This is a genomic window from Nonomuraea sp. 3-1Str (assembly GCF_031570565.1).
Lineage (GTDB): Bacteria > Actinomycetota > Actinomycetes > Streptosporangiales > Streptosporangiaceae > Nonomuraea.
The window spans coordinates 112,336-225,038 of the sequence record NZ_JALHBK010000009.1 but is presented as its reverse complement, the minus strand read 5'-3'; the positions used below and the strand labels follow the sequence as shown (position 1 = coordinate 225,038).

104 protein-coding genes and 1 pseudogene (2 of these 105 only partly in view) are annotated in these 112,703 nt (G+C 72.5%); 58 read left to right on the top strand and 47 right to left on the bottom strand.

Annotated features, from left to right (window positions below):
* The 4 genes in view from MTP10_RS17345 to MTP10_RS17330 are tightly spaced (at most 2 nt apart) and all read right to left on the bottom strand, a layout consistent with a single transcriptional unit that may run on beyond the window.
* Positions 1–1,518, bottom strand: partial view of a DUF6807 family protein gene (locus tag MTP10_RS17345; RefSeq protein ID WP_310710488.1) — the 5' portion only. Its footprint begins 384 nt before the window's first position; the window shows 1,518 of its 1,902 coding nt (coding positions 1–1,518); it begins with the start codon at positions 1,516–1,518; its stop codon lies beyond the left edge, outside the window.
* Positions 1,519–1,520: 2 nt separating this feature from the next.
* Positions 1,521–2,570 (bottom strand): mandelate racemase/muconate lactonizing enzyme family protein, encoded by a 1,050-nt coding sequence (locus tag MTP10_RS17340; protein WP_310710487.1) that lies wholly within the window; start codon positions 2,568–2,570, stop codon positions 1,521–1,523.
* On the bottom strand, positions 2,560–3,444 hold the full coding sequence (locus tag MTP10_RS17335) for a 5-dehydro-4-deoxyglucarate dehydratase (RefSeq protein WP_310710486.1): 885 nt from the start codon (positions 3,442–3,444) through the stop codon (positions 2,560–2,562). The genes MTP10_RS17340 and MTP10_RS17335 overlap by 11 nt, the downstream gene beginning before the upstream one ends.
* A complete protein-coding gene (locus MTP10_RS17330; protein ID WP_310710485.1) occupies positions 3,441–4,328 on the bottom strand; it encodes an NAD(P)-dependent oxidoreductase in 888 nt (295 codons plus the stop codon). The genes MTP10_RS17335 and MTP10_RS17330 overlap by 4 nt, the downstream gene beginning before the upstream one ends.
* 226 nt (positions 4,329–4,554) lie before the next feature.
* Between MTP10_RS17330 and MTP10_RS17325 the strand changes: the two genes are divergently transcribed.
* The 8 genes from MTP10_RS17325 to MTP10_RS17290 all read left to right on the top strand — a co-directional run bounded on the left by MTP10_RS17325 (position 4,555) and on the right by MTP10_RS17290 (position 13,126).
* Entirely contained in the window at positions 4,555–5,526 is a 972-nt protein-coding gene (locus MTP10_RS17325; protein WP_310710484.1) for a LacI family DNA-binding transcriptional regulator, read from the top strand.
* The gene (locus MTP10_RS17320; protein ID WP_310710483.1) at positions 5,523–6,476 is read left to right on the top strand and encodes an aldose epimerase family protein; all 954 of its coding nucleotides are present in this window, start codon (positions 5,523–5,525) and stop codon (positions 6,474–6,476) included. The genes MTP10_RS17325 and MTP10_RS17320 overlap by 4 nt, the downstream gene beginning before the upstream one ends.
* A 257-nt stretch (positions 6,477–6,733) precedes the next feature.
* Entirely contained in the window at positions 6,734–9,082 is a 2,349-nt protein-coding gene (locus MTP10_RS17315) for a DNA translocase FtsK 4TM domain-containing protein (protein ID WP_397203614.1), read from the top strand.
* Between the two features lie 147 nt (positions 9,083–9,229).
* A complete protein-coding gene (locus tag MTP10_RS17310) occupies positions 9,230–9,964 on the top strand; it encodes a helix-turn-helix domain-containing protein (RefSeq protein WP_310710481.1) in 735 nt (244 codons plus the stop codon).
* 46 nt (positions 9,965–10,010) lie between these two features.
* A complete protein-coding gene (rimO, locus tag MTP10_RS17305; protein WP_310710480.1) occupies positions 10,011–11,420 on the top strand; it encodes a 30S ribosomal protein S12 methylthiotransferase RimO in 1,410 nt (469 codons plus the stop codon).
* Positions 11,417–11,989: a CDP-diacylglycerol--glycerol-3-phosphate 3-phosphatidyltransferase gene (gene pgsA / locus MTP10_RS17300; RefSeq protein WP_310710479.1), complete on the top strand. Its 573-nt coding sequence runs from the start codon at positions 11,417–11,419 to the stop codon at positions 11,987–11,989. Before rimO ends, pgsA begins: the two co-directional genes overlap by 4 nt.
* A gap of 2 nt (positions 11,990–11,991) precedes the next feature.
* Positions 11,992–12,483, top strand: a complete 492-nt coding sequence (locus MTP10_RS17295) for a nicotinamide-nucleotide amidohydrolase family protein (RefSeq protein ID WP_310710478.1) — start codon at positions 11,992–11,994, stop codon at positions 12,481–12,483.
* A 286-nt stretch (positions 12,484–12,769) separates the two neighbouring features.
* On the top strand, positions 12,770–13,126 hold the full coding sequence (locus tag MTP10_RS17290) for a helix-turn-helix transcriptional regulator (RefSeq protein ID WP_310710544.1): 357 nt from the start codon (positions 12,770–12,772) through the stop codon (positions 13,124–13,126).
* Here MTP10_RS17290 and MTP10_RS17285 read toward each other — a convergent pair.
* Entirely contained in the window at positions 13,123–13,938 is an 816-nt protein-coding gene (locus tag MTP10_RS17285; RefSeq protein WP_310710477.1) for a DNA-formamidopyrimidine glycosylase family protein, read from the bottom strand. The genes MTP10_RS17290 and MTP10_RS17285 overlap by 4 nt on opposite strands.
* 53 nt (positions 13,939–13,991) lie before the next feature.
* The gene (locus MTP10_RS17280; RefSeq protein ID WP_310710476.1) at positions 13,992–14,441 is read right to left on the bottom strand and encodes an Rrf2 family transcriptional regulator; all 450 of its coding nucleotides are present in this window, start codon (positions 14,439–14,441) and stop codon (positions 13,992–13,994) included.
* 281 nt (positions 14,442–14,722) lie between these two features.
* On the opposite strand from MTP10_RS17280, the gene MTP10_RS17275 reads away from it, so the two are divergent.
* Positions 14,723–15,901, top strand: a complete 1,179-nt coding sequence (locus tag MTP10_RS17275) for an ROK family transcriptional regulator (RefSeq protein ID WP_310710475.1) — start codon at positions 14,723–14,725, stop codon at positions 15,899–15,901.
* 18 nt (positions 15,902–15,919) lie between these two features.
* Here the strand turns inward: MTP10_RS17275 and MTP10_RS17270 are convergent, their stop codons facing one another.
* The 4 genes from MTP10_RS17270 to MTP10_RS17255 form a co-directional block, all read right to left on the bottom strand.
* On the bottom strand, positions 15,920–17,398 hold the full coding sequence (locus MTP10_RS17270) for a glycoside hydrolase family 3 N-terminal domain-containing protein (RefSeq protein ID WP_310710474.1): 1,479 nt from the start codon (positions 17,396–17,398) through the stop codon (positions 15,920–15,922).
* 87 nt (positions 17,399–17,485) lie between these two features.
* Positions 17,486–18,337 (bottom strand): carbohydrate ABC transporter permease, encoded by an 852-nt coding sequence (locus tag MTP10_RS17265; RefSeq protein ID WP_310710473.1) that lies wholly within the window; start codon positions 18,335–18,337, stop codon positions 17,486–17,488.
* Positions 18,334–19,344 (bottom strand): sugar ABC transporter permease, encoded by a 1,011-nt coding sequence (locus tag MTP10_RS17260; RefSeq protein ID WP_310710472.1) that lies wholly within the window; start codon positions 19,342–19,344, stop codon positions 18,334–18,336. The genes MTP10_RS17265 and MTP10_RS17260 overlap by 4 nt, the downstream gene beginning before the upstream one ends.
* Before the next feature lie 2 nt (positions 19,345–19,346).
* Positions 19,347–20,672, bottom strand: coding sequence for an extracellular solute-binding protein (locus tag MTP10_RS17255; protein ID WP_310710471.1), 1,326 nt, complete (start codon positions 20,670–20,672; stop codon positions 19,347–19,349).
* A 168-nt stretch (positions 20,673–20,840) separates the two neighbouring features.
* On the opposite strand from MTP10_RS17255, the gene MTP10_RS17250 reads away from it, so the two are divergent.
* The 4 genes from MTP10_RS17250 (at position 20,841) to MTP10_RS17235 (ending at position 24,620) form a co-directional block, all read left to right on the top strand.
* The gene (locus MTP10_RS17250; protein WP_310710470.1) at positions 20,841–22,157 is read left to right on the top strand and encodes an ROK family transcriptional regulator; all 1,317 of its coding nucleotides are present in this window, start codon (positions 20,841–20,843) and stop codon (positions 22,155–22,157) included.
* A 12-nt stretch (positions 22,158–22,169) separates the two neighbouring features.
* Positions 22,170–22,826, top strand: a complete 657-nt coding sequence (locus tag MTP10_RS17245) for a M15 family metallopeptidase (protein ID WP_310710469.1) — start codon at positions 22,170–22,172, stop codon at positions 22,824–22,826.
* A gap of 451 nt (positions 22,827–23,277) precedes the next feature.
* Positions 23,278–23,862: a TetR/AcrR family transcriptional regulator gene (locus tag MTP10_RS17240; RefSeq protein ID WP_310710468.1), complete on the top strand. Its 585-nt coding sequence runs from the start codon at positions 23,278–23,280 to the stop codon at positions 23,860–23,862.
* On the top strand, positions 23,859–24,620 hold the full coding sequence (locus MTP10_RS17235) for an alpha/beta hydrolase (protein WP_310710467.1): 762 nt from the start codon (positions 23,859–23,861) through the stop codon (positions 24,618–24,620). The genes MTP10_RS17240 and MTP10_RS17235 overlap by 4 nt, the downstream gene beginning before the upstream one ends.
* Positions 24,621–24,878: 258 nt before the next feature.
* Here MTP10_RS17235 and recX read toward each other — a convergent pair whose 3' ends face one another.
* Together recX and recA are read right to left on the bottom strand one after the other, a co-directional pair.
* On the bottom strand, positions 24,879–25,799 hold the full coding sequence (gene recX, locus MTP10_RS17230) for a recombination regulator RecX (RefSeq protein WP_310710466.1): 921 nt from the start codon (positions 25,797–25,799) through the stop codon (positions 24,879–24,881).
* Positions 25,800–26,909: 1,110 nt separating this feature from the next.
* On the bottom strand, positions 26,910–28,019 hold the full coding sequence (gene recA / locus MTP10_RS17225; RefSeq protein WP_397203626.1) for a recombinase RecA: 1,110 nt from the start codon (positions 28,017–28,019) through the stop codon (positions 26,910–26,912).
* Positions 28,020–28,321: 302 nt separating this feature from the next.
* Here recA and MTP10_RS17220 point away from each other — a divergent pair, with 302 nt between their 5' ends.
* The gene (locus tag MTP10_RS17220; RefSeq protein WP_310710465.1) at positions 28,322–28,495 is read left to right on the top strand and encodes a hypothetical protein; all 174 of its coding nucleotides are present in this window, start codon (positions 28,322–28,324) and stop codon (positions 28,493–28,495) included.
* 182 nt (positions 28,496–28,677) lie between these two features.
* Positions 28,678–28,950: a hypothetical protein gene (locus MTP10_RS17215; protein ID WP_310710464.1), complete on the top strand. Its 273-nt coding sequence runs from the start codon at positions 28,678–28,680 to the stop codon at positions 28,948–28,950.
* A gap of 10 nt (positions 28,951–28,960) precedes the next feature.
* Here the strand turns inward: MTP10_RS17215 and MTP10_RS17210 are convergent, their stop codons facing one another.
* Positions 28,961–29,155: a DUF3046 domain-containing protein gene (locus tag MTP10_RS17210; protein WP_310710463.1), complete on the bottom strand. Its 195-nt coding sequence runs from the start codon at positions 29,153–29,155 to the stop codon at positions 28,961–28,963.
* 422 nt (positions 29,156–29,577) lie between these two features.
* Positions 29,578–30,066, bottom strand: a complete 489-nt coding sequence (locus MTP10_RS17205) for a VOC family protein (protein WP_310710462.1) — start codon at positions 30,064–30,066, stop codon at positions 29,578–29,580.
* A gap of 89 nt (positions 30,067–30,155) precedes the next feature.
* On the opposite strand from MTP10_RS17205, the gene MTP10_RS17200 reads away from it, so the two are divergent.
* The 3 genes and pseudogenes from MTP10_RS17200 to MTP10_RS17190 all read left to right on the top strand — a co-directional run bounded on the left by MTP10_RS17200 (position 30,156) and on the right by MTP10_RS17190 (position 38,116).
* On the top strand, positions 30,156–35,054 hold the full coding sequence (locus MTP10_RS17200; protein WP_310710461.1) for a DEAD/DEAH box helicase: 4,899 nt from the start codon (positions 30,156–30,158) through the stop codon (positions 35,052–35,054).
* 565 nt (positions 35,055–35,619) lie between these two features.
* A complete protein-coding gene (gene rny / locus MTP10_RS17195; protein WP_310710460.1) occupies positions 35,620–37,236 on the top strand; it encodes a ribonuclease Y in 1,617 nt (538 codons plus the stop codon).
* A gap of 18 nt (positions 37,237–37,254) precedes the next feature.
* Positions 37,255–38,116, top strand: a pseudogene (locus MTP10_RS17190) (SDR family oxidoreductase).
* Between the two features lie 12 nt (positions 38,117–38,128).
* On the opposite strand, the gene MTP10_RS17185 reads toward MTP10_RS17190, so the two are convergent.
* The 5 genes from MTP10_RS17185 to MTP10_RS17165 all read right to left on the bottom strand — a co-directional run bounded on the left by MTP10_RS17185 (position 38,129) and on the right by MTP10_RS17165 (position 43,300).
* Positions 38,129–39,955: a prolyl oligopeptidase family serine peptidase gene (locus MTP10_RS17185; protein ID WP_310710459.1), complete on the bottom strand. Its 1,827-nt coding sequence runs from the start codon at positions 39,953–39,955 to the stop codon at positions 38,129–38,131.
* A 91-nt stretch (positions 39,956–40,046) separates the two neighbouring features.
* Positions 40,047–40,940, bottom strand: coding sequence for an amino acid ABC transporter permease (locus MTP10_RS17180; RefSeq protein WP_310710458.1), 894 nt, complete (start codon positions 40,938–40,940; stop codon positions 40,047–40,049).
* On the bottom strand, positions 40,937–41,605 hold the full coding sequence (locus MTP10_RS17175) for an amino acid ABC transporter permease (RefSeq protein WP_310710457.1): 669 nt from the start codon (positions 41,603–41,605) through the stop codon (positions 40,937–40,939). The genes MTP10_RS17180 and MTP10_RS17175 overlap by 4 nt, the downstream gene beginning before the upstream one ends.
* A gap of 60 nt (positions 41,606–41,665) precedes the next feature.
* A complete protein-coding gene (locus MTP10_RS17170) occupies positions 41,666–42,526 on the bottom strand; it encodes a glutamate ABC transporter substrate-binding protein (protein ID WP_310710456.1) in 861 nt (286 codons plus the stop codon).
* A gap of 18 nt (positions 42,527–42,544) precedes the next feature.
* The gene (locus MTP10_RS17165) at positions 42,545–43,300 is read right to left on the bottom strand and encodes an amino acid ABC transporter ATP-binding protein (protein WP_310710455.1); all 756 of its coding nucleotides are present in this window, start codon (positions 43,298–43,300) and stop codon (positions 42,545–42,547) included.
* Between the two features lie 136 nt (positions 43,301–43,436).
* On the opposite strand from MTP10_RS17165, the gene miaB reads away from it, so the two are divergent.
* Positions 43,437–44,933, top strand: a complete 1,497-nt coding sequence (miaB, locus tag MTP10_RS17160; protein ID WP_310710454.1) for a tRNA (N6-isopentenyl adenosine(37)-C2)-methylthiotransferase MiaB — start codon at positions 43,437–43,439, stop codon at positions 44,931–44,933.
* A 7-nt stretch (positions 44,934–44,940) separates the two neighbouring features.
* Here the strand turns inward: miaB and MTP10_RS17155 are convergent, their stop codons facing one another.
* Complete coding sequence (locus MTP10_RS17155) at positions 44,941–45,339, bottom strand: hypothetical protein (protein WP_310710453.1); 399 nt, start codon at positions 45,337–45,339, stop codon at positions 44,941–44,943.
* 540 nt (positions 45,340–45,879) lie between these two features.
* Here MTP10_RS17155 and MTP10_RS17150 point away from each other — a divergent pair.
* The 4 genes from MTP10_RS17150 (at position 45,880) to MTP10_RS17135 (ending at position 48,476) form a co-directional block, all read left to right on the top strand.
* Positions 45,880–46,443, top strand: coding sequence for a hypothetical protein (locus tag MTP10_RS17150; protein ID WP_310710452.1), 564 nt, complete (start codon positions 45,880–45,882; stop codon positions 46,441–46,443).
* A gap of 84 nt (positions 46,444–46,527) precedes the next feature.
* The gene (locus MTP10_RS17145; RefSeq protein ID WP_310710451.1) at positions 46,528–47,313 is read left to right on the top strand and encodes an isocitrate lyase/phosphoenolpyruvate mutase family protein; all 786 of its coding nucleotides are present in this window, start codon (positions 46,528–46,530) and stop codon (positions 47,311–47,313) included.
* A gap of 60 nt (positions 47,314–47,373) precedes the next feature.
* A complete protein-coding gene (locus tag MTP10_RS17140; protein WP_310710450.1) occupies positions 47,374–48,057 on the top strand; it encodes a hypothetical protein in 684 nt (227 codons plus the stop codon).
* A 68-nt stretch (positions 48,058–48,125) separates the two neighbouring features.
* On the top strand, positions 48,126–48,476 hold the full coding sequence (locus MTP10_RS17135; RefSeq protein WP_310710448.1) for a hypothetical protein: 351 nt from the start codon (positions 48,126–48,128) through the stop codon (positions 48,474–48,476).
* A gap of 25 nt (positions 48,477–48,501) precedes the next feature.
* Here the strand turns inward: MTP10_RS17135 and MTP10_RS17130 are convergent, their stop codons facing one another.
* The 3 genes from MTP10_RS17130 to MTP10_RS17120 all read right to left on the bottom strand — a co-directional run bounded on the left by MTP10_RS17130 (position 48,502) and on the right by MTP10_RS17120 (position 50,358).
* The gene (locus MTP10_RS17130; RefSeq protein WP_310710446.1) at positions 48,502–49,416 is read right to left on the bottom strand and encodes a ribonuclease Z; all 915 of its coding nucleotides are present in this window, start codon (positions 49,414–49,416) and stop codon (positions 48,502–48,504) included.
* Positions 49,417–49,477: 61 nt separating this feature from the next.
* Positions 49,478–50,080, bottom strand: a complete 603-nt coding sequence (locus MTP10_RS17125) for a nucleotidyl transferase AbiEii/AbiGii toxin family protein (protein ID WP_310710444.1) — start codon at positions 50,078–50,080, stop codon at positions 49,478–49,480.
* A gap of 44 nt (positions 50,081–50,124) precedes the next feature.
* Positions 50,125–50,358, bottom strand: a complete 234-nt coding sequence (locus MTP10_RS17120) for a hypothetical protein (RefSeq protein WP_310710442.1) — start codon at positions 50,356–50,358, stop codon at positions 50,125–50,127.
* Between the two features lie 237 nt (positions 50,359–50,595).
* Here MTP10_RS17120 and MTP10_RS17115 point away from each other — a divergent pair, with 237 nt between their 5' ends.
* Positions 50,596–51,114: a methylated-DNA--[protein]-cysteine S-methyltransferase gene (locus MTP10_RS17115; protein ID WP_310710440.1), complete on the top strand. Its 519-nt coding sequence runs from the start codon at positions 50,596–50,598 to the stop codon at positions 51,112–51,114.
* Positions 51,115–51,150: 36 nt separating this feature from the next.
* On the opposite strand, the gene MTP10_RS17110 is transcribed toward MTP10_RS17115, so the two are convergent.
* Entirely contained in the window at positions 51,151–51,381 is a 231-nt protein-coding gene (locus MTP10_RS17110; RefSeq protein WP_310710439.1) for a hypothetical protein, read from the bottom strand.
* Between the two features lie 83 nt (positions 51,382–51,464).
* Here MTP10_RS17110 and miaA point away from each other — a divergent pair, with 83 nt between their 5' ends.
* The 10 genes from miaA to MTP10_RS17060 all read left to right on the top strand — a co-directional run bounded on the left by miaA (position 51,465) and on the right by MTP10_RS17060 (position 60,125).
* Entirely contained in the window at positions 51,465–52,370 is a 906-nt protein-coding gene (miaA, locus tag MTP10_RS17105) for a tRNA (adenosine(37)-N6)-dimethylallyltransferase MiaA (RefSeq protein ID WP_310710437.1), read from the top strand.
* A 97-nt stretch (positions 52,371–52,467) separates the two neighbouring features.
* Positions 52,468–52,968 carry a SigE family RNA polymerase sigma factor gene (locus tag MTP10_RS17100; protein WP_310710436.1) on the top strand — a complete coding sequence of 167 codons (501 nt, stop codon included), beginning with the start codon at positions 52,468–52,470 and terminating at the stop codon, positions 52,966–52,968.
* Positions 52,965–53,756, top strand: a complete 792-nt coding sequence (locus MTP10_RS17095) for a hypothetical protein (RefSeq protein ID WP_310710435.1) — start codon at positions 52,965–52,967, stop codon at positions 53,754–53,756. Before MTP10_RS17100 ends, MTP10_RS17095 begins: the two co-directional genes overlap by 4 nt.
* A 106-nt stretch (positions 53,757–53,862) precedes the next feature.
* A complete protein-coding gene (gene dapF, locus MTP10_RS17090) occupies positions 53,863–54,675 on the top strand; it encodes a diaminopimelate epimerase (RefSeq protein WP_310710434.1) in 813 nt (270 codons plus the stop codon).
* Positions 54,676–54,726: 51 nt separating this feature from the next.
* On the top strand, positions 54,727–55,482 hold the full coding sequence (locus tag MTP10_RS17085) for an SCO6745 family protein (protein WP_310710433.1): 756 nt from the start codon (positions 54,727–54,729) through the stop codon (positions 55,480–55,482).
* Between the two features lie 19 nt (positions 55,483–55,501).
* Positions 55,502–57,778 (top strand): tetratricopeptide repeat protein, encoded by a 2,277-nt coding sequence (locus MTP10_RS17080; protein WP_310710432.1) that lies wholly within the window; start codon positions 55,502–55,504, stop codon positions 57,776–57,778.
* 217 nt (positions 57,779–57,995) lie between these two features.
* Positions 57,996–58,358 carry a phosphomannose isomerase type II C-terminal cupin domain gene (locus MTP10_RS17075; RefSeq protein WP_310710431.1) on the top strand — a complete coding sequence of 121 codons (363 nt, stop codon included), beginning with the start codon at positions 57,996–57,998 and terminating at the stop codon, positions 58,356–58,358.
* 108 nt (positions 58,359–58,466) lie between these two features.
* Positions 58,467–58,754: an FAD-dependent oxidoreductase gene (locus tag MTP10_RS17070; RefSeq protein WP_310710430.1), complete on the top strand. Its 288-nt coding sequence runs from the start codon at positions 58,467–58,469 to the stop codon at positions 58,752–58,754.
* An 87-nt stretch (positions 58,755–58,841) separates the two neighbouring features.
* On the top strand, positions 58,842–59,411 hold the full coding sequence (locus MTP10_RS17065; RefSeq protein WP_310710428.1) for a hypothetical protein: 570 nt from the start codon (positions 58,842–58,844) through the stop codon (positions 59,409–59,411).
* Between the two features lie 60 nt (positions 59,412–59,471).
* The gene (locus MTP10_RS17060; RefSeq protein WP_310710427.1) at positions 59,472–60,125 is read left to right on the top strand and encodes an HNH endonuclease family protein; all 654 of its coding nucleotides are present in this window, start codon (positions 59,472–59,474) and stop codon (positions 60,123–60,125) included.
* Between the two features lie 16 nt (positions 60,126–60,141).
* On the opposite strand, the gene MTP10_RS17055 is transcribed toward MTP10_RS17060, so the two are convergent.
* The 9 genes from MTP10_RS17055 to aceB form a co-directional block, all read right to left on the bottom strand.
* Positions 60,142–60,342 carry a hypothetical protein gene (locus tag MTP10_RS17055; protein ID WP_310710426.1) on the bottom strand — a complete coding sequence of 67 codons (201 nt, stop codon included), beginning with the start codon at positions 60,340–60,342 and terminating at the stop codon, positions 60,142–60,144.
* A gap of 157 nt (positions 60,343–60,499) precedes the next feature.
* Positions 60,500–61,525 (bottom strand): M23 family metallopeptidase, encoded by a 1,026-nt coding sequence (locus MTP10_RS17050; protein WP_310710425.1) that lies wholly within the window; start codon positions 61,523–61,525, stop codon positions 60,500–60,502.
* A gap of 149 nt (positions 61,526–61,674) precedes the next feature.
* On the bottom strand, positions 61,675–63,600 hold the full coding sequence (locus MTP10_RS17045; protein WP_310710424.1) for a hypothetical protein: 1,926 nt from the start codon (positions 63,598–63,600) through the stop codon (positions 61,675–61,677).
* Between the two features lie 93 nt (positions 63,601–63,693).
* A complete protein-coding gene (locus MTP10_RS17040; protein WP_310710423.1) occupies positions 63,694–63,906 on the bottom strand; it encodes a DUF2277 domain-containing protein in 213 nt (70 codons plus the stop codon).
* An 81-nt stretch (positions 63,907–63,987) separates the two neighbouring features.
* A complete protein-coding gene (locus MTP10_RS17035; RefSeq protein WP_310710543.1) occupies positions 63,988–64,734 on the bottom strand; it encodes an IclR family transcriptional regulator in 747 nt (248 codons plus the stop codon).
* A gap of 40 nt (positions 64,735–64,774) precedes the next feature.
* On the bottom strand, positions 64,775–65,977 hold the full coding sequence (locus tag MTP10_RS17030) for a heterodisulfide reductase-related iron-sulfur binding cluster (protein WP_310710422.1): 1,203 nt from the start codon (positions 65,975–65,977) through the stop codon (positions 64,775–64,777).
* A gap of 1 nt (position 65,978) precedes the next feature.
* Complete coding sequence (locus MTP10_RS17025; protein WP_310710421.1) at positions 65,979–67,157, bottom strand: FAD-binding oxidoreductase; 1,179 nt, start codon at positions 67,155–67,157, stop codon at positions 65,979–65,981.
* On the bottom strand, positions 67,157–68,617 hold the full coding sequence (locus MTP10_RS17020; RefSeq protein WP_310710420.1) for an FAD-linked oxidase C-terminal domain-containing protein: 1,461 nt from the start codon (positions 68,615–68,617) through the stop codon (positions 67,157–67,159). The genes MTP10_RS17025 and MTP10_RS17020 overlap by 1 nt, the downstream gene beginning before the upstream one ends.
* A gap of 10 nt (positions 68,618–68,627) precedes the next feature.
* A complete protein-coding gene (gene aceB / locus MTP10_RS17015; RefSeq protein ID WP_310710419.1) occupies positions 68,628–70,205 on the bottom strand; it encodes a malate synthase A in 1,578 nt (525 codons plus the stop codon).
* A gap of 153 nt (positions 70,206–70,358) precedes the next feature.
* Here aceB and MTP10_RS17010 point away from each other — a divergent pair, with 153 nt between their 5' ends.
* The 7 genes from MTP10_RS17010 (at position 70,359) to holA (ending at position 80,709) form a co-directional block, all read left to right on the top strand.
* A complete protein-coding gene (locus MTP10_RS17010) occupies positions 70,359–71,057 on the top strand; it encodes a DUF4097 family beta strand repeat-containing protein (protein WP_310710418.1) in 699 nt (232 codons plus the stop codon).
* A 110-nt stretch (positions 71,058–71,167) separates the two neighbouring features.
* Positions 71,168–72,580, top strand: coding sequence for a GTPase HflX (gene hflX / locus MTP10_RS17005; RefSeq protein ID WP_310710417.1), 1,413 nt, complete (start codon positions 71,168–71,170; stop codon positions 72,578–72,580).
* 414 nt (positions 72,581–72,994) lie between these two features.
* A complete protein-coding gene (hutI, locus tag MTP10_RS17000; protein ID WP_310710416.1) occupies positions 72,995–74,203 on the top strand; it encodes an imidazolonepropionase in 1,209 nt (402 codons plus the stop codon).
* A 49-nt stretch (positions 74,204–74,252) separates the two neighbouring features.
* Positions 74,253–75,065, top strand: a complete 813-nt coding sequence (locus MTP10_RS16995; RefSeq protein ID WP_310710414.1) for a DegV family protein — start codon at positions 74,253–74,255, stop codon at positions 75,063–75,065.
* Positions 75,066–76,240: 1,175 nt separating this feature from the next.
* Positions 76,241–76,795 carry a ComEA family DNA-binding protein gene (locus MTP10_RS16990; protein ID WP_310710413.1) on the top strand — a complete coding sequence of 185 codons (555 nt, stop codon included), beginning with the start codon at positions 76,241–76,243 and terminating at the stop codon, positions 76,793–76,795.
* 189 nt (positions 76,796–76,984) lie between these two features.
* The gene (locus MTP10_RS16985) at positions 76,985–79,519 is read left to right on the top strand and encodes a ComEC/Rec2 family competence protein (RefSeq protein ID WP_397334472.1); all 2,535 of its coding nucleotides are present in this window, start codon (positions 76,985–76,987) and stop codon (positions 79,517–79,519) included.
* Between the two features lie 206 nt (positions 79,520–79,725).
* Entirely contained in the window at positions 79,726–80,709 is a 984-nt protein-coding gene (gene holA, locus MTP10_RS16980) for a DNA polymerase III subunit delta (protein ID WP_310710411.1), read from the top strand.
* 223 nt (positions 80,710–80,932) lie between these two features.
* Here the strand turns inward: holA and MTP10_RS16975 are convergent, their stop codons facing one another.
* Entirely contained in the window at positions 80,933–81,418 is a 486-nt protein-coding gene (locus tag MTP10_RS16975) for a MarR family transcriptional regulator (RefSeq protein ID WP_310710410.1), read from the bottom strand.
* Positions 81,419–81,487: 69 nt separating this feature from the next.
* Between MTP10_RS16975 and MTP10_RS16970 the strand changes: the two genes are divergently transcribed.
* Positions 81,488–82,711: an MFS transporter gene (locus tag MTP10_RS16970; protein ID WP_310710409.1), complete on the top strand. Its 1,224-nt coding sequence runs from the start codon at positions 81,488–81,490 to the stop codon at positions 82,709–82,711.
* Here MTP10_RS16970 and MTP10_RS16965 read toward each other — a convergent pair.
* The 6 genes from MTP10_RS16965 to MTP10_RS16940 all read right to left on the bottom strand — a co-directional run bounded on the left by MTP10_RS16965 (position 82,641) and on the right by MTP10_RS16940 (position 91,642).
* Entirely contained in the window at positions 82,641–83,339 is a 699-nt protein-coding gene (locus MTP10_RS16965; protein ID WP_310710408.1) for an ABC transporter ATP-binding protein, read from the bottom strand. The two genes, MTP10_RS16970 and MTP10_RS16965, sit on opposite strands and share 71 nt — an antisense overlap.
* Positions 83,329–84,252 (bottom strand): ABC transporter ATP-binding protein, encoded by a 924-nt coding sequence (locus tag MTP10_RS16960; protein WP_310710407.1) that lies wholly within the window; start codon positions 84,250–84,252, stop codon positions 83,329–83,331. Before MTP10_RS16960 ends, MTP10_RS16965 begins: the two co-directional genes overlap by 11 nt.
* An 82-nt stretch (positions 84,253–84,334) precedes the next feature.
* Positions 84,335–86,947, bottom strand: a complete 2,613-nt coding sequence (locus tag MTP10_RS16955) for an FtsX-like permease family protein (protein WP_310710406.1) — start codon at positions 86,945–86,947, stop codon at positions 84,335–84,337.
* Positions 86,944–90,036 carry an ABC transporter permease gene (locus tag MTP10_RS16950; RefSeq protein ID WP_310710405.1) on the bottom strand — a complete coding sequence of 1,031 codons (3,093 nt, stop codon included), beginning with the start codon at positions 90,034–90,036 and terminating at the stop codon, positions 86,944–86,946. Before MTP10_RS16950 ends, MTP10_RS16955 begins: the two co-directional genes overlap by 4 nt.
* A gap of 216 nt (positions 90,037–90,252) precedes the next feature.
* Positions 90,253–90,522 carry a 30S ribosomal protein S20 gene (gene rpsT / locus MTP10_RS16945; protein ID WP_310710404.1) on the bottom strand — a complete coding sequence of 90 codons (270 nt, stop codon included), beginning with the start codon at positions 90,520–90,522 and terminating at the stop codon, positions 90,253–90,255.
* A 130-nt stretch (positions 90,523–90,652) separates the two neighbouring features.
* Entirely contained in the window at positions 90,653–91,642 is a 990-nt protein-coding gene (locus MTP10_RS16940; protein WP_310710403.1) for a hypothetical protein, read from the bottom strand.
* Between the two features lie 55 nt (positions 91,643–91,697).
* Here MTP10_RS16940 and lepA point away from each other — a divergent pair, with 55 nt between their 5' ends.
* Positions 91,698–93,527: a translation elongation factor 4 gene (lepA, locus tag MTP10_RS16935; RefSeq protein WP_310710401.1), complete on the top strand. Its 1,830-nt coding sequence runs from the start codon at positions 91,698–91,700 to the stop codon at positions 93,525–93,527.
* A 72-nt stretch (positions 93,528–93,599) separates the two neighbouring features.
* Here the strand turns inward: lepA and MTP10_RS16930 are convergent, their stop codons facing one another.
* Complete coding sequence (locus MTP10_RS16930) at positions 93,600–95,240, bottom strand: DUF6297 family protein (protein ID WP_310710400.1); 1,641 nt, start codon at positions 95,238–95,240, stop codon at positions 93,600–93,602.
* The gene (locus MTP10_RS16925) at positions 95,237–95,863 is read right to left on the bottom strand and encodes an ABC transporter ATP-binding protein (RefSeq protein ID WP_310710399.1); all 627 of its coding nucleotides are present in this window, start codon (positions 95,861–95,863) and stop codon (positions 95,237–95,239) included. The genes MTP10_RS16930 and MTP10_RS16925 overlap by 4 nt, the downstream gene beginning before the upstream one ends.
* Before the next feature lie 124 nt (positions 95,864–95,987).
* On the opposite strand from MTP10_RS16925, the gene MTP10_RS16920 reads away from it, so the two are divergent.
* The gene (locus MTP10_RS16920; RefSeq protein WP_310710398.1) at positions 95,988–96,362 is read left to right on the top strand and encodes a hypothetical protein; all 375 of its coding nucleotides are present in this window, start codon (positions 95,988–95,990) and stop codon (positions 96,360–96,362) included.
* 40 nt (positions 96,363–96,402) lie between these two features.
* Here MTP10_RS16920 and MTP10_RS16915 read toward each other — a convergent pair whose 3' ends face one another.
* Entirely contained in the window at positions 96,403–97,062 is a 660-nt protein-coding gene (locus tag MTP10_RS16915) for a helix-turn-helix domain-containing protein (protein WP_310710397.1), read from the bottom strand.
* Positions 97,063–97,084: 22 nt separating this feature from the next.
* Here MTP10_RS16915 and MTP10_RS16910 point away from each other — a divergent pair, with 22 nt between their 5' ends.
* The 3 genes from MTP10_RS16910 to hemW all read left to right on the top strand — a co-directional run bounded on the left by MTP10_RS16910 (position 97,085) and on the right by hemW (position 100,611).
* Positions 97,085–98,494, top strand: a complete 1,410-nt coding sequence (locus tag MTP10_RS16910) for an MFS transporter (RefSeq protein ID WP_310710396.1) — start codon at positions 97,085–97,087, stop codon at positions 98,492–98,494.
* 106 nt (positions 98,495–98,600) lie between these two features.
* Positions 98,601–99,233, top strand: a complete 633-nt coding sequence (locus MTP10_RS16905) for an MOSC domain-containing protein (protein WP_310710395.1) — start codon at positions 98,601–98,603, stop codon at positions 99,231–99,233.
* Positions 99,234–99,390: 157 nt separating this feature from the next.
* The gene (gene hemW / locus MTP10_RS16900; protein ID WP_310710394.1) at positions 99,391–100,611 is read left to right on the top strand and encodes a radical SAM family heme chaperone HemW; all 1,221 of its coding nucleotides are present in this window, start codon (positions 99,391–99,393) and stop codon (positions 100,609–100,611) included.
* Between the two features lie 39 nt (positions 100,612–100,650).
* Here hemW and MTP10_RS16895 read toward each other — a convergent pair whose 3' ends face one another.
* Complete coding sequence (locus MTP10_RS16895) at positions 100,651–101,457, bottom strand: DUF3097 domain-containing protein (RefSeq protein ID WP_310710393.1); 807 nt, start codon at positions 101,455–101,457, stop codon at positions 100,651–100,653.
* A gap of 18 nt (positions 101,458–101,475) precedes the next feature.
* Positions 101,476–102,432 carry a hypothetical protein gene (locus tag MTP10_RS16890; protein ID WP_310710392.1) on the bottom strand — a complete coding sequence of 319 codons (957 nt, stop codon included), beginning with the start codon at positions 102,430–102,432 and terminating at the stop codon, positions 101,476–101,478.
* Between the two features lie 151 nt (positions 102,433–102,583).
* On the opposite strand from MTP10_RS16890, the gene hrcA reads away from it, so the two are divergent.
* From hrcA to MTP10_RS16875, 3 genes are read left to right on the top strand one after another with little or no spacing between them, the layout of a single operon-like run.
* Positions 102,584–103,597, top strand: a complete 1,014-nt coding sequence (gene hrcA / locus MTP10_RS16885) for a heat-inducible transcriptional repressor HrcA (protein WP_310710390.1) — start codon at positions 102,584–102,586, stop codon at positions 103,595–103,597.
* 11 nt (positions 103,598–103,608) lie between these two features.
* Positions 103,609–104,748 (top strand): molecular chaperone DnaJ, encoded by a 1,140-nt coding sequence (gene dnaJ, locus MTP10_RS16880; RefSeq protein ID WP_310710389.1) that lies wholly within the window; start codon positions 103,609–103,611, stop codon positions 104,746–104,748.
* Between the two features lie 28 nt (positions 104,749–104,776).
* Positions 104,777–105,502 carry a 16S rRNA (uracil(1498)-N(3))-methyltransferase gene (locus MTP10_RS16875; RefSeq protein ID WP_310710388.1) on the top strand — a complete coding sequence of 242 codons (726 nt, stop codon included), beginning with the start codon at positions 104,777–104,779 and terminating at the stop codon, positions 105,500–105,502.
* A gap of 38 nt (positions 105,503–105,540) precedes the next feature.
* Here MTP10_RS16875 and MTP10_RS16870 read toward each other — a convergent pair whose 3' ends face one another.
* Both MTP10_RS16870 and MTP10_RS16865 read right to left on the bottom strand, forming a co-directional pair.
* Complete coding sequence (locus MTP10_RS16870; RefSeq protein WP_310710387.1) at positions 105,541–106,302, bottom strand: hypothetical protein; 762 nt, start codon at positions 106,300–106,302, stop codon at positions 105,541–105,543.
* Positions 106,299–106,778, bottom strand: coding sequence for a SigE family RNA polymerase sigma factor (locus tag MTP10_RS16865; RefSeq protein WP_175595049.1), 480 nt, complete (start codon positions 106,776–106,778; stop codon positions 106,299–106,301). Before MTP10_RS16865 ends, MTP10_RS16870 begins: the two co-directional genes overlap by 4 nt.
* 350 nt (positions 106,779–107,128) lie before the next feature.
* Between MTP10_RS16865 and MTP10_RS16860 the strand changes: the two genes are divergently transcribed.
* The 8 genes from MTP10_RS16860 to era form a co-directional block, all read left to right on the top strand.
* Positions 107,129–107,473, top strand: a complete 345-nt coding sequence (locus MTP10_RS16860; RefSeq protein ID WP_310710386.1) for a histidine triad nucleotide-binding protein — start codon at positions 107,129–107,131, stop codon at positions 107,471–107,473.
* Between the two features lie 91 nt (positions 107,474–107,564).
* Positions 107,565–108,605, top strand: coding sequence for a PhoH family protein (locus MTP10_RS16855; RefSeq protein ID WP_310710384.1), 1,041 nt, complete (start codon positions 107,565–107,567; stop codon positions 108,603–108,605).
* Positions 108,602–109,078 (top strand): rRNA maturation RNase YbeY, encoded by a 477-nt coding sequence (ybeY, locus tag MTP10_RS16850; protein ID WP_310710383.1) that lies wholly within the window; start codon positions 108,602–108,604, stop codon positions 109,076–109,078. The genes MTP10_RS16855 and ybeY overlap by 4 nt, the downstream gene beginning before the upstream one ends.
* A complete protein-coding gene (locus MTP10_RS16845; RefSeq protein WP_310710382.1) occupies positions 109,075–110,379 on the top strand; it encodes a hemolysin family protein in 1,305 nt (434 codons plus the stop codon). The genes ybeY and MTP10_RS16845 overlap by 4 nt, the downstream gene beginning before the upstream one ends.
* Before the next feature lie 338 nt (positions 110,380–110,717).
* Positions 110,718–111,398 (top strand): hypothetical protein, encoded by a 681-nt coding sequence (locus MTP10_RS16840; RefSeq protein WP_310710381.1) that lies wholly within the window; start codon positions 110,718–110,720, stop codon positions 111,396–111,398.
* A gap of 10 nt (positions 111,399–111,408) precedes the next feature.
* The gene (locus MTP10_RS16835; protein ID WP_310710380.1) at positions 111,409–111,729 is read left to right on the top strand and encodes a cytidine deaminase; all 321 of its coding nucleotides are present in this window, start codon (positions 111,409–111,411) and stop codon (positions 111,727–111,729) included.
* Position 111,730: 1 nt separating this feature from the next.
* Positions 111,731–112,207 (top strand): NUDIX domain-containing protein, encoded by a 477-nt coding sequence (locus MTP10_RS16830; protein WP_310710379.1) that lies wholly within the window; start codon positions 111,731–111,733, stop codon positions 112,205–112,207.
* A gap of 18 nt (positions 112,208–112,225) precedes the next feature.
* A protein-coding gene (gene era, locus MTP10_RS16825; RefSeq protein WP_310710378.1) for a GTPase Era crosses the window boundary here: on the top strand, positions 112,226–112,703 show its 5' portion. Its footprint extends 431 nt past the window's final position; only the first 478 of its 909 coding nucleotides appear in the window; its start codon is at positions 112,226–112,228; its stop codon lies off the right edge, out of view.

Sequence of the window (112,703 nt, the reverse complement as noted above, 5' to 3'; positions counted from 1 at the left end):
GTTGCGCAGCGTGAAGGAGAAGCGCAGCGCCCAGCCCCGCGACAGCGGGACCGCCCGCGCCGTCCGCTCCTCGCGCACGACCGGGTCCTCGCCCGGCCGCTCCCACAGCAGCGTCTCGGCGAACCCTGCCCGGTCGCGGCCGGTGAACTCCACGTGCCGCTGGACGCCGTGGTTGTCGAGCCAGGTCGGCCCCTGGTCGCGGACGAAGGTGCGCCCGCCCCAGAAGTTGCGCCCGCCCACGTCCGTCACGGCCACGCCGGCGCCCAGGTGGTGCGGGTGGTCCTGCGGCCGCACCTCGGTCACGACGACGCCCCCGAGCGTGCGCACCGGATGCAGGTACGGCCGGGGCGACTCGGTGAGCGGCAGGCCGGGACGCGTCACGTACTCGGCGACGACCCCGCCCCCGGCGACCAGCGGCACGGCCCAGGGCGCGCCCACCTCGGAGAACAGCGCGAGCCGGTCCGCGCAGGCGTCCACCAGCCCGGCGACGCCCGGCAGCACCCGGCCCTCGCCGGAGCGGTCCTGGTGCTCGTCGGCGATCGGCAGCGGGTCGGGGGCGAGCCGGATGGCCTCCAGCACCTCCATGAACGCCCCGGTCCTGCCGATGGGCACGAGCAGCGGCTCCCCGGAGCGGACGTGGTCCACCAGGTTGCGCAGCAGGTCCGTCCGGCCGAACCGCCGCACGGGCCCGTCGTCCACCTGGACCTCGTCCAGCGTGTACCTGAGCGTGATCCGTCCCCGCTCGCCGTGGACGACCACGTACGGCTCGTCCCGCTCGGCGGCGCACAGCGTCACGGCGGCCACGATCGGCGGCCCGCCGGCCGTGGTGACCCGGACCGCGGAGGTGTCGTCCGACTCGATGGCGTTGGCGTGGAACAGCTCCGTCTCGACCGAGGCGACGGCGCCGCGCCCCTCGGTCCCGGCCACCGCCAGGGCGGTCGCCAGCGCGTGGGCGAACGGGTTGGTCAGCGCGCCGTCCACGACGTCCACGCCGTCGAGCCGCCGCCGGCCCGCCCACGCGCTGCGCGTGAAGTAGGACGCGGGCCGCGGCCACGAGCCGGCCACGCCGATCCCGGTGCCGCGGCCGATGACGCCCTCGGCGATCATGCCGCGCACCGCCGGGACCGCCGCCGAGCCGAGGCTCTGGAACCCCACCTGGCAGGCGAGCCCCGACTCGGCGGCGGCGCGCTCCATCCGGTCGAAGTCGGCCAGCGTGGCCGCCGTCGGCTTCTCCACCAGCACGTGCGCCCCCGCCGCCAGCGCGGCCAGCGTCAGCTCGGCGTGCGTCGGGATGGGCGTCGCCAGGATCGCGATCTCCGCGCCGGTCCGCTTGATCAGCTCCGGCAGGTCCGTGGAGAACTCGGGCGCGGCGTCGCCGGGGCCGAGCCCGTCGAGCGCTCCCGGCTCCGGCGGCACGGTGTCGCAGACGCCGGCCAGCTCGACCACGTCCCTCATGTGCCGCAGCCGCTCCAGGTAATGGGCCCCGAATCCCCGGGTGCCCGCCAGGACGACGCGCATGCTCACCTCCAGCGGAGCCCGAGGCCCCGGTGCTCTCCGACGCTCAGCTTCCCACCCGAGACCCGGACGGGGTACGGCTCCTCCAGCAACCCGAGGGCCGCGAACGAGGCGTCCTCGACCTCCTCGGCCATGCACGGCAGCGGCAGCGTGAGCGCGAGCTGCGCCGACAGGTCGGGCAGCAGGTGCGGATAGACGGGCACGTCGAACGCCCGGGCCAGCTCGGTGATCCGCAGGAACGGCGTGATGCCGCCCACCCGGACCACGTTGGGCTGGACCACGTCGCAGGCGCCCGCGGTCAGCAGGTCACGGAAGCCGTAGACGGTGTAGACGTTCTCGCCGACCGCGATCGGCACGTCCACCGACCGGCGCAGCTCCACGTGCGCGGCCACGTCGTCGGCCGGCAGCGGCTCCTCCAGCCAGTGCAGCCCGTACGGGGCCAGCGCGTCGACCGCGCGGCGGGCCCGGTGCAGGTCCCAGCGCTGGTTGGCGTCGATCATCAGCAGCGTGCCCGGCCCGACGACCTCGCGGACCGCGGCCACCCGCTCGACGTCCTCGCTCAGGTCGGGCCGGCCGACCTTCATCTTGACGGCCGGGTAGCCGGCCGCCTTCCACCGCTCGGCCTGCGCGACCAGCTCCTCCAGCGTGTAGTGCAGGTTGACGCCGCTGCCGTAGACCGGCACGGTGTCCCTGCGCCGGCCCAGCACGTCCACGATCCCGCGCCCGCCGCAGCGCAGGTCCCACAGCGCGAGGTCCACGCCCGCGAGGGCGACCGTGGTGACGCCGCCCGGTCCGGCCTCGCGCAGGTGCCGCCAGAGGCGGTCCCACACCACCTCCGGGTGCGGGTCGAGGCCGATCACCGCCTCCCGGATGTCGTGCTCCAGCAACGCCTGGACGGCCCGCGCCCCGATCTGCGGCGTCCAGGAGAAGCCCGTGCCGGTCCGCCCGTCGTCCAGGACCACCTCGACCACCAGCACGTGGTTGGCGGGCACGTCCGGCCCCCACGGCCGCGGCAGGGCGGCCGTGCGGGCGCTCACACGCAGGTCACGAATCATGGGCCGCCGCCACCTCCTTGCCCCGCCGGATGAGCTCCTCCAGCTCGGCCACGTGCTCCGGCGCGGCGTCCACCAGCGGGGGCCGCACCGGGCCGGCGTCCAGGCCGGTCAGCCGCACCCCGGCCTTGACCAGCGACACGGCGTACCCCGGGACCTTGGAGCGCAGCCGGACGAGCGGCTCGTAGAACTCGGTGAGCAGGTCGCCGGCGCCGGCGAGGAAAGCGGTGGCGATCTCCGGCGCGAACGCGAAGACCGCCGAGGAGTAGAGCTCCACGCCGATGCCCCGGTAGGCCCCCATGGTCAGCTCGGCCGTCGGCAGCCCGTTGAAGAACGCGAAGTCCGGGCCGATCTCGCGGCGTACGGCCAGCACGATCCGCTGGATGAGGTCGATGTCGCCCAGGCCGTCCTTCAGGCCCACCACGCCGGGGATCCGGGCCAGCTCCACCACCTGCTCGGGGGTGAGCACCACCGACCCGCGCATGTAGATGATCACCGGCAGCACCTCGGCGACCGCGCGCACGTAGGCGGTGTAGCCCTCGCGCGGCCCCACGGCCAGGTACGGCGGCATGAGCAGCAGGCCGTCGGCGCCCGCGTCACGGGCCGCGCGGGCCTGGCGCAGCGCCGAGCCGAGCGGCCCGCCCGCGCCGGCGACCACCGGCGCCTCGCCCCGCGCCGTCTTGACGGCCACCTGCACGGCGGCCTCGTGCTCGGCCTCCGACAGGGCGGGGAACTCGCCGGTGCCGCACGCCACGAACACCCCGCCCGGCCGGTGCGCGAGCCCGCGCCTGATGTGCTCGGCCAGCACCTCCTCGGCCAGGCGCCCGGCCGCGTCGAACGGCGTTACCGGGAAGAAGAGGATCCCGCTGAGGTTCATCCGATCTCCAGTTCGGTTCGCCAGTCGCGCTTGGGGGTCCAGCCCAGCAGCCGCTCGGCCTTGGCCGAGGTGAAGGCGGGGGCGGTGCCGGTCAGCGCGGCGGCGGTGGCCGCGGTGGCGGGGTTGACGGCGGGCAGCAGCTCCGCCAGGGGCTCACGGGCGAGGGCGTCGGCGGCTCCGGCGAAGAACACCTCGCCGTTCGGGATGTCCCACATCCGGTCGATCAGGACGGACAGCATGTCCGAGGCGTCGCGCGCGTCGATGTAGTTGAACAGCGACACCCCGGCGATCTCCGGCCGGTCCAGCCGTTCCGCGATGGTGTGGCCGGACTGGGTCGGCGCGCCCGCCCACTCCTCCGGTGCCACCACGAAGCACGGCCGCACGGCCGCGAACCTCGTCTCGGAGTCGCGCGCGAAGGCGGCCATGGTCTGCTCGGCCACCAGCTTCGACAGGCTGTAGGCGTTCCACGGCTCGGCCGGGTGCTCCTCGTCGATCGGCAGGTAGCGCGGCGCCCAGCCGCGGGGCGCGCCGTAGCCGATGACGGTCGGGCTGCTGGCGATGACCACGCGGCCGACCCCGGTGTTGCTCGCCGCCTCGCAGACGTTGAAGGCGAGCTGGGTGTTGGTCCGGTAGATGACGCCCTCGGGCCGGCTGAACGGGGTGGCGATGGCGGCCAGGTGGACCACCACGTCCGGGCGGAAGCGGGCGAGCACGTCGTAGGCCTGGCCGAGGTCGGTGAGGTCGGCGGGCAGGGTGGACGCCGCCTCCGGCGGGGTGCCCGGCACGACGTCGACGCCGATCACCTCGTGACCGGCCTGCGCCAATGTGGCGACCACGCTGCGCCCTAGCCGGCCGGCGCTCCCGGTCACCAGTGTTCGTGTCATCGGATCTTTCACCACTCCTGGGGTTCGCGTTCGGCAACCGGTTGCAAAAAGTATTGAGGTTTCGTTCCGGCAACGTCAAGCGGCGGAGGCGCGCCCTCCCCTCCCACTTGGGGGAACATAGGGGATAGGGTGGTGCGCCGGCGGTCCCTCCCGGGCGGCGACGACGCATTGACAGCGATACAAACGCTTGCACTAAAGTACAAGCTGTGGTCGGAGGAGGCCAGGCGTGGCGGTGACGATTCGCGACGTGGCACGCGCTTCCGGCGTCCACGTCTCCACGGTGTCACGTTCCTTCTCCGCGCCCCACCTGGTCAACCCGGAGACCCGCACCCGCGTGCTGGCCGTCGCCGAGGACCTGGGCTACCGGCCCAACCGCGCCGCCCGCGCGCTGACCACCGGCCGCACCCACAACCTCGGCCTCATCGTGGCCGACATCGCCAACCCCTTCTTCCCGCCGCTCATCAAGGCCGCCCAGGCCCAGGCACGGCTGCGCGACTACCACGTGTTCGTGGCCGACACCGACGAGGATCCCAAGGCGGAGGAGGATCTGATCCAGACCCTCACCAAGCAGGTGGACGGCGTCCTGCTGTGCAGCCCGCGCCTGACCAACAGGACGATAGAGCGCCTGCGCGAGGAGATCCCCTTCGTCCTGGTCAACCGGCGCGTCCGGGGCATGCCCACGGTGCTCATGGACGTGGGGCGCGGGGCCCGGCTCGCCGTCGAGCACCTGACGGAGCTGGGGCACCGCCGCCTGGCCGTCGTCACCGGCCCCAGCGGCTCCTGGACCAGCAAGGAGATGCAGGAGGCGGCCGCCGCGATGAGCGAGGTGGACGTCGTCTTCCTCGGCCCCAACCCGCCGACCGAGCTGGGTGGCCTGGCCGCCGCCGCCGACGTGCTGGCCTCGGGCGCCACCGGCGTCCTCGCCTACAACGACCTGGTCGCCATCGGCCTGATCGAGGGGCTGTCCGAGCGCGGGGCCGAGGTGCCGCGCGACATCAGCGTGATCGGCGTGGACGACATCGTGGCCGGCCGGCTCGGCCGTCCCAAGCTCACCACCATCGCCATGCCCACCGCCGCCGCCGGGCGCATCGCCGTCGACATGCTGCTGCAGTCGGTCGACTCCGAGGGGGCCACGGGTGTCACGATGCTGGAGACCACCCTGATCGTCCGAGAGTCCACGGGAGAGGCACACACATGATGTTCGGAACACTGCCGTCGGGCGAGCGCGTCGAGCGCTTCGAGCTGACCTCGGGGCGGCTGCGCGCGGCCGTGCTCAGCTACGGCGCCGTGCTCCAGTCCTTGGAGGTGTCCGGCGTCAACGTGGTGCTCGGACTCGACACGCTCGAGGACTACCTGACCCGCAGCCGCTACTTCGGCGCGGTCGTCGGCAGGTACGGCAACCGCATCGCCGGCGCCGCGTTCACCCTCGACGGGGTCGCCTACACCCTGCCCCGCAACAACGGGCCCAGCAGCCTGCACGGCGGCGTCGAGGGCTTCGACCGCAAGGTGTGGACGGTCGCCGAGGCCACCGGCTCCTCCGTGACGCTCACCCTGACCAGCCCCGACGGCGACCAGGGCTACCCGGGCACGCTCACCGCCTCCGTCACCTACACCGCCGACGGCGACGCGCTGCGCATCGACTACACCGCCGAGACCGACGCGCCCACGGTGCTCAACCTCACCAACCACTCCTACTTCAACCTGGCCGGCGCCGGCCGTGGCGACGTCCTCGGCCACGAGATCGAGATCGGCGCCGAGCACTACCTGCCGGTCGACGACGACAAGATCCCGACCGGTGACCTCGCCCCCGTCAAGGGCACGCCGTTCGACTTCACCACGCCCCACGCCATCGGCGCCCGCCTCGACGGCGCCTACGACCACTGCTTCGTGCTGGACGGATCCGGCGGCATGCGCGTCGTCGAGCCGGCCGTCGGCCTGACCATGGAGGTCACCACCACGGAGCCGGGCGTGCAGTTCTACGCCGGCGGCATGCTCGACGGCGTCGCCACCCCCTTCGGGCCGCACGCGGGCTTCTGCCTGGAGACCCAGCACTTCCCCGACTCGCCCAACCAGTCGCAGTTCCCCTCCACGGTGCTGCGGCCGGGGGAGCGCTTCACCTCCAGCACGACCTACCGCTTCCCGGCCTGACGCCCGGCTTACACCCGTTCGCGAACGGCATCGGCGAGCCTGAGTGCGTTCGCCACCGTCTCGGAAGTACCTTTGGCATCATGGCCACCCGTACGCCGAAAAGCGCATCGAAGGGGCCGGCGAAGCGGTCGACCACGCCGCGCCCGGCCCCCGCGAAGCGGGGATCCACGCCGTCGGGGCGCCCGAGGGCCAGGGGATCATCGTCGGCCCGCAAGGCGTCCCTGACCCATCAGGACCCGATCACCTGGGTCTTCACGATGATCGGCAAGCTCGTCGTCGGGCTGTGGATGCTCGTGGCCAACGGCATCGGCGGCGCGGCGCGGGCGCTCGGCAAGAACGCCCGCGAGCTCGACCCGGCGCACCGGCGCGACGGCGTGGGCCTCGCGGTCCTGGCCGGCGCCATCGTGCTGGCCGCGATGACCTGGCGCGCCTCCGAGGGCACGGTCGCCACCGTGGTCAACGTGGTCGTGCGCGCGATGTTCGGCTCGCTGGCGTGGGCGCTGCCGCTGCTGTTCGGCCTGCTGGCCTGGCGGTACCTGCGCCACCCCGACCAGAACGCCGACACCGGCCGCATGGTGATCGGCTGGAGCGCGCTGCTGATCGGCGTGCTCGGCGTCATCCACGTGGCCAACGACGTGCCCTACCCCAACCCCGCGGGCACCGCCAACGACGGCATGGACCGGGTCTCCCAGGCGGGCGGCCTCATCGGGTTCATCGTCTCGGCCCCGCCCATGAGCATCCTGCCCTCGTGGATCACGATCCCGCTGCTGCTCATGCTGTCCGGCTTCGGGGTGCTCGTGATCACGGCCACGCCGGTCCACCGCATCCCCGAGCGGCTGTCGGAGCTGCGGCACCTGCTGTTCGAGCAGCGGGGCACCGCCCCGGCCGGCGCCCCCAGGCCCGAGGTCCGGCGACAGCGGCGGGTCCGCAAGCCCGCCGAGCCCGGCGCCGAGCGCGAGGGCGAGCCGCCGTACGACACGCCCGTCCTGTCCGACCAGGACAAGCGGGCCGACCACGCGCCGGAGATCGTGCCGGGCCTGGTGGACGAGGAGCCGCCCGCGCCCGAGCCGGCCAGACGGCCCGAGCCGCCGGAGCCGACGCCCGCGCCGCGCAAGGTCGAGCAGCTCGTGCTCTCGCCGCAGGCCGGCCCGTACAGCCTGCCGGACCTGCAGTTCCTCAAGCCCGGCAGCCTGCCCAAGCCGCAGACCAAGGCCAACACCACCGTGGTCAACGCGCTGACCAGCGTGCTGGAGCAGTTCGCCATCGACGCGCAGGTGATCGGCTTCACCCGCGGCCCGACCGTCACCCGCTACGAGATCGAGCTCGGGCCCGCCGTGAAGGTGGAGAAGGTCACCGCGCTCACCAAGAACATCGCGTACGCGGTGAAGTCCGCCGACGTCCGCATCCTGTCGCCCATCCCCGGCAAGTCGGCCATCGGGGTGGAGATCCCGAACGCCGACAAGGACCTGGTGGCGCTCGGCGACGTGCTGCGCTCGCAGGTGGCCCAGGCCGACCACCACCCGATGATCGTGGGGCTGGGCAAGGACGTCGAGGGCCGCACGATCGTGGCCAACCTCGCCAAGATGCCCCATTTGCTCATCGCGGGCGCCACCGGCGCGGGCAAGTCCGTCTGCGTCAACGGCCTCATCACCTCGATCCTCATGCGCGCCACCCCCGACGAGGTGCGCATGGTGCTCGTCGACCCCAAGCGGGTGGAGCTCTCGGTGTACGAGGGCATCCCGCACCTGATCACGCCCATCATCACCAACCCCAAGAAGGCCGCCGAGGCCCTCGAATGGGTCGTGGGGGAGATGGACCGCCGCTACGACGACCTGGCGGCCTCCGGGTTCCGGCACGTGGACGAGTTCAACAAGGCGGTGCGGGCCGGCAAGCTCCAGCCGCCGCCGGGCAGTGAGCGGGTCTACCAGCCGTACCCGTACCTGCTGGTGATCGTGGACGAGCTGGCCGACCTCATGATGGTGGCCCCGCGCGACGTCGAGGACTCGATCGTGCGCATCACGCAGCTCGCCCGCGCCGCCGGCATCCACCTGGTCATCGCCACCCAGCGGCCCTCCGTGGACGTCGTCACCGGTCTCATCAAGGCCAACGTGCCCTCCCGGCTGGCCTTCGCCGTCTCCTCGCTCACCGACTCGCGGGTCATCCTCGACCAGCCCGGCGCCGACAAGCTGGTCGGCCAGGGCGACGCGCTGTTCCTGCCGATGGGCGCGAGCAAGCCCATCCGCATCCAGAACGCGTTCGTCTCGGAGAAGGAGATCGCCGAGATCGTCGCGCACTGCAAGACGCAGATGCAGGCCGAGTACCGCGACGACGTGGCCGCCGCGCCCGTCAAGCGGGAGATCGATGAGGACATCGGCGACGACCTGGAGCTGCTGATCCAGGCGGCCGAGCTGATCGTGACGACCCAGTTCGGCTCCACCTCGATGCTCCAGCGCAAGCTGCGCGTCGGGTTCGCCAAGGCCGGGCGGCTGATGGACCTGCTGGAGAGCCGCTCCGTGGTGGGCCCCAGCGAGGGCTCCAAGGCCCGTGAGGTGCTCGTCAAGCCCGACGATCTGGCGGCTCTGCTGGCCGACCTGCGCGGCGGGTGACCCCGGTGCGCCCCTGCCGGACGGTTACTGGTTGAATAGGGCTGGTTACGGTTCGTCAGGGGCTGGGAGGCGTGCGCCGTGGAGGACCAGAGCACACAGGAGCAGGAAGCGCCGGCACAGGGCGCGGACAGGCGGAGCGTCGGAGCCATGCTGTCCACCGCGAGACGGTCGGCGGGCATGACGGTCGAGCAGCTCAGCGCGGTCACCCGCGTTCGCGAGGCGATCATCAACGCCTTCGAGCGCGACGAGTTCGCGCAGTGCGGCGGCGACTTCTACGAGCGGGGGCACATCAAGGCGCTCTCCAGAGCACTCGGCCTCGATCCCGAGGCCATGGTCCAACGCTACGACGAGTTCAACGGCGGGCGCCCGCCCGCGCTGCAGATGGCCGGCGTCTTCCGCACCGACCGCGTGCTGCGGGCGGCCGAGCGGCGCGGTCCCACCTGGTCGATGGGGCTGGGCGTCGTGCTCAGCCTCGTCGTGATCTTCGGCGTGGTCCGCGTCATGGGCGGAGGGACGCACCCGGCCGCGGTGGAGGAGATCTCCGCCGGCCAGGGCGCGCCGGCGGCCGAGCTGCACCAGCGCGCCAAGCCGGCACCGCCCAGGGCGAGCGCGACCGTCGTCTCCAACGAGGTGGTCGTCCAGGTCAAGGCCAAGCGCTCGTCCTACGTCAACGTCCTCGACGCCCAGGGGCGCAGCCTGTTCGCCGGGACGATGCAGCCCGGCATGACATCCACCTGGCGGGCACCGAACCGGGTCGACCTTGAGGTCAGCGACGCCGGCGCGGTGTCGGTGCAGGTCAACGGCAAGAAGGTCGGCAAGCTGGGGTCGCGGGGCGAGACGGTGCGCCGCTCGTTCGGGCCGCCGGCGCCACCGGCGAGGTAGCCCGTGCATCGGGTGGTGGCCAACTCCCGATACCGTAGTGTTCACCATGTCATCCCGCCGAACCGCATCGCTGATCACCCTGGGCTGCGCGCGCAACGAGGTCGACTCCGAGGAGCTCGCCGCGCGACTTGAGGCTGCCGGCTGGCAGCTGGGCGACGACGACCCAGACGTCGTCGTCGTCAACACGTGTGGCTTCATCGACTCGGCGAAGAAGGACTCCATCGACACGCTGCTGGCCGCGGCGGACTCCGGCACCAAGGTGGTCGCCGCGGGCTGCATGGCCGAGCGTTACGGCAACGAGCTGGCCGAGGCACTGCCCGAGGCCAGCGCGGTCATCTCCTTCGACGACTACGCCGACATCGGCGGCCGCCTCGACGACGTGCTCGCCGGGCGGCCGCTCAAGCCGCACACCCCGCGTGACCGCCGCACCCTGCTGCCCATCTCGCCCGTCGACCGGGCCGCGGCCCCCAAGGCCGCCATCCCGGGCCACGGCGACCTGCCCGACGGGCTGGCGCCCGCCAGCGGCCCCCGCGTGCTGCGCAAGCGGCTCGACGAGAGCCCGGTGGCCTCGCTCAAGCTCGCCTCCGGCTGCGACCGGCGCTGCACCTTCTGCGCCATCCCGGCCTTCCGCGGCGCCTACGTCTCGCGTGACCCCGAGGAGCTGCTGGCCGAGGCCGACTGGCTCGCCCACCGCGGCGTGCGCGAGCTGGTCCTCGTCAGCGAGAACTCCACCTCCTACGGCAAGGACCTCGGCGACCTGAGGGCGCTGGAGAAGCTGCTGCCGCGCCTGGCCGCCGTCGAGGGCATCGACCGGGTGCGCGTCAGCTACCTCCAGCCGGCCGAGCTGCGACCGGGGCTGCTGGAGGTCATCGCGGGCACCGAGGGCATCGCCCCGTACTTCGACCTGTCCTTCCAGCACGCCAGCGGCACGGTGCTGCGCCGGATGCGCCGCTTCGGCGACCCGGAGCGCTTCCTGGGGCTGCTGGAGAGCATCCGCGAGCACGCCCCCGAGGCGGGTGTGCGCTCCAACTTCATCGTGGGCTTCCCCGGCGAGACCGAGGAGGAGTTCGGCGAGCTGGTCGGCTTCCTGGAGCAGGCGCGGCTCGACGTGATCGGCGTGTTCGGCTACTCCGACGAGGACGGCACCGAGGCGGCCGGCTTCGACGGCAAGCTCGACCAGGAGACCGTGGACGAGCGCGTGCGCGTGCTGACCGAGCTGGCCGAGGAGCTGACCGCGCAGCGGGCCGAGGAGCGCATCGGCACCGAGGTCGACGTGCTCATCGACGACGACCTGGGTGACGGCGGCTATGAGGGCCGGGCCGCCCACCAGGGTCCCGAGGTGGACGGGTCCGTGACCGTGCAGGGCATCGGCCTGGTGCGCGGCCAGATCGTGCGCGCGGTGGTGGTCGACGCCGAGGGGGTCGACCTGATCGCGCGCATCAAGGCCGGTCCATGACGAGGGACGAGCGCCGCGTGGTCAGCCCGTGGAACATCGCCAACGTGCTCACGGTCCTGCGGTTGGTGCTCGTCCCCTTCTTCGTCTTCTGCCTCTTCATGCCGGGCATGGGCTGGCGCCTGGGCGCGCTGGCCGTCTTCGGCGTGGCGTCCATCACCGACCATCTCGACGGCGAGCTGGCCCGCCGCTACGGGCTGATCACCGACTTCGGCAAGATCGCCGACCCGATCGCCGACAAGGCGCTGACCGGGGCGGCGCTGGTGTCCCTGTCGCTTCTCGGCGAGCTGCCGTGGTGGGTCACGCTGGTGATCCTCGGCCGTGAGCTCGGCATCACAGTGCTGCGCCTCATGCTGATCCGCCGCGCGGTCATCCCGGCCAGCTACGGCGGCAAGGTCAAGACCGTGCTGCAGATCGCCGCGATCGTCCTGTACATCCTGCCCGGCGTCTACGACCCGCTCCGCTGGACGGTCATGGGCGCCGCCCTGCTGGTCACGGTCGGCACGGGCATCGACTACGTGGTCCGAGCCGTCAAGCTCCGCAAGGTGGCGCGGCAGGTCCGGGGGGAGTGACCATGGCTGCGGCCGCCGAGGCCATCACGCTGCTGGTGGAGCGGGGGGCCACGCTCGCCGTGGCCGAGTCGCTGACCGGGGGGCTCATCGGGGCGACCCTCACCGCCGTCCCGGGGGCGTCCAAGGCGTTCCGGGGCGGGGTCGTCTCCTACGCGACGGATCTGAAGCAGGCGCTGCTGGGGGTCCCCGGCGATCTGCTGCGACGGGAGGGGGCCGTTCACCCGGACGTCGCGGCGGCGATGGCGGCGGGCGTGGCCAGGGTGTGCGAGGCGACGTACGGGCTGGCCGTGACCGGGGTGGCGGGGCCCGAGCCCCAGGACGGCAAGCCCGTCGGCACCGTGCACGTGGCCGTCAGCGGGCCCGGCGGAGAAATATGGCTGCGGGAGTTGAGACTCCAGGGGTCGCGCGAACGTATCAGGGTAAAGACGGTGGACGAGGCGGTTGATCTACTAACAGGTGTGCTTAAGCCGAACAAGGGGGAACATTCCGGGTGATTACCGTGTTACGTCCCGAGCGAACATGACAGGCACGGTCTGACGCGGTGTCGGTCGATACAGGTACGGTGGAGCTGTGAGTGAGGTCCGAGAGCCAACGTCAAGCAGCGAACGCCCGGCAGGCAGGCCGGGTGCGTCGCATGACGGGCCGGGAGCGACGATCCGGGGACGGCAGGGCCCCATGACGACGGCGAGGAGCATGTACCAAGCGAAGAAGAAGGATGGGCGGCACGATCCGATCGCGCGGGGCGTGGTGAAGTCTTCCACGCCGGGGAGGGAGCGACAGATGATTTTGCTGCGTCAGCTGCTCGGCGATGTGCTGAGGCGGTTGCGCGTGCGGCAGGGACGCACTCTCCGTGAGGTGTCCACGTTGGCGCGGGTCTCGCTGGGCTACTTGTCCGAAGTGGAGCGTGGCCAGAAAGAGGCGTCGTCCGAGTTGCTGGCCTCGATCTGCGGCGCCCTCGGCGTTCCGCTGTCGCAGGTTCTGCGTGAGGTGTCCGACCAGTTCGCCCTGGCTGAGCTGCAGGCTGCCCCCGTGCTCGCCGACGTCCCCGACCACGAGCGCATCCCCCTTGCCGAAGCGGTGCCCGGATCGATCTCCGACTCCGTGTTCCCCGAGGTCAAGGACATGGTGGCCGCCTAGCCCGGCTGGCAGGCGCCGCACCACAGGATCAGCCGTTCCTGTGGCTGTGCCCCCATCTCCCCACGGCTGATGCGCGTGCCGCATCGGCGACACGGCCGCCCCGCCCTGCCGTAGACCCAGGTCTGCGCGCCGGGACGGCGATCGCCTGTCGTCACGGTGCCCGCGTGAGCCTTGTTCGCGTTCAGCAGCCGCTGGGCCAGCGTGACCATCCCCTCCAGGTCCGCCACGTCCCCGACCTTCCGCCACGGCCAGACTCCTCTGAGGAACAGCGTCTCGGCGCGGTAGATCGTGCCGATTCCCGCAAGGTTGCGCTGGTCGAGCAGCGCCTCCCCGATCGTCCTGTCCGGCTCCAGCAGCAGCCGCCGCACCGCCTCGGCGGGATCCCAGTCGTCGCCGAGCAGGTCGGGTCCCAGATGGCCCACCACTCGTGACTCCTCGGCGGTACGCAGCAGGTCCACCATCCCCAGCCGGTGCCCGACCGCCTCCCACTCCGCGTTGGCCAGCACGAGCCGGACATCGTCGCCGCCCACACCGCGTGCTCCGGGGCTCTGGACCGCGCCGTTCCGGGTCCGCCTTCCGGCCGGAGCGATGCGCCAGCTCCCGTCCATGCGCAGGTGGGTGTGCACGGTCAGGCCGCCCTCGACGCGGGTGAGCAGGTGCTTGCCCCGCGACACCGTCGTCAGCACGGTCCGCCCGCGCAGGTCGGCGGTGGCGTGGCGGGGCACCCGGAAGTCGGACCTGGTCAGCACCCGCCCGTCGAGCGCGCCCCGCAGCCGGCCGGCGGCACGGTGGACGGCGTCTCCTTCGGGCATGCCCCCAGTCTAGGAACCCGGTGCGGGGTGTCCTCTCTCCGGTCTTGGGACGATCAGTCCCAGGCGGCGGGGTCGGCGGCGAGCTGGCGCACGCGCTCCGGCAGCACACCGCTCGCGACCTGCTCCAGCGTGACCTCTTCGAGGATGGAGCGCTCGGTGGACCGCAACGCGATCCACACCTGCTGCAGTGACTCCGCCGGGCCGCGGTAGCCGACGTGCTCGGGGCGCTCGCCGCGGACGTTGGCCAGCGGCCCGTCGACCGCCCTGATCACGTCGGCGAGCGAGATCTCGCCCGCGGGACGTGCGAGCACGTAGCCGCCCTCGGGGCCCCGCTGGCCGCGGACCAGGCCGGCGCGGCGCATCTGGAGCAGGATGTTCTCCAGGTATTTGGGCGGCATGTCCTGCTCCTTGGCGAGCTCGCCCACGGTGGTCGGTCCGGCACCGGCTGCGGCGAGTTCGGCGGCGGCACGGAGGGCGTAGTCGACCCGAGCGGAAAGGCGCATGTTGTCGATTATCCCTCCTGGTCAACAGTGGTTATGCGCAAGGCCGCCGAAAGCGTGAGGTGATCGGAGACCTCGCAACCGCCCTGCCTGGGCGGACATCCCGTAGACGCCTTTTCGGTCCTTTTCGGGCTCTTCGGCTCGTCCGCCGGCCGGGAGGAAAGAATGGGAGCGTGCCCAAAGGGCCGGTTTTGCGAGGAATCCTCGCGTTCACCTGCGGTGATCAGCGACAGGAGGAGCGCTAAACTTCCAACAACCTTTTCGATTAGACGGTGGGATACAGCGTGGAGCGACGCCCTGGTGTGCCCAGACTGCTCAGGGAGATCAACGACCGGGCCGCGCTCGAGTTGCTGCTCTCCACCGGTCCGATGACCCGGGGGCAGATCGGCGAGCTGACCGGCCTGTCCAAGGTCACCGCCTCCCAGACGCTCGCCCGGCTGGAGGAGCGCGGCCTCGTCGAGGTCGTCGGCGCCCAGGCGGGCGGCCGCGGGCCCAACGCGGCGCTCTACTCCGTCATCCCCTCCAGCGCGTACGTGGCCGGGCTGGAGGTCGGGCCGGAGCTGGTCTCGGCGGCCGTCGCCGACATCCACGGCCGCACGGTGGCGGAGGTGACGTTCGCCCCCAACGGCCACGACGACCTCGTCCCCGTCGTCCACGGCGCCATCATGAAGGCCTGCCGCAGCGCCAAGGTCAGCGCGGCCCGGCTGCGCGGCGTCGTGATCGGCACGCCCGGCGTGGTCGATCCCCGCACCGGCGACGTCCGCTACGCCTTCGACCTGCCGGGCTGGCACGACGGCAGCCACGAGGCGCTGGCCGGCGACCTCAAGCGCGCGGTCACCATCGAGAACGACGTGAACCTCGCCGCCGTCGCCGAGCGCGCCGACGGCGCCGCGGCGGGCATAGACGACTTCGTGCTGCTGTGGGCGAGCCGCGGGCTCGGCCTCGCGGTGATGCTGGGCGGCAAGCTGCACCGGGGCCGGTCCGGCAGCGCGGGCGAGATCGGCTACCTGGCGGTGCCGGGCGCGGCGCTGCCCGAGGAGATCCGCACCTCGCCCGGGCGGCTGCCCTCGCTGGCGGGCGGCCTGCAGTCGCTGGTCAGCGCGGAGGCGGTGGCCGAGCTCGCCGCCGGCTACGGGTTCGTGGCGGCGAGCGCGAGGGAATGCGTGGAGGTGGCGGTCGCGGCGGGCGCCCGGGGCGAGCCGCTGCTGGACGAGCTGGCCCGCCGGCTGGCGCTGGGGGTGGCCGCGGTCTGCGTGATCCTCGACCCCGGGCTGGTCGTGCTGGGCGGCGAGGTGGGCCACGCGGGCGGCCGCGCGCTCACCTCCCGGGTGGAGGAGGCGGTCGCCCGCGTCTGCCCGGTACGGCCCCAGGTGGCGACGAGCACCGTGGAGGGCAACCCGGTCCTGCGTGGCGCCGTCCTGGCCGCCCTCCATCAGGCCCACGAGGAGATCTTCGCCTCCTGACGTGGCCCAGGGGTCCGGTCAGGCCGTCAGGAGCTCCATCGCGGCCTGGGCGTTGGCGCGGGCCGCCCCGTACGTCGCGATGTAGGCGGCGCTGCCGGGCCGCCACACGGGCAGGCCCATCTCCACCACGATCGCGTCCGGCCGGGCGGCCACCAGCGCCGAGACCAGGGCTCGGCTGTCGGCGTAGCGGTGGGCGTCCTTGACGACCACGACCAGCGACCGGCCGGCGGCGCGTTCCAGGAGCGCGTCCGCGTCCGCGTCGGCCGGCCGTACCCGGAGGACCTCCGCCTGCGGCAGCCACGGCGAGACGCCCCATGGCACGTCGCCGACCGCGATGGTCGGCGGGGTGTCCACCTCCACCACCAGCGGGTCCGTCAGCGGCCCGGCCGAGCCGTCGAGGCGGACGGCCCGCCTGGCGGCGTGCAGGCCGATCGGCGGCACGCCGCCGCGCGTCTCGTCCGGCGCGTCGGCGGAGCGGACCTCGTGGGCCACGCCGGCGCGGGTGCCGAACCAGGTGCGCAGCGCCGTCGTGCGGGCCGCGGCCTCCTCCAGGCGCGCCACCGGCAGGCGGCCGTCCCGGGCCGCCGCCACGATCGTGTCGATGATCCACGCGACCTCGTCCGGGCCCGGCCTGGGCCCGAGGCAGAGCAGGTCGGCGCCGGCCGCCAGGGACTGGACGGCCCCCTCGGCCAGCCCCACGCCGTCGGTGATGGCCTGCATGTCCAGCGCGTCGGAGATCACCACCCCGCGGTAACCCAGCTCCTCGCGCAGCAGCCCGGTGAGCGCGGCGGAGGACAGGGTGGCCGGCCGGTCACCGGTCAGCGCCGGCACCGCGACGTGCGCCGTCATGATCGACTTGGTGCCCGCGCCGATGGCCGCGCGGAACGGCGCCAGCTCCCTGGCGCGCAGCACGTCCAGCGGCACGTCCACGACCGGCACGTCCAGGTGCGAGTCCACGGTGGTGGCGCCGTGACCGGGGAAGTGCTTGACGCAGGCGGCGACCCCCACGGCCTGCAGCCCCTCGACGGCCGCCACGGTGTGCCGGGAGACCAGCTCGGGGTCGTCGCCGAAGGCCCGGGTGCCGATGACGGGGTTGTCCTCGGCGGTGTTGACGTCGGCGTCGGGCGCCATGTCGAGGTTCACGCCGCAGGCGACCAGCTCCGCGCCGATGGCCCGGTAGACGCGGCGGGTGAGGTCGGGGTCGTCCACCGCGCCGAGCGCGGCGTTGCCCGGGTACGGGCTGCCGACGTGGTACGCGAGCCGGGTGACATCACCGCCCTCCTCGTCGAGCGAGACGACGGGGTCGCCCGCGGCCCGGAGGGAGGCGGTCAGCTCCGCCAGCCCGGCCGGCTCGGCGACGTTGAAGCCGAAGAGCGTGACGCCGCCGAGGCCGCCCTCAAGCTCTCTCAGCACCCAGCCGGGCGCGGCCGTGCCCGTGAACGCGGCCAGCAGCGTGCCCGCCGCGAGGCGGCGCAGCCCCCGATCACTGTGACTCATGGCTCCTCATCGTGGGATGGGCGGCCCGCGGCACGGCCCGGCGCGTGGAGGAGCGCCGGCCGTGCCGGGGGCCGCGGCGGGGGAAGGTCAGCCCTTGACGGCCCCGGCCACCAGACCGGAGACCATGCGGCGCTGTACCAGCAGGAAGAAGGCGATGACCGGCAGCGTCATCAGCGTGGAGGTCGCCATGATGGCGCCCCAGTCCGTGCCGCGCTGCCCGAAGAAGAACTGCAGGGCCACCGGCATGGTGTAGCCGGAGCTCTCCTTCATCAGCACCAACGCGAAGATCAGGTCGTTCCACGCGGTGATGAACGAGAAGATGCTCGTCGCCACCAGGCCCGGCGCCACCAGCGGGAACAGCACCTTCCTGAACGTGGTGAACCGGCTCGCGCCGTCGATCCACGCGGCCTCCTCCAGCGACTTGGGCACCGCCGCGACGAACGTGCGCAGCATCCAGATGCCGAAGGGGAGGGTGAGGCCCACCTGGATCACGATGAGCCCGAGCAGGTTGTCGTACAGGCCCATCCGTTTGACGTTCAGGAACAGCGGGATGAGCAGCGCCTCGCACGGGATCATCTGCACGACGAGCAGCGTGATCAGGAACCCGGTGCGGCCCCTGAACCGGAAGCGCGCCACCGCCGTCGCCGCCAGCAGCGCGAACGCCGATCCGACGAGCACGGTGCCGAGCGCGACGATCGCGCTGTTGCGCATGTAGATCCAGATGGGGTTGCCCGCCACGCCCTCGGTGAGCACCCGCTCGACGTGGTCGAAGGTGAAGTGCGTGGGGAACGGGACGAAGTCCGTGGTGAAGATCTGGTCGTTCGCCTTGAACGAGGTGGAGATCATCCAGTAGACGGGGAAGACGGCGAAGAGGAAGACCAGCACTCCGGCCGTGTTCAGGGCGGCCCTGGCGAGCCGCTTGCGGGCGAGCGGGTTCATGCCAGGTCCTCCTGCTTGACCATCTGCCGGGTGTAGAAGGCGGTGACGACCAGCAGCATGATCGTCAGCACCACCGCGATCGCCGCTCCCGTGCCCATCTTCGGCGGCGCCTTGAACGCCTCGGCGTAGGAGTAGAGGGACAGGTTGAACGCCTCGCGGTTGGTGGGCCCGTTGAGCAGCACGTAGAGCTGGCTGAGCACCTTGAAGTCCCAGATGATCGACAGGATCGTCAGCACGGCGAAGACCGGCTTGAGCAGCGGGAAGGTGATCTTCCTGAACGTGCGCCACGGGGTGGAGCCGTCGACCCGGGCCGCCTCGTACAGCTCGGACGGGATGCCCTTGAGCCCGGCCAGCACCGAGACCGCCACGAACGGGAACGACGCCCACACCACGGTCAGCACCAGCACCACGTACACCGACCAGGCGTCGTTGAGCCAGGGCTCGCCCGTCCAGTCGGCCCGGCCGAACACCAGCGTCGACAGCCCGTCGGGCAGCAGGTTCAGCGCCCAGTTGATGATGCCCGCCTCGGCGTCGAACAGCCATCGCCAGATCGTGCCCTGCGCCACCGGCGGCACCGCCCACGCGGACATGATGCCGATGATGACGAAGGTGGACATCCGCTTGCTCAGCCGGTGCAGCAGCACCCCGACCGCCGTGCCCAGCACCAGCGTGAGCGACACGGTGACGACGGCGAAGACGACCGTGTTGCGGAGCGAGGACCAGAAGATGTCGTTGTCGAGGATCTGGATGTAGTTCTTCAGCCCCACCCATTTCGGCTCGGCGACGCCGCGGATCACCCGGAGGCTGATGTCCTGGAACGACATGAGGACCATCTGGACCATCGGGTAGAGCAGCAGACCCGCGATGACCACCGTGCCGGGGACGAGCAGGACGTACGGCACCGCCCACGCCGGCAGGCCGCCGGCGCGGGAGGGCTTGCGTGAGCCGCGGCCCCGCCGGGGGGCGGAGGTGTCTCCGCCCCTGGCGAGCGTTGAGGTGTCCGTCATGGTCACGACTGGTTCAGGATGTCTTCGAGCTCCTTGTTGGCCTTGGCGAGCGCGTCGTCGGCCGTGGCCTTGCCCTCGATGACCGAGCGGGCCGCGTTCTGCAGGACGGCCTTGGTCTCGTTCGCCTCGGTCCACTGCGGGTCCGCGGGGAACGCCTTGGCCTTGGCGAAGGCGGCGGCGAACGGCGCCTGCGCCGGGTCCTTGGCCAGCTCGGCCAGCGTGTCCGGGTAGACGGGCAGCAGGCCGCCGTCCTTGGCGTACCGGTCGGCCCACTTCTTGCCGGAGGCCAGCTTCACGAACTCGGTCGCGAGCTCCTTGTTCTTGGCGTCGTTCCAGACGGCGATGTCGTTGCCGCCGAAGAACGCCGGTGTCTCACCGCCGGTCTTGGAGGGCAGGGGGAAGAACGCCATCTGGTCGTCCTTGATCTTGCCCTTGCTCTCCTCCTTGATGGTGGCGATGTCCCACGAGGCCGTGAGGTACATGCCGACCTTGCCGTTGGAGAAGCGGGTGCGGATGTCGGTGGTGTTCTGCGTCAGGCGCGACTTGCTCGACACGCCGGAGGTGACGATCCCCGTGTACGTCTCGAAGCCGGCCTTGAAGGCGGGGTCGGTGAGCTTGGCCACCCACTTGTCGCCCTCCTTGACCGCGTACTCGCCGCCCTGCGACCAGGCGAGCGCGCCGAGCAGGTGGTTGGCGTCGGAGCCGCCGTTGAAGGCGAACCCGTCGACGTCCTTGCCCTTCTTGTCCTGGATCTTCTTGGCGGCGGCCACGAGCTCGTCCCACGTCTTGGGGACCTCGATCTTGAGCTCCTTGAACCAGTCCGTGCGGTACATGACCGCGCGGGTCCCGGCGCCCCACGGCATGGCGTAGACCTCGCCGTCGATGGTCTCCAGGCCGAAGAGGTTCTTCGGGATCTGGGCCTGCTCACCGGCGGTGGTGATCGACGTGACGGGGGCCAGGGCGTCCTGGCTCTGCCACAGCGGCACCTGGTCGTTGCCGATCTCCGTCACGTCAGGACCCTCGCCGCCCGCGGCCGCGGCCGTGAACTTGTCGTTGACCTGCGGCCACGGGATCCACTCGACCTTCGTCTCGGCGCCCGTCCGGGTCTTGAAATCGGCGACGAGGTCGTCCATGTACTTCTGCGACGGCTCGTTGGGGTCGCCGAGGCGCCAAACGGTGAGGCTCTGGCCCGCGAACTTGGGCCCGGCCGCCGAGGCGGACTGCGCCGGCTCGCTCTTGGACGGCTCCGTGGAGCCGCCGCACGCCGCCAGGCCCAGGGCCAAGGCGGCCGTGGTGACCGTAGTGGCCGTGGTCTTCGCGATCCTCACTAGGGTTCTCCCTTCCCGGCGAAAACGCGTCGGGTCTGCGCTCATACGGGTGCCGAGCCCGGGGGTCCGCACCTGGCTGATCGTCAGTGTTGAATGGTGGTAAACTAACAAGAAACTTTCTTAAAAGAAACCGGCGTTAGCGTTTCGTGACGAGAGGGGAGGGAGCCCGTGACCCGCAACCCGGGCGTCCCCCGGCTGCTGCGCCGGCTCAACGACCGCAGCGCGCTCGACCTGCTCATCTCCGAGGGCCCGCTCACCCGCGCCGAGCTGGGCGAGCGCACCGGCCTGTCCAAGGTGACGGCCGGCCAGCTTCTCGCCCGCCTGGAGGAGCGCGGGCTCGTCCACGTCGCGGGGGAGCGGGCCAGCGGCCGCGGCCCCAGCGCCGCCCTGTACGGGGTGGTTCCCTCCAGCGCGCACGTCGCCGGGCTGGAGGTGCTGCCCGACGCCATCACCGTCGGCGTCGCCGACATCACCGGCCGCGTCGTCGTCGAGATCGTCGTGGACCCGGCCGGGGGAGAGGATCCGGTCGCCGCCGTTCACGACGCCGTCCAGCGGGCCTGCGCCTCGGCCCGCATCACCCTCGGCCGGCTCCGCTCGTTCGTCATCGGCACGCGCGGCGTGGTGGATCCCGGCACCGGCGACGTCCGCTTCTCGTACGACCTGCCCGCCTGGCACACCGGCGTCCTCGCCAGCCTCCGCCGCACCCTCGGCGCGTCCGTGACCATCGAGAACGACGTCAACCTCGTCGCCCTCGCCGAGCACCGCCACGGCGCCGCCGCGGGGCACGACGACTTCGCCGTCGTCTGGGCCGGCGTCGGCCAGGGACTCGGCGTCATGCTGAACGGGCGGCTGCACCGGGGGATCACGGGCGGGGCGGGGGAGATCGGCTGGCTCCCGGTACCGGGGGAGCCGTTGCCGGACGACGTGTCCCAGCCACAGAGCGGGTCGTACCAGCGGCTGGTGGGGCATCGGGCGCTGGTGGCGTTGGCGCGGGAGTACGGGGTCCTCCGGAGGCCCGAGGGTGCGGGCGTCCTCGTCTCTCCCGACGGGACCGACGGGGGCCTCGCCGGCAGCGGTGACACCGGCGCCCGCGCTCTCGCAGGCCATCGCGGCCTTTCCGGCCCTTCCGCGGGCTGCTCCGGTGCTCCCACCGGCCACCACGGCGCGGTGCCGGTCGCCGAGCTGGTCCGTGCCGCGACCGTGTCCGGCAACGACGGATTCCTGGACGCGGTCGCCGCCCGTCTGGCCGTGGCCGTCGCAGCCGTCAGCGTCGTCCTCGACCCCGGGCTCATCGTGCTCGCCGGCGACATCGGCAAGGCGGGCGGCGCGGAGCTCGCCGCCCGCGTCGAGGAGGCCGTGGCCGCGATCAGCCCCAGCCGGCCCAGCGTCGTCGCCACCGGCGTGACCGGGAACCCCGTGCTGCGCGGGGCTCTGGTGGCCGCCCTGGAGCAGGCCCGCGAACAGGTCTTCTCCGACACTGTGTGAGAATTGCTGCACATGTGGCACCCAACTGGCGGCATCGTGCTGATCTCCGACCCGCGTGTCGCCGCGACCCTCCTCCACGACAACGGGGAGCCGCTGGCCGACGTCCGCGGCCGGCTCCGGGTCGATCACCGGATGGCCGACCCTGAGGGCGCCTACGCCCACCTGCGCCAGGGCCTTCTCGACAGGCTGGAACGTGCCGAGCGATCCCTGCCGGACGGGTACCACCTGCTGATCGTCGAGGGACACCGGTCCATCGCGTCGCAGCGCCAGATCTTCGACGGCTACCGGGCCGAGCTGGCCGAGCGCTTCCCCGGCCTGACACCGGACGAGCTGCACGCCGCCACCAGCCGCTACGTCTCGCCCATCGAGGTGGCCCCGCACACCGCCGGCGCCGCCGTCGACCTCACGCTGTGCGACCCCGACGGGATCGAGTACGACATGGGCACGGCGGTCAACGACACCCCCGAGCGGAGCGGCGGCCTGTGCTACACGGGCGCGCTGGACCTGCCGGGGGCCGCGCGGCAGCACCGCAAGATCCTGGCGGCGGCGCTGGAACCGGTCGGGCTGGTCAACTACCCCACGGAATGGTGGCACTGGTCCTACGGCGACCGCTACTGGGCCTTCACCACGGCCGCCCCCCACGCCCTCTACGGCCCCACCTCACTCTGACGCCCGGCTTCGCCCTCCACGGGACGGCGTCCAGGCGGCCCACGGTGCGCACGTCACGGTGGCCGGCCGGGGAGCCGGAGGAGCGTTCCCCTGGACAGAGCCCGGCCCCGCACGGCGGGTGGGCCTTTCCGTGCCTGCCGTAAAGGGGGGCTTGAACGGGAAGATCCGTGGCCGGTACGCCGTCCTCGGCGTCTACATCTCGAACTGGGCCGGCGCGGCGAAGATGTGGAAGGACCAGGCGTGCAGTGCCGGTCCCGCACGCCCGGCCGTCAACCCTCCCCGCGCTCCCAGCGGCTCACCACCACCAGCGCCCTGGCGAACTGCGCGGCGACGATCGACGCGATCGCCGGGTCGCCGGACAGGCCGAGCTTCTTCAGCACCGCGCGCAAGTCGCTGTGCTGCCCAGCGATATGCTGTGAACAAACAACTGATCTGTTCATATGGAGACAGCATGCCGCCGGCGTTCTCGGAGGAAGAGCGGGCGCGGATCATCGAGCAGTTGCTCGACACCGCCGCCCGACTCTTCTCCACCCAGGGCCTGCGCAAGACGTCCCTGGAAGAGCTGACCGCTCCCGCGGGCATCGCCAAGTCCTCGCTCTACGTCTTCTTCGCCTCCAAGGAGGACCTCTACTTCGAGGCCATGCTGCGCCAGAGCGAGCAGGTGCGGCGGCGGGTGATCGACGAAGGCATCAACCGCGGCGCCGACACCCGCGACGCGCTGCGACGCTTCCTGCGCGCCACGGTCGCAGAACTCGACACCAACCCGCTCTACCGGCGCCTGGTGTCCCACCCCCAGGAAATGGCCGCGGTCGCCGCCAAGCTCACCCCGGAGAGGATGGCCGCCGCGGCGGACGGCCCGATGGCCGCCCTGCTCCAGTTCCTCAGCACCCATGTGAATGGCGACCCCCAGGTCCTGCTCGGCGTGCTGCGCGCGGTCCTGCTGACTCCGCTGCACGCCGAACACCTGGGCGCCGAGATCTACCCGGCCGTGATGGACCGCCTGATCGACGCGGTCACCGAAGGGATCACCTCATGATGAACGGCCTGCCGTACATGTCAGCCGGTACAGGACCACCTCTGGTCGTCCTGCTCCACACCCCGCAGGCGGCCAACCCGACGGGCCTGGCGCGCTGGTCCACGATGCGGATGGTACGACCGTTCAGCGAGCACTTCACCGTCTACGTCGTCAACCGACCACCCGGGCTGCCACCGACCACGATGATGGCCGACCTCGCCGCGGTCTACGCGCAAGCGATCACAACCACCTTCGAGGGTCCGGTGAGAATGCTGGCCATCTCCACCGGCGGCTCCATCGCCCTCCAACTCGCCGCCGACCATCCCGACCTGGTCGACCGCCTGGTCCTGGCCGGCACGGCCGCCACCCTCGGCCCTGTCGGCAGGCGGGCCCAGCGCACCTACATCGAACGCGCACACCAAGGCAGGCGACCGAGTCCCGCGCTGGCCGAGATCGTCACCGAATCGGAAATCGGCCGGCGACTGCTCAAAGGCCTGCTGTGGCTGTCGGACAGCGGGCAGAAGGACCACACCGACGCCGTCACCGTGCTCAACGCCGAGGACGGCTTCGACCTGCGCGGACGGCTGCACGACATCAAGGCCGCCACGCTGCTGATCCAGGGAGGCAAGGACCTCGTCTACCCCCTGGAACTGGCTCGGCAGACGGTAGAAGGGATCCCCGACGCCCAGCTCATCGTCTATCCGGGCCAAAGCCACAGCGCCACATTCACCGACAAGCGCTTCGCTCCCGACGCACTCGCCTTCCTGACAGACAGATGATCAACGCTGATCACCGGGCTGCCGCCGGATCTCGTTCCGGGTACCGAGATGTTCGAGGCTTGAAGTGCTCTGCAGTCCGCCGGCCCTGCCAGATCGCTCCGGCGAACTCGGCCGGCGTCAGCCCTGGCGGCCTCGGGTGCAGCGGGCTTCGGTACACGCGGACTCGGGACTCGGCGGGCTTCAGGTGCAGTGACGTGCAGGTGCCGTGGGATGCGCGGCACCCTCGAACCTCACTCAACCTCAGCCCAGCACCGCCCCTTACGGATAGTCCTCCTCCACCTCCACGCCCTCCTGCTCCAACGCCTCCTTGATGACCCGGAACGCGAGGCCGGACGGGTAGCCCTTCCTGGCCAGCATGCCGGCGAGGCGGCGGGTGCGGGTCTGGGGGTCGAGGTTGCGGGTGGAGGCGAGCTTGCGTTCCACGAGGCGGCGGGCCGTCTCGGCTTCCTGGTCGGGGTCGAGCCGCTCCACGGCCTCGTTCACCGTCTCCGAGTCGACTCCGCGGTGGCGCAGCTCGGCCGCCAGAGCCCGTTTGGCGAGGCCGCGGCCATGGTGGCGCGAGTCGACCCACGCTTCGGCGAACGCCTCGTCGTTGATCAGGCCCAGCTCGGAGAACCGGTCGAGCACCGCCTCGGCCGCCTCATCCGGTACGTCACGCTTGCGCAGGGCCTCGGCGAGTTGGGCGCGCGTCTTGGGCGCCATCGTGAGCAGCCGCAGGCAGATGGCCCGCGCCACCGACTCGGGATCGGCCGGAGGCGCGGATGCCGCGGGCGACTCCTCGTCGGGCCCGTCAGACAACCAACCCCGGCCCGCGCCACCGGACCGCCTCCCTCGCCCGCCACGCCCAGACCCGAAACGTCCTCCTCCGGAACGTCCTCGTCCAGACCGACGCCCACGACCCGCCGGCCCCTCCTCGGACACGCCATCACCCACACCATCACCCACGCCGTCATCGACCCCGCCGCCCCACAGCGACCTTGCACCGGTGCTGGTGCTGGTGCTGGTGTTTATCGTGCCTGTGGTGCCGAAGGTGACAGCGCTGGTGTCGGTGGTGCCAGTGGTGGCGCCCTGGGTGCCATTTGTGTCATTGGGGCCGGCGCCTGTGGTGTCCGCGGGGCCAGTAGAGCCTGTCGTGGTGCTGGTCCCGGTGGTGCCGGTCCCAGCGGTGCCAGTCCCCATGGTGCTGGTCCCGGTGGTGCCGGTCCCAGGGGTGCTGGTGTCGTCCTCGGCTCTGTCGCTCCACGGTGACTCGGCGCCCATGCCGTCGCCAGCCGCAGCGCTCCCTGGTGCCACTACGCGCGGGTCGTCACCAGCCCTGTCACTCCACAGCGACCTGCTACTAGCGTCGTCATCAGTTGTGTCGGTCCACGGCGACTTGGCACCAGCGCTGTCACCACCCGCGTCACTCCACGGTGCTTCGACGTTCGGGCTGTCACCGGCCGTGCCGCTCCACGGTGCTGCGACGCTCGCGACGTCGCCGGCTCCGCCTGTCCACGGCGACTCCGTACTCGCACCCGCATGATCGTCCGGCTCCGCCTCCTCCAGCGGTGACCAGGTGCCCGAAGGCGCCCCGGCCATGAATGGATCGTCCGCGTCGGCGGACTGCCCGGTGGTCGCAGGTGCGTCGGCGTTCCCGGAAGGGGTCGTTGGTCCGGCAGCCCAGAAGGGGTGCGTGCGGTCCGATGACTGTGTCGGCCAGGTGGGGGCGCCATCTTCGACGCCATCCGGGTGGCCGGCTTCCGTTGCCTCAGTGAGGGCTGGGGGCTGGGGGTCCTGGTCGTTGAGCTCCTGGGGACGCTGATCTGTGGGGTCGGATGAGGGGAGGTCAGGCTCCGGGGCGGCGGAGGTGGCGCGTTGTCTGCGTTGTTCGTGCCATTCGGTCAGTGAGGGCCAGCCGTCCACCGACGGCGAGGCGTCCCCTCCCTGACCGCGTGAGCCACCCCACCCCTGGCTCCTCGACGTGTCCGAAGTGTCGTCCGGTGAGAACCCGCGCCTCCGGCGGCCGCTCGCCGCGTCCCGGCTCTGGCCGGAAGCCGCGTCCGAACGACGGCCGGACCGGGATGAGCCGGACCGGAACGTCGAGGACGAGCCGGACCGGGATGTGGAACCGGAGCCGGACGTGAAACCGGAACCGGACGTGGAGGCGGAGTCGGACTGGCCGCGTCTGCTCGTACGGCCGGCGGACGAAGGCGGGACGTCTGGCCAGGCGCCCCAGTCGTGGTCGTGGGGCGCCTGGTCGTCGCCGCTCATGCCGAGGCCGATGGTCGGTGTTCACTCATGGGAGGCCGATCAGACGTCACCGGGCTTCGGCGCGGCGGCGGCCTTCGAGCCGCGGCCCGTGGGAGCAGCGGCGGCCGCCGGGGCGGCAGGGGCGGCCGGGGCGGCTTCGGCCGGGGCGTCGACGCGCGGACCCACGCCCAGCTTGTCCTTGATCTTCTTCTCGATCTCGTTGGCCATGTCGGGGTGGTTCTTCAGGAAGTTGCGGGCGTTCTCCTTGCCCTGGCCGAGCTGGTCGCCTTCGTACGTGTACCAGGCGCCGGACTTGCGGACGAAGCCGTGCTCGACACCCATGTCGATCAGGCCACCCTCGCGGGAGATGCCCACGCCGTAGAGGATGTCGAAGTCGGCGACCCGGAAGGGCGGGGCCATCTTGTTCTTGACGACCTTCACGCGGGTGCGGTTGCCGACCGCCTCCGTGCCGTCCTTGAGGGTCTCGATGCGGCGGATGTCCATGCGGACCGAGGCGTAGAACTTGAGCGCCTTACCGCCGGTCGTGGTCTCGGGCGAGCCGAACATGACGCCGATCTTCTCGCGAAGCTGGTTGATGAAGATCGCGGTGGTGCCGGTGCTGTTGAGGGCGCCGGCGACCTTGCGCAGCGCCTGCGACATGAGGCGGGCCTGGAGGCCGACGTGGCTGTCGCCCATCTCGCCCTCGATCTCGGCCTTGGGCACCAGCGCGGCGACCGAGTCGATGACGATGATGTCGACGGCGCCGGACCGGATCAGCATGTCGGCGATCTCCAGCGCCTGCTCACCGGTGTCGGGCTGGGAGACGAGCAGCGCGTCGGTGTCGACGCCGAGCTTCTTGGCGTACTCGGGGTCGAGGGCGTGCTCGGCGTCGATGAACGCCGCGATGCCGCCCGCCCGCTGCGCGTTGGCCACCGCGTGCAGGGCGACCGTGGTCTTGCCGGAGGACTCCGGTCCGTAGATCTCGACGATCCGGCCGCGCGGCAGGCCTCCGATGCCCAGCGCCACGTCGAGAGAGATGGAGCCGGTGGGGATCACCTCGATGGGAGCCCTGGCGTCATCGCCGAGGCGCATGACGGAGCCCTTGCCGAACTGCCGCTCGATCTGGGCGAGGGCGGTCTCGAGGGCCTTCTCGCGGTCGTTGATAGCCATGGGAGCTCCCCCTGAAGGGTCGTGGTCCGATTCAGTCGAGTGAAAGCTACGGCCTGCCACCGACATTTTTCTGTGGGTCGTCGGGGAGGGCGGAGTCCCCGGCGTCTCTCATGGTAGCCGAACGGCTGTTCGATCACACCGGTAACACGCTGCCCAGGAGCCGCCGATCGCCATGCCGCCCGGCTGCGCCCTGCCGGCGACCGGTCGCCCGCTCTGCGTGGTACCGGCCGCCCGCCCTGCCCCGCGTCCGGCTGCTCGCCCTGGTCGGCCGTTCGCGTCGGTGGACGCCGCCGTTGTGCGGCGTGACGGGTGCGCGTACGTGTTCTCCGGCGTGGCACCGGCTGCTCGCCCCGCGTGCAGTCGGCCGTTTCCTCGCGGGCGATCGTGAGTGGTCCGGGGTCGGCGGCGGTGCGGTCGTTCAGGGCAGGGACGTGACCGTGGTGGCGTCGGTGTTCGTGGTGCTGGGCGAGCCGTGAAGTCCCACGGCGGCTCCAGGGCGGCGCTCCGGTCGCCGAGCGATCGGCTGCCGTCGGCTCTCTCTGTGAGTGCGCCGCGACAGTACGTCCAGATCGACCGTATATGCGGTGGTTTGCGGCATACGTGTTGCCAGCCGATATGAGCTGGGGAGACCCAAGGGTAGAGGGTTGGAGGCGACGACGTGGCGAACACGTACACCGGGGAACGGCGCGCCCATCTGGAGGCTCTCGCCGAGCTGCTGCCCGAGCAGGGACTGGTGAGCCGCATGATAGGCGGCGACGATCCGATGCTCTGGGTCTGGCATCCGGACACCGGGCGGCAGACGATCATCTTCGCCACCCCCTCGCGCGGGGGATGGATCTTTCTGTGGGCGCCCGGCGGTCAGGGATGGGTGGAGGAGCTCGCGCGCACGGCCGGGGCGCTGAGGCGGACGCTCGACGCGTCCCCCCGGTGACGTCCTGAGGTCACCGGAGCGACGACGCCACGTTCTCCACCTGGCAGACCGCTCGCCAGACGCTCTTCGCGCTCTCGCCCTCGGCCAGCGCCTGCGTGACCGTGCGGCCGCCCAGGGGCGCCAGCACGTAGTCGCGGGCCCACGAGTCGGCGTAGGTGTCGCCGAAGTGGGCGCGCATCCGCCTCCAGAACTCGGTCAACCGCATCACTCAAGTATGGGACCACCGGCGGCATGGGTAGGACACCCGCATGGCCAAGACTCACAAACCCTCACCCCCGAAGACCAGCAAGACCAAGGCGAACCGTGCCAGGCGCCGCGAGTTACGCCTGGCGCAACGTCTCGCCGTACAGAAGGACAAGGCGGAAAGGTCCGAACGGCACGCGGGCATCAGGCAGGCACCCCGCGCGGGCGAGCCGAGGACACGCCGGGCATCGCGGCGATAGGCCGTACCGCATCCGAGGAGCGGCGGTAGACCGTCCCGCCTCCAAGGAGCGGCGACAGGCCGTACCGCATGGAGAGAGCGGCGGCAGGTCGCAGGGCATCGAGACAGCGGCGACAGGTCGCGCCCCGTCCGAACGCCGGGCGGACATCGGCACGGCGGCTCGAAGCGCGGGTTCCGAGGTGGGTTCAGAGCACGCGTGAGCCGTACATCTCGCCGAGGTGGTCGGCGAGCAGCTCCAGACGGGCGCCGTCGGGATCCCGGAAGTAGATGGAGGCGCCGCTCTCGATCTGGTGCGGCACGCCGGCCACCTCCAGCTTCCCGCGCAGACGCTCCCACGTGGCCGTGTCGACGGAGATGGCTATGTGGTGCAGCCCGCCGAGCACTTCCTGGTACGGGCCGAGGTCGAGCCCCGGGAAGTCGAAGAAGGCCAGCAGGTTGCCGTTGCCGATGTCGAAGAAGAAGTGGCTGGAACCCTTGTAGTCGCGGTTCTCGATGATCTCCGTGAGCGGGAACTCCAGAAGCTCCTGGTAGAACCGGATCGTCCGCTCCAGGTCCGAGGACACCAGCGCGAAGTGGTGCAGCCCGCGAGCGCTGCTGGGTGGCCGGTGCGGTAAGAGGTAGCGCTCCCTGATCTCCTCGCGGCGCGCGTCGATGGCTGCTTGGTCGATGCTCACGGTCGCTCTATGTCCGCCTGTGTGCCCGCTCAATCACCAGGGGCCGCCACAATGCGTTTTCTGTCGGTACGGCGAGGCACTATGGGCAGGTGAGCTCGCTCGACCATTTCAGCCAGGTGACCAGGCAGTGGTTCGCCGGAGCCTTCGTCGCGCCCACGGCGGCGCAGGAGGGGGCCTGGGAGTCCATCGCCCGTGGTGACAACACGTTGGTCGTGGCGCCGACGGGCTCCGGCAAGACGCTGGCCGCGTTCCTGTGGTCCCTCGACCGGCTGGCCGCCGAGCAGTCGGAGCGCCTTGAGCAGGCCGAGCGCCCCGAGCCGTCCGCGCCGGCCGGGCCGGGCGGGCGCTCCAGGACGGCCGATGGTGAGAGGGGCGGGTCCGGGAGGACGAAGGGCGCAGGGGGAACCAGGGCCGCCTCCGGGGGGACGAAGGGCGCCGGAGGGGCGAAGGGCGCGTCCGGGGGGACGAAGGTGCTGTACGTCTCCCCGCTCAAGGCGCTGGCCGTCGACGTCGAGCGCAATCTCCGCGCACCCCTGACCGGGCTCAAGCAGACGGCCCGGCGGCTGGGCCTGCCCGTGCCGGAGATCTCGGTGGCCATCCGGTCCGGCGACACCCCGGCCCAGGACCGCAGGCGGTTCGCGGCCAAGCCGTCCGACATTCTCATCACGACGCCCGAGTCGCTGTTCCTGCTGCTGACAAGCCAGGCGCGCGAGGCGCTGCGCGACGTGCGCACGGTGATCATCGACGAGGTGCACGCCGTCGCGGCGACCAAGCGCGGCGCGCACCTGGCGCTCAGCCTCGAACGGCTCGACGCGCTGCTCGACCGGCCGGCCCAGCGGATCGGCCTGTCGGCGACGGTCCGGCCGGTCAGCGAGGTGGCGGCGTTCCTGGGCGGCTCCCGGCCGGCGACCGTGGTGCAGCCGCCCTCCCACAAGCGCATCGAGGTGGAGGTCGTCGTCCCGGTCGAGGACATGACGGAGCTGGAGGGCGGGCCGCGCCGGGGCGACGGCGACGACCTGGTGCCCGATCCGGCCAGCCGCTCGATCTGGCCGCATGTCGAGGACCGGCTGTTCGACCTCATCGGGGCACACAGCTCGACGATCGTGTTCGCCAACTCCCGGCGGCTGGCCGAGCGCCTCTGCACACGCCTCAACGAGCTGGCGTACGAGCGAGCCCATGGACCGGGGACGGCCGACGCGATCGACCTGTCGATCTGGGAGACCGACCCCCACCGCGAAGGTGACAGCGGCGGCGACGGCCACGGTGACGGCGATACACCCGGCCCCCGCGCGTCCAATCCCGGCGCGTCCGACCCCGGCGCGTCCGACCCCGGCGCGTCCGTCCCTGGCACGCCCCACTCCCGCACGCCGGACGGCCCCGACGTGGGACGGCTGGTGCGGCGGAGTCCCGCGGAGATGATGGCGCAGGCCGGCGCGAGCAAGGGGGTGGTGACCGATATCGTCCGTGCCCACCACGGGTCCGTCTCCAAGGAGGAGCGGGCGCAGATCGAGGAGGCGCTCAAGTCGGGCCGGCTCCCCGCCGTGGTCGCCACCTCCAGCCTGGAGCTGGGCATCGACATGGGCGCCGTGGACCTGGTCGCCTGCGTCGAGGCGCCGCCCAGTGTGGCGAGCGGCCTGCAGCGCATAGGCCGGGCCGGCCACCAGGTGGGCGCCGTGTCCAAGGGCGTGATCTTCCCCAAGTACCGCGGCGACCTCGTGCAGACCGCGGTCGTGGCCGAGCGCATGAAGAACGGCGAGATCGAGGAGCTGCGCTACCCCCGCAACCCCCTCGACGTCCTCGCCCAGCAGATCGTGGCGATGACATCGCTCGACGAGTGGACGGTGGACGAGCTGGAGGCCGTGGTGAAGCGGGCCGCCTCCTACGCCACCCTGCCCCGCTCCGCGCTGGAGGCCACGCTCGACATGCTGGCCGGCCGCTACCCGAGCGAGGAGTTCGCCGAGCTGCGCCCCCGTGTCGTGTGGGACCGGGTGACGGGCACCCTGCGCGGGCGGCCGGGCGCCCAGCGGCTGGCCGTCACCAATGGCGGCACCATCCCCGACCGCGGGCTGTTCGGCGTGTTCCTGGTGGGCGAGAAGGCGTCGCGGGTCGGCGAGCTGGACGAGGAGATGGTGTACGAGTCGCGGGTCGGCGACGTGTTCGTGCTGGGCGCGACGTCGTGGCGCATCGAGGACATCACGGCCGACCGGGTCCTCGTCTCCCCGGCCCCTGGCCAGCCGGGCAAGCTGCCGTTCTGGCACGGCGACGCCCCGGGCCGCCCGGCCGAGCTGGGCAGGGCCATCGGCGCGTTTCTGCGGGAGCAGGCCGCGAACGGCTCGACCGAGCGGGCGCGAGCCGCAGGGCTGGACGAGTACGCCGCCGCCAACCTCCAGTCCTACCTGGCCGAACAGCGCGAGGCGACCGGTTACGTGCCCGACGACCGCACGCTCCTGGTCGAGCGGTTCCACGACGAGCTGGGCGACTGGCGGGTGGTCATCCACTCCCCGTACGGCGCGCGGGTCCACGCGCCCTGGGCGCTGGCGATCAACCGGCGGCTCCAGGAGCGCTACGGCGTCGACGTGCAGGCGGTCCACTCCGACGACGGCATCGTGCTGCGCATTCCCGACACGCTGACCGAGCCGCCGTCCGACGTGGCCGCGTTCGACGCGGAGGAGATCGAGCAGATCGTCACCGAGGAGCTGGGCGGGTCGGCGATGTTCGCCTCGCGGTTCAGGGAGTGCGCGGGCCGGGCGCTGCTGCTGCCGCGCCGCACCCCCGGCCGGCGCAGCCCGCTGTGGCAGCAGCGCCAGCGGGCGGCCAACCTGCTGGGCGTGGCCTCGCGGTACGCGTCGTTCCCGATCGTGCTGGAGACGATGCGCGAGTGCCTCCAGGACGTGTTCGACGTGCCGGGGCTCGTCCGGCTGATGCGCGACATCGCCGCCCGCCGGGTGCGGGTGGTCGAGGTGGAGACGTCGCAGGCGTCGCCGTTCGCGGCGTCGCTGCTGTTCCACTACGTGGGCGCGTTCATGTACGAGGGCGACGCGCCGCTGGCCGAGCGCCGGGCCCAGGCGCTGGCCCTCGACACCTCGCTGCTGGCGGAGCTGCTGGGCCAGGCCGACCTGCGCGAGCTGCTCGACCCGGACGTGATCTCCGACGCCGAGCGGGAGCTGGCCCGGCTCGACCGGCCGCTGCGCGACGCCGAGGACCTGGCCGACCTGCTGCGCTCGCACGGACCGCTGCTCGCGCCCGACGTGAGCGTGCGCGGCGGCGACCCGGCCTGGCTGGAGGACCTCGAACGGGCACGGCGCGCGATCCGGGTGCGCGTCGCGGGCGAGGAGCAGTGGGCGGCCATCGAGGACGCGGCGCGGATGCGCGACGCGCTGGGCGTGCCGCCGCCGGTGGGCGTCCCGCACGCGTTCCTGGAGCCGGTCGCCGATCCGCTGGCCGACCTGGTGGCGCGCCATGCCCGCACGCGGGGGCCGTTCCACGCGGGCACGGCGGCGGCCAGGTTCGGGCTGGGCGTGGCCGTGGTGCGCGACGCGCTGCACCGGCTGGCGGCGTCCGGGCGGGTGGTCAACGGCGAGTTCCGGCCGGGGGGCCGGGGCGAGGAGTGGTGTGACGCGGGCGTGCTGCGCATGCTGCGGCGCCGCTCGCTGGCCCGGCTGCGCAAGGAGGTCGAGCCGGTCGCGCCGGAGACGCTGGCCCTGTTCCTGCCGGCCTGGCACGGCATCACCGGCTCCTCCGGGACCGCGGGGCCGGCGAGGCAGGCGGGGGCGGCGCGGGCGATGGACGCGCTCGTCCACGCCGTCGAGCAGCTCCAGGGCGCCGCCGTGCCCGCCTCGGCGCTGGAGACCCTGATCCTCCCTTCGCGGGTGCCCGGCTACCATCCGGCGCTGCTCGACGAGCTGACCTCCTCCGGCGAGGTGATCTGGGCCGGCCAGGGGTCGCTGCCGGGCGGCGACGGATGGGTCTCGCTCTACTTCGCCGACACCGCGCCGGTGCTGCTGCCGGAGCCGGGCGAGATCACGATGACGCCGGTCCACGAGCAGGTGCTGGAGGCGCTCGGCGGGGGAGGGGCGCTGTTCTTCCGCGGGCTGTCCGAGCGGCTCGGCTCCCTGGACGACGCGGCGCTCGCCACGGCGTTGTGGGACCTCGTGTGGGCGGGCCGGGTGTCGGGCGACACGCTGGCGCCGCTGCGGGCCACGCTCGGCTCCGGGCGTCCCGCCCACCGGCCGGCCACGACGCGCCGCCGCCGGGCCGTGCTGCCCACCCGGAGCGGGCCGCCGACCGTGGGCGGGCGGTGGTGGCTGCTGCCGTCACCGGCCGGCGACGCGACCCAGCGGGCGCAGGCGCAGGCCGAGGCGCTGCTCGAACGCCACGGGGTGCTGACCCGCGGCGCGGTGACGTCCGAGCGGCTGCCCGGCGGGTTCTCGCCGGTCTATCAGGTGCTGCGCGCCTACGAGGAGAGCGGCCGATGCCGGCGCGGCTACTTCGTGGAAGGGCTGGGAGGCGCCCAGTTCGCGCTGCCCGGGGCCGTCGACCGGATGCGGGCCATGGCGCCCTCGGGCGCCCCGGCCGTTCCCCCCGCCGAGCTGTCCACCGGTGCGGCCGGTGGTGCGGGGACGCGGCGGGCGGTGGTGCTCGCGGCGGCCGATCCGGCGAACCCTTACGGAGGCGCCCTGTCGTGGCCGGCGCACCCCGGCGACGTCGCCCACAAACCCGGACGCAAGGCCGGCGCGCTGGTGGTGCTCGTCGACGGGTTCCTCGTGCTGTACGTCGAGCGGGGCGGCAAGACGCTGCTGTCGTTCACCGACGACGAGCGGCTGCGGCCCGCGGTGGACGCGCTGGCGCTGGCCGTGCGCGACGGCGCCCTCGGCAAGCTGACCGTCGAGCGTGCCGACGGGGCCTCCATCACCGAGTCGCCGTTGGCGGAGGCCCTGGAGGCCGCGGGCTTCCACCCGACTCCCCGGGGGCTGCGCCTGCGTGCCTGAGGGACGAAATGGGTTTCCGGCTTTCAGTGAGGTAAGCCCCATTGGGCCCCCGTCGGCGGCGAATGCGGGACACATGTGACTTGTGGGGTTTATGGGATTGACTGGAGGGGAAAGAACGCGCCCGTGCCCTCCGCCGGCACGGCCGGGACGTGCGCGCACGGGCCCAGGGCGCGGCTTGCCGTACGCGTGCCATTTCCGGGATCGCACCATATCCGGGCGAATCACGAGAAGCCATCCCGTAAGACACGCTTGATAACCCGTTTGCTTGCTCGTGACTTCTCCGACGCATAACCTCGACGGCAGTGAGGAGTTACTCCGCGCTGCGCGGATTGTCATACCGGTGAAGTACGGACGAACGAGCTTGTTCCATCGAGGCGGGCGAGGCCCCGGCTGTCCCAGTCGGTGCCCGGCCGAGCTCGGCCTGGCTTTCGTCTCGGCGAGACAGCCTCGGCGAGACCTCCGTCGTCGTGACGACGCCGATCGGCGTTCCGCGCCGCGCATGTGACCCCTCGCGTTCTGTGGCCACGTTTACGGGTGTTGACGACGCGAGGAGGGCGGGGAGCACATGGGGCCGCTTGTCGTGGTGCTGTCGGTGGCGGTGCTCCTGCTCACGTTCGGGATGATCGCCGCGCTGCTCATAGTGGTCCGCCGCACCTCGGGGCTCCTGCCGCAGTCCGCCAAGCCGTCCCCCGAGCAGGTCGAGGCCGTGCACGAGGAGCTGGAGCAGGCCCGCCAGGAGGCGGGTGAGATCCGCGGCAAGGCCGAGTCCGACGCCGAGGAGATCCTGCGCCGGTCCGAGGCCGCGGCCGAGAGCGCCGCGCGCATGCGGCGCGAGGTCGAGGAGGAAGGCCGGATCCTCAAGTCCGAGCTCAAGGAGCTGCGGGCCGACCTCGAACGCCGCGAGACCCGCCTGGCCGAGCGCGAGGAGCGCCTGGACGAGGAGGCCAGGCGGCAGTCTGAGCTCCAGCGCAAGCTGGGCGAGGCCGAGGCGCGCCTGTCGGAGCGGCGGGCCGAGCTGCTCCAGGTCGAGGAGGAGCGGCGGGCCATCCTGGAGCGGGTCGCCGGGCTGACCGCCGACCAGGCCAAGGCCGAGCTGGTCAGGCAGATCGAGAACCAGGCCAAGCGCGAGGCCGCGCTGATCATCCGGGAGATCGAGGGACAGGCCCGCAAGGAGGGCGAGAAGCGCGCCACCAAGATCGTCACCCTGGCGGTGCAGCGGGTGGCGGCCGAGCAGACGGCCGAGTCCGTGGTCAGCGTGCTGCACCTGCCGGGCGACGAGATGAAGGGCCGCATCATCGGCCGCGAGGGCCGCAACATCCGGGCGTTCGAGTCCACGACCGGCGTCAACCTCATCATCGACGACACCCCCGAAGCGGTGCTGCTGTCGTGCTTCGACCCGGTGCGGCGGGAGACCGCCAGGCTGACGCTGGAGAAGCTCGTCCTCGACGGCCGCATCCATCCCCAGCGCATCGAGGAGGCGCACGAGCGCAGCCGCGCCGAGGTCCAGGACCTGTGCGCCAGAGCCGGCGAGGACGCGCTGGTCGAGCTGGGCATCACCGACATGCACCCGGAGCTGACGCTGCTGCTCGGCCAGCTCCGTTACCGCACCTCCTACGGCCAGAACGTGCTGAAGCACCTCATCGAGTCGGCGCACATCGCCGGCATCATGGCCGCCGAGCTCAAGCTCGACCAGCGGCTGATGAAGCGCTGCGCCCTGCTGCACGACATCGGCAAGGCACTCACGCACGAGGTGGAGGGCAGCCACGCGCTGATCGGCGCGGAGATCGCCCGCCGGTACGGCGAGTCGGAGGACGTGGTCCACGCCATCGAGGCGCACCACAACGAGGTCGAGGTCCGCACGGTCGAGGCGGTCCTCACCCAGGCGGCCGACGCGATCAGCGGCAGCCGCCCCGGCGCGCGCCGCGAGTCCCTGGAGGCGTACGTCAAGCGGCTGGAGCGGCTGGAGGAGATCGCGCAGTCGTACGAGGGTGTGGAGAAGGTGTTCGCCATGCAGGCGGGCCGGGAGATCCGGGTGATGGTCAAGCCGGACGCGATCGACGACATCCAGGCGCAGGTGATCGCAAGGGACGTGGCCAAGCAGGTCGAGGAGGAGCTGACCTACCCGGGCCAGATCCGCATCACCGTGGTCCGCGAGTCCCGCGCCACCGAGTTCGCCCGCTGAACCACCGCCCCGTGGGTGATGGGCGGCATGCCCCCAACGGTGTCCGGGTCCGCGGGCATCCACCTGGCAGCGACCTGGCATCCGCCTGGCAGGAGGATGGAGGGGGCTGAGGGGTGGAGGGGCTCGTCGCGGGCAGGGGGCCGGAGGGCCGCCGCCCGGCGCGCGAGCCGCGCCACAGGGGCGGGGGCCCGGCACGAGCCCGCGACCGACCAGGGGAGAGTCATGACCGAGGGGTACGACCGGGTCGCGATCATCACGGGAGCCGACTCCGGCATCGGCAAGGCCACCGCTGTGATGCTGGCCGAGCAGGGGTTCGACGTCGGGATCACGTTCCACTCCGACAGCGACGGCGCCGAGGACACCGCCGGGCAGGTGCGCGAGCTGGGCAAGGCCGCCGCGGTGCGCCGCCACGACCTGACCGACCCCGAACGCGCCGCGGCCGTCGTCGACGACCTCGCCGAGGAGCTGGGCGGTCTCGGCGTGCTGGTGAACAACGCCGGCACCGGCAGCTCCGAGCCGCTCATCGACATGGACTACCTCAGGCCCGTACTGCGCGGCCAAGGGCGGCCTGCGGATGCTCAGCCGCGTCCTGGCGCTGGAGCTGTCGGAGTACGGCATCACGGTCAACACCGTGGCGCCCGGCGAGATCGCCACGCCCATGACCGGCCAGGACGATCTGCCGCCGCAGATCGGCACCAGGCCCGGCTACCCGATCAACCGGCCGGGTGACGCGCACGAGGTGGCCGCCGTGGTGGCCTTCCTGGCGAGCCCGGCCGCGTCGTACGTGACCGGCTCGACGGTCTTCGTCGACGGCGGGCTCGGCCTCATGGGGCCGCAGGCGGCGGGCGCGCTCGGGTCGGGGGAGTGGCGCAAGGGCTGACGGCGCTTCGCGTCAGCTGAAGATCTGCTGGTAGAAGGCCAGCTCGGCGGCGAGGGCGGTCGCGACGGTCTCGGTGCGGCGGAACCCGTGCGACTCGCCCTCGAACGCCAGGTACGTGCACGGCACCCCGCGCTCGGCCAGGGCGTCGGCGAACGCCTCCGACTGCTCGGGCGGCACGGCCGGATCGTCGAGCCCCTGGAGGAGCAGCATGGGGCAGGTCACCCCGCCGACCAGGGCCAGCGGCTCCCGTTGGGCGTACAGCTCCGGGTCCTCCGGGCCGACCAGCCACTCCACGTACCGCGACTCGAAGTCATGGGTGTGGGCGTTGAGCGGCGCGAGCGCGCTGATGCCGTAGTAGGACACCCCGCCCGCGAACACGCCGGACCGGCAGCAGGCCGCCATCACGGTCCAGCCGCCCGCGCTGCGGCCCCGCACCGCGACCCGGCCGGGGTCGGCCAGGCCCTCGCTCGCCAGCCACTCGGCCGCCGCGACGACGTCCTCCACGTCCACCACGCCCCACCGGCCCCGCAGCAGCTCGCGGTAGGCCCGGCCGTAGCCGGTGGAGCCGCCGTAGTCCACATCGAGGACGCCGATGCCGCGCGAGGTCAGCAGGGCCTTCTCCAGGTCGAGCGCGGTGCCGGCGTGCGCGGTCGGCCCGCCGTGCACGAAGACCACGTACGGCGGGAGCGTGCCGGGCTCGCCCGCGGTGGGCGGGTAGAGGTGGGCGTGGACGCGGCGGCCGTCGCGGCCGGGCAGCTCCACCGCCCGCGGCGACGGCAGCAAGGCGCGGTCCGGCAGCCTCCCGGCGTCGCGGGCCAGCGTCTCGGCCTTCCCCGTCGCCGTGTCCACCCGCAGGACGGTCCGCGGCGCCGTGGGACCGTACCCGACCCCGACCAGATCCCCGCCGTCCACGGCCAGCGCCGGGTCCCACCCCTCGCAGGGGACGTCCAGGTCGCGCAGCAGCCCGGACCCCGGGTCCAGCACACCCAGCCGCAGGTCGCCGCGCCCGTGCAGCACCGCGAGCCGCCCGTCCCCCAGCACGCCGTACGGCAGGCCGCCCAGCCGCCACAGCGGCCCGGCGAACTCCTCCTCGGCCGGGTACAGCGCCCGGCAGTGGCCGCCGGCCACGGGGACCTCGTGCAGGTTCCACCAGCCGGAGCGGTCGGAGACCAGGTAGAGGTGGCCGTCGTCCTTCCACTGGGGCGCCAGGACCGACTCGGACGGCCCGCCCGCGACCGTCCACGAGACGCCGTCGGCCAGGCGGGTGACGCGCAGCTCGGTGCCGTGCCACGGCATGCGGGGATGGCTCCAGCAGACGCAGGCCAGGTGCCGCCCGTCGGGGGAGAGGGTGGGGAAGGCGTAGAAGTCGGCGCCGGTGACGTGCTCGCGCGGATCGCCGGGCCGGTCGAGGGCGAACGAGACGACGGAGCGCGTCACCTTGCCGTCGTGGTGGCGCTCGCGCACGCACCACACGCGGCCGTCGCGGACCAGCAGGTCGGCGTAGCGGGAGCCGTCGTCCGCCGGGGTGAGCGGCACGGGGTCATCATGGCCGAGGTAGAGGCGCTGGTCGGCGAGGTTGCAGAAGACCACCTCGCCGGCGGGCGTCACCGCGTAGGGCCGGCCGCCGTACTCGTGGACCCGGGTGCGCGCGCACCACGGCGCGGCCAGCAGCTCGCGGCGCGTGCCGTCGGCGGCGCGGCGCACGATGGTCGTCCGGCCGCCCTCGTCCGGCCGGTCCTCCGTCCACCACACCTGCCCGTCCTGCGCGGCGGGCCAGGCCGGCCGGAGCCCGGACCGGGCGACGTCGGTCGTGGAGATGGGGGAGCGCCAGAAGGGCATAGGGGCATCCTGCCGGAAGATCAGAGACAGTGAAGGGCGGTCACCCGACCAGGTGACCGCCCTTACCCGTGTTCCGGTGTTCCCGAAGGGATCAGTCGATGACGACCCCGCCAACGCCACCGGCGGCCGCGCCGATCATCGCGTCGGGCGGCTCGACCGGGCCGGTCGTCAGCTTGCGGCTGCGCCGCGTGCGCCGCTCCAGCAAGTTCGCCAGGTAGCTCAGCGACATGTTGAGCGCCACGTAGATGATCCCGATGACGATGGCGGCCGGGATCAGCGACCCGAAGAACACCGCGGGCAGGATCTTGAAGCCGGTGTTGAGCAGGTCGACGTAGGCGATGATGTAGCCGAGCGCGGTGTCCTTGAGGAGGACCACGAGCTGGCTGACGATCGCCGGCATCATCGCGGTGACGGCCTGCGGCAGCAGCACCATCCGCATCACCTGGTTCTTGCGCATGCCGATGGCGTAGGCCGCCTCCGACTGCCCCTTCGCCACCGACAGCACGCCGGCCCGGACCACCTCGGCCAGCACCGAGCCGTTGTAGAGGGTCAGGCCGAGCACCACCGCGAAGAAGGCGTAGTCGCCGCCGCCCATCACGCTGGGCGCCAGGTAGAAGATGAAGAAGATCAGCAGCAGCAGCGGGATGGCGCGGAAGACCTCCACGACCAGGCCCGCCGGGACGCGGATCCAGGCGTGGTCGGACAGCCGGGCCAGGCCGAACACCGCGCCGAACAGCAGTGCCAGCACCGCGGCCGCCGCCGCGGCCTTCAGCGTGCCGATCAGGCCCGGGATGATGAACTCCTGCCAGGTCGAGGCCTGGAGGAACGGCTCCCAGATCTTGCCCGCCCACTGGCCCTTGGCGTCGAAGCCGCGGTAGACGCCGTACAGGACGGCGGCCACCAGCACGACGCTGACGACCGTGAGCAGGTGGTTGCGCACCCTGGCACGCGGGCCGGGGGTGTCGAACAGAACGTTCGTGCTCATCGGACCACCGCCAGCCTCCGGGACAGCCACCCGGTGAAGTAGCCGATCGGCAGGATCAGGACCATGAAGGCCGCGATGACGCCGAGGAAGATCGGGATGGAGGCGCCGGTCGTATCAAAGACGATCTTCATCGTGGCCGCGGAGTCGGTGAGGAGGCCGCCGGCGGTCGCGACCGTCGTGTTCTTGATCATGGCGATGACCACGCTGCCCAGCGGCGCGATGACCGCCCGGAATGCCTGCGGCAGGATGATCATGGTCAGGGTCTGGAAGAAGGTCAGCCCGATCGCCCGGGACGCCTCGGCCTGCCCCACCGGCACCGTGTTCATGCCGGCGCGCAGCGCCTCGCCGACGAAGGCCGCGGTGTAGACACCCAGGCCCATCGCCACGAGCCAGAAGGAGTTGGTTTGAGGCTGGCTTGAGAAGACCAGGCCGAGCTGGTCGCTCAAACCCAGCGCGGAGAAGGCCAGCACCAGTGTCAGCGGGGTGTTGCGCACCACGTTGACGTAGACCGTGCCGGCGGCGCGCAGCACCGGCGTCGGCGAGACGCGCATCCCCACCAGGACCGTGCCGAGGATGAAGGAGACGACCAGCGCCACGAGGGCGAGCTTGACGTTCTCCAGGAAGCCCTGAGCGAGCTCGGGCGCGTAGGTAATCAGTTCGTCCATCGTGCTCCACCGCATAGGACGGCGGCGACCGGGTCGCCGGCCGCCGCCTCGGACGTGTTACTAGGCGCAGCCCTCGGCCGGCGGCGCGGTCTCGGACAGCTTCAGACCCTGGATGCCGCCGAACCACTTCTGCAGCAGCTGCTTCATGGTCCCGTCGTCCCACAGCGCCTTCACCGCGGTGTTGACGGCCTCGCAGGTCTTGGTGTCGCCCTTCTTCAGGCCGATGCCGTACTTCTCGTCCGTGAAGCCCTGGCCCAGCACCTTGAAGTTGCCGCCCGCCTGCTTGGCGAAGCCCGCCAGGATCAGGTCGTCGGTGGTGAGCGCGTCGAGGTTGTTGCCGCCCAGCTTCTGCACGCACTCGGAGTAGCTGGCGGCGTCGACCGTCGTCGCGTCGAGGTCGAGCTGGCCGTCCGGCGGCGGGTCGGTGATCCGCTTGTAGGAGTTGGAGCCCGCGGCCTTGCAGATCTTCTTGCCCTTGAGGTCCTGGGGCGTGTTGATCGAGGTGTCGTCCTTGCGCACCATCACGTCCTGGTGGGCGATGACGTACGGCCCGCCGAAGGTGACCTTCTTCTTGCGCTCCTCCGTGATGGAGTACGTGGCGAAGACGATGTCAACGGTGCCGTTGGCCAGGAACGGCTCGCGGTTGGACGACGCCGACTCCTTCCACGTGACCTTGACATCCTTGCCGCCGGCCATCTTGTTCAGCACGGCCTTGGCCACGTCGACGTCGAAGCCCTCGGGCTCGGCGCCCTTCTTCAGACCCAGGCTCGGCTGGTCCCACTTGGTGCCGACGACGACAGTCCCGCCGTCCTTGACCTTGTCCGCAAGGCTGGCGTAGGTCTTGTCATCGCCTCCACAGGCGGCCAGACCGCCCACCATGGCTGCAAGCGAGAGCACCGCTCCGGTTCGACGCATGTGCATGTGTACCCACCTCAATAGTCAGTGCGTGAGAATCTTCGACAGGAAGTCACGCGCCCGGTCGGTCTGCGCGTTGGTGAAGAACTCGTCCGGGGTGTTCTCCTCCACGATCTGCCCGTCGGCCATGAACACCACCCGGTTGGCGGCCTTGCGGGCGAACCCCATCTCATGCGTGACGACCACCATCGTCATCCCGTCACGTGCCAGCCCGACCATGACGTCGAGCACCTCCTGGACCATCTCCGGGTCCAGAGCGGAGGTCGGCTCGTCGAACAGGATCATCTTCGGGTCCATCGCCAGGGCCCTGGCGATCGCCACCCGTTGCTGCTGCCCGCCGGACAGCTGCGCGGGGTACTTGTCCGCCTGGGCCGCGATCCCGACGCGCTCCAGCAGCTCCATCGCGCGCTTGTCCGCCGCGTCCCTGGCCACCTTGCGGACCTTGAGCGGCCCCAGGGTGACGTTCTCGCGGATCGTCTTGTGCGCGAAGAGATTGAACGACTGGAACACCATGCCGACCTCGGAGCGAAGGCGGGCCAGCGCCTTGCCCTCGGCCGGCAGGGGCTGACCGTCGAAGATGATCTGTCCGCTGTCTATCGTCTCCAGCCGGTTCATCGCCCGGCAGAGCGTTGACTTACCGCTACCCGACGGGCCGATCACCACGAGGACCTCGCCACGGGAGACGGTCAGGTTGATGTCCCTCAGGACGTGCAACGTCCCGAAGTGCTTGTCGACGTTCTCCAACTTGACCAGTGGAGTGACGTCCCCGTTCTCCGTCATGGGTCAAAACCTAGGGTGCGTTAGGACGCTGCGCACTAACCAGGTGGTACCGATCCGATCACATCATGCCGTCGAGCTGGACTTTTGGCCCCGTTCGGTCTCCTCAAGCCCTACAACGACTACTCTAGAACGCGCCATGACTCTGACCCACGAGAGCCCCCGCACGTACGAGGTCCGCACGTACGGGTGCCAGATGAACGTGCACGACTCCGAGCGGCTCTCGGGCCTGCTGGAGGACGCGGGCTACGTGCGCGCGGCCGACGGCGACAGCGCCGACGTGGTCGTGTTCAACACGTGCGCCGTCCGCGAGAACGCCGACAACCGCCTGTACGGCAACCTCGGCCATCTCCGCCCCGCCAAGGTCGCCAACCCGCGCATGCAGATCGCCGTGGGCGGCTGCCTCGCGCAGAAGGACCAGGGCGAGATCGTCCGCAAGGCGCCCTGGGTGGACGTGGTGTTCGGCACCCACAACATCGGCTCGCTGCCGGTGCTGCTGGAGCGCGCCCGCGTCGCCGGCGAGGCGCAGGTGGAGCTGAAGGAGTCGCTGGAGGTCTTCCCCTCGACGCTGCCCACCAAGCGCGAGTCGGCCTACGCCGCCTGGGTGGCCATCTCCGTCGGCTGCAACAACACGTGCACCTTCTGCATCGTGCCGTCGCTGCGCGGCAAGGAGAAGGACCGGCGTCCCGGGGACGTCCTCGCGGAGGTCGAGACCCTGGTCGGGCAGGGGGTGCTGGAGGTCACGCTGCTCGGCCAGAACGTCAACACCTACGGCGTCGAGTTCGGCGACCGGCTGGCGTTCGGCAAGCTGCTGCGGGCCTGCGGCACGATCGACGGGCTGGAGCGGGTCCGCTTCACCTCCCCGCACCCGGCCGCGTTCACCGACGACGTCATCGCCGCCATGGCCGAGACGCCCAACGTCATGCACCAGCTCCACATGCCGCTCCAGTCCGGCTCCGACCGGGTCCTGAAGGCGATGCGCCGCTCCTACCGCGCCGAGCGCTACCTCGGCATCATCGAGCGGGTCCGCGCCGCCATGCCGGACGCGGCCATCTCCACCGACATCATCGTCGGCTTCCCCGGCGAGACGGAGGAGGACTTCCAGGCCACCCTCGACGTCGTACGGCAGAGCCGCTTCGCCAACGCCTTCACCTTCCAGTACTCCATCCGCCCCGGCACCCCGGCGGCGACCATGGACGACCAGATCCCGAAGGAGGTCGTCCAGGAGCGCTACGAGCGGCTCGTCGCGCTGCAGGAGGAGATCTCCTGGGAGGAGAACAAGAAGCAGGTCGGCCGGACGCTGGAGGTGCTGGTCGCCGAGGGCGAGGGCCGCAAGGACGACGCCACCCGGCGGCTGTCCGGCCGCGCCCCCGACAACCGGCTGGTCCACTTCGCGGCCGGCGAGGAGGCGCCGCGGCCGGGCGACATGGTGACGGTCGAGGTCACCTACGCCGCGCCGCACCACCTGGTGGCCGACGGCGCGGTCCTCGGCCTGCGCCGCACCCGGGCCGGCGACGCCTGGGAGGCCCGCCAGGGCGCCGCGGCCGAGGCCGCCAAGGGCGTCATGCTGGGCATGCCGTCCATCGGGCGCCCGGCCGTCGCGCCGGCCGCCTCCGTGGGGGGCTGCCCGGCCTGAGCCGAGGTCACCGGCCGCCGAGGAGGCGGTAGCAGTAGTCCCGGCGGAAGTCGGGGAAGGTGGCGCACGGGTCCGGTGCGGGAAGCGGGTCGCCGGTGACGGCGCTCGCCGTTTCCGGCTCCTGCCGGCGGCGCTCGGCGGGTCCGGCCGGGACGTCCGGCTCGGCGGCGGGCGCGGGAAGCGTACGGGGGTGTGGGGGCGCGGCCGGAGCGGGCGACGCGGCCACCCGCGCGGCGGGCGTCGAGGTCTCGCCTTGCGAGTCGTCCGTCTGCGGAGACGGGGACGGCACCGGCCCGGATGGGGCGGTCTCCTGACGGCTGTCCAGGGCCTCGGGGAGGGCGGTCCCCGGGCGGGGGGCGGGAGCGGGCTGCCGGGGGGACTGCGCCGGCGTGACCCAGGGGGACATCACCGGCGGGAGTCCCAGCATGGGCGGTTGCGGCTGCGGTGCCCGGTCCCGGTGTCGGGCCGGCGGGCGGACGGGTTCGAGCCAGCTGTCCGGGTCCAGAGCGCCCGGGGCCCGGGCGAGCGCCGGGGTGGGGCCGGGCACCTGTCCCGGCCGGCCGTTCCCCCAGCCGTTCGCCCAGTCCGTCGGCCAGCCGCCGGGCCTCGGCGCGCGGGCCCGGGGAGGCGCCGGAAGGCTGGAGACAGCGGTAAGCCGGCTTTTCTGATCATTTGACGATGCGCTTTTCTGGACGGGCCGTGGCGTGCCGATGAATGCCAGCAGAACCCCCATTCCGGCGATCATGAGCACTCCGGCCACACTCGCCGCCGGCGCCATCCGGTCCTGACTACCTGCGCGAATGCACTCAAGGCGGGACAAGTCGTGATTCCTTTGTGATTGATGCTGTGAATGGTGCGCGAGCATTCCACTGATGCCGCTAGTGTGGTCCATCACCCGCGGAAGCCGGCGAGCTTTCCCGATACGACCGCAGGGAGTTGTGGCACCATGCAAGATCCGAACGAGCCGGATCGCCAGGAGATCCTCGCAGGACCGGGCGACGACCCCAGACCGCCCAGGTCTGCTCGTACCACCCGTAAGAGCCGCAAGACCATCCTCATCGCCGCGTCCGCACTCGTGGCGGTGCTCGGGGCGGGCGGCGTCGGGTTCGCCCTCGCGGGCGGCGGCTCACCGGCCACGCAGCAGAGCGGGCCCGCCCAGAAGGGCTCCCCGGAGGCCGACGCCGGCCTGGCGGGCGACGAGGAAGCCTCCATGGGCGACGCGGTCACGGACGACCCCGGCGACGGGGGCACGGCCGCGGACGCGGACTCGGGCACCGCCACTACCGGCACCGACTCGGCCGCGGACCCCGGCGCCGACTCCGGCATCGACTCCGGTACGACGGACACGGGCGCGGCCGGCAAGGACAGCAAGACGGCCACGGGTTCGGCGAAGAAGCCCACGGACTCGCCGGCCAAGCCGGTGCAGAACCAGCCGGCCGACCCCTCCGACGGCGCCGCGGACGGCCCGGCCGGTCAGGTCGCGGGCCAGTGCGCCACGAGCGGCTGCTGACGCTTCCCCTCCCCGAACTGGTTCGGCCCTTCGCGCTCCCAGTGGACCTGTGACCCGGTCCGCCGCCGCCCTAGGGTCGGCCCTATGACGAGCGACGAAGAGACCGTCGGCGACGACCGGCCGCCTGCCCAGGGGGAGGCCGCGACCCTGCTGCGGAGCCTGCACGTGCCGGGCGACCCGCTGGTCCTGCCGAACGCCTGGGACGCGGCCTCGGCGCGGGCCGTGGTCGAGGCCGGGTTCCCCGTGGTGGCCACGGGCAGCGCCGCCGTCGCGCCGGTCCTCGGGTACGAGGACGGCGAGGGGACGCCCGCCGCCGAGATGATGGCCGCGATCGGCCGCATCGCCAGGGCCGTCCCGGTCCCGGTCACCGCCGACGTCGAGCGCGGCTACGGCCTGCCGCCGGCCGAGCTGGTGGAGCGGCTGCTGGCCGCCGGGGCCGTGGGCTGCAACCTGGAGGACTCCGACCCGCGTACCGGCGAGCTGGTCGATCCGGGCCGGCAGGCGGAGTTCCTGGCCGGGGTGCGGGCCGCCGCCGGGCCGCGACTGGTGATCAACGCGCGGGTGGACACGTACCTCGCCGGCGACGGCACCCGTCAGGAGGCCGTGCGGCGCGCGCGGCGCTACCTCGACGCGGGCGCCGACTGCGTCTACCCGATCGGGGCGAACGACGAGAAGGAGATCGAGCGCCTGGTCGCGGAGGTCGGCGCGCCGGTCAACGTCCTGTTCCGGCCGGGCGCCCCTCCTCTGTCCCGGCTCGCGGAGCTGGGCGTGGCCCGGGTCAGCTTCGGCCACGGGCTCCACGGGGCGGCGCACGCCTACACGAAGCGCCTCATCCAGGCCATCGCCGAGGGCCGCGACCCGTACGCGTGACCGCCCCCTGCGCTCTGTCCCGTGCCTACGGGGGCGTACGGGTGGGCATACGCTGGGCGTGTGCTTGTCGCCGCGGCGGTCTGCCCGCATCCGCCCTTGATCGTCCCCGAGCTGGCCGGCGCGGCCGCCCACGAGCTGGACGGCCTGCGCGCGGCCTGCCGGGAGGCGCTCGCCGAGCTCGACGCCGCCGCCCCCGACCGGCTCGTCGTGGTGGGCGGAGCCGAGTCGGCCGGTTCGTACGGCGGCCGGTCGGCGGGCACCCTCCGGCCCTGGGGCGTGGACGTCACCGTGGGCGAGGGCGAGCCGGTGCTGCCGCTGTCGCTGACCATCGGCCGCCGGTTGCTGGGCGAGCGGCGGGCGGACGGGTTCGAGGCTGTAGCGTTCGACGCGGAGCCGGCCGGATGCCTGGCGCTGGGGGAGACGCTGGCGCGGGAGGGCAGGGTGGCGCTGCTGGTCATGGCCGACGGCTCCGCCCGGCTGACCCCGAAGTCGCCGGGCTACCACGACCCGGCCGCCGAGCCGTACAACGACCTCGTCGTCCGGGCGGTGGCCGACGCCGACGCGGCGGCGCTCGCCCAGCTCGACCCGGGGGAGGCCGCGGGGCTGTGGGTGGCCGGGCGCGCCGCCCTCCAGGTCCTCGCGGGCGCGGCGGGCCGGGAAGGCTCCGGAGGAGGGCTCAAGGGGCGGCTGCTGGCCGATGCGGCCCCCTACGGCGTCGGCTACTTCGTGGCCACCTGGACCTGACCACGGCTGCCCCGGGCCTGACCCTGGTCGCGGCGCCGCGCTCGCGCGCGCGGCGCTAGGTTGACGTTATGCCGCTCGTCGCGATCACCTACGCCCCGCACGTCGCCGAATCCAGGCTGCGCGAGCTCGCTTCGGCGCTGCCGCACCTGGTGTCGAAGGCTGTGGAGTGCCCCGAGGAGCCCTATGACGGCGACCTGCGGCCCGGGGACGTGGACCTGAGGTTCCGGCCGTACGGCCCGCTGGACCGCGGCGGCCTGGACGTCGTGATCGAGGTGCGGTCGAAGTGGTTCGAGAGCAGGGCCGCGAACCGTCAGGAACGCGTTGACCTGCTGCACGAGGGCATCGCCGCCGCGACCGGGCTGGACGACTTCGGCGTCTACCTCTCGCTCCCCGTGGCCGCCTGGTCGCAGGGCGGCTGACCGGCACACCGGTGAGGGCCCGCCGTCACCGGACGGTCAGGTGGCGGGGGCGGCGGGGGACGGGGACGGTCGTCAGGTCACGGGCGAGGACGACGTCGCCGTCGTAGTGGCGGCGCGCCTCGGCGAGGAAGACCGGCTCGTCGGCGAAGCCGTACCGCTCCGAGAAGTGGGTGAGGACCAGGCAGCGGGCGCCCGCGCGGGCGGCGACGAGCCCGGCCTGCTCGGCGGTGAGGTGGCCGTACTCCCGCGCGAGCGACTCCTCGGCCGACAGGAACGTGGACTCGACGACGAGCAGGTCGGTGCGGTCGGCCAGCTCGTAGACGGCGTCGCACAGGCGGGTGTCCATGATGAAGGCGAAGCTCTGGCCCGGCCGGACGACGCTGCACTCGTCGAGGGTGACGCCGCGGACCGACCCGGTGCGCTGCAGCTCGCCGATCTCCGCGCCGCGGATGCCGTGGGCGGCCAGCCGGTCGGGCAGCATGCGCCGGCCGGTGGGCTCCTGGAGGCGGTAGCCGTAGGACTCGACGGGGTGCGACAGGCGGCGGGCGGTGAGCTGCCCCAGGACGGCGTGGTCGCCGTCGAGGGGGTGCTCGGCGATGACGTCGGTGTCGGCGAAGGCGGCGGCGTGACGCAGTCGCTGCCAGTAGGTACGTCCGGAGGCGGGGAACAGGGCCCGTACCGGGTGGCGCACCTTGTCGCGGGCGATGCGCTGGACGACGCCGGGCACGCCGAGGCAGTGGTCGCCGTGGAAGTGGGTCAGGCACAGCCAGTGCACGTCGCTCGCGCTCAGCCCGGCGTACGCCATCTGCCGCTGCGTGCCCTCGCCCGGGTCGAACAGGTAGCCCTGACCGTCCCATCGCAGAAAGTACCCATTGTGGTTACGGTGACGGGTAGGCACGGCGCTGGAGGTGCCGAGGACTACGAGCTCGCGATTTGACACGAGCGTGATGCTAGACGCTCGATGCGGCTATGTGGCGATTCCTGCCCCAAGCGACGCGGCATCAGGAATGCTCGGCGTCGACATACTGTTCCCAGCGCTGGAAACGCTCGCGGAGCTCTGTGATGTCGTCGGCCGTCAGGCCGTGGTGAGCGAGTGCTTGATCAGGGATCCGTCTGAGAGCGGATAGAGCTATCGCGAACATGGCCTTGTCGAACCCTGGATCAGCTTCGGCAGCGAGTCGGCTCAGCTCGTCCATGGTGTAACGGCCACTGCGCAGCACCGCGTCGACGTCGACGAAGTCACGGACTTCGGCCCGGCTGTAGAGGGCGGCCACCTTGTTCGCGACAGCGTCGTCCTGGTGCAGAACAGGGCCGATCTCCAAACGGACCGGTGGATGGGCGCGCCAGTCGACTGCCATTTCGACCTTCGCGGAACGCCCCACATCGTCAATGACCAAAAGGCGGGCGAAGCCGGGACCCTCCTGGGTGATCTCAGCCTTCATGCCGGCTTCTCGGTATGCCGTCAAGGCAGCGCGCACTGCGAGGTCGAAGTCTCCTCCGGCCGACGTGAAGAGATCAACATCCTCTGAACGCCGGGTGAGGAACCCGTGAGCTTGCACGGCATAACCGCCTGCGAGTGCGAAGCCGAAACGCTCGGTCGCCATCAACCCGATCTTGGTTGCCCGTACGTGCAGAGGGTCCATGGTGGCTACGCGGCCCGCACCAGATGACGGAAGCGGGCTTCCCATGTCTGCCTCGCCAGGACGGGGAGGAAAAGGCGCGGCCAGACGCGGATCAGGATTGAAGCGTTCAGGTAGGTGCGTAGGTCGTCGATGTGAGCCGCCTCACGGATGACACGCTCGTACATGAGGCCCAGTTGGGCATCGTCATCCAGGTCGTAAACCCGCTGCTCCGACCAGTCGAGGTGGGTGGGCAGCTCCACCACGCCAGCGACCGGCCCGACCAGCTCGTCGAGACGAGCTGGAACGAGATACGACCGGCGGCTTGCGTATCGAGACCGAGAATTCACACCTACAGTCTGCCCATTTCGAGACGCCTCCGCAGCTCATCACCGGCTCGTCCGTTGGTGTAACTCGAAAGAAATTTCTACCCATTGTGGTTACGGTGACGGGTAGGCACGGCGCTGGAGGTGCCGAGCACCACGAGTTCACGCGAGGACATGATGACCACAGTGGCGTTCGCCGAGGTGTCGACCCCGGTGGGGACGCTGGTGCCCGCCGTCACCGAGGAGGGGCTCGTCGCCCTCGGTTGGGGCAGGGCCATGGCGGCGCACGAGCGCCTGGGGCCCGGCCTGGCTGAGGTTCATGACCCGGATCGTACGGCCTTGGTGGTCTCCGAGCTGAACGCTTATTTCGCCGGAGAGCTCCGGGTCTTCGAGACCCCGATCGACTGGCGGCTGACCTCGGGCGCGCGGCGGGTGGTGCTCCAGGCGCTCCACCGGGTGCCCTACGGCACGGCCGTGACGTACGGGGAGCTGGCCGCGCGCAGCGGTTCGGCCGTGCCGGCCCGCGGGATCGGCTCCATCATGGGCTCCAACCCGATCCCGATCGTGGTGCCCTGCCACCGCGTGATCGCGGGCAACGGGCTGGGCGGGTTCAGCGGCGGCGAGGGCGTGGAGACGAAACGCCGGCTGCTGACCCACGAGGGCTACCTGCAGCCGATGCTGCTGGACCTCTAGCCCGCTCCGCCGGCTCGGCCGTCCCGGGGCCGAGGGTCAGCCCTCGGTGCCCTCGGCGGGGCCGTCCTCGTCGCCCAGGTCCTGGCCGGGGCCCGCGGTGGTGCCCCTGGGGCCGCCCGTGGTGCCGCCGGTGGGGCCGCTCGTGGTGCCGCCCGTCGCGTCGGCCGGGCGGTCGCGCAGGCCCTCCATCGGATCGCCCTGCTGGGGTACCTGGTGGTGCTTGCCGTGCGCCCCGAACATGTCCTTGATCTTCTCGATGATGGACATCTGATCCCCCGATCAGTGATCCCCCGGACGGTGCCGGGGGCCGTCGGTCATCCCATACCCCGACAGTTGACACACTTATCGGTGTGCGCCAGCAGCCAGTCATCGCCGTCGTCGGTCCTACGGCCGCCGGGAAGTCCGACCTCGCCGTGGACATCGCCCTGCGGTTGGGGGGCGAATGCGTCAACGCCGACTCCATGCAGCTCTACCGGGGCATGGACATCGGCACGGCCAAGCTGACCCCGGAGGAGTGGCGCGGCGTCCCCCACCATCTGCTGGACATCTGGGACGTCACGGTCACGGCGAGTGTCGCCGAGTACCAGAAGCTGGCCAGGGCGCTGCTCGACGCGCTGGCGGTGCCCGTGCTGGTCGGCGGCAGCGGCCTCTACGTGCGGGCGGCCGTCGACGACCTGGAGTTCCCCGGCACCGACCCGGCGATCAGGGCCCGTCTGGAGGCGGAGCTGGCCGAGACGGGGCCCGCGCCGCTGTACGAGCGGCTGACGCGCGAGGACCCGGTCGCCGCCGCGGCGATCCTGCCCAGCAACGGCCGTCGCATCGTGCGCGCGCTGGAGGTGATCGAGCACTCCGGCCGGCCGTTCTCGGCGACCATGCCGTCCTACGAGGGGGTCTACCCCTGCGTGCAGATCGGGCTGGAGGTGCCGAGGCCCGAGCTGGACGAGCGGATCGCCCTGCGGGTGGAGCGCATGTGGGCGGCCGGCCTGGTGGCGGAGGTGCGGGGCCTGCTCGACCGGGGGCTCGCGCGGGGCCGCACGGCGAGCCGCGCCCTCGGGTACGCCCAGGTGCTGCGCTTCCTGGAGGGGGAGTGGACGGAGGAGCAGGCGTTCGCCGAGACGGTCCGGGCCACCAGGCGCTTCGCCCGCCGCCAGGAGTCGTGGTTCCGCCGTGACCCGCGGGTCCGCTGGCTGCCGTACGACGCACCCGACCTGCTCGACCGCTCCCTGTCGCTCATCGCGGGCGGCGCCACGGCCTGAGAGCCCGCACCCACGGAATCTCGTCCGGGACACCTGTCATCCGAACGCGCCTCCCAGGCGGTAGTCATCGCCGGAGACGACGATACGGAGAAGGTGGATGGACGAAGAGTTCGCCGCATACGTGGCACACCGGCACTTACGGCTGTGCCGTATGGCCTACCTCCTCGCCCGGGACTGGGGCACGGCCGAGGACCTGGTGCAGACGGCACTGGCGAAGGCGTGGGTCGCCTGGCGGCGGATCGAGGGCAACCCCGATCCGTACGTCTATCGCATCATCGTGAACACCCACGCCTCGTGGTGGCGCCGGCGCTGGCGCCGCGAGGTCCCGGCCGAGAGCGTCCCCGAGACGGCCGACACCCGTGACCGGGCCGCCGAGGTGGACGACCGGACGGCGCTGTGGAGCGCGATCGGCACCCTCTCCCCACGCCAGCGCGCGGTGATCGTCCTGCACTACTTCGAGGGACGGACGCTCACCCAGGTCGCCGACATCGTCGGCTGCTCACTCGGAGCGGTGAAGAGCCAGCTGAGCCGGGCCCTCACCCGTCTCCGCGTCGATCCGGACATTCAGACCATGAACCTGGAGAGGGTCCAGCGATGAGGCACACCGAGAGCGACCTGCGCGACTTCCTGGCCGAGCACGCCCGGCACCGGACCGGCGGCGAGCCGTCCCCCCAACTCGACGCGATCGTACGGCGGGGCCGCCGCATGCGGCGTACCCGGCGTGCGGCGACGGCCGTGACGGCGACGGCGCTGGCCGTCACCGCCGCGGGACTGGTGAACGGCCTGGTGGCGGGGCCACCCCGGGCGCAGCATGCGGCGGTCGCGCAGCGTCCGGTGGACATGGCCCAGGTCAAGACGGGCCCGGAGCTGCCCGGGGAGTTCCACGTGGTGCTGGGGGCCGAGGAGTACGACCTCCCCCTCCTCCACTCCGAGCGGTTCGCGACGACGGGCGTCGGCCGGACGGTGACCTTCGCTCCGACCAGCTTCTCCACCGGGTACAAGGTCGTCTGTGACGATCCCCGGGCCTGGGTGGTCACGGTGCTTCCGCTCAAGGGCGGTGAGACGGGCGGTACGGCCGGGCGGTGCACGGGAAGAGGGGGCGGGCACCACGACGAGCTCTCGGCGCCCTCCGGCTGGCTGAAGGGTCCGCAGTCCCTGCAGGTCTGGGTCTTCCCGGCTGACGCTCCGGTGCGGGAGGCGGCGAAGGCTCTCACAGACTGCAGGCCGGCCCCCGAGTCCAGGTCGAAGGGCTGTGACGACGAGTCGGTCCAGGCCCGGGCGCTGATGCGCCCCAGAGTGCGCGAACGGCTGTCCGCCCTGGTCGGCGAGCGGCCGGGCAGGTGGGCGGTCGGCGTCTACGACCGGCCGGCCGGAGGCACGCCCTGACCGGGCGGCGAACCGTCGGCGGAAGCCAGGGGCGCGCGGGTCCCGCCGCGCGCCCCGGCGCGGGCCGCTGAACAGCTGGTCCCCGGGCTGGGCATAAAATTGCTCAATGCGCTTTCTCAAGGGGCACGGCACCGAGAACGACTTCGTCATCCTGCCCGATCACGACGGCGAGCTGGACCTGCCGGCTTCGCTCGTGGCGACCATCTGCGACAGGCGCGCCGGCATCGGCGCCGACGGCGTGCTCCGCGTGGTCCGGACCAAGCTCAGCCCGGAGGTGTCCGACCTGGCGGGCGAGGCCGAGTGGTTCATGGACTACCGCAACGCCGACGGCCACGCGGCCGAGATGTGCGGCAACGGCACGCGCGTCTTCGCCCGCTACCTCGTCGACGCCGGCCTGGCCGAGCCGGGCGAGTTCGCCGTCGCGACCAGGGGCGGGGTCCGGAGGGTGGCCCTCGACGTCTCCGGGGACGTGACGGTCGACATGGGCCTGCCCGTCGTGCACGGCCGCAGCGTCGCCACCGTGGCGGGCCAGGAGTTCGAGGGCCTGCACATCGACATGGGCAACCCGCACCTGGCCTGCGCCACCGGCGAGCCGGTGGTCCAGCTCGACCTCAGCCACCAGCCGGCCTTCGACACGTCGATCTTCCCCGGCGGCGTCAACATCGAGCTGTTCAACCCGGTGGGCCCGGCGCGCGCGGTCATGCGCGTGTACGAGCGCGGCTCGGCCGAGACCCGCTCGTGCGGCACCGGCGCGGTCGCGACGGCCGTGGCGGCGGCGGCGCTGAGCGGCGACATCACCGGCACCTGGACCGTCGAGGTGCCGGGCGGCACGCTGACCGTCACGCTGGGCGTCGAGACGAGCTACCTGGCGGGCCCGGCGGTCATCGTCGCGGCGGGGGAGCTGATGCTTGCAGAATGATGTTCTCCTGAGGGATGCTCGGTTCACTTTTCGAACCGAGAGGGGTGGACCATGGCGGATCCACGTACCACCGCGCGGCTGGTGAAGGGACCCATCGGTCAGTACGGCGGCGGCTTCATGGTCTCGCGCGAGGCCAAGGCGCTGTGCGAGAAGCTCGGCCTGGGCGCCCGCGAGCTGTACTTCCGGGGCCGCTGCGGGGTGCTCGGCGAGTGCGCTGCCGACGTCGTCGCCTCGGTCGCCGTGTTCTTCCCGCGCGCCCACGTCGAGGAGAGCTGGAACGGCGGGCGCCGGCTGCCCGTCGGCGAGGCCGTCGCGCTCTACGCCGGCGCGTGCCACGCCTGGGGGCGGCGCCGGCTCGGCGACCACGACGGCTGCGGCCGGATCGCCGAGCTGCTCGAACGGGTCGTCGAGCACGCCCCCGCGCCCGGGGCGCCGCTGTTCGCCGGATGGCGGGCCGTACCCCTGCCGGACGATCCGCCCGCGCGGGCGGCGCACCTCATGCACGTCGTCCGCGAGCTGCGCGGCGGCCTGCACGCCAACGCGGTGATCGCGGCGGGCATGGACCCCCTCGACGCGATGCTCGCCGCCGGGCACGACGGATCCCCGTTCGGCCAGGTGACCGGTGAGGCGATGGCCGCGTTCTTCCAGTGGCCGGAGCCGTATCCGCAGCCGGGGCCGGAGCTCGTCGCGCGCCGAGCGGCCGTGGAGGACACGACGGACGATCTCCTGGCACCGGTTTTTTCCGTGCTGAACAGTGACGAATCGGACGAGCTCATCGAGCTTCTGCGTTTTGGGCAGGCTCGTTGACCTGGCAGACTGGCTTGCCATGGACGTGGACATCTGGGCCTGGGTCGGCGATACCCAGCAGCAGCTTTCTGAGGCGGGCAACGTGGGCCTCGCCATGGCGCTGGGAGACCTCCCCGCACAGGCCTACGAGGGCCGGTACCCGCAGCTCGACGTCATGGCTCCGGCCATCGCGCAGCAGGCGGAGACCCTGGAGTTGCCCTGGCTGGAGTTCTACGCCCGCTACTGGCACCTGATCGGCCGCGTGGGCGACCGCGCCCAGGGCGCGGTCGCGGTCGGCGACGCCGAGCAGCTTCTCGCGTTCGCCGAGCGCGAAGACGTCCGCGACTGTCCGGCGGCCCCGGCGGCCGTCGAGGCACTCGCGCTCGCCTGGGCCAACGCCGACGGCCCGGGCTACGCGCCCCAGCGCCTGGAGAGGCTCGGCGCGGCCATCGAGGCCGCCGACCCGGCCGGCCCGGTCTACACCGGGCTGGTCACGCAGTACGTCTCGGCCCTCACCGACGCGGGCCGGGCGGACGAGGCCGTCTCCTACGCCGAGGCCGCCGTCGAGCGGCTGAGCGCCGCCGGCCGCCAGGCGACCTGGGAGCTGGGCGCGGAGAGCGCCCGCGCGCTGCTCGCCGCCGGCCGCGCCGAGGACGCGCTGAACGCGCTCCAGGCCGCCGCCGACTTCCAGGCCGACGACCCGGTGGCCAAGCCCCACCGCGACGGTGTGCGCCGCGCGCTCATCCTGGCCACGCTGGGTCGCGTCGCCGAGGCCGTCGACGCGCTGCCCGACCTCGACGTGGTGGGCGAGCACCCGGGCGACTGGGTCGAGTGGACCCGCGCCGTCAGCCTGCTGGCCGGCTCCTCCCAGATCACCAACACCTGGCAGCTCGGCCGGGTGATCCGCCAGTGGATCGACTACTTCGGCATGATGGGCGGCTACCGCTCCCGCGTCGAGCTGGCCCTGATCGCCGGTGACCTGGCCATCGCCCGGCAGGGCGTGTGGCAGGCCCGGCTGCTGGCCGGCCTCGCCGAGTCCGGCACGGTCGAGCTGCGCGACAGCACCGGCCTGGCCGAGCGGATCGCGGCCCTGCGCGCCGCCGCCGACGCGACCCCCGAGCCGCCCGCGCCGGGCCCCGTCGCCGAGCGCGTCGCCTACTTCGACGCCGCCGACGGCCACAACGCCGACCCCGAGCGCTGGGCCGGCTGGCTCTCGCCGCTGTCCGGCCAGGACCTCGAGACCACCCGCCGGCACGCCACCACGCTCGGCTACCTCGGCTACCCCGCCACGGGCGCCGACATCTACTGGAAGCTGCTCGTCGACGAGGGCGACGTCGCGACCGCCGACGCCGACGACATCGCCTACCTGACCACGCTGCTCGTCGAGGCCCGCCAGGACGAGCGGCTGGAGCAGATGGCCGCGATGCTCCCGCACGACCAGCAGCAGCTCACGCTGGCCCGCCTGCACATGGCCCGCGAGCGCTGGCCGGAGGCGCTGGAGGCCGCCGAGCACGCCGTCGCGGCCGGCTCGGGCATCGAGGGCCGCCGGATCGTCGCCGCCGCCGCCCAGCAGCTCGACGACAACGCCAAGGGCGCCCAGGCGCTGCTCGCCATCCTCGACGAGCTCACCGAGGAGGACACCTGGCGCATGGTCGTCATGGCCACCTCCGCCGAGGACTGGGACACCGTCCGCAAGGGCGCGGCCAAGATCGGCATGCCGATCAAGACGACCACGGGGCCGATCGAGGAGGAGATGGGCCTCATCCGGGTCATCCTCCCCGCGCCCGACGGCGGCCAGCGCCAGGTGCTGTCCATCCGCACCGGCCCGGCCACCGCCCGGCTCGCCCTGCCGCAGCCGCGCGGCATGGACTACAACGCGGGCGACCTCGTGGTGTTCGACCCGCAGCTGCTGGAGCCGGTCCCGGACGACCCCCAGGAGGCGCAGAACTTCGTGCCCCCGTTCGCGGCGGTGCGCATCCTGCGGCCCGGCGGCTACACCAGCTACTTCTTCGACGGCGCCGCGCCGAGCGAGGAGGACTGGGCGGAGTTCACCGAGGTCATGGCCGAGCGCGGCTGGCCGATGTGGGTCTACAGCGACGACAACTACACGATCACCCACCCCACCAGCGGCGAGCCGCTGCCCGGCGTCTTCGGCTGGGTGGCGGTCCCGCCCGGTGTGTCGGCGGTCGAGGTCGACGCCCTGCTCGACGACGCCACCGAGCGCTGGTCGCACCCGCTGGCCTGGCTCGACCTGGCGCGCGAGGTCGACGTCGAGGTGGAGCGGCACGAGCGCATCGTGAAGGAGTACGGCCTCTAGCCGAGGTCACGCGGACTCGGGCGCCCGCGCACGGGCGCCCGGGTCGTGGTCGCGGTCGGGTGGTCCGGTGAGGGTGATCCGCCGGGGCGTGCGAATGGATCACCTGGTAACTTGCGCTCCGGATCGGAGAACGGCCCGCGACGCGCCCCGGGCCCTCTCCGATGCCGTGAGACCTCGCGCGGGGGGCACTGCCCGCGCGACAGACGTGGAGGGGACGATGCAGGACATCGACAGGCTGGCCGCGGTCATCCGGGACGAGCGCCCGTGGGGCGGCTTCGAGCGGTTCACGCTCAACGAGCCGTCCACCGTGAAGATCATCGAAGTCCTGCCCGGGGAGCGGCTCAGCCTCCAGCGGCACGAGCACCGCGACGAGCTGTGGGTGGCGCTCGACCCGGGCAGCGTGTTCGAGGTCGACGGCAAGCGCCTGGAGCCCGAGGTGGGCGAGCGCATCCTGATCCGGCGCGGCCAGACCCACCGGCTGAGCTCGTCCGGCCCGGCCACGCGCATTCTGGAGATCGCGTTCGGCCACTTCGACGAGGACGACATCGAGCGACTTGAGGACTCCTACGGCCGCTCCTGACGGCCCGCAGCGGCCGGCGGCCTTGTTCGCGAGCCATCGTCGCCGGCTGATCCGGCGCTTGCTGCGTAATAAGAACCCAGAGGACGCATGGTGGGCCGGCCGCGTCTGATGATCCACGGATCCGGCATCGTCGGCTGTGCCCTGGCCGACGAGCTCACCGAACGCGGCCGGACCGGCGTCACCGTCGTCGAGCAGGGCCCGCTCCACGCCCCCGGGGGCTCCGGCTCCCACGCCCCCGGCCCGGTCTTCCGGACCGACCCGTCGAAGGCCATGACGGAGTTCGCCGCGTACACGGTCCGCGAGTACGGCGGGCTGACCCTCGGCGGGCGGCCCTGCTTCGACCGGGTCGGCGGACCGGACGTGGCCACCACCCCCGAGCGCCGGGCCGAGGCGTGAGGGGTTCAGGCCGAGCTGGCCGACCCGGCGCGGTCCGCGCGGCTGTGGCCGTCGCTCGGCGCGGGCCGGGTCCTGGGCGGTCTCCACGTGCCGGGCGACGAGCCGGCGGCGGTGGCGTGCGCTGAGGCGCGGGCACGGCGCGCGGCCGACGGGGGCGCGAGGTTCCTGGCAGCCTCCGACGGCTTCCGGCCGGCGGCCGAGGCTCCGGGCCCGGACGGGTCCCGGGTGGCGGAGGCGGTGCGGGTGACGCGTTCGGCAGGCGTGGCCGAGGCCGTGGCGGAGCCGCTCGCGGCGGGTCGTCCCGGTGTCGACCCGCACGAGTGTGAGCTCGATCGCTTCGAGAAGGTCCAGCTCGCCCCGGTCTTCGGCGAAGAGCGCGGCCGGCGGAACTTCGTCGAGGTCTACGACGTCCTCCACCCTGTCCAGGGTATGGATTCGCCCCGGCCATGGCGAACCGCCCCCTGCCTCTCCCGCCGGCGCGAGCTGGGGGGTTCTTTCTGCAGCCGTCCGGGCGGGAGCGGCCCGCGCCCGCCCGCACGGCTGACGGGCACGGGGCGGACGTGCCGGTCCGCGCCTCGTACGCCGCGCACCTGGCGGAACGGCTCCTTAATGCCATGGCGGGATACTTGGGCAATTAGGGGTAATTGCTATACCTAGGCTTTACACAATTCTGAAGTCTGGGGTGGGGACGTGCGGGTGCGTGCGGGTTTGGTCGGAATGGCCGCAGTGGTGGCACTTGCCGGATGTGGTGGGTTATCGGCCCGGACGGGGGCGGACACCTCGTCGTCCACGTCCTCGAAGTCCGACAAGGCGGACGTCGGCGAGGCGCGGAAGAAGCTCGGCAAGCTGGAGGTCAAGGGGCGGGCTCCGCGGACCGGGTTCGAGCGGGAGAAGTTCGGCCCCGCGTGGTCGGATGTGGACCACAACGGCTGCGACACCCGCAACGACATCCTGAAGCGGGACCTGCGCGAGGAGAAGTTCAAGGCCGGAACGCACGACTGCATCGTGCTCAGCGGCGTCCTGGACGACCCGTACAGCGGGAAGACCATCACCTTCAAGCGCGGCCAGGACACCAGCACCGCGGTGCAGATCGACCACCTGGTGCCGCTCTCCGACGCCTGGCAGAAGGGCGCCCAGCAGTGGACGGCCGCCAAGCGCAAGGAGTTCGCCAACGACCCGCTCAACCTGCTCGCGGTCGACGGCCCGCTGAACAACCAGAAGAGCGACTCCGACGCCGCCACCTGGCTGCCCCCGCGCAAGGCGTACCGGTGCGCCTACATCGCCCGTCAGATCGACGTGAAGGCGAAGTACGGCGTGTGGGTGACCTCGGGCGAGAAGGACGCCATGCAGGGCATCCTGTCGTCCTGCTGAGGGTCCCCGGCAGGGATCAGGCCGTCTCCTCCCCGGCGTCCGCCGGGGCGCGGAGCTCGGCCAGGTCCACGAGTTCCTGGAGCTGGTCGAGCTGGTAGTAGCCCATGCCGAGGGCGTGGCCGTGCCGGGTGACCCGGTACCAGATCTCGCCGGGCCTGGCCGCCGGCTCGATCATGCGCGCGAACAGCCAGTGGACCGTGTCCACACGCAGTTCCACGGGCTCCACACGGAGCCCGTCCGGTCCCACGAGGTACGGCGCCATCTCCCCGGTGTACCTCGCGGGCGCCGGGTGAGGCCAGCCTCACCCGGTCATCGAAGCTCCGAGGCGATCCGGAGCCCGGCCGCCCGCCAGCGGAGCGGGCGGCCGTCGGAGATCAGCCGCAGTGCTCGAAGGGGCTGTTGTAGGTGGCCGTTCCGGCCTTACCGCCCCACTTGACGCACTTGCCGGCCGCGCTGGCGCGCACCGGGCCCGCGTAGTAGGTGAAGCTGCCGCTGTCGGTGGCGCGGGTCTTACCCTGCACCTCCAGGTAGGCGCTGGCGGCGGTCTTCGTGCCGAGCGAGGTCTTCTTGATCGTCGCCACGCAGTTCGACTTGCTGCTGCTGTTGTACGTCAGGTAGACGGTTCCGGCCGTGCCGAGCGCGGCCGAGTCGATCACCTTGTAGCCGCTGCCGCACACGGACGCCGCGGTGTGCGGGTTGCCGGGGGTGCTGCCGCCTCCGCCGCAGTTCTTGGAGGTCAGCGTCTGGTTCGGGTAGCCGAAGGTGACCCCGTTGAAGACGGCCTTGCGGATGTTGGAGGGGTAGGACGTGCCGTTGCGGATCTCGAAGTGCAGGTGCGGGCTGATGTTGTTGCCCGGCTTGCTGGTCTTGCCGAGGGTCCCGATCTTCTGGCCCTGGGAGACCCGGGCGCCCGCGGAGACGGCACGCGAGTTCAGGTGCGCGTAGAAGGACGTGTATCCGCCCCCGTGGTCGATCTTGACGAGGTTGCCGTAGCCGTTGGTCGAGCCCTGGTGGGCCGAGATGACCACGGTGCCCGCCGCCGCGGCCACGACGGTGTCACCGAGGTCGGCGTCCGCCGTGCTGCCCCGGTTCCAGTCGATCTCATACGACCTGTGGGCGCTGCTGTTGCTGGAGTTGCCGGTCCACGACTGGCCGCAGGGGAAGGGCATCTGGAAGTTCGGCGCCGCCAGGGTCGAGGCGAGCGGGACGTTCACCTCGTTCGCCGGGTCGCCGCCCTCGCCCTCGTCCTCCGCGGGGGACGTCGTCGTGGGAGTGGCGCTGGGAGTGGGCGTGGCGACCGCCGTCTTCGGCGCGAAGGTCGTGCTGGCCGACGCGGCCTGGCCCGATGCAAGGCCGACTAACAGGGCGAAGCCCAGCGTGAGCATCCCTCTAGATCTCATGCGAATTCCTTCCACGGGTGCCGGGGACGAGTCCCAGGTGGCACCCGAGCTCTGTTGGCTCTGTCGAAACGCGCTTGCTGAAGATCTAGATTGCGAGTCGCGTGTACAGAGAACATCCAGAAATCCGCATAACGCCCGGCGCGGCGAGGTCAGGACTCCGCGCCGAGCGCCGCCTTCGTCAGCTCGGCCTGCCGCCTGATCTGGCCTAACACGACCGGGTTGACGCCCTTCTCCTCGAAGATCGTCACCATCCGGTCCATCACGGCGCCGGCCCGGTCCAGGTCGCCCTGCCGCGCCTCGGCCCTGGCCAGCCGCCGCATCACCATGTTGAGCGTGATGTTGTCGATGAGCCCGCCGGACGCGGCCGCGCGGGCCACCGCCGACAGCTGCCGCACGCCCTGCTCCGGGTCCGGGGGCCGCACCCGCAGCCGCTTGCCCGCCGTGATCGTCTTGAACTCCCGCTCGGCGTTGAGCCCCTTGACCATCCGGGCGTACACGGTCAGGGGGTGCGTGCCGTACCGGTCGATCAGCTCGTCCAGCGCCTCGTTGCCGGCGCGCAGCGCCGGCGAGTCGGAGCCGAGCAGCGAGAACAGCTTGCCCTGCTCCTCGCCGAGCATCAGCTCGGCGACCCGGTGGTCCTCGGCGCCGGCCGGGTAACGCACCCGCACCAGGCAGGGGCCGGAGACGATGCGCGAGCCGTCGGCGCCGATGTACTGGCCGCGCACCCGGTACTCACCCGGCTGCTGGAAGTAGTGCCCGTCACGGCCGTGCCCGATGTAGGCGCTGCGGTACAGGGCCGGGCTGCCCGCGTCGAGCCGTACCTCGGTGGAGTGGTCCACGCAGTGGCGCATCATCGGCCGGTACAGGAGGGTGCGGCCGCTCGGCTGCGTGACGCAGATCTGCGTGAACTCCGTGTCGGGATGCAGGTGGCCGTGGGTGGTGCGCGGCTCGCCCGTGACGGACAGCTTCAGCTCCACCACCACCGGCTCGCCGAAGCCGAACCCCTCCTTGGCCCGCACCTCCAGCCGCAGCCCGGACAGGTCCTCCACCGGCTGCTCGAACGGCGCGATCTCGGCCGCTCCGGTGCCGAAGGCGTTGGCGCCCATGGCCACGTCCCGGTAGAAGCCGTGGCGCAGGTGCACCAGCTCGGCGTCGGTGAACTGGAACGGGAACGCCGCCCAGTAGCCGGCCTCGCCGCCGGGGCGGTAGTTCTGGACGTAGTTCATCCAGGACAGGTCGCCGAAGCCGCCGTCGGGGCCGAGCGGCTGCGGCGGGTTGCCCAGGTTCTTCTGCCAGGAGTGCAGCAGGTTGAACGCGTGCCCGAGCTCGTGGACGTACGTGCGCAGCTGCGCCCGCTGGGCCTGCGGCGTGTCGCCCCTGATCGCGTCGTAGAAGACGGCGGAGCCCTGCCGCTGGTGGGCGTCGTTGTAGTCGAACATGATGCCCCGGTAGCCGCCCACGTGCCGGCCGGCCACCAGCAGCCACACCCGCCAGGCCACCGTGTCGGCGAACTGGCTGAACTGCTGCGTCATCGCGTGGTGCAGCTCGGCGTCGTCCCAGACCAGGTCGGCGCCGGCGCCGTCGGCGGGGATGACGCCCGGCTCGGCCACGGTCAGCCCGATGCCGGCCTCGGCGTAGGCGGCGGCCACGCTCAGCTCGCGCGGCGCGCAGCCGGCCGGGGCGGGCAGGGCCGCGGTGTGGTAGCCGGCGAACGGCACCGTCCCGGCGACCGAGTCCACCTCCAGCAGCACCTGCCGGAAGTGCGCGGAGGCGAACGCCACGGGGTAGACCCGGCCGGCGACCTCGGCCGTGCCGGAGCCGCCGGTGAGCGTGACCGTCACGTCCCTGGCGGGCGTGTCGAACGTGAACGCGCCCCGCCCGGCGATGCGCGCCTCGTCGCCCTCCGCGCGCACCGTGGGGGAGTGCACCACGAACGAGCCGGCGTACGTGGTGGTCGAGCCGGCCACGGAGAACAGGTCCCCGCTCACCCGGCCGGTGGGCCGCGCCCCGTCCACGTCGATCCGGAGCTCCAGTCGCGATCCGCCGTCCTGACCCTGGTACAGCCCGCTGATCATGGCAGCTCCCTGGCGTCCGATGGGGGTACACCGGGGACACTTCTCCCGGCGGGGGCCGCTGTCAACGACCTCCGCGCGACTCGCCGGGACGGGTCAGCGGGCCCCGCGGACCTTCAGCGCGCCCAGCAGCTCCTCCGAGGCCCGGGTGATCTCCTCCACGGCACGCTCGAACGCCTCCGCGTTGTGCGGGGCGGGCGACCGGAACCCGGAGATCTTGCGGACGTACTGGAGCGCCGCGGCCCGCACGTCGTCCTCGGTCACGTCATCGGTGTACGGCGGGCGCAGCGTCTTGATGCTTCGGCACATGCCTCAACCGTATTGAAGCGCTCCTCCGGAGGAAACCGGGGATTCCCGCGCCACCGGCGCAGCACGACAGCCGGCGCGCTGTCACCTGCCCGTCGTGACCGGGGCCAGTTCGGTCCCGAACGCGCGCGCGATGGTCCGCAGGCCCTCGGCCAGCTCCTCCCGGTCCACCGCGTCGATCCGCTCGGCCGGCCCGGACACCGACATCGCGGCCACCACGCGCTCGCCGTCGCTCACGGGCACGGCCAGGCAGTGCACGCCCAGCTCCTCCTCGCCCAGGTCCATCGCGTAGCCGGCCGCCCGGACCCGCTCCAGCTCGGCCAGCATGGCGGCGGCCTCGGTGATCGTGTTCGGCGTGCGGCGCGGCATGCCGGTGCGCTCCAGCAGCGTCACCGCCTCCTCCGCGCCGCGTCCCGCCAGCAGCACCTTGCCCACGGCCGTGCTGTGCGGCAGCACCCTCCTGCCCACCTCGGCGAACATCCGCAGCCGCCGCGGCGACGGCACCTGCGCCACGTACACGACGAAGTCGCCCTCCAGCACGGCCAGGTTCGCCGTCTCGCCGGACAGCTCCACCATCCGCGCGAGGTGGGGCCGCGCCCACTCGCCCACCATGCCCTCGGCCACCCCGCCGAGCCGCACCAGCCCCGCGCCGAGCGCGTAGCGGCGGTCGGACTCCTGGCGCACGTAGCCGCGCGCCAGCAGGGTGCGCAGCAGCCGGTGGATGGTCCCGTACGGCAGCCCGGTCTTCGCGGCGATCTCCGACAGACCGGCCGCGCCGCCGTGCTCGGCCAGGGTCTCCAGCACGTCCAGCGCCCGATCGATCGACTGCACGCTCACGCGCCCGCCCCCTCGTTCCCCGTCTCGTCCCGGATCACAGGGACACCCCGCGCAGCGAGGCGTCCAGCACCTCGGCCGTGTGCGCCACCCGGATCGTGGCGCCGGCCCGGCGCATTGCCGCGGCGATCTGCATCGTGCAGCCGGGGTTGGCCGACACCAGCAGCTCCGCGCCGGTCGAGGCGACCCCCTTGGCCTTGCGGTCGCCGAGGTCGCGGGCGGCCTCGGGCTGGAAGATGTTGTACGTGCCGGCCGAGCCGCAGCAGATGGCCGACTCGGGCACCTCGCGCAGCTCCAGCCCCGGGATGCCGGCCAGCAGAGCCCGCGGCTGGACCCGTACGCCCTGCGCGTGGGCCAGGTGGCAGGCGTCGTGGTAGGCCGCGACGACCGGCAGCGGATGCCGGGGCGCCACCGGCCCCAGCTCGGCCAGGAACTCCGACAGGTCGCGCACCCGGAAAGGCGGCTCCGTGCCGAGCAGCTCGCCGTACTCCTTCATCGACGAGCCGCATCCGGCCGCGTTGACCACCACCGTGTCCACGCCGGCCCGTTCGAAAACGCGGACCGTGCGGCGGGCCAGCCGCCTGGCCTGGTCGTCGCGGCCGGAGTGGACGCTGAGCGCGCCGCAGCAGCCCTGGCCCGCCGGGACGACCACGTCGCAGCCCTCCAGCGCCAGCACCCGCGCGGTGGCCGCGTTCACCTGCGGGAAGAACTCCCGCTGCACGCAGCCGGTGAGCATGCCCACGACGGCCCGGCGCGGCCCCCTGGCGCGGACCAGGCGCGGCAGGCGCTGCCGCCGCTCCACGCGGGGCGTGAGCGCGGCCATCGCCCCCAGGCCGGGATGCACCCGCTCCAGGAACGGCGCCAGCCGCCGCGTCAGCCCCGTCAGCGGCCTGGTCAGCCCGAGCCGCCGCGGGTAGGGGAACAGGCTGAACACCAGGCCGCGCACGGCCCGCTCACGCGGCTCCCGGACGTGGACGCGCTCCACCTCGGCCCGCGTCTGCTCGATCAGCCGGTCGTAGCGCACCCCGGACGGGCAGGCGGTGACGCAGGCCATGCAGCCCAGGCACGCGTCGAAGTGCCCGGCCATCTCGGGCGTCACAGGAGTGCCCTCGACGTGCTGGCTCATCAGGTGGATGCGGCCGCGCGGGGAATCCATCTCCTCGCCCCACAGCACGTACGTGGGGCACGTGGGCAGGCAGAACCCGCAGTGCACGCAGTCGTCGATCAGCTCCGGGTCCATGTCAGATCCCTCCCGCGAACCGTCCCGGAGACAGCCTCCGCCCGGGATCGAACTGGTCCTTGCCCCGCCGCATCAGCGGCAGCGCGGCGACCGGGCCCCACCGGTCCACGCCCTCGTACGGCGAGGCGAGCACGACGACGGCGTGCGCCCGCTCCCGCAGCGCGGCCACGGCGGCGGCCAGCCGCTCCCCGGTGGCGTCTCCCGCCGGGGCCAGACGCAGGCGGCCGGACACCGGCGAGCCGCGCAGCCGCAGCCCGTGCTCGCCCGCCGCCTCCAGCACCCCGTCGAGCGCGGCCGGCACGAAGCGGGCCTCCAGCAGGACCTCGTCATGCGGCGGCGGCGCGCCCCACCACGAAGGCGCCCGCTCCGTCACCTCGCCGGCCCCCACCGCCTCGCGCAGCGCCCTGGCCCGCGGCTCGGCCGCCGTGCCCTCCACCAGCGCGGCCAGCGTCACCGGGGCCGCCCCGCCGGGCCGGTCGAGCTCCACCGCGACCGGCTCCGCCTGGGAGGCCGCCAGCAGCGCGGCCGTCTCGCGCGGGCGCTCCACCCCGTCCACCACCAGCCAGCGCCGGTCGGGGGGCAGCGGGTGCAGCCGGAACGTGGCCTCGGCGATCACGCCCAGCGTGCCGTACGAGCCGGTGAACAGCTTGCCCAGGTCGTAGCCCGCGACGTTCTTGACGACCTTGCCGCCCGAGCGGGCCACGGTGCCGTCGGCCAGCACGACCGTGACGCCGATGAGCAGGTCGCGCGGCGTCCCGTACCGGAAGGCGCGCGGCCCGTACGCCGCGGTGGCCAGCGTGCCGCCCACGGTGGCGTCCGGGGGCGCGTCCAGCGCCAGCTCCTGCCCCTCGGCCGCGAGCACGCCGGCCAGGGCGCCCATCGTCACCCCGGCCTGGGCGCGCACGACCAGGTCGCCCGCCGCGTGCTCCAGCACCTCGTTCAGGCAGCACAGGTCGAGCAGCACGTCGCAGCGCTCGGGCGGCGCGCCCCAGTGCAGCTTCGTGCCGCCGCCCACCGGCGTGAGCGCGAGATCCTGCTCGGCGCAGGCCCGCAGCACGGCCGAGACCTCCCCGACCGTCTCCGGCAGCACCACCCAGCGCGGCCTCACCCCGGCCACCGCGTCGCCGGCCACGGCGTCCCTGACCGTCACGCCGGTCTTCTCCAGCAGCTCGCGCGACATCAGAAGTGCTCCGCCTCCCCGGACTCGACCAGCGGGTGCACGCCCTTGCGAACGCCCGGCACCTCGCCGCACAGCCGCGGCGTCGGGAACACCTTGCCCGGGTTGGACAGGCCCCTCGGGTCGAAGGCGCACCGGACGAGCTGCATGGTGTCGAGATCGTCGCCGGAGAACATCTTCGGCATGTAGCGGGCCTTGTCCACCCCTACGCCGTGCTCGCCGGTGATCGACCCCCCGTGCTCGATGCACAGGTCGAGGATCGCCCCGGACACCACCTCGGCCCGCTCGCCCGCGCCCGGCTCGGCGTCGTCGAACAGCACGAGCGGGTGCAGGTTGCCGTCGCCGGCGTGGAAGACGTTGGCCACCCTGATGCGGTGCTCCGCCGACAGCCGGTCGATGGCGGCCAGCACGCGCGGCAGCGAGGTGCGCGGCACCACGCCGTCCTGCACGATGTAGGCGGGGCTGATGCGCCCCACCGCCGCGAACGCCGACCTGCGGCCCTTCCAGATCGCCGCCCGCTCGGCCGGATCGGCCGCCACGCGCGTCTCGAACGCGCCCGAGCACAGCTCCCGCAGCGCGGCGAACTGCGCCGCCACCTCGTCCTCGGGCCCGTCGAGCTCCACGATCAGCACCGCTCCGGCGCCGCGCGGGTAGGAGCAGGCCACGGCCGCCTCGGCGGCCTCGATGGACAGCGCGTCCATCATCTCGATCGCCGCCGGCACGATGCCCGCGCCGATGATCGCGGACACGGCCCGGCCGCCCTCCTCGATGCTCCGGAACGCCGCCAGCACCGTGGTCACCGCCTCGGGGGCGCGGCTCAGCCGTACCGTGACCTTGGTGGCGACGCCCAGCGTGCCCTCCGAGCCGACGAACGCGCCCAGCAGGTCGTAGCCGGGGTCCATGCGGTCGAGCCGGACCAGGTCGCCGTCGGGGGTGACGATCTCGCACGCCTCGACGTGGTTGACGGTGAAGCCGTACTTCAGGCAGTGGGCGCCGCCGGAGTTCTCCGCCACGTTGCCGCCGATGGAGCAGACCTGCTGGCTGGACGGGTCGGGGGCGTAGTAGTAGCCCCGGTCGCGCACGGCCTCGGTGATGGCGAGGTTCGTGACGCCCGGCTCCACCACGGCCCGCCGGTTCGGCAGGTCGATCTCCAGGACGCGGCGCATCTTCGAGGTGACGATGAGCACGCCGTCCTCGCGCGGCAGCGCGCCGCCCGACAGCCCGGTGCCGGAGCCCCGGGCCACGAACGGCACACCGTGCTCGTTGCACAGCCGCACCACCAGCGCCACCTGCTCGGCGGTCTCCGGCAGCGCGACCACGCCCGGGACGGCCCGGTGGTAGGTCAGGCCGTCGCACTCGTACGTGCGCAGCCGTACCGGATCGGTGATCACCGAGTCGGCGGGCAGGGCCGAGCGCAGGGCGGCCGTCAGGGGAGCGATGGCGGGGGACGGGCTCGGTGTCATACGGCTCCTTCTACGGCATGCGCGCGTACGCGGGAAGCGTGAGGAACTCGGCGAACTCGTCGTCCAGGGCGACCTCCTTGAACAGCGCCGTGGCCTGAGCGTACAGCTCCTCGTCGTGGCCGGGCTCGGCGGAGATGCGCTCCAGCTCCTCGCCGATGATGCGCTCGACCAGCTCCTTGGTCACCTGCGCGCCCGTGTCGGCGAGCGTGATGTCGTTGTGGATCCACTGCCAGATCTGCGAGCGGGAGATCTCGGCGGTGGCCGCGTCCTCCATGAGGTTGTGGATCGCCACCGCGCCCAGCCCGCCCATCCAGGCGGCCAGGTAGCGCAGCGCCACGTCCACGTTGTTGCGCAGGCCCGCCTCGGTGATGTCGCCGGGCGTCTTCGCCACCGACAGCAGGTCGGCGGCCGAGACGCTGACGTCCTCGCGCTTCCTGTCGATCTGGTGGGGCCGCTCGCCGAGGACCCCGTCGAACACCTCGCGGCAGACCGGCACCAGGTCCGGGTGCGCCACCCACGAGCCGTCGAAGCCGTCGCCCGACTCGCGCGTCTTGTCGGCGCGGACCTTCTCCAGCGCCACCGCGTTGACCTCGGGGTCGCGGCGCGACGGGATGAACGCCGCCATGCCGCCGATCGCGTGCGCCCCCCGCTTGTGGCAGGTGCGCACCAGCAGCTCGGTGTACGCGCGCATGAACGGCGCCGTCATCGTGACCGCGTTGCGCTCGGGCAGCAGGAACTCCCGGCCCCGGGTGCGGAACTTCTTGATGACGCTGAACAGGTAGTCCCAGCGGCCCGCGTTCAGCCCCGCCGAGTGCTCGCGCAGCTCGTACAGGATCTCCTCCATCTCGAACGCCGCCGGGTACGTCTCGATGAGCACGGTCGCCCGGATCGTCCCCTGGGGGATGCCGAGCAGTTCCTGCGCGTGGACGAACACGTCGTTCCAGAGCCGCGCCTCCAGGTGCGACTCCATCTTGGGCAGGTAGAAGTACGGGCCCTTGCCCTTGTCGAGCTGCCGCTGCGCGCAGTGGAAGAAGTAGAGGCCGAAGTCGAACAGCGACGCCGAGACGGGCCGGCCGTCCACCTTGGCGTGCTTCTCGTCCAGGTGCCAGCCGCGCGGGCGCACGACGATGGTGGCCAGCTCGGCGTCCGGCCCGAGCGCGTACGTCTTGCCGCCGGACTCGAAGTCGATGGTCCGGTCGAGCGCGTCGCGCAGGTTGAGCTGGCCGCCGACGCAGTTGGCCCAGAGCGGGGAGTTGGCGTCCTCGAAGTCGGCCAGCCAGACCTTGGCTCCGGAGTTGAGCGCGTTGATGGTCATCTTGCGGTCGACCGGGCCGGTGATCTCGACCCTGCGGTCCTCCAGGCCCGGCGCCGGCGGGGCGACGCTCCACTCCTCCTCCCTGACCGTCCTCGTTCCGGGCAGGAAGTCGAGGGTGCCGCCGGCCGACAGCTCCTCCTGCTTCGCCTGCCGGGCCTCCAGCAGCTCCAGCCGGCGGGGGCCGAACTCCTTCTGGAGCGCCGCCACGAAGCCGAGCGCCTCCGGCGTGAGGATCTCGTCGAACCGGTCGAGGATCGGGCCGTTGATCTCCATATCGCTCCTTTTCCATATATCGGAAATCGTGTTCTGGATTATGGAAGCGAAGCTACTTCATGCCCGCTCCAGGGTCAAAGGTGGGGGTACCCCCGGGGCCTCTTAGGGGGCATCCCCGATGCCGCGAGCCCCGCCGCGGGGGAGGATCCAGGCATGAAGAAGATCGTGATCGCGGGCGGACTGCTCGCCTCGGTGGCGCTGCTGACGGGCTGCGGGCTCCAGAGCCTGGCCGGCCCCACCAATCAGGACACCGTCGACTACCAGGTCACGGACAAGGTGGCCCGCCTCCAGGTGAAGAGCGGGGCGGGCGACGTCGCGGTCACCGAGTACGACGGGGCCGCCGTACGCGTCACCGAGACCATCCAGTGGCGCGACAACAGGCCCAAGACGGAGCACAAGGTCGAGGGCGACACGCTGATGCTCAGTTACACCTGCGACAACGGGCTCAAGAGCTGGGGCGACTGCGACGTCAACTACAAGGTCGAAGTCCCGAAGGGCCTCGCCGTCACCGTGAAGAACGGCTCCGGCGACATCACGCTCCGCTCGCTCACCGGGCCGATGGAGGTCTCGACCGGCTCGGGTGACGTGGACGGCACCGGTCTCGGCGTCAAGTCCACCATCGCCGAGGCGGGCTCGGGCAACATCGAGCTCAAGTACGTGACGGCGCCCGACAGCCTGCAGGCCGACGCCGGCTCGGGTGACATCGGGCTGCGCATCCCCGACGGCTCGTACGCCGTGACCACCAAGGTCGGCTCGGGCGACGAGAACATCACCGTCAAGGACGACGACGCCTCGCCGCACAAGCTCACGCTGCAGGCCGGGTCGGGCGACATCACGGTGTCCCCCTCGTAGCGCAGGTCACCCGTGTTGCCCCGATAACAAGGTGCTCGCGACGGGGATGTCGTGCCACCATCGGGGAAGACACCACGGTGTCCAGACGTTGCCTATTAGAGATGACACGAATGCACGAATACTCCGCGCTCGACGAGTTCGAGACCGGCGAGATGGACCTAGAGGAGCGCCAGGCGCTGCGCCGCGTGGCCGGCCTCTCCACCGAGCTCCAGGATGTCTCCGAGGTCGAATACCGGCAGCTGCGGCTCGAGCGGGTCGTCCTCGTCGGCGTCTGGACCTCAGGCACGGCGGAGGACGCCGACAACTCCCTGCTGGAGCTCAAGCTCCTGGCCGAGACGGCCGGATCGGAGGTCCTGGAAGGCCTCGTCCAGCGCCGCCAGAAGCCCGACCCCGCCACCTACATCGGCTCCGGCAAGGCGCTGGAGCTGCGCGACGTCGTCGAGGCGACCGGCGCCGACACCGTGATCTGCGACGGCGAGCTGACCCCCGGCCAGCTCCGCCAGCTCGAGGAGACGGTCAAGGTGAAGGTCATCGACCGCACCGCGCTGATCCTCGACATCTTCGCCCAGCACGCCAAGAGCCGCGAGGGCAAGGCCCAGGTCGAGCTGGCCCAGCTGCAGTACCTGCTGCCGCGTCTGCGCGGCTGGGGCGGCAACCTGTCGCGCCAGGTCGGCGGACGCGCCGCGGGCGGCGTCGGCATCGGCGGCCGCGGCCCCGGTGAGACGAAGATCGAGCTGGACCGCCGCCGCATCCGCGAGCGGATGTCCAAGCTGCGCCGCCAGATCAGCGGCATGTCCACCTCGCGCGAGACCATGCGCCAGCGGCGCGCCAAGCGCGAGGTCCCGGCGGTCGCGATCGCCGGCTACACCAACGCCGGCAAGTCCTCCCTGCTCAACCGCATCACCGGCGCGGGCGTGCTGGTGGAGGACGCGCTGTTCGCCACGCTCGACCCGACCGTGCGCCGGGCGCGCACGCCGGAAGGCAGGCTGTTCACGATCGCCGACACCGTCGGCTTCGTGCGGCACCTGCCGCACCAGCTCGTCGAGGCGTTCCGCTCCACGCTGGAGGAGGTCGCCGACGCCGACCTGATCCTGCACGTGGTCGACGGCTCGCACCCCGACCCCGAGGGCCAGCTCGCGGCCGTCCGCGAGGTCTTCGCCGACATCGAGGGCGCCTCCGACGTGCCCGAGATCGTGGTGATCAACAAGGCCGACGCCGCCGACCCCGACGTGCTCGACCGGATCGTCCGGCGCGAGCGCGACAACATCGTGGTCTCCGCGCGCACCGGCGCCGGGATCCCCGAGCTGATGGAGCTGGTCGAGCGCCGGCTGCCCCGGCTCGACCACGAGGTCACCCTCCTCGTCCCGTACGAGCGGGGAGACCTGATCTCGCGGGCCCACAAGGAGGGCGAGGTGCTCTCGCTGGACCACGTCGAGGACGGCACCGTGCTCCACGCGCGGGTGCTGGCCGGCCTCTACCAGGAGCTGGAGCGGGTGGGCAAGCCCATCGAGCGCGTCTCTTAGTCTGACGGGCAGGGCAGCTCTGTCGAAATAGCGTGCAGAGCTGCCCAAAAGCGGCAGTGGCCGTGGAACCCTCGGATTGCTAGGATATGCCGAGCCTTACCACACTAATGTCGCGGGTTTCAGATGACGGCTGATGCGATTCATGGTGCCTGCGGGGGTCCGAGGGAACGATCGGGGCTGGGTGAACGCTGGGATGATTGGGCTTTCTTCCGAATAACCCTGTACAGCGAGCCAGCCTGTGAAATAACGTAACTGAACTGAAATCGCCGGATCATGAGTCCGGCGATCCGGTCACCGCCCAGCCAAGCGGATGAGAAGCAGGAGACCCCCCATGTCGTCCCTACCCGGAGCCGACTCAGTGGGCTCGGCCCGAGCCGTGCGCTGGGTGACGCGCTCGTGCGGGGTGGTGATGCGGTGACCGTTCGGCTGCTGACCAACATCGGCCGCCTGTGGACCGGCAACGAGGTCCTCAGCAACGCGGCCATTCTCGTGCACAACGACCGGATCGCCTGGGTGGGGCGGGCTCCCGACCTGCCGCAGAGCGTCCCCGGAGTCGTCGACGACATCGTCGACGTCGACCATGTCGAGAACCTCGGCGGCGCCCTGGTCACGCCCGGCCTCATCGACGCGCACACGCATCCCGTCTACGCCGGCAACCGCTACGCCGAGCTCGCCATCCGCACCAGCGGCTCGACCTCCTCCGCCATCACCGCCGCGGGCGGCGGCGTGGGCTCCACCGTCACCGTGACCCGCGGCACCGACCCGTGGACCCTGTGCAACGGCGTGCGCGAGCGTCTTCGCGGCTGGCTGCTCAGCGGCACCACGACCGTCGAGGCCAAGACCGGCTACCACCTCACGCGCGACGGCGAGCTGGCCGACGTGCGGCTCCTGCGCGAGCTGGAGAAGGAGCCGATGATGCCGCGGGTGCACGTCACGTTCCTCGCGGGTCATGTCGTGCCGCCCGAGTACTTCGGCCGCCAGCGCGAGTACGTCGAGGCCGTGGGCGCCTGGTGCGCCGACGCCGCGGCTGCGGGCGCCGACAGCGTCGACGTCTACTGCGACGAGGGCCACTTCACCACCGAGGAGTCCCGCTGGGTCCTCGCCTCGGGCCGCAACGTCGGCCTGCTGCCGCGTGTCCACGCCGGTCTGTTCAGCCGCCGCGGCGCCGTTCAGCTCGCCGCCGAGCTCGGCTGCGCCTCCGCCGACGGACTCCACCACATGTCCGACGAGGACATCGCGATCATGTCCCGGTACGGCGTGCCGGCCGTGGTCTGCCCGGCCACGGCGCTCCAGCGGGGCAAGCTCCCGCCGGTGCGCCAGATGATCAAGCACGGCGTGCAGATCGCGCTCGGCAGCGACCACAACCCCGGCTACTGCGGCATCACCTCGATGTCGCTGGTCATCGCGATGGCGGTCTCGGCGTTCGGGATGAGCGTCAACGACGCGCTGCGGGCGGCCACGCTGGGCGGCGCCACCGTCCTCGGCGCTCCCGACCGCGGCGTGCTCGCGCCGGGCCGGCTGGCCGACATCGTGCAGTGGGACGCCGACCACGAGGGCGCCTTCGCCTGGTCCTTCGGCCTCAAGCCGCGCCGGGTGTGGCGCGGCGGCACTCCCGTCCAGTAACCCGTCCAGGGCAGGGTTGAAATTCGCCCTAACTGGCTAGTCTCCTGATATGTCACCCTCCGTCGCGGTCGTCACTGACTCCACCGCCTACCTCCCCGCGCTGCCGGGAGTCTCGGTGGTACCCGTACAGGTGCTGTCGGGCGGCGTCTCGTGCGACGAGGACGCGTTCACCGGAGACCTGCACGCGGCGACCACCTCCCGCCCGGCTCCCGCCCGGTTCGCGGAGTGCTACGCCTCCCTGGCCGCCGCAGGCGCCACCGGAGCGGTGTCGATCCACCTGTCGGGTGACCTGTCCGGCACGGTGGAGTCGGCCCGGCTCGCCGCCAAGGAGGCGCCCGTCCCGGTCGAGGTGATCGACAGCGGCTCCATCGCCATGGGCCTCGGCTTCCCGGTCATGGCCGCGGCCGACGCCGCCGCCCGGGGGGCGGGGCTGGAGGAGGTGGCCCAGGCGGCGCTGCGGTGCGCGTCCCGTACCCGTACGTTCTTCTACGCCGACACGCTCGACTCCCTGCGCCGCGGTGGGCGCGTGGGCACGGCGGCGTCGCTGGTCGGCTCGGCGCTGGCCATCAAGCCGCTGCTGCACCTGGTGGACGGGCGGGTGCTGCTGCTGGAGAAGGTCCGCACCGCCACGCGCGCCATCGCCCGCCTGGAGGACCTGGCGGTCGCGGCGGCCGGCCAGGGACCGGCGCGGGTGGCGGTCCAGCACCTCGCCGCCGGCGACCGGGCCAGGGCCCTGGCGGAACGCCTGCCCGAACGGTTGCCGGGGCTGACGGACTTACGGCTGGTCGAGGTGGGGGCGGTCGTCGGGGTCCACGTGGGGCCGGGGATGCTGGGGCTCACGGTCAGCCGGGACACCTCCTGACGCCTGGCGTTCTGAAGCCTGTGGTTCTGACGGCCGCCGTCCTGACGCCTGACTTGCCCGAACGCTCATCGTCCTGACGCCTGGCGCCTGACGCCCATCATCCTGACGCCCGTCGTCCACAGCCCCGGCGCGCGCCGCCCCTCCATCCCCAGAACGCCGTTCGCCCCCCTTCCGGCGCCCCGCGGGGCCGTACGTTCTGGGACGTGCGTTCCCAGGACCCGACCACCGAGCGGACCGTGGCCGAGGCCCGGCTGCGCTCCCTCACGCCTCCTGCCCGCCGCCCCCCCCGCCCGATCACCGCCCTGCAGAACACCCCCGACCACCAGCCCCCAGCGTCTCCCCCGGTCACCGCCCCCCGGCCCGCCGGGGACGCGCATCCCGTTTCCCCCAGGCCCCGTGACCCCGCCCCATCCATCCCCGGAGCGGGCCACGGGAGACACCCTTACCCGCCCCTCAGCACCGGCGGCCCAGATTTTGGCGACGCCTCTCCCGGAGAGGCTCCCGCATTTGAGGGCCGCGCACGAGACGCCCATGCCCATGAGGGCCGCGCACGTGACGCCCATGCCCATGAGGCCCGCGCACGTGACGCCCATGCCCATGAGGCCCGCGCACGTGACGCCCATGCTCAGGACGCCCATGCTCAGGACGCCCATGCTCAGGACGTCCACTCCCATGACGTCTACTCTCACGACGCCCGTCGCGAAGACACCCGTTCCCATGGCACCCGCCCTCGCGACGTGCGTCCTGGTATCGCCCGCCCGCAGGACACCTACCTGCAGAGCGCCTACCCGACCCACTTGCAAGGTCTCCACGACCGAGACACCCACGCCCACCTCGTCGGTGAAGCAGGACTGTCCCATGACGCGGACCTTGCCGGTGACTCGGACTTTGCTCGTGCGGCGCCCCCTGCCCGTCCAGCGCGCCCGGTCCGTGACGCGGAGCTGGCCCGTGACGCGGAGCTAGCCCGTGCGGCAGTCCCTGCCCGTGAACCGAACATCCTCGCCCGTGAAAGCAACGCCGGCCCCATGGCGGACCTCACCCCAGGGACGGTTCGAACTCCACTGGCCCCAACCTTGCCCCCCTCCTTCCAAGCATTCCGCGCCGCCGTCTCCACCAAGGCACCCGCCCTGGACCCAGGCCGCCCAGGCCTACGCGTACTCCTGACCCTGGCCGTCATGGCAGCACTGGCCGCCGGCATCTTCCTCTGGCGCTCGGAGCCGACCCCCGAGCCGCTCCCCGTCGCGTCCCCCATCGCGTCCCCGGCCGCCCATCCACCCCGTCCGGCGGCCCCATCGGCAGCCACCCCCACTGCCGAGATCACCATTCACATCACCGGCAAGGTCCGTAAGCCCGGCATCTACACCCTCCCCATGGGCGCACGCGTGGCCGACGCGGTGAAGGCCGCCGGGGGAGTGCGCCGACCCGAGGCCGCCGCATCGGTCAACCTGGCGAGACGCCTGGCCGACGGCGAACAGATCACCGTAGGCGCCGCCGGCCCCGGCAACGCCCCCGGCTCGCCCCTGACCGACCCGGCGACCACGGTGCTCGACCTCAACACGGCCACGCCCGACCAACTGGACCAACTGCCCGGCGTCGGCGAAGTCCTGGCAGCACGCATCGCCGACTTCCGCACCGCCCACGGCGGCTTCACCAACGTGGAGCAACTCCAGGAAGTGCCGGGCATCGGCGCCAAAAAGTATGAAGAAATCAAGGGCAAGGTCCGCATCTGACATGCCCGCGACCCCTGAAGGCACGGGACTCGACTCCGCGGCATCGGACTCCCCGGCGCCCGGAGTCCAAATGATCGGCGGCCATACGTGGATCCTCACCTGCCCTGCCCTGCCCTGGCCGTCTGGGCCGTCACTCTGGCCCTCCTGAGCAGCCCGCCCACAGCCGGCCTGACAGTGTCGGCGTTGTCGGTGCTGGGAGCCTTCGGCACAGCGGTCCTCGCGTACCGTCACCACCGCTGGCGGCCCTGGCGGAACGTGATCATCGCCGCCCTGGCCTGTACGGCCGCCGCCTCGGCGTCGGTCGCCACCCGCGTCCACGCCGTCACCACCGCCCCCATCGCCGACCTCGCGAGGCACGGTGCGACGATCACCGCCGAGATCACTCTCGCCGACGACCCCAAAATCAAGCTCGGCCGTTTCCACCAAGAACAGGTCGTCGTCCACGCCACTCTCGACACCTACCGGACGCCTCACCGCCGCGAAGCCGTAAGCCTCCCCGTCCTCGTCCTCGCCCACGGGCCCGAATGGCGCCCTCTCCTCCCCAGTCAACGCGTTCAGGTTGCCGCACGGCTGGCCGAGCCAACCCCGGGCGAACTGACCGCCGCCGTCCTCCTCGTCCGCGGAAGTCCCCAGGTGCTGACATCCCCGAGCCGCCTCCAAGCGATCGCGGGCACGCTGAGGGCCGGTCTGCGGACGGCCACCGATGTTCTCCCACCGGATCAGCGCGGCCTCCTGCCCGGGCTCGTGGTGGGCGATGTCTCCCGCATGGACCCCCAAGTCAGCGCGGACCTCAAGGAATCCGGCCTCAACCATCTCAATGCCGTGAGCGGCACCAACTTGTCCATCGTGGCGGGCGCGGCGCTCGCCCTCTCCCGCGTGGCCGGACTCCCACTCGCTCTGCGAGCCGGCCTCGCGGCCGTGGCGATGATCGGCTTCGCCGTGGTCGCCAGACCGTCCCCGAGCGTCCTGAGGGCGCTTCTCATGGGCCTGGTCGCCGCCATCGCCCTCGGCACCGGCCGCCCCAAGGACGGAATGGCCGCCCTCTCGGCAGCCGTACTCCTACTGATCCTCTTCTCGCCCGACCTGGCCATCTCGTACGGCTTCGCGCTCTCGGTCTGCGCGACGGCCGGCATCCTCCTCCTCGCCCCGCGCTGGCGCGACCGCCTGACCCACCACCCCCGAACCACCGCCGACACCCGAGCAGCGGCCACCTCCCACGCCGACACCCGACCAGCGGCCACCTCCGAAGCCGACACGTCTCCCACCGTCACCACCCTCTACACCTGCACATCTCAATCCGACACGCGCCCGCCCCCCGCCCACACTCGTGATTCCGCCTCCGGCCCGTCAGGCGGGTGGTGCTCCGGCCTGTCAGGCGGGTCGTGTTCCGGCCCGTCAGGCGGGTCGTCCTCCGGCCCGTCAGGGGGACCGCCCTCCGGCCCGTCAGGTGAGGCGCCGTCCACGCGGAGAGGCCGGCTGCCCAGGTGGGTGGCCGAGGCCGTCGCCGTGCCCGCCGCCGCGCAGGTCGCCGTGACACCGATCCTCGTACTGATGGCCGGTCAGGTTTCCCTGGCCGCCATCCCCGCCAACCTGCTCGCCGGCCCGGCGGTGGCGCCCGCGACACTGCTCGGGTTCGCCGCCGCCCTGGTGGCGCCGTTCTGGCCGGAAGCGGCCCGGATCATCGTCATCCCCGCCGGCTACGCGGTGGGCTGGATCATCATGGTGGCCCGCTGGGCCGTGAACCTTCCACTCGCGACCCTGCCATGGCCCGGCGGCATCCCGGGTCTCGCGCTGCTGGCCCTGGCCGCCGTCGCAGTGACGCTCCTGGTCAAGCGTCGGGCCTGGAGGGCGGTGGCGCTGGCGGTGGCGGCCGGGGTCCTGGTCGCGGTCCTGGTCGTACGGCCGGTCGTCGCCCCATGGCCGCCCAGGGCGTGGCTGATGGTGGTGTGCGACGTAGGCCAGGGCGACGGCCTGGTGCTCGCCGCAGGCCCCGGACGAGGTGTCGTGGTCGACACCGGTCCCGATCCCGTCACCATGGACCGCTGCCTGCGACGCTTGGACATCACCGACGTCCCGCTCGTCATCCTCACTCACCCGCACGCCGACCACATCGACGGGCTGTCCGGCGTCCTACGGGGCAGGCGCGTGGGCGCCGTCGTCGTCAGCCCGCAGCGCACCCTCGACAACCAGGCGTCCCGCCTGACGGCGGACCTCGCCCGGCAACGCATCCCGCAGTGGACGGCGCCACCCGGCACCCACTGGCGGCTGGGCCCCTCAGAGCTGACCGTCCTGGCTCCCGAACCCACCCGCGACCCGCCCACCGGCCAAGGAGAGGGCAGTGCCGCGAACAACTCCAGCGTCGTGGTCCACGTACGCTGGCGAGCCGGCTCGGCGCTGCTGAGCGGCGACATCGAGACCGAAGCCCAGGATGCCCTGCTGCGCGGAGGCATGTTGCCACCGGCCGACATCCTCAAGGTGCCGCACCACGGCTCGCCCAGGCAGGACCCCGCGTTCTTCGGCGCGGTGAGTGCCCGTGCCGCGCTGATCAGCGTGGGGGAGGGCAACGACTACGGTCATCCGGCGCAACCCACGCTCTCGCTCCTCCGGCGCCTGGGCGCACGGGTCTACCGCACGGACCGCTCGGGCGACCTGGCCGTGGTGGAACGGGAGGGACGCCTGGCGATCGTGACCCGCGGTTCGCAGGGAGGTGATCGACCTCCCTGATACCGCGACTTCGCGGCACTCGTCCCCTTGGGCCGTGCGGGGGTGGGTGCGCGTGCCAGACGCCCGGGTGAGGACAGTGGAGCCACTTGCCGGAGCAGGCCCCACGACTCGTCGGGCAGCGGTCGCTGGAGGAAGGCTTCCACGAGTGAGCCGACGGGTGATCACCAGGAGACTCCGCGAGTACCGGGTTGTCGGTGGAGCGTGGGATGCTGCTCGACATGGCGGGAAGCGATCCAGCACTCGTGACCTTGGTCGTCGGCGACGAGGAGTTGCTGGCCGAGCGGGCGGTCGGCGCCGTCGTGGCGGCGGTGCGGGCCGGTGACCCCGGAGCCGAGGTTCATGATCTCGTGGGGTCCAGGATGGGGAAGGGAGAGCTGCTCCAGCTCACCTCGCCGTCGCTCTTCGGTGACCGTTCCGTGGTGGTGATCAGGTCCGCGCAGGATCTGCCCAAGGAGGTCGCCGCCGAGATCGTGGCGTACGCCTCGCACCCGTCGGGCGACACCGTGCTCGTGCTGGCGCACCCGGGTGGGGCGAAGGGCAAGGCGCTCGTCGACGGGCTCAAGAAGGCCCGGGCGAGCGTCGTCACGGTGGTCAAGCCGACCAAGGCGGGGGAGCGGCTCGACTTCATCAGGACCGAGTTCAAGCGGGGGGGCCGTTCGATCGCGTCCGACGCCGCGCAGGCGCTGCTCGACGCCGTGGGCAACGACCTGCGCGAGCTGGCGGCCGCGTGCAACCAGCTCATGTTCGACACCGAGGAGAAGACGGTCACCGTCGCCGCCGTGGCCCGCTATCACAAGGGGCGGGCCGAGGTCACGGGGTTCAACGTCGCGGACTCGGCGGTGGAGGGGCGACTCGCCGAGGCTCTGGAGCAGTTGCGCTGGGCGCTCGGCACCGGGGTCGCGCCCGTGCTGCTGGTGAGCGCGCTGGCGGGCGGGCTGCGGTCGATCGCCAAGGTGGCCGGGGCTCCGCGTAACCTCCGGGGCGGCCAGCTGGCAAGCCACCTGGGCATGCCGCCCTGGAAGATCGAGCGTGTCAAACGGCAGGTCAACGGCTGGGGGCCGCAGGGGCTGTCGCGGGCCATCCAGGCCGTGGCCGAGGCGGACGAGCAGGTCAAGGGCGGCGGCGCCGACCCGGCGTACGCGCTGGAGCACGCGGTCCAGGTCATCGTGGCGAGCCGCACGGGCCGCTAGCTCGTGCCGTGACCGGTCATGTTCACCCCGGTGCGAATCGGGCATCAGCCTCGATCCTCGATGCGGCGGGAGAGCTCGGCTTGCCGGGTCCGGGAGAGCTCGGCTTGCTGGGGCATGGGGGCCTCACGTAGGTCGAGCTTGAGGTCGCCGGCCATCCTCCGCAACGTTCCGGGCTCGTACGATCGGCAGCTCTACCTCCGGCGACACGATGCCGCCGCACGGTTCAGCGGTCGGTTTCGACGTGGTGGAGCAGGCGTTTGAGGAGGGCGTCCAACGTCTCCTGTTCCGCCGTGTCCAGGGCCGACAGCAGGTCCGACTCCACCTCCCCCCGGATGGCCATCGCGTCGGTCCACAGCTCGTGCCCCTTGGAGGTGAGCTCCACGTCCACCCGGCGGCGGTCGCCTTCGCCGCGGACCCGCCGCACCAGGCCCGAGCGCTCCAGGGTGTCGAGGCGGCCCGTCATGCCCGCCGGTGACAGCAGCAGCTCCGCCGCCAGCTCCGACGGCGTGGCGGAGCCGCCGGCCGCGACCAGCCGGTGCAGTGTCTCGAACTCGAAGTCCTGCATGCCGACCTGCGTCAGCGCCGCCTCCTTGGTGTGCGCCAGGTGCTTCACCAGGTGCTGCATGCGCGTGACGACGCCCTCCACCCGCTCCTCGTAGGGCGCCTTGCCACGCCAGCGCGCCAGGTGCCGATCGACCGAGTCCTCCACGGGCCTGATCATACGCAGAAAAAGTATTTCGTTGACGAAAGATTCGCTGACGAAATAATATACCGAGCCATGATGAGTCGTCTGCTGATCGGGCGCGGCCTCTCCGCCCTGGCCACCGCTCTGATCCCCACCACCCTCACCCTTGCCGTCCTGCGCCTCTCCGGGGGCGCCGACGGGCTCGGACTGGTGCTGGCGTGCGAGCTGGTCCCGCTGCTGGTGTTCCTCCCCGTCGGCGGGGTGCTGGCCGACCGGCTGCCACCCGCGCGGGTGATCCTGCTCGCCGATCTCGTACGCTGCCTGGCCCAGGTCGCCATCGGCGCCGAGCTGATCGCCGGGTCCGGGCGCCTGGCCGTGCTCGCCGTGCTGTCGGCGGTGTCCGGCGTGGCCATCGCCTTCGGCATGCCGGCGGTGCCGCGCCTGGTGGCGGCCGTGGTGCCCGGGCCCGAGCGGTTGCGCGTGAACGCGCGGATCGGCGTCGTCACGAGTGTGTCCGCCGTGGCCGCCCCCGCGCTGGCCGGCGGGGTGGCCCTGGTGGTGGGGCCGGGCTGGGCGGCCGCGCTGACGGGCGTCCTGTTCGCCGGCTCGGCGCTCACCCTGGGAGGAGTCCGCGCCGGTGCGAGCCCGGTCGACGCGGCGCGCCTCCAGGGCGAGGCGAAGGGGTTCGGGCGCGAGCTGGCCGAGGGGTGGCGGGAGGTCAGGGTGCGGCCGTGGTTCCTGCGCGGGGTCCTCGGCCACGGGGTCTGGCATTTCACCGCCGGTCTCTTCCTCACCCTCGGTCCCATGGCCGCCGTCCGGAGCCTCGGCGGCGAGGGCGCGTGGGTGCTGATCGCCCAGTGCGGCACGGCCGGCCTGGTCGTGGGCGTGCTCGCCGCGCCGCGCCTGCCGGTCCGCCGGCCGATCGTCGCGGTGCAGGTCGCCGCCGCCCTGTACGCCCTGCCGCTGGTGGCCCTGGCCGTCCCGGCTCCCGCCTGGGCCGTCGCCGGCGCGTACTTCGTGGCCATGTGCGGTCTCGGCGTCCTCAGCCCGCTGTGGGAGACCGTCGTGGCGCAGGAGATCCCGGAGGCCGCGCTGGGCCGGGTGCGGGCGTTCGACCAGCTCATCTCGTTCGCGTCGCGGCCGTTCGGACTGGCCGTGGCGGCGCCGCTGGCGGGGCTCACGGGCGCGGCCGGGCTGCTGCTCGCGGGCGCCGCCCTCGTCGCCGCGGCGAACCTGGCGGCGATCGTCAGGACTCCTGGGGTACCACCTCGTGCAGCACTCCGTCGGCGATCTCCAGTACGCGATCCGCGAGGGTGATGAGTCCCGGGTCATGGGTGGCGACCAGCGCCGTCACGCCCTCGCCGCGTACCAGTGCCCGGATCAGCTCCATGATCTGCCGCCCGGTCTGCGAGTCGAGCTGGCCGGTCGGCTCGTCGGCCACCAGCAGCCGCGGCCGGTTGGCCAGGGCCCGGGCGATGGCCACGCGCTGCCGCTGCCCGCCCGACAGCTCGTACGGCCGCTGGTTGCCGTGCCGCTCCAGCCCCACGAGGGCGAGCAGCATCCGCACCCGCTCCTCCCGCTCGGCGGCGGGCGTGCGGGTGAGCCGCATCGGGACGCCGACGTTCTCCGCCGCCGACAGCACCGGCACCAGCCCGAACGACTGGAACACGAACCCGACCACGTCCCGGCGCAGCCCCACCAGGTCGTCCTCGGCCATCGCCGTGACCTCCTGCCCGGCCACGACCACCCGGCCGGCGTCGGGCCGGTCGAGGCCGCCGATCTGGTTGAGCAGCGTGGTCTTGCCGGACCCCGACCGCCCCCGGATCGCGATCAGCTCGCCGGGGAACGCCTCGAACGTCACCCCCCGCAGCGCCACGACCTCCTTCGGCCCGGTGCGGTAGACCTTGCGCAGCCCCTCGACCACGACCAAGGGCTCACTGCTCACCCGAGGGCTCCTCTCTCGCCGGCCATACGCCGATATGGTCGGATTCGAGCTCCAGGCGTACCCGTCGCTCCATCTGCAGCGCGTTCATGAAGTCGCGCGGAAGCTGCAGCCGCCCGACCCGGTCGAGCACCGCGTACTCCTCGGCCACGACCTGGCCCTCCGCGCCCTCCCTGCGCAGCGTCTCGCTGCTGGTGCGGCCGTCGCGGATGCCGATCGTCCGGTCCACCTGCTCCGACACGAGCGGGTCGTGGGTCACGATGACCACGGTCACGCCCAGCTCCCGGTTGGCCTTGCGCAGGGCGTCGAACACCTCCTCGGAGGTGTCGCTGTCCAGCTCACCGGTCGGCTCGTCGGCCAGGATGAGCTGGGGGGAGTTGGCCAGCGCGACGGCGATGGCCACCCGCTGCTGCTCGCCGCCGGACAGCTCGCCGGGTGTGCGCCCGGCCCGGTCGCCGACGCCGAGCAGCTCCAGCAGCTCCATCGCCCGGCCGCGCCTGCGCCGGCCGGCCAGCCGTACCGGCAGCTCGGCGTTCTCGCGGGCGGTCAGGTACGGGAGCAGGTTGCGCGCCGTCTGCTGCCAGACGAAGCCGCCCCCCTCCCGCCGGTAGCGCAGCCGGTCCTTGGCCGTCATCGACAGCAGGTCCATGCCCGCCACCCTGGCCACACCCGCGGTGGGCACGTCCAGCCCGGACAGCACGTTCAGCAGCGTCGACTTCCCGGAGCCGGACGCGCCGACGACGGCGACCAGCTCCCCCTTGTCCACGAGGAGGTCCAGCCCCTGGAGGGCGACCACCTCGACGCCCTCGGTCTTGTAGATGCGGACGAGGTTGTCGCAGACGATGTGGGCGTCGCCGCCGAAGTCCGCCCTGGGCGCGCCGGCCCGGGCCTCCAGCTCGGACAGCGTGGTGTTCATGCCGGGATCACCTGCTCACGGAGAGGTTGTGGTCGGTCGTACGAGCACAGGCACGGGTACGCCGGTCTCGTGGAACGCCGCGTCATGCGAGGTCGCCCCCTCGCAGGAGCGTCCCGGAGCCGCGCCGGCGGCCCGCCGCGGTGTGGACGTACGCGCCTAGCCCGGCGACGACGGCGAGCCCGGCCGCCAGCAGCAGCGGCACGGCCAGGTCGGGCGCGTACCCCTCGACGGCCACCCCGCCCGCGTACGACGACAGGTCGATGCCGGGCCCGAGCGCCGCGGGCAGCGCGAGCCCCAGCACCAGGCCGGCCAGGGCGGTGACGAGCACGAGAGGCAGGATCTCCAGCGCGGTCAGCCCGCGCGCCTGCCGCTCCGACAGCCCGAGGGGGCGCAGGAACGCCAGCGCCCGCGTCCGGTCCGCCGCCCCGATCACCAGCACGACGACCACGGCGACCAGCGCGTACGCGGCCAGGGCGCCGGTGGTGACGCGCAGGACCACCCGCACGGTCCCGGTGAGCGGGGCGTCGCGGATCGCGGCCAGCTCGGCGGCCTGCGAGGTCACGACGGCCGTCGGCCCGCCGACGGCCCTGGTCACCGCCGCCGGGTCGGCGTCGCCCTTGATCAGCAACGTGTTCACGGAGGGCCGCGCGTTGACCTCCAGCGGCACCACGAGGAACTTGCCGCGGGTGAAGAAGCCGGGCACGGCCGTGACCACGCCCCGCTCGGTCAGCTTCGTCCGGGCCTGCCAGCCGATGTCCATCGTGCCGCGGCCGTGCAGCTCCGGGGACACCAGCGCGGGCACCCCGGAGGCGGAGGCGGGCAGCGGGGGCAGGCCGACGGGGGAGCCGGCCAGCAGCCGCCGCCAGGCCGCCACGTCGACGGCGATGGCCTCGGCCCGCTCGCCCGTGTAGCCGAGCTGAACCTGCCCGGTCTGCGCGGGCAGCACCAGCTCCACACCGGGCACCGCCCGGACCCGGTCCACCACGCCGGCGGGCAGCTCGACCCGCGACGTCACCTTGATCGACGCGCCGGTGGCCTGCCAGGCGGCCAGCCGCTGCGCGGTCTCCACGCCACCGGCGATCACCGAGGCGAACACCGACACGGCCAGCGCCGGCAGCAGGATGAGCACCGGCAGCACGCTGGCGGGCCGCGCCCGCGCCGCCCGGGTCAGGCCGAGGTACGGCACGGCCGCCCGGCCGCGGGACGCCAGCCGTACGAGCAGGCGCAGGGGGTACGGGTAGCACCGGATCGTCACGAGGGCGGCGGCCACGGTCAGCGCCACCGGCACCACCAGCAGGAACGGGTCGTCGCCGGCCTCGCCCGCCAGGCTGCGGGAGCGCAGCAGGTACGCCCCGGCCAGCGCGAGCACGACGACCAGCGCCTCCAGCGTGACCCGGCGCAGCGGGGGCCGGGCGGCGGCCACGTCGTCGCGGCGCTCGCGCAGCGGCGCGTGGTGGACGACGACCGGCCGCACGGCGGCGAACCCGACGGCCACGGCGAGCACCAGCGCCGGCCCGGCGTGGACGACGAACGTGGCGGGTCCGGGCACCAGCCACGACAGGGCGTGCCCGGCGACGGCGGCCGGCACGGCGGCCAGCGCCACCGGCCCCGCCCCGGCGAAGGCCAGCTGTGGCAGGGACGCGCCGCGCGCCCGGGCGAGCGCCAGCGCCGGGTCGGCCCGTTCGGACAGCAGCCGCACGCCCAGCACGATCACGCCGGCGGACACGGCCAGCAACCCGCCGAGCACGAGGACCATCACGGTCCGCGCGGTGCCCTGCGCGGTGAGGAAGCCGTCGAGCAGCCCGGGCAGCCCGGTCACCAGCCGGTAGCGGCCGGAGGCCGGCGTCTCCACCGACACCGTCCGCTCGTAGTCGGCGACGGCGTCCTTCACCTCGGCGGCGCCGAGCGAGGTGGGCGCGGCCGGGTCCAGACCGAGCACCCAGGTGTAGACGAGGTTGCGGTCGTCGCCGTTCAGCCGTGTCAGGCCGGCCTCGGAGATGAGGGCCGTGGCGCGCCGCTCCAGGTCGGTCTTGCCGGGCGGCTGCGTCTCGGTGACCCGCAGGACGTCGGCGTGGTGGGTCCAGTAGCGGTCGGCCGGGTCGTACGCGGCGAACACGCCCACGACCTTGACGGCCGCGTAGTCGCTCTCGCCGAGGATCCGCGTGGCGCCGATCTCCAGCCCCATCTTGGCGCGGGCGTCCTCGGAGACGCCGACCTCGAACACGGGAATGCTCTCCCGCTCGTACGTCATGGAGCCCGGCGCGCCGGGCCGCCTGCCCTCGACCCAGCGCACCCGCCGGTCGGCGTCGGACAGCCAGCCGAGGTTGAGGTACCGCATGCCGCCGGTGCCGTGGACCGGCGTGTCGTACGTCGTGGCGCTGGCGTGGCTGGTGCCCCGGCCGGGCGGCAGCACGAGCGGCCGGAGCGGCGCGGGCAGGAGCGAGCGCAGCCGCTCCTCGCCGGCGGCGAACTGGGCGGGCTCGCGCAGGGTCGCCTCCGCCGAGGCCGGCTCCACCTGCGCGAGGAGGTCGGTCTGCAACGCGGCCGCGTCGCTCAGGGACGCGTGCAGGGCTTCGTCGAAGGACGCCTGGACGGCCCGCGGCAGCCCGCCGACCAGCAGGCAGGCGCTCAGCGTGAGCACGGCCAGCAGCGTCACGGGGCCGAGATGGACGCGCGCCGGCACCAAGGACTTCACTGGAGCTCCCCCAGGCGGGCGCCGCGCCCGCGCACCGCGCGCGCGAGCCCGGCGACGATGGCGAACAGCAGGGCCGTCACCAGCGCCAGCATGCCGGCGGTGGCGGCCCAGGGAACGTCGAGCACCACGTCCGGCGTGACGGCCGACGCCTGCCCGGTGAGCACGACGTGCGGCACGACGAGCACGTTCATGACGGCGGCGAGCGCGGTGCCCGCCACCAGCGACAGGCCGACGACGAACGCCTGCTCCACGGCCAGCAGCCCGAGCACCTGCCGCGAGCCGACCCCCAGCGCCCGCAGCACGGCGAACTCCGCGGCCCGCTCCCTGACCGCGACCGTGGCGTTGACCAGGAACCCGAGCACCGCGAACACCAGCGCCGCCACGAATCCGAGGATCAACGCCCCCTGCAGGCCGCCGGCGAGCGGGTCGTCGCGCAGCGCGGTGGTCAGCTCGCGTCGGTCGACCGCGGTCACGTCCCACTCGGGCCGGCGGTCGAGGGCGGCTCGGGCGGGCGCGGTGTCGCCGTCGCGCACGGCCAGCCACCATTCGGTCGCGGGCCGCGGCTGCTGCCCGGCCGCCAGGGCGCGGGACTGGAGCGCCGCCCAGTCGGCGAGAACGGCCTGCTGGTCGCCGGCCGTCGTGGGCATCCGCTCGACGATGCCGGCCACCTCCACCTCGACGACGTCCCGGTCCAGCGTGACGCGCCCCCTCTGCCCGGCCCGCAGCTTGAGCGACTCGGCGAGCCCGGCCGTGAGCACCACGGGCAGCGGCCCGGCGGCCGGGACCGCGCCCGGCGTGAAGACGGCCGGCCGGATCCCGGTGGCCTCCAGCGGCCCGGAGCCGCCCGGCACGGCGAGTGGCCGGCCGCCCGCGCTCAGGCCGGTCAGCGTCACCTCGGCCCGGCCCTCCGCGACCGGCCCGGCGGTGACGCCGCGGATCCGCAGCGGGTAGGCGATCTTCCCGCCCCGCCCGGCCAGGCCGCTCAGGTCGGCCTCGAAGCGGTTGTCGCCGGCGCGCAGGGCACCCAGGGGGAGGTCGCGCCACATGCCGAGCGCGTCGGAGACGGTCAGCCGCAGCGGCGCCGCGCCGTCCGACCGGACCTCGACCGTGAGCGTGGCGGGCCGGCCGGGGACCTCCAGGCCACCCGAGCCCGGCCCGGCGGGGCGCAGCGCGCGGGACAGCTCGCCCGCGTCCCGGTCCGACAGGTCCGGGCGCAGCCTGAACAGCTCGGCCAGCCGCGTGGCGTCGAGGCCGAGCAGCACGGCGTCGCCGCCGCCGAACTCGGCCTGTCCCCGGAACGCCGGGGAGATCGCCGTGACGCCCGGCAGCGCGGCGAAGGCCGTGCCACGCCCGAGGGCTCCCAGCTCCGGCCCGTCGGGAGGCCCGGAGAGCCGCAGGTCGGCGCCCGCCCGGTGGTCCGCCTGGTCCTGCTGCGAGGTCCGCCAGGTGGCGGCTGTGGCCATCGACATGATCCCGATCGCGATGGCCATGGTCAGCAGCAGCGCGGGCCCGGAGTACCGCAGCGGGCGCCTGCTGACCTGCCAGGCGCCGAGCGCGGGGGCGAGCGCCCGGCGGCGCGCCGTCAACCGCTCGGCGAGCCGGGACACGCGCGGCACCAGCCGCAGGCCCAGCATGCCGCCGGTGAGCAGCGCCAGCGCGGGCCCGGAGACGATCAGCGGGTCGACGCCCAGCTCGCCGGTGGCCGTGGCGGTGACGGGCGAGCCGTACCGGCGTAGCTGCCAGATGGCCAGCACGGCGACCACGAGCAGCGCCACGTCGGCGCCCGCCCGCTCGACCAGGCCGCGCCCGACGCCGCGCCCGCGTGTCGCCTGCTCCTCGACGTACGTACGGCGGGCGCCCGCGAGCGCGGGCAGCACGAGCAGCCCGGCCGAGGCCAGCGCCACGCCCGTGGACACCAGGAACGTGCCCGGCCCGGCCTGCGGCGTCAGCCGCACGCCCGAGGCCGCGATCCACGGCAGCGACCCGATCAGCGACAGCAGGGGCGGCCCGAGGAACGGCGCGACCGCCGCGCACGGCAACGCCACCAGCAGCGCCTCGCCGGCCGCCAGCGCGGCCAGCCGGGACGTGCCCGCGCCGCGCGAGCGCAGCAGAGCGACCTCCATCCGGCGGTGGTCGGCGAGCAGCCGCGCGGTGAGCATGAGCGCGTACGCGGCCAGCAGCAGAAGCTGGAGCACCGGGATGAGCATGGTGGAGCGGGCCACCAGCGCGGCCGTCCCGAGCTGGGACAGCAGCTCCGGCAGGCGGCTGGTGGCGGTGCAGGACCGGCAGCCGGAGTCCTGGAGGGCCTGGCGCAGCCCGGCCACCCGGCCGGCGAAGGGCCGCAGCGCCTCCGGGGTGAGGCCGCGCAGGTCGGGGACGGCGGTCCAGGTGGCGTTGACGCTGGTGGCGAAGCGGGTGAGGAACGTCTCACGGGCCACCATCAGCGGCCCGTACGTGGTGAACTGGCCGCTCTCCACGCCCCGGCTGAGCAGCTGCTCGCCGGCCCAGCGGTCGCCGAACGGGTCGTCGAGCTGGAAGACGCCGGTGAGCCGTACCCGTACCGGCCGGTGGTCGAGGCGGCCCTCGGTGGTGAACTCCTGCCCGGCCTTCCAACCGGCCGCCGACGCCGCGGACAGGGACACGGCCGCCTCGATCTGGCCGGCCGCGTCCGGCGCGGGCCGCGGCCAGGAGCCCGAGACCAGCCTGGCGTGCCGGTCGAGGCCGTCGTGGGTGCCGAACCTGAGCAGGCCGGGCTGCTCGCGGCGCTCCTGGCCGGGCAGCACGTACGAGTCGGAGCGGATGCTGGTGGTGATCGTGACGGGGGTGCCGGTGTACGCGGCGCCGATCCGCTCACGCACGACCTCGTCCAGCCGGGGGAACGTCTCGGCTGTCACGGGGGTGGAGACGGCCGCGGCCACCTGGCCCAGCGGGGCGGTCTCCATCGCGCGCCGCAGGCCCGCCTCGGCCGTGGACGTGGCGTACATGGTGAGCGACACCAGCGTGGTCGTCGCCAGCAGGATCGACCCGAACGCCGCCAGCAGCAGCAACGGCTCGCTGAGCGCGCGCCTGACCACCCACGGCCCCCGCACGGTGCCCCCTTCCGCCGTCCTGTGTGAACTCTGGGGACTCACCGGGACGAGGGCAAGGGATCTTGGCAACGGTGACGCAGCCGATACGGCGCGGCGACGCCGATGTGATATCGAAACTGTGACACGGAACGGCTGGACATCGCCGTTCTCGGCGGGTACGGGGCGGGGAAATGCAAACGCCGCACTTCACAGGTGAAGTGCGGCGCTCGAACCAGGTTACTTGGCGGCCAGCGCGGCGGCCTGCTTGGCGATCGCCGACTTGCGGTTGGCGGCCTGGTTCTTGTGGATGACGCCCTTGCTGACGGCCTTGTCCAGCTGACGGGCGGCGATGCGCTGCGCCGCGGCGGCCTGCTCGAGGTCGCCCTGCTCGGCGGCCTCACGGAACTTGCGAACGGCCGTCTTCAGGGACGACTTGACCGCCTTGTTGCGCAGGCGGGCCTTCTCGTTCTGCTTGTTGCGCTTGATCTGGGACTTGATGTTCGCCACGAAGAAGCCTCGAAGTAAGTCTGGGTGATGGATGGGGCGCGCGGGCTCGAGAGAGGGCGCGCCACACGCAGTTGTACAGGATACCAATAACCCAGGTGGCTGCTCAAATCAACGACCTGGGTGTGCTCCGTCAAACGAGCCACTGTGCAGCGTACTCCCTCCAATCCTCCTCCGTCGCCGCGAAGTCCACGTACAGCGCGAGGCCGAAATTCCGCCGCGGGCCGTGCTCCGACAGCGCCAGCTTGGCGGCGCGCGCCGCGTCCGCCACGCTCTCCGCGCCGTCGCTCCAGGAGACGCCGTGGTCGTGGTACGCGGGGGCGCCGATCAGCAGGTGGGTCCGCTCCGGGACCAGGCCGAGGGCCAGCTCGGCCTGGCGCGCGACGAATCCGCCGTAGAGCGACCCGGACGGCATGCCGGTGTCGTACGTCATGACCGCCACCTGGTCCACGCGCTCCGCGACCCGCCGGAAGTAGTCCTGCGACCAGTACTTGTCGTGGGAGATCGCCGCGCGGGCGGTCAGGCGCATGAGCGGGTACGGCTCGACCTGCGGGGTCGAGGTGGACAGCAGCCTGGTGAGGGGCCTGGTGCGCGCCAGCAGGTCGAGGAACTCCTCGTCGCCGCTGCCGATGGGCTCGAAGTTGTAGTGGACGCCGTCGTAGCCGGCCGCGACCACGTCCCGGACGCCGTCGAGCACGTTGGCCCGGGACTCCGCGTCGTCGAGGTCGAGGGTGCCGTCGACCTTCTGGCCGAGCCAGGCGGAGACGCGGACGCCGGGCAGGGCCTCGCGCACCCACGCCAGGAAGTCACGGGCGGCGGGGTACTTGGCGGGGTCCAAGCGGCCGTCGGCCGCGAACGGACCGGAATGGACGTACACGTCCTTGATGCCCGTGCCGCGCAGCCGTACCGCCAGATTCTGGACATCCTGCCGCGTACGGCGGCCGTCCACCCACATGTGGCCCAGCCAGAGGGCGTCGTTGCCCGTGCTCTTCGCCCAGCCTGCCGGAGCGCCGGTAAACTGGACACGGAACGCGGCGGCCAGGAGGCCGACCAGCGCGACCACGACGACCAAGGCAAGCGCGAGCAGGCGCAGGCCGCGGCGGATGACGGTTCGGGGGATCACCCGGGCATGTCACCATGAAAGACGCTTGACCTCAACCCTGTCGAAACGGACTTCGGTGCGCACTCAGCCTGGCCAGACCGACCCCGCGTTGATCCGCAACTTCTGCATCATCGCGCACATCGACCACGGCAAGTCCACCCTTGCCGACCGGATGTTGCAGATCACCGGCGTGGTGGACGACCGCTCCATGCGCGCGCAGTACCTCGACCGGATGGACATCGAGCGCGAACGCGGCATCACGATCAAGTCCCAGGCCGTCCGGCTGCCGTGGGACGGTCACGTGCTCAACATGATCGACACGCCCGGCCACGTCGACTTCACCTACGAGGTGTCGCGCTCCCTCCAGGCGTGCGAGGGCGCGGTCCTGCTGGTCGACGCCGCCCAGGGCATCGAGGCCCAGACCCTGGCCAACCTCTACCTGGCCATGAACGCCGACCTGCACATCATCCCGGTGCTCAACAAGATCGACCTGCCCGCCGCGCAGCCCGAGAAGTTCGCCGAGGAGCTCGCCGGCCTCATCGGCTGCGAGCCCTCCGACGTGCTGCGCGTGTCCGGCAAGACCGGTGCGGGCGTGCGCGAGCTGCTCGACCACGTGGTCGCCTCCGTGCCGGCGCCGGTGGGCGACGCCGACGCCGCCGCCCGCGCGCTGATCTTCGACTCGGTGTACGACACCTACCGGGGCGTCGTCACGTACGTCCGGGTGATCGACGGCCACCTGAGCAAGCGCGAGCGCATCCTCATGATGTCCACCGCCGCCACCCACGAGACGCTGGAGATCGGCGTCATCTCGCCCGAGCCCAAGCCCGCCGAGCGCGGCCTGGGCGTCGGCGAGGTGGGCTACCTCATCACCGGCGTGAAGGACGTCCGCCAGTCACGTGTCGGCGACACCGTCACCTCCTCGGCCAAGCCGGCCGGCGAGATGCTGGCCGGCTACGAGCACCCCAAGCCCATGGTGTTCTCGGGCCTGTACCCGATCGACGGCGACGAGTACCCCGAGCTGCGCGAGGCGCTCGACAAGCTCCAGCTCAACGACGCCGCGCTGGTCTACGAGCCGGAGACGTCGGCCGCGCTCGGCTTCGGCTTCCGCGTCGGCTTCCTCGGCCTGCTGCACATGGAGATCGTGCGTGAGCGGCTGGAGCGCGAGTTCGGCCTGTCGCTGATCTCGACCGCCCCCAACGTCGTCTACCGCGTGGTCATGGAGGACGGCAGCGAGCTCACGGTCACCAACCCGTCGGAGTTCCCCACCGGCGGCAAGATCGCGCAGGTCTTCGAGCCGGTCACCAAGTCCACGATCCTCGCGCCGTCCGAGTTCATCGGCGCGATCATGGAGATCTGCCAGGGCCGTCGCGGGCAGCTCAAGGGCATGGACTACCTGTCGGAGGACCGCGTCGAGATCCGCTACACGCTGCCGCTCGGCGAGATCATCTTCGACTTCTTCGACCAGCTCAAGTCCCGCACCCGCGGCTACGCCTCGCTCGACTACGAGCCCGCCGGCGAGGAGGAGGCCGACCTGGTCAAGGTCGACATCCTGCTGCAGGGCGAGCCGGTCGACGCCTTCAGCGCGATCGTGCACAAGGACAAGGCGTACGCCTACGGCGTCGACATGGCCAAGAAGCTGCGCGAGCTGATTCCGAGGCAGCAGTTCGAGGTGCCCATCCAGGCGGCCATCGGCGCCCGCGTCATCGCCCGCGAGAACATCCGCGCCATCCGCAAGGACGTCCTCGCCAAGTGCTACGGCGGCGACATCTCCCGCAAGCGCAAGCTGCTGGAGAAGCAGAAGGAGGGCAAGAAGCGCATGAAGATGGTCGGCCGCGTGGAGGTCCCGCAGGAGGCGTTCGTCGCCGCCCTGTCGACCGACGCCGGCGCCGACAAGTCCAAGCGCTGACCCTCGCCCGCGTCCGGCCATCGTCCGGCCATCGCCGCGCCCGGTTCCCCGGGCGCGGCTCTCCACCGCTTCTCAGCTGATCGTCGGCTTCCGCGCCCTCAGCAGGTAGGTCGCGAGCATCAGCGGACCCGTGACGGCCTGCGCCACCAGCAACACGGCCAGGCCGTCCGGCGGGGCCAGGAGCGCGACGACGGCCGGCAGGCAGCCGGCCAAGGCGATGTCGACGCCGGTCAGCGCCCAGAGCAGCGGGCCCGTGGGGATGGCGCCGCCCGGGGTGTCGATGACCGGCATGGAGTGGTCGATGGGCCGCCTGCGTGCCATCCGGAGCGCCCCGGCGGCCACGGCGGGCGCGACTGCCGGGCCGAACGCCCACCACGCCCCGGCGGGCAACGCGCCCACCAGCGTCAGGCCGGTCAGCGCGGCGGCCGTCCAGGCGCCGGCGAGGAGCGCGGGCAGCATGGCCCGGGCGGCGAGTGCCGGTCGCAGGCCGACGGCGGCGAGCCTGGCCAGGGTGGGATTATCGCCGTCCCGGCGCGCCCCCGCCACAGCGGCCGCCGCCACGGCCACGGCCCCGGCCAGGACGGCCGCCGCCGTAGGCACTCCCGGTCCGCTGGTCGTGACGCCCAGGGCCTGGGCCAGGATGGCGGGGAGGGCGGCGGAGGCGGCCATCGCGATCAGGCGGCCCGGCCGGCGGGCGAGGCGGCGCCAGTCGTGCCAGGCCAGCGCCGCCGGAGCCGGAAGCGACGGCCACCTCCTGGACCGCAGCCTCCTGGCGCTCCAGTGGTTGTCCTCGGCGATCCAGGTCAGCGCCCCGGGATCGAGGAGCACGGCCGCCCGGGTGACGTGCGCCGCCCGGGTGGAGGCGGCCAGCACGGCTCCGGCCGGCATGCGGTCCAGGGTGGCCCACGCCTGCCGTACGAGGAGAGCGGCTGTCAGGGCGGCCGTCACAGCGACGCCCGCCACGACGGCGGGTGGAGCGGCGGCCACGGCGCCCACCGCTCCCAGGACCGCGTGGAGGACAGCGGGGACGAGCCCTGCCTCGCCTCCCGTGACACCGCCGATCCCTGACACGCTTCCGGCACCCGTCATCAGGTCGGCTCCGGTGAGTGCGGGACGGGCTGTCCGGGAGCCCATCGCCGTCACGCTCAGCACCACGGCCAGCGTCACCAGCGTGCCCGTCGCGATGCCCAGCCAGCCGTCCCAGAGCCTGGACGCCTGCTCCAGAACGGCCAGGGCCATGGTGCTCACCGTCGCGCCCACGCCGACCACCAGGGCCCCGGCCAGCCGCCAGAGGAGCCGGTCCGGCGCGCCGAGCACGGCGAGCAGCGCCACCCCGAGCAGCGCGCCCGCCACCACGGCGGCCACCAGCAGCAGGCGCGCCGTCCGGCCCAGGATTGCGCGCCGTCCCAGCGGCGCCAGCAGCAGCCATGACGCGTCGGGAGCGGACAGCGCCACGGGCCCGGCCGCCCGGGCGGCGGCGGTGAACCCGGCGAAGGCCAGCACGACCAGCGCCAGTCCCGCGCTCATGCGGGCCGTCGTGGTCGCCCCCGCCATGCTCGCGAGCAGCGAGGAGATGGGATGCGCGGCGACGACACCCACGAGGGCGACGCCGAACACGGTGACGTACCGGTCGAGCGCGCTCGTGGAGCCCTGCCGCCGCTGCCGCAGGAACCACCGCACCGCGGCGGGATCAGGGGAGTGCGGGGAGCTCATGCCGTCGCCTGGCCGGCGGGGGAGACCTGGCGTGCGCGGGCCGCCAGGGCGGGGTCGTGCGTGGCCATGACGACGGTGCCACCGCCGGCCGCGTACGCGTCGATCAGCTCGCCGAGCCGTACGCGGAAGGAGGCGTCCAGCCCGCGCTCGGGCTCGTCGAGAAGGAGCAGCCGGCTGGGCCGGAGGAAGGTGGCGGCCAGGGAGAGTCGCTGGCGCTGGCCGGTGGACAGGTTCTGCGGCGGCGCGTCGGCGCGCCCGGCCAGGGCGAAGACGCTCAGAGCCGCTTCGGCGGTCATGCGCGGCGCGCCGTGGACGGCCTGGACGAGTTCCAGGTGCTCGCGGCTGGTCAGGCCGGGGTACCAGGCGGGCTCGTCGGCCAGCAGCGCGACCTCCCGCCAGAACGCGGCGTCGTCGGCGGGTGGGGCCCCGAACACGGTGACTCGGCCCCCGCCGACCGGCTGGAGGCCGGCCAGGCAGCGGAGCAGCGTGGACTTGCCCGAACCGTTCTGGCCCACGACGGCGACGATCTCGCCGGGGGAGGCGCTCAGCGAGAACCCTTCGAGGACGGGGCCGTCACCAAGGGCGACATGGAGGTCTTCGGCGACGACGGTCTGTTCGTACACCGTTCGAGCCTAATCCGTAGATCGTCTCGCGCGGGTTGCTGATGTGCGGCCCGGGCAGCCGGATTCTGTCGGTGGCGCCGTCTAGCGTTGGTGTTCACGAACACCTGTGCGACTGGAGAGAGACATGCTTGCTGCTGAGAGGTTCGAGCGGGCGGCCGTGCTGGGGGTCGCGATGGCCGAGGAGATGCGGCGGCTGCTGCGGCTGCACCTGGTGCCGGCGGATCGGGCGAAGGACGGAGCCATTGTGATCGACGTGCCCTACCCCGACGCGGCCGTGGTCACGGCCGTGCTCGACGTGGCGGCCGACTGTTTCGGGGAGCGGGGTGCCACCCTGGAGGAGACCCGGCAGGCCGCGCTGGAGAAGCTGTTACAGCTGGCGGGCTTCGATGCCGAGTCGCAGCTCAACCTGGCAGGCGCGGTCGCGCGTGACCGTGCCGGCAAGGCGGCCCGCGACCGTGCGGACCGGTTCGCTGACCGGGCCGGCTGGAGCCGCCTGTGACCGTGACGGCACCAGGGGGTGAGGCCCCGCCGGGCGGAGCTCAGGCCGGGGGAGGGCTCAGCAGGCCGCGCACCAGGGCCCGTACCCCTTTGGCGTAGGTGTCGCGGGCCGTCAGCTCCTCCCATCGGCCGCCCAGCGAGGCGATCCTGGGGAACTGCGCCGCGTCGAGGTTCTCGAACACCTGGCTCCGGTACGTCGGCCTGCCGTCCTCGCGCCGGCGCGCGGCGGCCGCGCGCGCGGCGATCTCGCCCGCCGTGTAGTGCCAGATGATCCGGTACGCGTCCACGGCGTCCTCCGCGGTCAGGCCCGCCTGGACGGCCGCGTCGATGATCTGCTCCGGGTACCACAGCGCGCGGGCCGACATCAGATCGTCGGCCCTGAGCACCTCGACGATCCACGGGACATCCATGAGCGCCACGCGCATGGCGACGGCGGCGGCCACGATCCGCTCGCCCGGGTCCGCGGACCCCGCCTGCGGCTCGGGTCGCGGCACGCCGGCCGCGTAGTCGTCCAGGAGCAGCAGGAGCAGCTCGTCCTTGTCGCGCACGTGGTGGTAGAGGGCCATCGGCGTGGCGTCCACCTCGCGGGCCAGCCTGCGCATGGTCAGTGCCTGCGTGCCCTCCTCGTCGATGACGCGGTGGGCCGCGGAGACGATGTCCGCCTTGGAGATCTTGGGGGGTCTCCCCGTGCGCGCCGGCATCCTGCCATGTTACTTTCTATACATGTATAAAAAGTCGCCATGGGCGGCAGTGGGCGTGCTCGCGTTCGGCGTGGCCGTCGGCACCCTCCAGATGACGGCCGTGGTCCCGATGCTTCCCGTGCTGCAACGCGAGCTCCACGCGCCGCTGACCTCCGTCTCCTGGGTACTCACCGCCTCCCTGCTCTCCGGCGCGGTCACCATCCCGCTGCTGTCACGCCTCGGCGACCTGTACGGCAGGCGTCCCGTGGCCGTCGCCACCCTCCTGCTCCTGGTCGCCGGGTCGGTCATGGCCGCCCTGGCCGGCACGCTGTCCGTGGTCATCGCCGGCCGGGCGCTCCAGGGCGTGTCCGCAGCCCTCCTGCCCCTGGCCATGGGCATCGCCCGGCAGAAGGTGACGCGCGACCGGCTGCCCACGGCGATCGGCGTGCTGAGTGCCATGATCGGCGTCGGCAGCGGGGCCGGCATGATCCTCGCGGGCCTGGCCGGAGGCGGCTACCAGGCGCTGTTCTGGACCCTTGCGGGGCTCGGGGCGGCCGGAGTGGTACTGATCATGCTGTTCGTCCGTGAGCCCGTCCGTCTTCAGGCCGCCGGACGTCCCGACTACGCGGGCGCGGCGCTGGTGGCGTCCTGGCTGGTCTGCCTGCTGCTGGCCGTCAGCAAGGGCGCGGCCTGGGGCTGGACCTCGGCGGGCACACTGGGGCTGCTCGCGGCGAGCGTCGTGCTGTTCGCCCTCTGGGTGCTCTCGGCCCGGCGGGCCGTGTCTCCGCTCATCGAGATCCCGATGCTGCTGCACCGGGGGACCGTCGGGGCGACGGTGGCGTCGCTGCTGCTGGGGTTCGCACTGTTCGGCACCATCACCACGCTGTCGTCCGTGGCCCAGGGAAGGCTCGGCGCCTCGGTCCTCCAGGTCGGCCTTTACCTGCTGCCGGCGGCGCTGCTGATGCTGACGGTCTCGCTGCTCGCCGGCCGCCTGATGCGCCGGTTCGCGGCGGCGTCGCTGGTCGGCGCGGGGTCCGTGGTGGTGGCGGTCGCCGCCCTCTGGCTCAGCGTCTTGCACGGGTCGCCGGCGAGCCTGTACGGCGCGTCGGCCGTCCTGGGCGTGGGGATCGGGCTCGGTTACGCGGCGCTCGGCACGATGGCGGTCGAGCATGTCGAGCCGGCCAGGACGGCGGCGGCCGGAGGCGTGAACTCGCTGGTCAGGGTGGTGGGGAGCAGTCTGGCCGGCGCGGTCACGGGAGCGGTGCTGTCCGGCGCCGGGGCGGGGTGGAGCTTCGCCGTCTCGGCCATGGCGGCCCTGGTCTCGGCGATCTTCGGCTTCGTGCAGGGCGTGTACGGCGCCCGCCGTGCCGAGGACGTTCGCGGGGCCGCCGGCGACGGTGCGGCCGGTGCCTCCGGCCGGGCGACGGTGCTCGCGGTCGAGGAGTCGGTGTGATGGGTGAGAAGAACTGCCTGTCTCGCACGAGCTCGGGTTTCTGAAGCGGGGGAAGGGGCCGGAAAAGGGATCGCCGCCGGGGAGCGGCTCGGTTACCGTCGGCGCTATGCGGGTCATCTCGGTAAATGTCGGGAAAGTAGTGGACGCCCCCTGGGCCGGTAAGACCGGGCGCACGGCGATCGACAAGGCACCGGTGCTCGACCGGGTGGAGGTACGCCCCGAAGGGGTCGCCGGTGACGGCCGGGGCGATCTGGTCAACCACGGCGGCGGCGACCACGCCGTCTACGCGTACGCGCGCGAGGACTACGACTGGTGGGAGGCCGAGCTGCGACGTGGGCTGCGTGATGGCAGGTTCGGCGAGAATCTGACGACCGAGGGACTCGACGTCAACGGCGCGGTGCTGGGGGAGCGGTGGCGTGTCGGGTCGGCCGTGCTGGAGGTGAGCGGGCCACGGGTGCCGTGTGTGGTGTTCCGCAACTGGATGGACGAGCCGGGATGGGTGCGCCGGTTCACGGAGGCCGGGCGGCCGGGCGCGTACCTGAGGGTGGTGGAGACGGGCGAGCTGGGCGCCGGCGACGGAGTGCGGATCGTGCACCGGCCGCACGACGGGGTGACGGTGGCCGAGGCGTTCCGGGCGTTCCACGGCGACAAGGAGCTGCTGCGGCGCGTGCTGGCGGTCCCGGGACGCTCCGCCTTCTGGGACGACGTGGCCGGCCGGGTGCTCGGAGCGGCACGTTGACCTGAGCGAGCCCCATCCGCCCGGCCTTGCCGGACCCGCACCGCCGTGGAGGGGAGCCGGGGAAGGCGTGACCCGTGGTCCGGGTGGCCGTAGTGCGGGTGGCCCGTGATGTGGGCCCGTGGTCAGGGTGGTCGGTGGTGGCGGGCAGACTGGAGGTGTGCCATCCACCCTGCCCGACGGCGAAGCCGCGCCCGCCTCGGGCGAGCTCCCCGAGAGCGCGCTGCGCGGCCTCGGCGAGCGCCCGTTCGGCTTCTACGTCCATGTGCCGTTCTGTGTGACGCGCTGCGGCTACTGCGACTTCAACACCTACACCGCCGCCGAGCTGGGCCCCGGCGCCTCGCAGCGCGACTACGCCGACACGGTCGTCGAGGAGGTGCGGCTGGCGCGGCGCGTCCTCGGCGACGCCGACCTCCCGGTCCAGACGGTGTTCTTCGGCGGCGGCACCCCCACGCTGCTGCCCCCGGCCGACCTGGTCCGCGTCCTCGCGGCCGTCAGGGACGAGTTCGGCCTCGCGCCGGGAGCCGAGGTCACCACCGAGGCCAACCCCGAGTCCGTCGGCCCCGCCTCGCTGGAGAGCCTGCGCGAGGGCGGCTTCACCCGCGTCAGCTTCGGCATGCAGAGCGCCCGCGAGCACGTGCTCAAGGTCCTCGACCGCCACCACACCCCCGGCCGGGCCGGGCAGGCCGTGAAGGAGGCGCGCGCGGCCGGGTTCGACCACGTCAACCTCGACCTCATCTACAGCACGCCGGGTGAGTCCGACGACGACTGGCGGGCCTCGCTCGCCGCCGCCATCGAGGCCGAGCCCGACCACGTCTCCGCGTACTCGCTCATCGTCGAGGACGGCACCCGCCTGGCGGCCCGCATCCGGCGCGGTGAGCTGCCCATGCCCGACGACGACGTGGCCGCCGACCGCTACCAGATCGCCGACGCGATGCTCGGCGAGGCCGGGTTCCGCTGGTACGAGGTGTCGAACTGGGCCACGTCCGACGCCGCCCGCTGCCGCCACAACCTGCTCTACTGGACCGGCGGCGACTGGTGGGCCGCCGGCCCCGGCGCCCACAGCCACGTCGGCGGCACCCGCTGGTGGAACGTCAAGCACCCCGCCGCCTACGCCCAGCGCCTGACCGCGGGCGTCTCGCCCGCCCACGCGCGGGAGGTGCTCACCGCCGACGACCGTGAGACCGAACGCCTCATGCTGGAGCTCCGGCTGGTGTCCGGCTACCCGCTGGCCGACGTCGCCCCCGCCGCGCGGACGGCCGTCGCCGCCGCGCTCGGTGGCGGGCTGCTGGAGCCGGAGGCGTTCAAGGGCGGCCTCATGGTCCTCACCCTGAAGGGCCGGCTGCTCGCCGACGCGCTGGTACGCGACCTGGTCAGCTGATCAGACGGACGGAGACCGGGGAAGTGCGCGGGTCCCGGGTCAGGGTGCCTCCGTGACGAAGTCGATCAGTTCCTCCACCCGGCCGAGCAGCTCGGGCTCCAGATCCGCGAACGAGGAGACGGCCCCCAGGATGCGCCGCCACGCCTCGGCGGGCTCCACGCGCCACCCCAGGGCGGCGATCACGCCCTCCTTCCACGGCACTCCGCGCGGCACGTCCGGCCAGGCGGGGATGCGCAGCGCGGACGGCTTGACCGCCTGCCAGATGTCGACGAACGGGTGCCCGACCACCAGCACCTCCGGAGAGGTCACCCGGGCCGCGATGCGGCTCTCCTTGGAGCCGGGCACCAGATGGTCCACCAGGACCCCCAGCCGGCGCCCCGGCCCGGGGCCGAACTCGTCGACGATCGCGGGCAGGTCGTCGACGCCCTCCAGGTACTCGACGACGACCCCTTCCACGCGCAGGTCGTGACCCCAGATCTTCTCGACGAGGGCGGCGTCGTGCACCCCCTCGACGTAGATGCGGCTCTCCTTGGCGACCTTGGCGCGCAGCCCTTCGACCGCGATCGACCCGGACGCGCTGCGCCTCGGCCCGCTCGGCGCCGCGACCGGCCGCACCAGCGTCACGGGCCTGCCCTCCAGCAGGAACGCGGCCGGCGCCAGCGGGAACAGGCGCCGCCTGCCGAACCGGTCCTCCAGCGTGACGGCCTCCTTGTCGCAGGCCACGACCGCGCCGCAGAACCCGCTGTCGGCGTCCTCCACCACGAGGTCGGGTTCGGCGGGCACCTTCGGGATCGTGCCCTTGCCCGGCCGCCGCCAGTTGCCCGCGAGAACATCACCGTCATACACACCGGGGACCGTAGCAAATCACCCGCCTGCCGCGAGGCGCCTGCGGTGGCCGCTGCGCCGTGCCAGGACGACGACGGTCAGGACGACCGCGACCAGCACGCCCGCCCCGGGCAGCAGGAACAGCGCGGCCACGCCGCCCAGCAGCCCGCCGGCGTCCACCGCCGGGCCCACCGCGAAGCGCGCGCCCGATCCCGCGGCCGTGTCGCACTTGAGCTGGTAGCCGCCCGCCTTCGGCACGTTCAGGGCGAGGATGGCCCGCCAGGTGGTCGAGCCCTGCGTGACCGTCATGCTCCCGGGCATCCTGGCCAGCAGCGCCCTGCCGGCGCCGCCGCCGGCCGAGCAGGTGTACTGCACCGGCGAGGCGCTGGCCAGGTACACCACGGGCTCGTCGGCCGGGTCCACGTTCACGGTCACCGTCTCGCCGGAGCCGAACGTCCTCGTCGGCAGCGCGCTCCGCGCCGTGTCCGCCACGCCGCCCGCGAACAGCGCCACCCCGGCCACCACGCACACCAGCGCGAGCCCCCAGGCGGCCCACACCCACCACAGCGGGGGCCGGAGCAGCTTGGGGTCCGCCCGGGGCGCGTACAGCGGGCCGCCGGCGTACATGCCGGACACCGGGAGGGGCCGGCCGCCGTACGGGCCCGTGAGCGGCTGGCCGCCGTAGGGCCCCTGCTCGCCCGAAGGAGAGCCGTAGGGGCCCGGCTGGTACGGGACCTGCGGGTGGGCGGCCTGCTCACCGGTCACCGGCCCCGGCCCGTACGACGGCCCGGACGGCGGCTGGGGGTACGGCGGCTGCCGCGAGTACGGGGCCTGCTGCGGCGGCATGCCGTGCGGCCCCGTCTGGTACGGCGGCTGCCCGTACGGGGGCTGCCCGTACGGGGGCTGCCCGTACGGCGGGGGAGGAGGGGGCTGACCGGGATGGGGGCCGGGCCCGGGCGCCGGGTCGTTCGGCTGGGAGGGGGACTCGTCGGTCATGTCGGCAAGTCTGATCCCTGGAGGCGGGCCCGCGCCAGCGGCAGGATGGCCAGGTGTTATCGCACCTTGTGGGTGAGAGCCGTACACTTGGCACTCGGGAACACAGAGTGCTAGACGGTCGTTCCCCGAGGCAGACGCAGGAGGTGAGCACGTGCTCGACGAACGTAAGCTGGCGGTGCTCCGCGCCATTGTCGAAGACTACGTGTCCACCAACGAACCGGTGGGCTCCAAGGCGCTGGCCGAGCGCCACAATCTCAAGGTCTCCCCCGCCACCGTGCGCAACGACATGGCCGCGCTGGAGGAGGAGGGCTACATCACCCAGCCGCACACCAGTGCCGGCCGCGTGCCGACCGACAAGGGCTACCGGCTGTTCGTCGACAGGCTGTCGCAGGTCAAGCCGCTGTCCGGGGCGGAGCGCCGGGCGATCGAGACGTTCCTGGCCGGGGCGGTCGACCTCGACGACGTGGTCACCCGCACCGTGCGGCTGCTCGCGCAGCTCACCCGGCAGGTCGCGGTCGTGCAGTACCCGACGCTGACCCGCTCGACCGTCCGGCACGTCGAGCTGGTGCCGCTCTCGGAGCGGCGCGTCATGCTGGTGCTCATCACCAACACCGGCCGCGTCGAGCAGCGCGTGGTCGAGCTGCCCGAGGTCGTGGAGGACACCCGCATCGCGCACCTGCGGGCCGTGCTCAACGCCTGTCTCGACGGGTGCGGCCTGAGCGCCGTGCCCGATCTCGTCGCCGACCTGCCCGAGCGGCTGCCCGCCGAGGACCGGCCGGCCGTGGCCACCATCCTGTCGGTGCTGCTGGAGACCCTCGTCGAACGCCACGACGAGAAGATCGTGTTCGCCGGGGCGGCCAACCTCGCCGGCGCCGACTTCACCGTCGGCCTGCGCGACGTGCTGGAGGCCCTGGAGGAGCAGGTCGTGCTCATGCGGTTGCTCGGCGAGACGTCCAGCGACATCCCGTCCGCGCTCACCGTGCGCATCGGCTCGGAAAACCCCTATCTGCACGGCACGTCCATCGTCGCGACCGGATACGGTTCTGGCGACAACCAACTGGCCCGGCTCGGCGTGCTGGGTCCCACGAGGATGGACTACCCCGTGACGATGGGCGCCGTACGCGCGGTGGCACGCTACGTCAGCCAGATCCTGGCTGCATCATAAGAGGTCGATAAGTGGCAAACAGCGACTACTACGCCACCCTCGGGGTGCGCCGTGACGCCAGTCAGGACGAGATCAAGAAGGCCTACCGCAGGCTGGCCCGGGAGCTCCACCCTGACGTGAACCCCGATCCTGAGACCCAGGAGCGGTTCAAGGAGATCACGCAGGCCTACGAGGTCCTGTCCGACGCGAACAAGCGCCAGATGTACGACCTGGGCGCGGACCCGTTCGGCGGCGGCGGGGCGGGCGCGGGGGCCGGCGGCTTCGGCGCGGGCTTCCCGTTCAGCGACATCATGGACGCGTTCTTCGGCCAGGCCGGGGGCGCGCGCGGGCCCCGCTCGCGCGCCCGCAGGGGCCGCAACGCGACCATCCGCGTCGAGCTGGACCTGCGCGAGACCGCGTTCGGCACGACCCGGGAGCTGGTCGTCGACACGGCCGTGCTGTGCGAGGTCTGCCAGGGCGCCGGCGCCGCGCCCGGCACCCACCCCGACACCTGCGACATGTGCAACGGCCGCGGCGAGATCTCCCAGGTCACCCGGTCGTTCCTGGGCCAGGTCATGACGTCCCGGCCGTGCCCCCAGTGCGGCGGCTTCGGGTCGATCATCCGGCATCCCTGCCAGGAGTGCTCCGGCGACGGCCGGGTGCGCACCCGCCGTACGATCAAGGTGCGCATCCCGGCGGGCGTCGAGGACGGCACCCACATCCAGCTGGCCGGCGAGGGCGAGGTCGGCCCCGGCGGTGGGCCGCCCGGCGACCTGTTCCTGGAGATCGTCGAGCGCCCGCACGAGATCTTCGAGCGGCGCGGCGACGACCTGCACTGCACGGTGCAGATCCCGATGACGGCCGCGGCGCTCGGCACGATCCTCACCGTCGAGACGCTCGACGGCTCCGAGGAGCTCGACGTGCGGCCGGGCACCCAGTCGGGGCAGGTCATCACGATGTACGGCCGGGGCGTGCAGCGGCTCAACGAGAGCGGCCGCGGCGACCTGCTGATCCACGTCAACGTCGAGACGCCGTCGCGGCTCGACCCGGCGCAGGAAGAGCTGCTACGGGAGCTGGCCAAGCTCCGGGGAGAGGAGCGCCCTCCGGGTAAGTTCGCACCGGGGCAGCAGGGTTTTTTCTCACGGCTGCGCGACGCGTTCAACGGGAGATGAGGCCGCCGCGGGGTAGAGACGGGCGGACGTGAGCGTCCCCGTCTTCCTGTCCGACGCCCTCGACGGGCCCGAGCTGCTGCTCGACGGGCCCGAGGGGCGTCACGCCGCCGCCGTGCGCCGGCTGCGCGCCGGCGAGCGGGTGGACGTGACCGACGGCGCCGGGGCGGTGGCCGAGTGCGTCGTGCGCGAGGCGCTGAAGGACTCCCTCCGGCTCGACGTGGTCGCCCGCCACGACGTGCCGGCGCCGCGGCCCCGGATCGTCGCCGTGCAGGGCCTGCCCAAGGGCGACCGGGGCGAGCTGGCCGTCGAGATGATGACCGAGGCGGGCGTGGACGTGATCGTCCCGTGGTCCGCCTCGCGCAGCATCACCCAGTGGAAGGGCGACCGGGCGGCCAAGGCGCTGGCCCGCTGGCGCTCCACCGCGCGCGAGGCGGGCAAGCAGGCCCGCCGCTTCCACCTGCCCGAGGTGACCGAGCCGGCCTCCACGGCTCAGGTCGAGGCGCTGCTGCGCGGCGCGGCCCTCGGGCTGGTGCTGCACGAGGAGGCCGCCGAGCCGCTGTCGCGCCTGGAGACTCCGGCCGACGGCGACGTGGTCATGGTCGTGGGCCCCGAGGGCGGGGTGTCGGAGGAGGAGGTGGCCCGGTTCCGGGCGGCCGGAGCGGTGCCGGTGCTGCTCGGGTCCACGGTGCTGCGCACCTCGACGGCGGGGGTGGCGGCGGCCTCGGTCCTCATGGCCCGTACCGGCCGCTGGTGACCCGCCGGCGCCGGGCCGCCTCGCGGGCGCCGGCGGCCCTACTGCGAGGAGAGCGGGCTGGCGTCCATGATCGTGGTGATGGTCTGGACGGTTTGGACGGGCTGCGTCGGGTCGGGGGCGTCGGCCGGGCAGTCGTCGGCGGGGCACGGCACGGCCGCCGGCGCCGTTTCGGTCACCGTGGCGGCCGGGGTGGGCGTCCGGGCCGGGGTCGGCGTCGCGCCGGGACAGTCGTCGCGCGGCTCGGCCGGCCCGCTCGTCGGCCCGCCCGTGGGCTCGTCCGTCTGGTCGGACGTCGGCCCGGGCGTCAGGTCGTCGGCCTGGCCGGAGGTCCGCCGGCCGGCCTGCTCGCCGGTCGGCGTGGGGCACGGGGTGGGGGAGGACGCCTTGGGCGTCGGCTTGCTGGTCGACCTGGCGGTCTCGGGGACGTGCCGCGGTGGCCGCGTCGTGGGATCGGGCAGCACCACGACCTCACGCTCCTCGCTGCGCTGCGGCGGATCGGGCGACACGGCCCGGTTGGTGGAGGACCCCGCGGGCGGGGTCGAGGTGGTGCGGACGTCCTGCACGGTCTCCCGCAGCACCTGGTGGCGCAGCTCGGGGACCACCATCACGATCGTGCCGGCCACCAGCACCGCGCTCGCCGCGGCGGCACCCGCCCGCCACCAGAACAGGTTGCGGATGCCGCGCCGCTCGATGCGGGCACGGATGATCTCCAGTCCGTCCGGCGAGGGCACGACCGTGTCCGCCTCCGCGCGGAGCACACGGCGCAGTACGTCGCCGTACTCGTCGGGGGGCTGGGTCATGACATCTTCTCCAGGACGGAACGCAAGGCGGCCATTCCACGCGCGGTGTGGCTCTTGACCGCTCCCTTGCTGATGCCCATGGCGTGGGCGATCTCAGCCTCGGACAGATCACCGTAGTAGCGAAGGACGAGTGCCTCTCTCTGACGTGCCGGCAGGGCCCGCAGCGCCTCGATCACGGCCGAGCGTTCGAGCTCGCCGATCGCGCCGTTCTCGGCGCTCGGGGCGTCGGGCAGACCCTTGGGAGCATACTTCTCGACGACCGCGCGGTGTCTCAGCACGGATCGGGAGCGGTTGACGACGGATTGGCGCAGGTAGGCGAGTGCCTTGTCGGGGTCGCGCAGTCTCCGCCAGGCGCCGTGGATGGCGACGAACGCGTCCTGCACGACCTCCTCGGCGGTCGCCATGTCGCGTACCAGCAACACTGCGAGACGAACCAATGACCGAAAGTGCGCGCTGTACAGCGCGGTCACGGCCATGTCGGCGTCCCACCCGACCGGCACCGCCCCTAACGACCTGTCGGCCAGAAGGGTCTCGGTGGTCACCTCATGAGGACGCGCGGCCTTCCGAGAGGGTTTACGCTCTTCCGGTTCCTTAGGGGGCATTACCCAGTCGTGTCCTCGCCAGGCGGCCTTGCCCAGACCCTGATTGTCCTGTTGCGCCGAAGTGTCGCATACCCACCCTAACCGCGAGGATCTTCCTACGCACGGCGCGCTCGGTCACCGATTCGCAACAGGGGCAGGGAGTTCGGAACGTTCCAGGCGGGGCGGAAGCAGCATAGCGCGGTGATCACCGTGAGGAGGACGGACTGTCTCGATAGGGTGGGCGCGTGACCGACTGCATCTTCTGCAAGATCGTCGCCAAGGAGATCCCGGCCGAGGTCGTCCTGGAGACCGACCGGGCGCTCGCGTTCCGCGACCGCAACCCGCAGGCCCCGACCCACGTGCTGGTGATCCCCAAGGAGCACCACGCCGACGCGGCGGCGCTGGCCGCTGCCGACGACGGCCTGGCCGACGACGTCCTCAAGGCCGCCCACGCGGTGGCCGTCCAGGAGGGCGTGGCGGACGCCGGCTACCGCGTCGTCCTCAACACCGGGCCCGCCGCGGGCCAGACGGTCTTCCATGTCCACGCGCACCTGCTGGGCGGCCGTGACCTGACGTGGCCGCCGGGGTGATATTGGCGAGAGCGATTCGCGTGGTCCCGGCTACCATGGGCGGAGAAGCACACACGAAGAGACCGGGAGGCATCAGGCCGCTGGCCTGCCCATGTCCGAACTACACGAATCCCGCCGGACCGCACCTCCGACGCGCACACAGGCCAAGGTGCTGATTCCGGACGAATACCCGATGGTCAGCCTCCTGGGCTCCCGTGACGAGCTGTTGCGTGTCATCGAGGGCGCCTTCCGGGCCGACATTCACGTCCGAGGAAACGAGATCACCGTCACCGGCAGCCCCGACGAGAGCGGGGCCGTGGTACGGCTGTTCGAAGAGCTCGTCGAAGTGCTGCGAAGCGGCGGCGAGCTCACGCCCGACGCGGTCGAGCGGAGCATCGCCATGCTGCGCATGACCTCCGACCGGCCGGCCGAGGTGCTCTCCCTCGACATCCTCTCCGCGCGCGGCCGGACGATCCGGCCCAAGACCGTCAACCAGAAGCGCTACGTCGACGCCATCGACCACCACACGGTCGTCTTCGGCATCGGCCCGGCCGGCACCGGCAAGACGTATCTCGCCATGGCCAAGGCCGTACGGGCGCTCCAGGAGAAGCGGATCAACCGGATCATCCTCACCCGCCCGGCCGTCGAGGCGGGTGAGCGGCTCGGCTTCCTGCCGGGCACGCTGTACGAGAAGATCGACCCCTACCTCCGGCCGCTGTACGACGCGCTGCACGACATGGTCGACCCCGACTCCATCCCCAAGCTGATGGCGGCGGGCACGATCGAGGTCGCGCCGCTGGCGTACATGCGGGGCCGCACCCTCAACGACGCCTTCATCATCCTCGACGAGGCCCAGAACTCCTCGGCCGAGCAGATGAAGATGTTCCTGACCAGGCTCGGCTTCAACTCCAAGATCGTGGTGACCGGCGACGTGACCCAGGTCGACCTGCCGGCGGGCACCACGAGCGGGCTGCGCGTCGTGCAGGAGATCCTCGAGGGCATCGACGACATCCACTTCTCCCGCCTGACCAGCGCCGACGTGGTCCGCCACAAGCTGGTCAGCGAGATCGTGGACGCCTACGGGCGCTACGACGCGCTCCAGGAGGCGACGGAGCCCGCCAAGTCGATCCAGCACCGGGGTAAGCGGCGATGAGCATCGAGATCAACAACGAGTCGGGCGTCGAGGTGGACGAGGAGAACATCGTCCGCCTCGCCGCCCACGTGCTCGGCGAGATGGGCGTCAACCCGCTCGCCGAGATGTCCATCATGGTCGTCGACGAGAACGCCATGGCCGAGCTGCACGAGAAGTGGATGGGCGAGCCCGGCCCCACCGACGTCCTCGCCTTCCCCATGGACGAGCTGCGTCCGGGCGGCGGGGCGCGCGGCGACGTCGACGCGCCCACGGATCCGGCGCTCCTCGGCGACGTGGTGCTCTGCCCGCAGGTGGCGGCCCGGCAGGCCGAGGAGGCCGGCCACTCGGCCCGCGACGAGCTCGAACTGCTGTGCACGCACGGCATCCTGCACCTGCTCGGCTACGACCACGCCGAGCCGGAGGAGCACAAGGAGATGTTCGGGCTGCAGGCGAGGTTGCTGGAGGCGTGGCAGGAGGTGCGCGACCCGCGGTGAACGCCTGGTTGCCCCTGGCCGTCGCCCTCGTGGTGATCGGTGGGCTGATCGCCAGCGCGGAGACGGCTCTGACCCGCATCTCACGGGTGCGGGCGGAGGAGTTCGTGCGCGAGGGCAGGCGCGGCGCCGTGCGGCTGCAGGCCATCGTCACCGACCCGCCGCGCTACCTCAACCTGCTCCTGCTGCTCAGGCTGAGCTGCGAGCTGGTCGCCACGGTGATCGTGACGCTGCTCTGCATCGACCGGCTGGGCGACCAGGGGTGGGCGTACGTGACGGCCGCCGCCGTGATGATCGTGGTCAGCTACGTGATCGTCGGCGTCTCGCCGCGCACCCTGGGCCGCCAGCACGCCGAGCCCATCGCGCTGGCCGGGGCGCCGATCGTCTACGGGCTGACCCGCATCTTCGGCCCGCTGCCCAAGCTGCTCATCCTGCTCGGCAACGCGCTGACCCCCGGCAAGGGCTTCCGCGAGGGCCCGTTCACCTCCGAGGCCGAGCTGCGCGACCTGGTGGACCTCGCCGAGGAGCGCCGGGTGATCGAGCCGGACGAGCGCGAGATGATCCACTCGGTGTTCGAGCTGGGCGACACCCTGGTGCGCGAGGTCATGGTGCCGCGCACCGACATGGTCTTCATCGAGCGGGGCAAGACGCTCAGCCAGGCGCTCTCGCTGGCGCTGCGCAGCGGCTTCTCCCGCATCCCCGTCGTGGGGGAGAACGAGGACGACGTCGTCGGCATCGCCTACCTGAAGGACATCATCCGCCGGGTGCACGAGTCCGGCCAGGACGGCGGCACGGAGCGGATCGACTCCACCATGCGCCCGGCCACGTACGTGCCCGAGAGCAAGCCCATCGACCAACTCCTGCGCGAGATGCAGGCGCGGCAGATCCACATGGCGATCGTCATCGACGAGTACGGCGGGACGGCCGGCCTCGTCACCATCGAGGACGTCCTGGAGGAGATCGTCGGTGAGATCACCGACGAGTACGACCAGGAGGCGCCCCGCGTCGAGTCCACGCCCGACGGGGCCCTGCGGGTGACCGCCCGGATGCCGGTGGACGAGTTGGGCGAGCTGTTCGACACGGAGATCGAGGTCGACGACGTGGAGACGGTCGGCGGGCTGCTGGCCCACGCGCTCGGCCGGGTGCCGATCGCCGGCTCGCAGGCGGAGGTGGCCGGGCTCCAGCTCACCGCCGAGAGCCTCGCGGGCCGCCGCAACCGCATCAGCACGGTCGTGGTCCGCCGGGTCACGCCACCGGAGGACGAGGCCGTTCCGGCCGCCGCCGAGCACCAGGACCGCTCCTGACGAGTGGTGCCTGATTGCAGGGATGCGTCATTTGTCAGCAGTTGTGGCAAGCGTTCTACAAGTCTTCTGCAAGCGCGGTGCCCCAGTCTTGTCTCGACGCCCAGTGCGGAGGGTGTCAACGAGGGAAGCGTCCGAACGCCGGGTGGGGTTCGCGGCCGGAGGGCGCTCCCGGGGGGCGGCAACGTCTCGATCATCACGATCGTGGCGTTGCTTGGCGTAAAGGGTGCTCTCGTCCGGAAGGCCGGACGAGAGCACCCTTTCGGCGTTTGAGGCTTTATTGGCGAGTGCAGTGGGTTGTCCGGTTACACCCCCGGGGAGATCCGCGTGCGGAGGTAATCATGCGACGCGGACTGCGGATCATCGGGCTCGTCACGGCGGCCGGGCTCCTGGCCGGATGCCTGGCGGCGTGCGAGGCCCGGAGGGGCCGGGAGGACAGAGGCACGCATACGAGCACGCACACGAGCACGCACGCCGGCTCGCGGTCGGAGTCCCGGCTGCGCGTGCTGCTCGACGGGCCGAAAGGGTTGCCCGACGGTATCTCGCCCCGGCCCGGCGAGGCGTGGCGGGTGCCGTTCAGGGTGAGCGACCGCGACTGCCGCGCCGCCCTGCTGCCCGCCGGCGGGCGGGCGCCCCAGCGGTCGCTGACCGCGCAGGCGGCCGCCAGCTACCTGGGGGACGGGGTCGGCGAGCAGGTGGCCGTGGGCCTGGCCCGCTACTCGGGCGCCGAGGCCGGGAGCCACCTCGACGCGCTCGCCGAGTCGCTGTCGCAGTGCCAGGCCCTGCGGGCGCCCGGGGGCACGCGGCTCAGGCTGCGCTCGCTGCCGGTCCAGGCGCCCGGCGACCAGGCCGTCAGCGCCCGGCTGCGGGGCAGGCTGCGCGGCTATCCGTACACGATGGACGTGGTGCTGGCCCGCTCGGGCGACACGCTCGTCTCCGTCGTCCACACCGGCATGGCCCGCGTCGAGCCGGGGAGCACCGAGAAGCTGGTCGGCGCCGTCATGAGGATGGCCGGCGCCTAACCTGGTCCTTGTGACTCTCGATCCCGAAGACAACAAGATCATCACCCTGGCCCGTGCCGCCCGCGCGCGCAACGGCTCCGCCGAGGGCGCGGCCGTGCGCGACGAGACCGGCCGCACGTACTCCGCGACCGACGTCGCGCTCTCCTCCCTGCGGCTGTCGGCCGTGCAGGTGGCCGTCGCGATGGCCGTCTCCAGCGGCGCGCGGTCGCTGGAGGCCGCGGCGCTGGTCACCGCCGGCGACGGGCCGGGCGCCGCCGATGAGGAGGTGGTCCGCGAGCTGGGCGTCAAGGCGCTGCTCGTGGCCGGTCCTGACGGCTCGCTGAGGAGCTGACATGCCGATGTCGCCGTACCTGGCCGGGTTGCGGGAGAAGGTCGGGACCGATCTGCTGCTGCTGCCGTCGGTGTGCGGGTGCGTGTTCGACGCGTCCGGGCGGCTGCTGGTGGCCCGCCACGGCGACGTCGGGGTGTGGGCCGCGCCGGGCGGCGGTGTCGACCCGGACGAGCGGCCCGAGGACGCCGTGGTCAGGGAGCTTCGGGAGGAGCTCGGCGTCGAGATCGAGGTGCGCGGCGTGATCGGCGTGTACGGCGGCCCCGAGTTCCGCACCGTCTACCCGAACGGGCACCGCTGCGCGTACGTGATCGCCGTCTACGGCTGCACGCTCGCGTCGGGCACTCCGGTGCCCGACGGGGACGAGATCACCGACGCCCGGTGGGTGAGCGAGGACGAGCTCGCGGGGCTGTCGATGACGCCGTGGTCGCCGCGGGTGCTGCCCGAGGTGTTCGCCTGGTGGCGCCAGCAGACCCGCTGATGGGACACAATGCACTATGTGACCTCGCCAGACAGCCATCGCGCCGGATTCGCCTGCTTCGTGGGAAGGCCCAACGTCGGCAAGTCCACGTTGATGAACGCCCTGGTCGGCACCAAGGTGGCGATCACCTCGTCCAAGCCGCAGACCACCCGCCGGGTCATCCGCGGCATCGTGCACCGGCCCGAGGCGCAGATCGTCATCGTGGACACGCCTGGCCTGCACCGGCCGCGCACCCTGCTCGGCGAGCGGCTGGACAGCCTGGTGCTGTCGACGCTGACCGAGGTGGACGTCATCGGGTTCTGCCTGCCGGCCAACGAGCCGGTCGGCAAGGGCGACCGGTTCATCGCCGACAAGCTCGCCGCCGTCAAGCGCACCCCGGTCGTCGCCGTGGTCACCAAGTGCGACCTGGCGTCCAAGGAGCAGATCGCCCAGCAACTGCTGGCGGTGTCGCAGATCGCGGAGTTCGCCGCGATCGTGCCCGTGTCGGCCGAGCGGG

What these genes read in the sequence shown, in the direction of transcription:
- MTP10_RS17340 (WP_310710487.1), bottom strand. Translation starts at nt 2,570, where the DNA reads ATGATTCGTGACCTGCGTGTGAGCGCCCGCACGGCCGCCCTGCCGCGG.
- MTP10_RS17335 (WP_310710486.1), bottom strand. Translation starts at nt 3,444, where the DNA reads ATGAACCTCAGCGGGATCCTCTTCTTCCCGGTAACGCCGTTCGACGCG.
- MTP10_RS17330 (WP_310710485.1), bottom strand. Translation starts at nt 4,328, where the DNA reads ATGACACGAACACTGGTGACCGGGAGCGCCGGCCGGCTAGGGCGCAGC.
- MTP10_RS17320 (WP_310710483.1), top strand. Translation starts at nt 5,523, where the DNA reads ATGATGTTCGGAACACTGCCGTCGGGCGAGCGCGTCGAGCGCTTCGAG.
- MTP10_RS17315 (WP_397203614.1), top strand. Translation starts at nt 6,734, where the DNA reads ATGATCGGCAAGCTCGTCGTCGGGCTGTGGATGCTCGTGGCCAACGGC.
- MTP10_RS17310 (WP_310710481.1), top strand. Translation starts at nt 9,230, where the DNA reads ATGCTGTCCACCGCGAGACGGTCGGCGGGCATGACGGTCGAGCAGCTC.
- rimO (WP_310710480.1), top strand. Translation starts at nt 10,011, where the DNA reads ATGTCATCCCGCCGAACCGCATCGCTGATCACCCTGGGCTGCGCGCGC.
- pgsA (WP_310710479.1), top strand. Translation starts at nt 11,417, where the DNA reads ATGACGAGGGACGAGCGCCGCGTGGTCAGCCCGTGGAACATCGCCAAC.
- MTP10_RS17295 (WP_310710478.1), top strand. Translation starts at nt 11,992, where the DNA reads ATGGCTGCGGCCGCCGAGGCCATCACGCTGCTGGTGGAGCGGGGGGCC.
- MTP10_RS17290 (WP_310710544.1), top strand. Translation starts at nt 12,770, where the DNA reads ATGATTTTGCTGCGTCAGCTGCTCGGCGATGTGCTGAGGCGGTTGCGC.
- MTP10_RS17285 (WP_310710477.1), bottom strand. Translation starts at nt 13,938, where the DNA reads ATGCCCGAAGGAGACGCCGTCCACCGTGCCGCCGGCCGGCTGCGGGGC.
- MTP10_RS17280 (WP_310710476.1), bottom strand. Translation starts at nt 14,441, where the DNA reads ATGCGCCTTTCCGCTCGGGTCGACTACGCCCTCCGTGCCGCCGCCGAA.
- MTP10_RS17270 (WP_310710474.1), bottom strand. Translation starts at nt 17,398, where the DNA reads ATGAGTCACAGTGATCGGGGGCTGCGCCGCCTCGCGGCGGGCACGCTG.
- MTP10_RS17265 (WP_310710473.1), bottom strand. Translation starts at nt 18,337, where the DNA reads ATGAACCCGCTCGCCCGCAAGCGGCTCGCCAGGGCCGCCCTGAACACG.
- MTP10_RS17260 (WP_310710472.1), bottom strand. Translation starts at nt 19,344, where the DNA reads ATGACGGACACCTCAACGCTCGCCAGGGGCGGAGACACCTCCGCCCCC.
- MTP10_RS17245 (WP_310710469.1), top strand. Translation starts at nt 22,170, where the DNA reads ATGTGGCACCCAACTGGCGGCATCGTGCTGATCTCCGACCCGCGTGTC.
- MTP10_RS17240 (WP_310710468.1), top strand. Translation starts at nt 23,278, where the DNA reads ATGCCGCCGGCGTTCTCGGAGGAAGAGCGGGCGCGGATCATCGAGCAG.
- MTP10_RS17235 (WP_310710467.1), top strand. Translation starts at nt 23,859, where the DNA reads ATGATGAACGGCCTGCCGTACATGTCAGCCGGTACAGGACCACCTCTG.
- recX (WP_310710466.1), bottom strand. Translation starts at nt 25,799, where the DNA reads ATGGGGACTGGCACCGCTGGGACCGGCACCACCGGGACCAGCACCACG.
- recA (WP_397203626.1), bottom strand. Translation starts at nt 28,019, where the DNA reads ATGGCTATCAACGACCGCGAGAAGGCCCTCGAGACCGCCCTCGCCCAG.
- MTP10_RS17210 (WP_310710463.1), bottom strand. Translation starts at nt 29,155, where the DNA reads ATGCGGTTGACCGAGTTCTGGAGGCGGATGCGCGCCCACTTCGGCGAC.
- rny (WP_310710460.1), top strand. Translation starts at nt 35,620, where the DNA reads ATGGGGCCGCTTGTCGTGGTGCTGTCGGTGGCGGTGCTCCTGCTCACG.
- MTP10_RS17185 (WP_310710459.1), bottom strand. Translation starts at nt 39,955, where the DNA reads ATGCCCTTCTGGCGCTCCCCCATCTCCACGACCGACGTCGCCCGGTCC.
- MTP10_RS17180 (WP_310710458.1), bottom strand. Translation starts at nt 40,940, where the DNA reads ATGAGCACGAACGTTCTGTTCGACACCCCCGGCCCGCGTGCCAGGGTG.
- MTP10_RS17175 (WP_310710457.1), bottom strand. Translation starts at nt 41,605, where the DNA reads ATGGACGAACTGATTACCTACGCGCCCGAGCTCGCTCAGGGCTTCCTG.
- MTP10_RS17170 (WP_310710456.1), bottom strand. Translation starts at nt 42,526, where the DNA reads ATGCACATGCGTCGAACCGGAGCGGTGCTCTCGCTTGCAGCCATGGTG.
- MTP10_RS17165 (WP_310710455.1), bottom strand. Translation starts at nt 43,300, where the DNA reads ATGACGGAGAACGGGGACGTCACTCCACTGGTCAAGTTGGAGAACGTC.
- miaB (WP_310710454.1), top strand. Translation starts at nt 43,437, where the DNA reads ATGACTCTGACCCACGAGAGCCCCCGCACGTACGAGGTCCGCACGTAC.
- MTP10_RS17155 (WP_310710453.1), bottom strand. Translation starts at nt 45,339, where the DNA reads ATGTCCCCCTGGGTCACGCCGGCGCAGTCCCCCCGGCAGCCCGCTCCC.
- MTP10_RS17150 (WP_310710452.1), top strand. Translation starts at nt 45,880, where the DNA reads ATGCAAGATCCGAACGAGCCGGATCGCCAGGAGATCCTCGCAGGACCG.
- MTP10_RS17145 (WP_310710451.1), top strand. Translation starts at nt 46,528, where the DNA reads ATGACGAGCGACGAAGAGACCGTCGGCGACGACCGGCCGCCTGCCCAG.
- MTP10_RS17135 (WP_310710448.1), top strand. Translation starts at nt 48,126, where the DNA reads ATGCCGCTCGTCGCGATCACCTACGCCCCGCACGTCGCCGAATCCAGG.
- MTP10_RS17125 (WP_310710444.1), bottom strand. Translation starts at nt 50,080, where the DNA reads ATGGCGACCGAGCGTTTCGGCTTCGCACTCGCAGGCGGTTATGCCGTG.
- MTP10_RS17115 (WP_310710440.1), top strand. Translation starts at nt 50,596, where the DNA reads ATGATGACCACAGTGGCGTTCGCCGAGGTGTCGACCCCGGTGGGGACG.
- MTP10_RS17110 (WP_310710439.1), bottom strand. Translation starts at nt 51,381, where the DNA reads ATGTCCATCATCGAGAAGATCAAGGACATGTTCGGGGCGCACGGCAAG.
- MTP10_RS17100 (WP_310710436.1), top strand. Translation starts at nt 52,468, where the DNA reads ATGGACGAAGAGTTCGCCGCATACGTGGCACACCGGCACTTACGGCTG.
- MTP10_RS17095 (WP_310710435.1), top strand. Translation starts at nt 52,965, where the DNA reads ATGAGGCACACCGAGAGCGACCTGCGCGACTTCCTGGCCGAGCACGCC.
- dapF (WP_310710434.1), top strand. Translation starts at nt 53,863, where the DNA reads ATGCGCTTTCTCAAGGGGCACGGCACCGAGAACGACTTCGTCATCCTG.
- MTP10_RS17085 (WP_310710433.1), top strand. Translation starts at nt 54,727, where the DNA reads ATGGCGGATCCACGTACCACCGCGCGGCTGGTGAAGGGACCCATCGGT.
- MTP10_RS17080 (WP_310710432.1), top strand. Translation starts at nt 55,502, where the DNA reads ATGGACGTGGACATCTGGGCCTGGGTCGGCGATACCCAGCAGCAGCTT.
- MTP10_RS17075 (WP_310710431.1), top strand. Translation starts at nt 57,996, where the DNA reads ATGCAGGACATCGACAGGCTGGCCGCGGTCATCCGGGACGAGCGCCCG.
- MTP10_RS17070 (WP_310710430.1), top strand. Translation starts at nt 58,467, where the DNA reads ATGATCCACGGATCCGGCATCGTCGGCTGTGCCCTGGCCGACGAGCTC.
- MTP10_RS17060 (WP_310710427.1), top strand. Translation starts at nt 59,472, where the DNA reads ATGGCCGCAGTGGTGGCACTTGCCGGATGTGGTGGGTTATCGGCCCGG.
- MTP10_RS17050 (WP_310710425.1), bottom strand. Translation starts at nt 61,525, where the DNA reads ATGAGATCTAGAGGGATGCTCACGCTGGGCTTCGCCCTGTTAGTCGGC.
- MTP10_RS17045 (WP_310710424.1), bottom strand. Translation starts at nt 63,600, where the DNA reads ATGATCAGCGGGCTGTACCAGGGTCAGGACGGCGGATCGCGACTGGAG.
- MTP10_RS17040 (WP_310710423.1), bottom strand. Translation starts at nt 63,906, where the DNA reads ATGTGCCGAAGCATCAAGACGCTGCGCCCGCCGTACACCGATGACGTG.
- MTP10_RS17030 (WP_310710422.1), bottom strand. Translation starts at nt 65,977, where the DNA reads ATGGACCCGGAGCTGATCGACGACTGCGTGCACTGCGGGTTCTGCCTG.
- MTP10_RS17025 (WP_310710421.1), bottom strand. Translation starts at nt 67,157, where the DNA reads ATGTCGCGCGAGCTGCTGGAGAAGACCGGCGTGACGGTCAGGGACGCC.
- MTP10_RS17020 (WP_310710420.1), bottom strand. Translation starts at nt 68,617, where the DNA reads ATGACACCGAGCCCGTCCCCCGCCATCGCTCCCCTGACGGCCGCCCTG.
- aceB (WP_310710419.1), bottom strand. Translation starts at nt 70,205, where the DNA reads ATGGAGATCAACGGCCCGATCCTCGACCGGTTCGACGAGATCCTCACG.
- MTP10_RS17010 (WP_310710418.1), top strand. Translation starts at nt 70,359, where the DNA reads ATGAAGAAGATCGTGATCGCGGGCGGACTGCTCGCCTCGGTGGCGCTG.
- hflX (WP_310710417.1), top strand. Translation starts at nt 71,168, where the DNA reads ATGCACGAATACTCCGCGCTCGACGAGTTCGAGACCGGCGAGATGGAC.
- MTP10_RS16995 (WP_310710414.1), top strand. Translation starts at nt 74,253, where the DNA reads ATGTCACCCTCCGTCGCGGTCGTCACTGACTCCACCGCCTACCTCCCC.
- MTP10_RS16990 (WP_310710413.1), top strand. Translation starts at nt 76,241, where the DNA reads ATGGCAGCACTGGCCGCCGGCATCTTCCTCTGGCGCTCGGAGCCGACC.
- holA (WP_310710411.1), top strand. Translation starts at nt 79,726, where the DNA reads ATGCTGCTCGACATGGCGGGAAGCGATCCAGCACTCGTGACCTTGGTC.
- MTP10_RS16970 (WP_310710409.1), top strand. Translation starts at nt 81,488, where the DNA reads ATGATGAGTCGTCTGCTGATCGGGCGCGGCCTCTCCGCCCTGGCCACC.
- MTP10_RS16960 (WP_310710407.1), bottom strand. Translation starts at nt 84,252, where the DNA reads ATGAACACCACGCTGTCCGAGCTGGAGGCCCGGGCCGGCGCGCCCAGG.
- MTP10_RS16930 (WP_310710400.1), bottom strand. Translation starts at nt 95,240, where the DNA reads ATGAGCTCCCCGCACTCCCCTGATCCCGCCGCGGTGCGGTGGTTCCTG.
- MTP10_RS16920 (WP_310710398.1), top strand. Translation starts at nt 95,988, where the DNA reads ATGCTTGCTGCTGAGAGGTTCGAGCGGGCGGCCGTGCTGGGGGTCGCG.
- MTP10_RS16915 (WP_310710397.1), bottom strand. Translation starts at nt 97,062, where the DNA reads ATGCCGGCGCGCACGGGGAGACCCCCCAAGATCTCCAAGGCGGACATC.
- MTP10_RS16910 (WP_310710396.1), top strand. Translation starts at nt 97,085, where the DNA reads ATGTATAAAAAGTCGCCATGGGCGGCAGTGGGCGTGCTCGCGTTCGGC.
- MTP10_RS16905 (WP_310710395.1), top strand. Translation starts at nt 98,601, where the DNA reads ATGCGGGTCATCTCGGTAAATGTCGGGAAAGTAGTGGACGCCCCCTGG.
- MTP10_RS16890 (WP_310710392.1), bottom strand. Translation starts at nt 102,432, where the DNA reads ATGACCGACGAGTCCCCCTCCCAGCCGAACGACCCGGCGCCCGGGCCC.
- MTP10_RS16870 (WP_310710387.1), bottom strand. Translation starts at nt 106,302, where the DNA reads ATGACCCAGCCCCCCGACGAGTACGGCGACGTACTGCGCCGTGTGCTC.
- MTP10_RS16865 (WP_175595049.1), bottom strand. Translation starts at nt 106,778, where the DNA reads ATGGCCGTGACCGCGCTGTACAGCGCGCACTTTCGGTCATTGGTTCGT.
- MTP10_RS16855 (WP_310710384.1), top strand. Translation starts at nt 107,565, where the DNA reads ATGTCCGAACTACACGAATCCCGCCGGACCGCACCTCCGACGCGCACA.
- ybeY (WP_310710383.1), top strand. Translation starts at nt 108,602, where the DNA reads ATGAGCATCGAGATCAACAACGAGTCGGGCGTCGAGGTGGACGAGGAG.
- MTP10_RS16840 (WP_310710381.1), top strand. Translation starts at nt 110,718, where the DNA reads ATGCGACGCGGACTGCGGATCATCGGGCTCGTCACGGCGGCCGGGCTC.
- MTP10_RS16830 (WP_310710379.1), top strand. Translation starts at nt 111,731, where the DNA reads ATGCCGATGTCGCCGTACCTGGCCGGGTTGCGGGAGAAGGTCGGGACC.